Source organism: Nocardia sp. NPDC127526 (assembly GCF_042672265.1).
In the GTDB taxonomy this organism is placed as follows: Bacteria; Actinomycetota; Actinomycetes; order Mycobacteriales; family Mycobacteriaceae; genus Nocardia.
Genome location: NZ_JBHXVO010000002.1, coordinates 487550 through 599812, shown reverse-complemented (window position 1 = coordinate 599812; position 112263 = coordinate 487550). Strand labels below are relative to the sequence as shown.

The window sequence follows — 112263 nt, the reverse complement described above, 5'->3', positions numbered from 1 at the left end:
CTCGGTGAAGTGGTTCGGCGAGATGGAGTTCTGGGCGGCCATGATCAAGGTCGTCGCCCTGGTCACCTTCCTCATCGTGGGCACGGTCTTCCTGGCCGGGCGCTTCGAGATCGACGGTCAGGAGACCGGATTCCGGATGGTGAGCGAGGCCGGGGGCTGGTTCCCGACCGGCATCCTGCCGCTGGTGGTGGTCACCTCGGGCGTCGTGTTCGCTTACGCCGCAGTCGAAATGGTCGGTATCGCGGCCGGTGAGACCGAGAATCCGGCCAAGATCATGCCGCGCGCCATCAACTCGGTGATCATGCGTATCGCGCTGTTCTACTGCGGTTCGGTGATCCTGCTGGCGCTGCTGCTGCCCTACACCGCCTACAAGGCGGGGGAGAGCCCGTTCGTCACCTTCTTCGGCAAACTCGGTGTCGCGCACATGGGTTCGATCATGAACTTCGTGGTGCTCACCGCCGCGCTCTCCAGCCTGAACGCGGGCCTGTATTCGACCGGCCGCATTCTGCGCTCGATGGCCATGAACGGCAGCGCACCCAAATTCACCGCGCGCATGTCGAAATCCGGTGTGCCCTATGGCGGCATTCTGCTCACCAGCGCCATCGCGCTGTTCGGCATCTGGCTGAATTACATCGTTCCGTCGCAGGCCTTCGAAATCGTGCTGAATGTGGCCTCGCTGGGCATTCTGGCGTCCTGGGCCACCATTGTGCTGTGCCAGCTGAAGCTGTGGTGGCTGTGGAAGCAGGGGCAGGCGCAGCGGCCCGCGTTCCGGATGGCCGGGGCTCCGTACACCGGAATCGCCACGCTGATCTTCCTTTTCGCGGTGCTGGTGCTCATGGCCTTCGACAAGCCGGTCGGCACCTGGACGGTCGCCAGCCTGGTCCTCATCATCCCGGCGCTCGCCATCGGCTGGAAGTTCGCGAGCCCGCGGGTGCTGGCGATCGCCAAGATGCGCGAGGGCTATACCGGTGAATTCCCGGTGATCCCGCCGATTCCGCGGGACGACAAGTAGTTTCACGCTGTCACGGCGGCCGTGCACGGAATTCGTGCACGGCCGTTTCGTGTTCGCGATCACTGCTTACGCGGGCCTGCTATCGCCTGTGGCCATGGTCATAACTTCGCTGCGCAGATTGTCCGGAATCGAAACATTTGGTTAGCGTCGGGTGCAGCGCGTTCGCAGGGGGCGCGTAACCAGATACTCGATGAGGAGTGCTGTGACTTCGCATGCGCCTACGGCCGAAGGGGTGGAAACCTCGTCGGCGGGTAATGGTTTCGAGATCACGGTCCCCGCACAGGTCCGCGAAACCCGGTACGCCGCCCTGGCGGCAACGGGATTCGCGATCCTGCACGGCCTCATCTCCATAACCGACGGCCTGACCAGTGCCTTCGGCAGCATCCTGCACTTCTTCGCCGCGTGGGCGATCGGCGGCGTCGCACTGCTTTTCGGCCTCCGCTCCCGGTGGATCTGGATCGCCGCGCTCGGATTGGCCAGCCTGCAAGCCTTTCACGGCATCTTCACCCTGGTCTCGGCCGAAATGCCCACCGGCGTGGGACCGTTCACCGTCCTGTTCGGCGTGATGGCCTCCGGCGTCGTGCTGGCGCTGCTGCTGCGCCGCGAGTGCTACCGCTGGTTCGTCACCGCCTGACGGCGACCCGATTCATCGGTCCAGCGTGCGCGCCAGCGCCTTTCCGGCCGCGCGGCCGGAGAAGATGCAGCCGCCGAGGAACGTGCCTTCCAGGGCGTTGTAGCCGTGCACGCCGCCGCCGCCGAATCCGGCGACCTCGCCCGCGGCATAGAGGCCCGGGAACGGGGTGCCGTCCGGGCGCATCACCTGGGAGTCCAGGTTGGTCTGCAAGCCGCCCAGCGTCTTTCGGGTGAGGATATTGAGCCGCACCGCGATGAGCGGGCCGTGCGCGGGATCCAGGATCTTGTGCGGGGTGGCGACCCGGCCCAGCTTGTCGCCCACATAGCGCCGGGCATTGCCGATCGCCATGAGCTGGGCGTCCTTGCTGAACTTGTGCTCGACGTCCCGGTCGCGCGCCACGATCTGGCGCTCGATCTCGGCGAGGTCCAGATGCGGGCCCCGGGCGATCTTGTTCATACCGGCCACCAGCTCCGGAAGGCCGTCCGCCACCACGAAATCCACGCCGTGCTTCTTGAACGCCTCCACCGGCCCGGGCGCGCCCTTGGCCACCCGGCTCTTGAGCGTGAGCTTGAGATCCTTGCCGGTGATATCCGGATTCTGCTCCGATCCGGAGAGCGCGAACTCCTTCTCGATGATCGACTGCGTCAGGATGAACCAGGAGTAGTCGTATCCGGTCGACAGGATCTCCTTCATGGTGGCATTGGTGTCGAAACCCGGGAAACACGGTGCGGCCAGCCGCTTTCCATTGGCGTCGAACCACAGCGAGGACGGTCCGGGAATGATGCGGATGGCGTGGTCGGGCCAGATCGGATCCCAGTTGTGAATGCCTTCGGTGTAGTGCCACATGCGATCCCGGTTCACGATGCGCCCGCCGGCGGCCTCGGAAATGGCCAGCATGCGCCCGTCCACGTGCGCGGGCACGCCGGAGATCATGTACTCCGGGCACGGTCCCAGCCGGTCCACCGGCCAATTGCGGCGAATGAGTTCGTGATTGTGGCCGATGCCGCCGGAGGACACGACGACCGCCCGGGCCCCGAACTCGAACTCGCCCACGATCTCTCGTGAGGACTTCACCCCGCGCTCGGCCTCGGAGGGTTCGAGCACGCTGCCGCGCACCCCGGTGACGGCATCGCCCTCGACCACCAGTTCGTCGACCCGGTGCCGGAAGGCGAATCCGACCTGCCCGCGCTTTTCCGCGGCGAGCACCGGCTCCAGGAACACCCGCACCACCTCCGGCCCGGTGCCCCAGGTGAGATGGAACCGCGGCACCGAATTGCCGTGCCCGTCGGCGGTGGCGCCGCCGCGCTCGGCCCAGCCGACCAGCGGGGTCACCCGCAGTCCGAGATCGTGCAGATACCGCCGCTTCTCGGTGGCCGCGAACTCGACATAGGCGCGCGCCCACTGCCGGGCCCAGCTGTCCTCGTCCGCGCGGTCGAAGCCGGCCGAGCCGAACCAGTCCTGCAGGGCCAGCTCCAGCGAATCCTTCACACCGAGCCGCCGCTGTTCCGGGCTGTCCACGAAGAACAGCCCGCCCAGCGACCAGAACGCCTGACCGCCCAGATTGGCCCGGTTCTCCTGGTCCAGGATGAGCACCCGCCGGCCGGCCTTGACCAGCTCATGGGTGGCGACGAGACCGGCCAGACCGGCGCCGACGACGATGACATCCGGGTTCTCGATCATGCTTTCCCTCGCGTTGTAGAAACTCGATACACGAGTGTATCGAACTTGATCGCTGGTCGGACGTGGTTGCGTGCCTCGATTCGGCAGGTTCGCGCCGGCAGCGAGCGGGTCCGCCTGTCGGTGCGGCATGGCATGGTTCGAGTGTGCCGATTTCTCCGACCCCGACCCGCACGTTGACCGTCGCCGCGGCGCGTCGCATTGCGCTCGCCGCCCAGGGCTTCGCCGCCACCCGGCCCAGCGGCCCGCCCACCCGCCGCACGGTCATGAAGGTGCTCGACAGCACGCGACTGCTGCAGCTGGATTCGGTCTCCGCCGTCGTGCGCGCGCACTACTCGCCGGTGTTCGCGCGGATCGGCGCGTACGACCGCGCGCTGCTGGACGAGGCGGCCTGGAGCCACAGTGCCCGCCGCCCGCGCAAACTGGTCGAGTACTGGGCGCACGAGGCGGCGCTGCTGCCGGTGGAGGACTGGTCGCTCATGCGCTGGCGCATGGCGCAGTACCGCACCGGGCGCTGGAACGGGATGCGGGAGGTCTACCAGCGCAATCCGCGCCTGGCCGAGGACGTGCTCGGCGTGATCGCCGAGTTCGGCGCTAGTACCGCCGGCGAGGTGGAGCGCCATCTGGAGCTGGATCGTCCACGCGCCAAGGACAATTGGGGCTGGAACTACAGCGATACCAAGGTCGTGTGCGAGGCGCTGTTCGCGGCGGGGGAGTTGACCGTGCCCAAACGCGTTGGCTTCCAGCGGCATTACGACCTCGCCGAACGGGTCATCCCCGAGGATGTGCGCACCCGCACACTGGATGAGACCGAGGCCGTGCGCGAACTGGTCCGGCGGGCCGCGAGTGCGCACGGCATCGGCACCGAGACCGATTTGCGGGACTACTACCGGCTGACCCGCAAGCAGACCGAGCCCGCCATCGCGGATCTGCTCGACGCGGGGGAGTTGGAGCAGGTGGCGGTCGCGGGCTGGGACAAGCCCGCCTATCTGCATGCCGAGGCCCGCACCCCGCGCCGGGTATCGGGCGCGGCGCTGCTGTGCCCGTTCGATCCGCTCATCTTCTTCCGGGCCCGCACCGAGCGGCTCTTCGATTTTCACTACCGCATCGAGATCTACACGCCGGAACACAAACGCGTGCACGGCTATTACGTCTTCCCGTTCCTGCTCGACGGCGAACTGGTCGCCCGCGTGGACCTGCGCGCCGAACGCGGCACCGGCCGCCTGCTCGTACCGGGCGCGTTCGCCGAACCCGGACGCGATATCGCCAGGGTCGCAGCCGAACTCGCGCAATCCCTGCGCGAGCTGGCGGACTGGCTCGAGCTCGACACCATCGAGGTCGGCGAGCGCGGTGATCTCGCGCCCGCGCTCGGCGCGGTCCTGCATTCCCGCCTGTCGGCGTGAGCAGCACTCGGCCGCGGTCGACGGCACGACCGCGGCCGAATGTGCGACGGGCCGGAGCATCGCCGCGGCATCCGATCCCGCCGCGGCGACGGCTCAGAACGGGCCGTCGAGCCAGTAGTCGAGCACGATGCCCTGCCGTCCCTGGCCGGTGCATTCGACGGTGAGCGGAATGAACGGCCGGATCGAATCGCCCACGATGTAGGTGGGCTGCTGCACCCCGCGGCCGACCTGGCGGTAGCCGGCGCAGCGCACCACCGCCGCGTACCAGTTCTCGGTGTCGGTACAGAAGAAGGTGGCCGTGTCGAGCGTGCGGTCGATCCGGCAGCCCTCGCCGTGGGTGAAGGCCTGGGACGGCGCCGCGACCGCGACCAGCCCGACCGCGCTCAGGCCCACCGCCGAGCCGACGGCGACGAACCGGTGACGCAGTCGAAAACGGGAAATCATCTGGTGGTGCTCCCCTCGTGTGCAATGCCGATCGTCCAATGACAGGTCGTCCCATACTGACCGCGCGCGGACCTCCGGCGCCGAATTACGCCCCGCAGACCGCCTCGGCGTGGCGCGCGTCCGCCCGATCGAGCCGACCGTGTTCACCAGGGCAGCCGGACAGCAGCGCCGGTCGCGGGGCGGCGGTCAGGCGAGCGTCGTCTTGACCGGCGTCTTGCCGCCGCAGAGGATGAGCGGCGATTCGTGCTTCAGGTAATCCCCGTACACGAAGATCGACCCGTCGGAGTCGGCGGCCGCCGGCATGGATACGGCCACCAGCGCGGCGGCCGCCAGGCTCAGGGCGGACCCGATCGCGAGGGACCGGCGGCGACGGCGAAGGCGGATCATGGTGCAACTCCTCATCTGTGCGCTGATCTTGCCGATACCTTCGTCGCCACGGCCGTTCCGGATGAGGCCCTGCGGCGTGGCGCGTTCCCGGCCGTGTCGGCGGCTTGTCGGAGCGGCTCGTTAACCTGGTGGCGTGGCAGATCCCGCGACGTACCGGCCCGCGCCGGGCACCATTCCCGTCGAACCCGGTGTGTACAAGTTCCGGGACGTGCACAAGCGGGTCATCTACGTCGGCAAGGCGAAAAGCCTGCGGAGCCGGTTGAACTCGTACTTCGCCGATGTGGCGTCGCTGCATCCGCGCACCCGCCAGATGGTGACCACCGCGGCCGGCGTGGAGTGGACCGTGGTGTCCACCGAAGTGGAAGCGCTGCAGCTGGAATACAACTGGATCAAGGAGTTCGATCCGCGCTTCAACGTGCGGTATCGCGACGACAAGTCCTATCCGGTGCTGGCGGTCAGCCTCAACGAGGAATACCCGCGGGTGTTCGTCTACCGGGGCGCGCGCAAGAAGGGCGTGCGCTACTTCGGCCCCTACGCCCACGCCTGGGCGATTCGCGAGACCCTCGATCTGCTGCTGCGGGTGTTCCCGGTGCGCACCTGTTCGGCCGGAGTCTTCAAGCGGCACAGCCAGATCGGGCGTCCCTGCCTGCTCGGCTACATCGACAAGTGCTCCGCGCCCTGCATCGGCCGGGTCGACGCCGCCGAGCATCGACAGATCGTGGAGGACTTCTGCGACTTCCTCTCCGGCAAGACCGACCGCCTGGTCAAGGAGCTGGAACGGCGCATGCACGCCGCGGCCGAGGAGCTCGACTTCGAGACCGCCGCCCGGCTGCGCGACGATGTGCAGGCGCTGCGCCGGGCCCTGGAGAAGCAGGCCGTGGTGCTGGGCACCGGCACCGACGCCGATGTGATCGCCTTCGCCATCGACGAGCTGGAAGTGGCCGTGCAGATCTTCCACGTCCGCAATGGCCGGGTGCGCGGTCAGCGCGGCTGGGTGGTCGACAAGTCCGGCGACGCCATCGACGATGTGGAAGCCGGCGGCGAGGTGCCCGCCCTGGTCGAGCAGTTCCTGACCCAGTTCTACGGCGAGCAGTCCGCCATCGCCGCCCAGACCGGCGAGGACGGCGCGGGCACGGTGGTGCCGCGCGAGGTGCTGGTGCCGGCGCTGCCCGATGACGCCGAGCAGGTGCAGCAGTGGCTGTCCGGGCTGCGCGGATCGGCGGTGCAGCTGCGGGTGCCGCAGCGGGGGGACAAGAAGGCCCTCGCCGAGACCGTGCAGCGCAATGCGCAGGAGGCCCTCGCCCAGCACAAGCTCAAGCGGGCGGGCGATCTGACCGCGCGCTCGGAGGCGCTGCAGGGGATTCAGGACGCCCTCGAACTCGACAGCGCCCCGCTGCGCATCGAGTGCGTGGACATCTCCCATGTGCAGGGCACCGATGTGGTGGCCTCGCTGGTGGTGTTCGAGGACGGGCTGCCGCGCAAGTCCGACTACCGGCACTACACCATCAAGGAGGCGGCGGGGGAGGGCCGCTCCGACGACGTCGGCAGCATTGCGGAAGTGACGCGCCGGCGCTTCGCGAAACTGCGCCGCGATATCGACGCCGCCGAGGCCGCGGATCTGGAATCCGGTTCGGGGGCAACGGAATCCGATGAGGCGCTGGATCCCGGTCTGCCCGGCATCGACCCCAGGACCGGCCGGCCGCGCCGCTTCGCCTACCCGCCCAACCTCTACGTCGTCGACGGTGGCGCGCCCCAGGTGAACGCCGCGGCCGAGGTGCTCGACGAGCTCGGCATCACCGATGTCGCGGTGATCGGCCTGGCCAAGCGCCTGGAAGAGGTGTGGGTGCCCAATGAGCCCGATCCGGTCATCATGCCGCGCACCAGTGAATCGCTGTATCTGCTGCAGCGGGTCCGCGACGAGGCGCACCGCTTCGCCATCACCTTTCACCGCAGCAAGCGCTCGCGCCGCATGACGGCCTCCGCCCTGGACGCGGTGCCCGGCCTCGGCGCGACCCGCAAGACCGCGCTGGTCACCCACTTCGGTTCGGTGGCCAAGCTGAAGAAGGCGACTGTGGAGGAGATCACCCAGGTCCCCGGCATCGGGGTCGCCACGGCAAAAGCCGTGCTCTCCGCCTTGAATCCGGACGAACTCGCCGCCCGCGACGCCGAATAACCGGCAGGTTTCGGGGTAGACCTCTGCATGCCGGGGCACAACGCCCTCCGGCAGGTAGGCTGTGCACGCCGAGCCGCGCGACACGCCGAGAGGATGAATCGCGACACGCCGTCTGTGCAGGTCGGGAGGGAGAATCGGAACTGTGTCTCGCCTCCCGCGTGTGTCTGCCGCGGAATGCGGCATCGGTGCAGGATGATCGACGGAAACCCAGAAACGAACCCGGTAGGACATGACGCGCGTCGAAGCCAGCAATAATGCGGTCGAAAACAGCAGCAGCACAACCGATATCGGTGATCCACAGCAAACGCCCGTGGAGGTCGTCATCGTCACCGGGCTCTCCGGCGCCGGTCGCGGCACGGCCGCCAAGGTGCTCGAGGATCTCGGGTACTACGTCACCGACAATCTGCCGCCCGAACTGATCGGCCGCATGGTCGAACTCGGGGAGAGCGCGCAACCGCCGATCCGGAAACTGGCCGTGGTCATGGATGTGCGCAGCCGCTTCTTCACCGGGAATCTCTCGGCCGTCACCGAGCAATTGCGGTCCGCCGGGGTGCGCACTCGCATTCTTTTTCTGGAAGCCAGTGATGATGTGCTGATTCGCCGCTATGGTTTCGCGCGGCGTCGCCATCCGCTGCAGGGCGAGAGCGCGGACGGCACGCTGACCGCGGGCATCGCGGCCGAACGCGAGCGCCTGGCCTCGGTGAAGACGGCCGCGGACCTGGTCATCGACACCACCGAACTATCGATCCATCAGCTGCATCGGAAGATGGAGGAGGCTTACGGCGGGGACGCGCCGACCGCTCTGCAGCTCACAATCCAATCGTTCGGTTTCAAGTACGGAGTACCACTGGACGCGGATATGGTGTTGGATTTGCGTTTCCTGCCCAATCCGCATTGGGTGCCGGAACTCCGCGAACAGACCGGACAGGATGCCGCGGTCAGTGAGTACGTGCTGTCGCGCCCGGGTGCCCAGGATTATCTGAGCACGGGCCGGCACCTCATCGACCTCACGACCGAGGGCTACCGCCAAGAGGGGAAGCGATACATGACCGTGGCAGTGGGCTGTACCGGTGGCAAGCACCGCAGTGTGGCGATAGCCGAGGCGCTGGGCGAGCTGCTCGGCGCGGCCGCGAACAACGGGGCGGCCGACGTGGTGCGCGTGGTCCATCGGGATTTGGGGCGGGAATGAGTGAGCGCGAAGCGAATCCGGCCATTGTCGCGCTGGGCGGCGGGCACGGGCTGTACGCCACGCTGTCGGCGGTGCGGCGGCTGACCCGCAAGATCACCGCGGTGGTCACGGTCTCCGATGACGGCGGCTCCTCGGGCCGGCTACGCGCCGAGCTCGGCATGCTGCCCCCCGGTGATCTTCGAATGGCTCTCGCGGCCTTGGCCGAAGAGACCGACGGCGTGTGGGCGCGCACCATCCAGCATCGCTTCGGCGGCTCCGGAGCACTGGCCGGGCATTCGGTGGGCAATCTGATTCTGGCCGGGTTGACAGAGGAATTGGGCGACCCGGTGGCCGCGCTCGACGAGGTCGGCCGGATGCTGCGCATCACCGGCCGGGTGCTGCCCATGTCGCCCATCGCGCTCACCATCGAGGCGGATGTGGCCGGGCTGGAAGGCGATCCGCGGGTGAGCCGCTGCATCCGAGGTCAGGTGGCCGTCGCGACCACACCGGGCAAGGTGCGCCGGGTGCGGTTGATTCCCTCGGATCCGCCCGCGTGCCCCGAGTCGACCTCGGCGATCGAGCACGCGGATGTCGTTGTGCTGGGGCCGGGAAGCTGGTTCACCAGCGTCATTCCCCATCTCCTCGTGCCCGAATTGCACGAAGCTCTGCTTCATACCCGGGCGCGGAAAGTGCTGGTGCTCAACCTCGCTGCGGAACCGGGCGAAACGGCCGGATTCTCCGCCGAACGGCATCTGCATGTATTGTCCCAGCACGCACCGGATTTCACAGTCGACCATGTTCTGGTCGACTCGGGTTCCGTACCCGAGGGTAGGGAACGCGAACATGTGGCAAGAGCTGCCGAACAGCTGCGAGCACGAGTAACCTTCGCTGATGTCGCCGAGGCGGGGACGGACCGGCACCACCCCGGAAAGCTTGCCGCCGCACTGGATCAGGTGATCCGGCAACCTCGGCCGGAATTGGCAGGGCTTCGAGTCGAAGGACGGCATATGAGCCAACGTGTGCGGTCCGGTTTGGGTGGAAAGGAGCGCGTCTCGTGGCGATGACAGCGGAAGTGAAGGACGAGCTGAGCCGGCTCACCGTATCTCAGGTGAGCTCGCGCAAAGCGGAGCTGTCCGCACTACTGCGGTTCGCCGGTGGATTGCACATCGTCGGCGGTCGGGTGATCGTCGAGGCCGAGGTGGACATGGGTTCCATCGCGCGTCGGCTGCGCCGGGAAATCTTCGAGCTGTACGGATACGGCTCGGATGTGCATGTTCTCGGTGCGGGTGGGCTCCGGAAAACCTCCCGGTACGTGGTGCGTGTTTCCAAGGAAGGCGAGGCGCTGGCCCGCCAGACCGGTTTGCTCGATGTGCGCGGCCGCCCCGTGCGGGGCCTGCCCGCGCAGGTCGTCGGCGGCAGCATCGGTGATGCCGAAGCCGCGTGGCGCGGAGCGTTTCTCGCGCACGGCTCGCTCACCGAACCGGGCCGCTCCTCCGCGCTGGAGGTGAGCTGCCCCGGTCCGGAGGCCGCCCTGGCGCTGGTCGGCGCGGCCCGCCGCATGGGCATCTCGGCCAAGGCCCGGGAGGTGCGCGGCACCGACCGCGTGGTGGTGCGCGACGGCGAGGCCATCGGCGCCCTGCTCACCCGCATGGGCGCGCAGGACACCCGGCTCACGTGGGAGGAACGGCGCATGCGCCGCGAGGTCCGCGCGACGGCCAACCGGCTGGCGAACTTCGACGACGCCAACCTGCGCCGGTCGGCGCGCGCCGCGGTTGCCGCGGCCGCCCGCGTCGAGCGCGCGCTGGAAATACTGGGCGACGATGTGCCCGACCACTTGGCCGCCGCCGGCAAGCTGCGCGTCCTGCACCGGCAGGCGTCGCTGGAGGAACTCGGCCAGCTGGCCGATCCGCCGATGACCAAAGACGCTGTGGCGGGGCGCATTCGCCGCCTGCTGTCGATGGCCGATCGGCGGGCCAAGGAACTGGGTATCCCAGACACAGAGTCCGCCGTGACGGCGGAACTGCTGGAAGAGGCCTGATCGGCGGCGAACCCCCGCGCATGCGATGCCGGGGGTTCGCTGCTGTTCCTGGAGCACATGACAATTGGTCATTCGCACAGGAAAAACCTCACCGCGACCGAGATTATTTTGTGACATGCCCAGCTCACCAGTGACAGGGGCGTGTCGGACGTGTTTCCGGACGGGGCTAGGGTGTCAGGTGCAACGGAAACGATCCGCTTGAAAGCTGAGGAGCGATAACGTGACTGTCCGGGTAGGCATCAACGGCTTCGGCCGTATCGGACGCAACTTCTTCAGGGCGGTCGAGGCGCAGAAGGCGCTCGGCCAGACTGACATCGAAATCGTCGCGGTCAACGACCTCACCGACAATGCGACGCTGGCGACCCTGCTCAAGTACGACTCCATCCTCGGCCGCCTGCCGCAGGACGTGTCGCTCGACGGCGATTACATCGTCGTGGGCGATCAGCGGATCAAGGCCCTGGAGATCAAGGAAGGCCCGGCGGCGCTGCCGTGGGGCGACCTGGGCGTCGATGTGGTCGTCGAGTCCACCGGCATCTTCACCAATGCCGCCAAGGCCAAGGGCCACCTCGCCGCCGGCGCCAAGAAGGTCATCATCTCCGCGCCCGCCACCGATGAGGACATCACCATCGTGATGGGCGTGAACGACGACAAGTACGACGGCTCGCAGAACATCATCTCGAACGCGTCCTGCACCACCAACTGCCTCGGCCCGATCGCCAAGGTGCTGCACGACTCGTTCGGCATCGAGCGCGGCCTCATGACCACGGTCCACGCCTACACCCAGGACCAGAACCTGCAGGACGCCCCGCACAAGGATCTGCGTCGCGCCCGCGCCGCCGCCCTGAACATCGTGCCCACCGGCACCGGCGCCGCCAAGGCCATCGGCCTGGTGCTGCCCGAACTGCAGGGCAAGCTGGACGGTTACGCGCTGCGCGTGCCGGTCCCGACCGGCTCCATCACCGACCTCACCGTGGACCTGGCCAAGGCCGCGTCGATCGACGAGATCAATGCCGCCATGCAGGCCGCCGCGGACGGCCCGATGAAGGGCATCCTGAAGGTCAACCACGATCCGATCGTCTCCACCGACATCGTGACCGACCCGTACTCCTCGATCTACGACGCGCCGCTGACCAAGGTCATCGACAAGCAGGTCAAGGTCGCCTCGTGGTACGACAACGAGTGGGGCTACTCCAACCGTCTGGCCGACCTCATCGGCCTCGTCGCGAAGTCGCTGTAATCCGGCGATGACGATCAAGACTCTCGAAGATCTGCTGAACGAGGGCGTCGAGGGCCGGGGCGTGCTGGTGCGCTCCGACCTCAATGTGCCTCTCGACAACGGCGTCATCACCGATCCGGGCCGCATCATCGCGTCCGTGCCGACCATCAAGGCGCTCGCCGAGGCCGGCGCCAAGGTGATCGTCACCGCGCACCTGGGCCGCCCGAAGGGTGAACCGGATCCGAAGTTCTCCCTGGCGCCCGTCGCGGCGCGGCTGGCCGAGGAGCTGGGCCGCAATGTCCAGCTCGCCGGCGATGTGGTGGGCCAGGACGCGCTGGCGCGCTCCGAGGGCCTCACCGACGGTGATGTGCTGCTGCTGGAGAACATTCGCTTCGATGCGCGCGAGACCAGCAAGGACGAGGCGCAGCGGGTCAAGCTCGCCAACGCCCTCGTGGAGCTGGTCGGCGACGACGGCGCGTTCGTCTCCGACGGTTTCGGTGTGGTGCACCGTGAGCAGGCGTCGGTCTACGACGTCGCCAAGCTGCTGCCGCACTACGCGGGCTACCTGGTGGCCGCCGAGACCGAGGTGCTGAAGAAGCTCACCGAGAACCCGGAGCGCCCGTACGCGGTCGTGCTCGGCGGTTCCAAGGTCTCCGACAAGCTGGCGGTCATCGAGGCGCTCGCGCCGAAGGTCGACACCCTGGTCATCGGCGGCGGCATGTGCTTCACCTTCCTTGCGGCGCAGGGACTTCCGGTCGGCGGCTCGCTGCTGCAGGCCGAGATGATCGACACCTGCAAGGATCTGCTCGACAAGTACGCCGATGTCATCCACCTGCCGGTGGACATCGTGGTGGCCGACAAGTTCGCCGCCGACGCGGAGTCGAAGGTGGTGGCCGCCAACGAGATTCCGGACGGCTGGATGGGCCTGGACATCGGCCCCGATTCGGTTGCCCGCTTCGCGGCGCTGCTCACCGAGGCCAAGACGATCTTCTGGAACGGCCCCATGGGCGTGTTCGAGTTCGAGAAGTTCGCCGCGGGCACCCGCGGTGTCGCCGAGGCCATCGTCGTCGCCACCGGCAAGGGCGCGTTCACGGTGGTCGGCGGCGGCGATTCGGCCGCGGCCGTGCGCACCCTCGGCCTCCCGGACGACGGTTTCTCGCACATCTCCACCGGTGGCGGCGCGTCGCTGGAATACCTGGAGGGCAAGGAACTTCCGGGCATCGCGGTATTGGAGGACTGAGCCATGGCGCGCAAGCCTTTGATCGCCGGCAACTGGAAGATGAATCTGAACCACCTGGAGGCCATCGCCCTGGTGCAGAAGATCGCTTTCGCCCTGCCGGAGAAGTACTTCGACAAGGTCGACGTCACGGTGATCCCGCCGTTCACCGACCTCCGCAGCGTGCAGACGCTGGTGGAGGGTGACCGCCTGCTGATCACCTATGGCGCACAGGACGTCTCCACCCACGACGAGGGCGCTTACACCGGCGAGATCAGCGGTTCCATGCTGGCCAAGCTGGGCTGCAAGTTCGTCGTGGTCGGCCACTCCGAACGCCGCCAGTACCATAACGAGGTCGACGCCACCGTGCTCGAAAAGGCCAAACAGGCCCTCAAGCACGGCATCACCCCCATCGTCTGCATCGGCGAGGGCCTGGGCGTCCGCGAAACCGGCACCCACGTGGCGTACAACCTCGAACAGCTCCGCGGCTCCCTCAAGGGCCTGACCCCCGAGGAAATCTCCAAGGTGGTCATCGCCTACGAGCCCGTCTGGGCGATCGGCACCGGCAAGGTGGCCAGCGCCGCCGACGCCCAGGAAGTCTGCGGCGCCATCCGCAAGGAACTGGCCGAGCTGGCCAACCCCGAAGTGGCCGCGGGCGTCCGCGTCCTTTACGGCGGCTCCGTCAATGCCAAGAACGTCGGCGAACTGGTCGGCCAGACCGACATCGACGGCGCGTTGGTCGGCGGCGCCTCCCTCAAGGGCGACGAATTCGCCACCCTCTCCGCGATCGCCGCGGGCGGCCCACTGCCGTAACGGTTTTCACCCCGAAGGGGCCGGGCATCCGAGTGATGCCCGGCCTTTCGGCATTCAGCGGTGGAACAGCCGTCGCCACCACGATCGGCGGGCGGTGGATTCGGCCGCGGGCGGCACCGGCGTGGCCGCGGCACGCTCGGCGCGCGCGGCATCCCGTTCGGCTCGCCAGGTGGCGACGACCTCCTCGACCTTGGCCGGGCCGATCGGCACCGCGGGGCCGGTGGGCATGCGCAGCCACTGGACGATGCGGTCGTTGAGGTCGGAAACGGTTTGGCGGACTTGCTGTTCGGTCTGCATGTCGCGGACGGTTTCCTGGAGGCGTTCGCGTTCGCGGCGCAGGACTATGGATTCGGGGAGGAGGGCGTCGGCGCGGACGCCTTCGCGTTTCAGGAGGCCGCGCAGCCACCAGTCTTCGTCGGCGGCGCCCGGTGGGATGGGCTTGCCGGCTCCAGGAAGGTCGTTGAAGTCGCCCCGTTCGGTCGCTTCGCGCACCTGTTTGTCGATCCAGGATTCGAAGCTGAGATCGGGCGGTTTCCGCTCGGTCACGCCATCCAGCCTACCGGGGGTCAGCGGGCTTGGCGGCGGCCCCGGAGGGCTTGTTCGCGGTCGGCGACGATACGGGTGCGGCGGTCGGCCATGGCGGTGGCGGGGGAGGCGGAGGTGAGGCGGGCCTGGTAGACGGCGTGGGCGTCCTCGAGGGCGTCGCGGGCGCCGACGCCGGCGGCGGGGGTGATGGCGTGGTCGGCGTCGCCGATGAGCAGGACGGGGGTGGTGGGGGTGGCGGCATTGGTGAGGGGGACATCGCGGGCATTGCTGACGTGGACGGATTCCGTTGCCGCGAGCAGGGTCTTCAGCAGTGCCTCATTGGAGGGTGTTGCGGCGGTGATGGTTTCGGTCCATTCGGCGACGGGGCGCAAGCCGATGTCATTGCTGGTGCCGGGCAGGGGCGGGCGGGGGACGCGCAGGAACCACAGGGCGGCGGGGTCGCCGGGGCGCCAGATGTGGCCGAGGGTGCTGCCGGGTGCGCCGGTGGCGGTCATCTCGGCGAAGAAGTGCAGGGTCGCCGGTGGGGTGGGGAGAGTGACCGGTTCGGTGGTCATGCCGTAGAGCACGACGTCGCCGGCGTATTCGGCGGGGCGATCGGGTTCCAGGCGGGCGCGGACCACCGAGTCGATGCCGTCGGCGGCGACGATGAGATCGTCGTCGACGGTCGTGCTGCTGCCATTGTGGTGCAGGATGCAGCCGCTCTCGGTGAGCGTGACATCGGTGATCGGTGTGCCGTAATGGATTTCCGCGCCCGAGTCGGCGACGAAGTCGGCGAGGATTCCGATCAGGTTGCGCCGCATCCAGAATCGGTGACCACGGCCGGTCACGGCGCTGAATCGTCCTGTGCTGGTGGTGTAGTCGAGGCCGCCGGTGACCGGATACGAGCCCGCCTCGACGGCGGATTCGGAGACGCCGAGTTCGGTGAGAGCCCGGTGGCCGCGATCGTCCATGAACAGGAAAGCGCCGCCGCCCGCGGAGCCCGATCGCTGCTGTTCGTACAGCTGCACGGCTTCACCGCGGCGGGCCAGCCCGCCCGCCAGCGCGCATCCGGCTATGCCTGCGCCGATCACGGCCACCATTCGAGCACCTCCAGTTCGCTGATACGCCAAGGTAGCCCATCAACGGCAGGCATTTCAGGAAGACAGCGCGGCGGGGCGCGGCTCGACCGTCAGTCGGTGGGCAGGGCGTCGGAGTAGTCGCCGGTGATCGGGATATTGGTGATGATGTCGACCAGGGTCCCGCTGGGGTCGACGGTCATGAAGTGGCGCTGGCCGAAGTCCTCGGTGCGGAGTTCGAGGGGGATTTCGAGGTTGCCTTCGACCGCGCGCGCGTGCACGGCGTCCACATCCTCGACCTCGACGGAGATGAGCACTCCGGCGGGCCGGTTGCGGAATGCCGCGGGCACACTGGCGTGTTCACGCTCGACAATGCCGATCTGCGCCTTGGGTTCGGCCGGGGCTTCGAGCTGGACATACCAGCCGCTGTCGAAGATGACCTTGAAGCCGAGCAGTCCGGTGTAGAAGTCGCGGGTGGCGGCGACGTCGTCGGCGCAGATGGTGGGGAAGATGCCGGTGATCATGATCGCTCCTCGTCTCGGTGGTGCGATCAGCCTAGGGTCTCCCGTGAGGGGAGAGTCGAGCGCCGTGTCCGACCCCACTTTTCAACGCGCCCCGATCCTTTCGGCGAGCCCCTCGGTGAGCGGATACGTCTTCTCCGGCGGTAGTAGGACTTTCGCGCGGTCGACACGGCCGTCGCGTAGGTGCGCGGACATCTTGTGCACCAGCGGAGTCAGATCGCGGATGTCCACGGTCCAGTCCTCGACATAGCGGTCGATAATGTGGCGGGAGAGCCCGACCTGAATGCTGCGATGGTCGAGTTTCGCTCCGCGCAGCGAATATTCGGGATCCCACTGCACATGCACGTGCGCATGCTTGAACTGTGCGCGCCACTGATTCGCATCCGCGTATACGCGCCGCTCCGGACTGGTCAGCACCGCCTGGCCGAGGGCCTCCTCCCAGCCGGCGCGCGTGATGCGCACGGCGAGAATGCGTTCCTGGCCGGGCTTGCGCGCCCAATTGCTGCGCTGCATGAGCCAGCGGAACGACGGCTTGATCCACGTCATGCGATTGAGCGAGAACGGCGCGACGAACCGCTGCGCGGCCACGGCGGGCACGGCGATGGCGTCGTTGTAGGCCTGATAGACGACGATGGTGTCGCGGTCGAAGTCGGCTCTGATTTCGTACTGATTCATTGCGAGAGCAACGCTAGGGCGGCGCGGCCCGTCACGGCCACCGAATTCTTCACGGACCCGACCCGCGACATTCTCGGCGGCACAACCCCGGGTATCCGTGTCGCTCACGATTTGCTGGACGCGCGCCGCGTTCAATGGTCGGCGTGGTGCACACGCCGGATACCAGGACCGACGAACCGCGGATCGCCGATCGACGGCTGCGGGCGGCGCAGCGCGGCGACGCGCACCGGCTGACTTCGCTCGGCGGACTCGCGGCATTGTCGCTGGACGCGCTGTCGAGCGTGGCCTACGGCCCCGAGGCGATCGTGCTGGTGCTGGTGGCGGCCGGTGCGGCGGCCGTGGTGTGGACCCTGCCGGTGGCCCTGGCGATCACCGCGCTGTTGCTGGTGCTGGTGGTGTCGTACCGGCAGGTGATCGCGGTGCATCCGGATGGCGGCGGCAGCTACGCCGTCGCCAAGAAGGATCTCGGCCGCGGCGTGAGCCTGCTGGCCGCCGCGAGCCTGGTGGTCGACTACGTGCTGACCGTCGCCGTCAGCCTGGCCGCCGGCGCGGCCAGCCTCGCCAGCGCCTTCCCGGCACTGGCCCCGCACCTGCTGGAGCTCACGCTGATCGGACTGGTCGTGCTGGCCGCGGTGAATCTCGCCGGGATCGCGGAATCGGCGAAGGCGCTGATGGGCCCGACCCTGCTGTTCGTGATCGCCATCTTCGCGGTCATCGTGGTCGGATTGCTGCGGCCCGCGCCGGTCGCGGTCATCGGCACCGATCCGGGCCCGATCGATCCGGTCGAGGCGGTCGGAATCGTTTTGCTGCTCAAGGCTTTCGCGGCCGGCTGCTCCTCGCTGACCGGTGTGGAGGCCATCGCCAATGCGGTGCCCGCCTTCCGCGCGCCCGCCGTGCGCCGCGCCCAGCACACCGAGGTCGGCCTGGGAATCCTGTTGGGCGCCATGCTGCTCGGCCTCGCCTGGCTGATTCGCGAGCACCGGGTGACCCCGCGCGGCGATGTGACCGTGCTGGCGCAGCTCTCGGCGGCGGCCTTCGGCACCGGCTGGGCCTTCTACCTGACCAACCTGCTGGTCACCCTGGTGCTGGCGCTGGCGGCCAACACCAGTTTCGGCGGGCTGCCGGTGCTGTTGTCGTTGCTGGCCAAGGACCGTCGCGTGCCGAGCCTGTTCGCCATGCGCTCGGAGCGCCCCGTATTCCGCTACGGCGTGGCCGCGGTGGCGGTGGTGGCGGGGCTGGTACTGGTGGCGGTCGACGCCGACACGCACCGCATCCTGCCGGTTTTCGCCATCGGAGTGTTCATCGGCTTCACCATCAGCCAGGTCGGCCTGGTGCGGCACTGGCAACGCCAACGCGGGCCCGGCTGGCGATCCCGGCTGGCCCTCAACGGTTTCGGGGCGATGCTGACTGCTGTCGCGGGCGTGGTTCTGCTGGTGGAGAAGTTCACCGAGGGCGCCTGGCTGCTGCTGATCATCATCCCGTTGCTGGTGGTGTCGTTCGCCCGCACCGAGAACTACTACCAGGAAGTCGCCACCGAGCTCGGCTTCGGCCGCATCCCCGCGCCGGGCGACAGCCTGCCGGATTCCGGCCGTCCCCTCGTGGTGGTCCCGGTCGTCGCAGTCAGCACGGTCACCGCGCGCGCCCTGCGCGCCGCCGCCGACATGGGCGGCGACATCGTCGCGGTCGCCGCCGAAATCGATCCCGCATCCACCAAACACCTGAGCGCACAATGGAAACGCTGGAACCCCGGCGTACCGCTCGTCGTGCTGCCCGCCCCGCATCGCAGCCTGATCGCCACCCTGGTCGGCTACGTACGCAAGCAATCTCGCGAAGGCAGGCGGGTGATCGTGGTCCTCTCCCGAGTGGAACCCCGTCGCCCCTGGCATCGCCTGCTGCACAATCCGCGCGGCCCGGTCCTCGCCGCGACGCTGCGCGCCCGCACCGACGCCGTCGTGGCGACCCTCACCGTCCGCATCGACTAGGACGGGCCGGCCGCGAGCGCGAAGCGGTCGGCGAACGCGATGCGGTTGGCCGACACCGGATTCCGGTCCCACACGGCGAACACCACCCGCTCGAACGCCGCGCCGTACCGCCGCAGCGCGAGATCGAAGGCTTCGGCCACCTCGGCCGGATCATTGCGGAACACGCCGCAACCCCAAGCGCCGAGCACCAATTCGCGCACACCGTGCCGGGACGCGACCGCCAGCACCCGCTCCGCACGCTCGGCCAGCACCGCCCGCACCGAGACCGGCTGCTCCGAACGCAGGGCGAGCTGACCGGCATTGGGCGCGGGAGAGGTGAGGAACGATACCGGGATCGGCTGGGCGGCAAGCTCACCGCGCTCATCGCGGATCACCGGCACCCCCGGGGAGAAGATCACCCGATGGCTGTAGCGCAGATCCGGCGACGCCCGGTGGGCCGCATAGTAATCCGGCGCCTCCAACAGGCATCGGTACAGCAGCGCGCTGCGGCACAGGTCCTCTTCCTGGGCCCGCGCACCGCGCAGATAGCCGCCGCCCGGATTCCGCGCCGAGGCGAAATTCAGCACGGCGACCGCCTTTCCACCGGACTCGTAGAGCCGCCGCGCCGCGGCCACACTGCCTTCCGCGGTCACCTCCACGATTCCGGTGAACGGTCCGCGCGCGGCATCGCCGAGATCATCGGCGGGGGAGTAGGACACGGTGCCCGCACGCGCGGCGGTCAGTGCGGCGCTGATATCGACGGACGCTCCGGTGCGCGTCCGGTAGCTGCCGCGGTCGGCGATCTGCTCGTTCTCCGTGGCGATCTGCCTTGGGCTGATAGTCATTCCGGTGACCCTACGGGCCGGGCCGTCACCGGTCACCTGATTTTAGTCGATCGAACTAAATCGAATCCATCAGTGTGAACCGCCCTGCGGGCGAGTCGGTCCCTGCGCCTACGATGACCGCATGACCAGCCAGCGCCTGCGCATCGTGCCCTCGCAGTTCGTGGTGGAGCACCTGCCCAACTCCACCTTCCCCGAGGACGACGAATGGATCGCGCTGGTGCGAGCCCCCGAGGGCCTCACCGTGATTCGCGAGGCCCCGCCGTGGGCCGACGGCGAACGCTGGAAGGGCTTCTACGGCGATGCCGCCCACGGCCTCGACCAGCCCGGCATGCTCGCGGCGCTGGTCGGCCCGCTGGCCGCGGCCGGGATCCCGGTCTTCGTCGCCTCCACCTACCACGCCGATCTGGTACTCGTCCCCGATCACCGCCTCGACGACGCCGCGACCACGCTGCGCGAGGCCGGGCACCGCATCGCCGACTGATCGCGTCCGCGCCGGTCAGCGGACGTAGGAGACGACCGCCATCATTCCGGATTCGGCGTGATAGATGTTGTGGCAGTGCATCATCCACTGCCCCGGATTGTCGGCCTGGAAATCCGCCTCGACGGTCTGCATGGGCAACACCATCGAAGTGTCCTTGCGCGGCCCGTTGCCGGCGGCGTTCACCACCTGGAAGGTGTGCCCGTGCAGGTGCATCGGATGCGCCATCATCGACTTGTTGACGAAGCGCAGCCGCACCCGCTGGCCTTCGGTGATATCGAGCGGCGCCTGCTCCGGAAAAGCCTTCCCATTGATGGTCCAGATGTACTTGGTCATATCGGATCCCAGCGCCACGTCCAGGGTCCGATCCGGTGACCGCTGCGGGAATCGCACGGCATCGGCGGCCACCAGCCGATCCCCGGTGACCGGCGCGACCGCGAGCTCGGCCGGGCGCACATCGGCCGCCGGCGCCGCGCCGCCGCCGGTCCGGAGGAGCGCCAGCCCTTGACCGTTCTTGCCTTCGGCGGACGCGACGAACGGAAAGACGCCATCACCCAGCTCGACGACGACGTCGTACCGCTCACCCATGCCGATGAGCAGGCTCGACGCCGTGAGCGGCCGCACCGGAAAGCCGTCGCCGTGCGTGATGCGCATGGTGTGACCGCCCACCGCGACCCGGAAGGTGGTGTCGGAGGCGGCATTCACGATCCGCAACCGGATGCGCTGCCCGGGCCGGGCGGCGACGGTGACCGGATCGGTCTCGATGCGGCCGTTGACGAGATAGTAGGGATAGGTGACATCCCCGGCGTCCGCTCCGAGCGGATTGTTCGGATCGGCGGGCATGGACATGCCGGACCCGTTCATACCGCCGTGGTCCATGCCGCCCATGCCGTCGCCGCCCATGTTCATTCCGGCCATGCCCTCATCCTGTAGCCGCCGCAACTGCTGGTCGGGATCGCGCCCGTCCACGCCGTCGAGCCAATCATCGAGCACGACAACGGCTTCCAGGTCGTAGTCGCGCCCGTCCGCGGGATCCTCGACGATGAGCGGCGCATACAGCCCGCGATCCAGCTGCACTCCCACGTGCGGATGGAAGAAGTACGTCCCGGCATCGGGCGCGGTGAACTCGTAGCGGAACACGCTGCCCGGCGCGATCTCCGGCTGCGTGACGCCCGGGACGCCGTCCATATCATTGCGCAGCGCGATCCCGTGCCAGTGCACGGTGGTCGGCGCGGGCAGCCCATTGGTCAGCTCGGCCCGCAGCACCTCGCCCTTGCGAATGCGGATCTCCCGCCCCGGCAGCTGCCCGCCGTACGCCCAGGTCCGCACCTGCACCCCGCCGAGGTCGACGGTCGCAGGCTCGGCGCGCAACGCCACCTCCCGCACCTGCGCGTTCGCCGCTCGCCGCGCGGCCTCGGCCTTGCGCACCGCCTCCGAGTCCGGCTGGACGGCGCCCCCGCCATCGTTCTTCGCGCAGGCGCCGAGGGCCAGGGCCGCGGCCGCGCCCGCTCCCAGGGCGAGGAATCCTCGCCGGTTGAGGGCCGATGGGAATTGCCGGGACGACATGGTTCTCCCTTCCGGTTGCGCCGAACGCGCTCCCGAGCGACGATACTACGATCTACGTACGTAGACAGTATGAGTGTGCGAGCCCGCCCGTGCGCCCCGGCTTGAGCCGCACCCGGCGCGACCCTACGATCGGGTACCACGCACCCGGGCAGTAGGCCGCACACGGTGCGAACCGAGTGCCGTGAGGTGAGGAGACGTCAACGTGGCTGCGCGAGGCTTCGGCGAGCTGGAAGCGGTCGTGATCGAACGGATCTGGGACCGCGCCGAGAAGACGACGGTCCGGGAGATCTTCACCGACCTGTCCGCCGAGCGCGACATCGCCTACACGACCGTCATGTCCACCATGGACAACCTGCACCGTAAAGGCTGGCTGCAACGCGAGCGCGTCGGCAAGGCCTACCACTACTGGCCTTCGCTGACCCGCGAGGAATACAGCGCGCAGCTGATGCGCGAGGCGCTGGGCAGCGGCGGTCGCTCGGATCTGGTGCTCGCGCACTTCGTGGAACAGATGAGCCCGGAGGAATCCGACGGACTGCGGGCCGCGCTGCGCAAATTGTCGCGTGCCAAGCCGAAATAGCGCGGCGCGCCGGCGACTCGCTCGCGTCGCCGCAGCGAAGTACGTAGTTGGATAGTAGATTGGCGTGCGGTGCCGATCGAGCTGCTGCGACGTGGGCTCGTCCGGCCGAAATGAAAGCTCGGCCGATTGGATTCGAGGCAGGAGGTGTCGGTGGTGGGAGCTGCTCCGCAGCGTCGCCGAGCCGCCGTCGCCGTGGCCGTCGTGACCGCCCTGTTGGTGATCCTGTTGGCGGACTGCACGTTGTTCCGGTCGGAGGGGCACGCGCACGCCGCGGGGATCACCGAGGCGTCCGAGACCTCCGTGCTCGCCGTGATCGGCCTCGCCGAGGACAGGTCGATCTCCGACCTCGCCAGTGAAATCGAGGACTGCACACCGCATTTGGAGCACTGCGTGAAGTCCGCGCTGCCCGGTGCGGGCGCGAGCGCGGTATCGCTGCTGCTGATCCTGGCCCTGCTCGGGGTCGTCCTGCCGGTTGCCGCCGCGGCCGTCTCCGGCGTGCCCGGCGTGCGCGGCCCGCCCGGTCCCGCACTACCCGTCGTCGGCGGCCGAATGCTGTTGACGCGCATCTGTATCGCCAGGCGCTGACAGGCCAGCGCCAGGCCGGCGTGGGCATACCGCCGGCCGGTGTCCGCTGCCCGCGCACGTCCGGCCGTCCCCGCGCGGACGGCCCGATACAGAAAGCGACACCCATGGACAAGGTCGTACTCGACAAATTCGCTTCGCTCGCAGAGGAATTGGTGGTGGCCGCGCCCGGCGCGGCCCGGCAACCGCGCGCCCTGGTCGGCAATACGCCGGTGCTGTGGGTCGGCGAGCCGCTCGCCCCGGCCGAACGGGGATTCTGGGCCAAGCTCGAGGGCTTCAATCCCGGCGGTATGAAGGATCGTCCCGCCCTGCACATGGTGCGCTGCGCCGAACTGCGCGGCGACCTCGCCCCCGGCGCCCGGATCGTCGAATCCAGCAGCGGCACACTCGGTTTGGGTCTGGCGCTGGCCGGTCTGGTCTATCGGCATCCGGTCACGGTGGTGACCGATCCCGGCCTGGAGCCGATCGTGGCGCGCATGCTCGCGGCCTACGGCGCACACGTCGATCTGGTCGCCCGGCCGCATCCGGACGGCGGCTGGCAGCAGGCCCGCCGCGATCGGGTCGCCGAACTGCTCGCCGCCGAACCCGGCGCGTGGTGCCCCGACCAGTACAGCAATCCGGACAATGTGGCCGGATACGAGTCGCTGGCCCTTGAACTCGTCGACCAGCTGGGCCGCGTCGACGTGCTGGTGTGCGCCGTCGGCACCGGCGGCCACTCCGCCGGAGTCGCGCGCGTACTGCGGCGTTTCAACCCGGATCTGAAACTCATCGGCGTCGACACCGTGGACTCCACCATCTTCGGCCAGTCCGCCGGACCACGGCTCATGCGCGGCCTCGGCTCCAGCATCCACCCGCGCAATGTCGATTACGACGCCTTCGCCGAAATCCATTGGGTCGCACCGGCCGAGGCCGTCTGGGCCTGCCGCACCCTGGCCGCCACCTATCACGCCAGCGGCGGCTGGAGCGTCGGCGCGGTCGCCCTGGTGGCGGGCTGGGCGGCGCGCACGCACACCCCCGCCACCCGGATCGCGGCGATCTTCCCGGACGGCCCGCACCGCTACTTCGACACCGTCTACAACGACGCCTACTGCGCCGAGCACGGCTTGCTCGCCGCCGCGCCCCCACCCGAACCCGACGTCCTCACGCACCCGGCGCAACGCCAGGTCCGCTCGTGGACGCGCTGCGCCACCGTCATCGATCCGGCCGCTCCCGAGGCCGGGACGGGCACCCGGGAGCGGGCGTCGTGACGATCCTCGCCCGCTTCCGCGCCTTCGACACCGCCGCACGCCTGCTCATGATCAACCAGTTCGGCATCAACCTGGGCTTCTACATGCTCATGCCGTACCTGGCCGGATATCTCGCGGGCCCACTGGGTTTGGCCGCCTGGGCCGTCGGCCTGGTGCTCGGTGTGCGCAACTTCTCCCAGCAGGGCATGTTCCTGCTGGGCGGCACCCTCGCCGACCGGCTCGGCTACAAACCACTCATCGTCGCCGGATGCCTGTTGCGCACCGGCGGTTTCGCCCTGCTGATCTTCGCCGAATCCCTCCCTGGGCTACTGATCGCCTCGGCGGCAACAGGATTCGCCGGAGCGCTGTTCAACCCCGCGGTGCGCGCCTACCTGGCCGCCGAGGCCGGTGACCGGCGCGTCGAGGCTTTCGCGATCTTCAATATCTTCTACCAAGCGGGCATCCTGGCAGGCCCACTGGTCGGACTCGCATTGATGGCCTTGGAATTCCGCGTCACCGCCGCCGCGGCGGCCATAGTCTTCGCGGCACTCACGGTGGCGCAACTGTTCGCCCTCCCCACCCGCCGCCCGGCGGAACCGCAAACAAGAACGTCGGTCCTGGAAGACTGGCGCACCATCGTCGCCAACCGCCGTTTCGTGGCCTTCTCCCTCGCCATGATCGGTTCGTACATCCTGTCGTTCCAGATCTATCTGGCGCTGCCGCTGCAGGCCGAGCACCTCGCCGGTGATCGCGCTCGAGCGCTGACTTCGGCGCTGTTCGTCATCTCGGGCGTCGTCGCGGTCGCCGGCCAGCTCCGCATCACCGCGTGGCTGCGCTCGCGCTGGGGCAGCGGCCGCAGCCTGGTAGCCGGTATGACCGTCCTCGCGGCCTCCTTCCTGCCGCTCGCAATAGTCTCCGGCCCAACGCCTTTCGGTACACCGGCCGCCATCGGCGCACTGCTGGTCGCGGCGGCGCTGCTGGCGGTCGGCACCGCGGCGGTCTTCCCGTTCGAGATGGACACCGTGGTCGCCCTGTCCGGAAACCGCCTGGTCGCCACGCACTACGGCTTCTACAACACGGTCGTCGGCATCGGCATCCTGATCGGAAACCTCGCCACGGGCGCGGTGGTGGGCGCGGCCCGCGCGGCCGACGCCGACTGGGCGGTATGGACGGGTCTGATGGCCGTCGGCGCACTCGCGGCGCTGGCCCTGTACCTGCTCGACCGTCGCGCACCCGCCGGGGAGCCGGACAGTCTGCCCCCGGTCGAGGACTTCGTCACCGAACCCCTGCCCGTCCTGGCGGGCGGGGGCCGCCACCGCCGCGATCCCGCGCCGACGGGCCGTCACCACCGGCGGTGAGCAGGGGAGTTCGTTTACCTCAGTACGCCGTGCCCATCGCATCGCGGACCTCACCGAGCGTGCGGTCCGCCATCTCGTCGGCGCGGCGGTTCCCGTCACGCAGCACGCCGCGCACGTAGCCGGGATCGCGCGCGAACTCGTCACGACGTCGGCGATGCGGTGCGAGGAACTCGTTGACCGCGTCGGTCGCGAGCTGCTTGAGGGCTCCCGCACCGGCATCGCCGATCTCGGCGGCGAGTTCGCGCTCGTCCGCGCCCGTGCACAGCGCGGCGGTGGTCAGCAGCGCGGAGACGCCGGGCCGGCCGGCCGGGTCGAAGGTGATCAGCCGCTGCGAGTCGGTCGGTGCCCGGCGGATCAGGGCCGCCGTCTCGTCCGCGGTCATCGACAGGGCGATCGCATTGCCGTAGCTCTTGGACATTTTCCGGCCGTCGAGACCGGGGACTTCCGGCGCGGCGGTGAGCAAGGCGTGCGGTTCGGGGAAGACCTCGCCGTAGCGTTCGTTGAAGCGGCGCGCGATCACCCGGGTCAGCTCGATATGCGGCAACTGGTCCTTGCCGACGGGCACCAGATTTCCCTTGCAGAACAAGATGTCCGCGGCCTGGTGGACCGGATAGGTGAGCATCAGTCCGCTCAGCGCCCGTCCCGATGCCGCGAGCTCGGTTTTGACGGTGGGATTGCGGTGCAGCTCGGCCTCGGTGACCAGGCTCAGGAACGGCAGCAGCAGCTGATTCAGCGCGGGCACCGCGGAATGGGTGAAGATGACCGCCCGGTTCGGGTCGATCCCGGCGGCCAGATAGTCCAGCACCGCGCCGTGGACGTTCTCCCGGACCCGGCCGATGGCGTCGCGGTCGGTGATGACCTGATAGTCGGCGAGGATGACGACCGTGTCCACGCCCAGCCGGTGCAGGCGCACCCGCTCGGACAGGGTCCCGAAATAGTGCCCCAGATGGAGCGGGCCGGTCGGGCGTTCACCGGTGAGAATGCGGTACCGGTGCGGATTGTCGGCAACGTCGGCGCGGACCGAATCGCTGCGTTCGAGGGTGGCGGTGAGGGAATTCAACGGACAGCTCCTTGGAAGAGGGAAGAGCTGCACGAACCGCGCGGAGATCGGACTGTGTCACGGGCTGCGTACAGCCCGGGGACATGACTAAGCGGGCTGTTGTAGCAGCCGCCACCAAGTCTGTCGGAGATCGATCACCGGATGATGATAGCAGCCCGGCATCGCTGCGCTCATCCGGAAAACGGTGTGCAGAGCGCGATCCCGAGAGCGGCGGTCAGCACGGAGGCCAGGGGAGCGAGGGTGGCCGTGGCCGCCGCGGCGGTGAGGCCGAGCCGGGCCCGGGTGCGTGCGGCGGGGGCGGTCGGCGTGGACAGTCGCTGCATGCGGGCGGCCAGGGCGACTTCGGCGGCCCCGAGCGCTCCCGCCGGACCGGCCTTCATGCCGGAGAGCGTGCGCAGGGCGTGCAGCACGGTGCCGCGGCCGTGGATGCGGGCGGCGGCGTCGTCGGCGAGCATTTCGAGCAGGCGGGCGACCTCGGTGGCGCCAATGGTGAAGAGGGTGAGGCGGGGGAGGACGGCGGCCAGCCCGCGGGTGCCGGCCAGCAGGAGGTGGTGGCGGCCGGCGAGGTGGGCGCGCTCGTGGCTGAGGACCGCGTCGAGGTGGTCGTCCGGGAGGGCCGCGAGGACCGCTCTGCTGAGCACGATCGTATGTGGTTTGCCCGCAACGCAATACGCGGCGGGCTCGTCGACCTCGAGTACGACGGCATCCAGCTCGGGATGCTGACGGCCCGCCATGCGGGTCAGCTGTGCGTGTTCGAGGGTGCTGCGCCGGGCGCGCAGCAGAGACTTCGCCAGCCGCAGCCCCAGCACCCCGGCGGCAAGGGCGACGAACCCGGCCAGGAGCAGGAGACCGGCCTGGACCGGCGTACCGTACCGGCCGACCGATGCGTCGTGCAGATGGGTCACGCAGGTATCCAGGAACCGTTTGGGCGCGGTGGAAATGCCATGGGAGACAAGGTCCATGAGCAGCAGGATCGTCGCGGCCGACCAGGCGGCGACCGTCGAGGCCATGGACGCCAGCCAGGCGATGAGAGCGACCCGAGGAGCCGCGCCCGCATGGGTCACGCGTTGCAGCAGGCGGGGTGCGAGCACGGCGACCGCGAACCCGTACAACAGCAGGCATGCGGCGACGCTCATCGAACCACCTGCCCTGCCGTCCGGCGCACCATTGCTCCTTCTGTCGACCGCGCACGAGTGTACGGACGAAACCTGAGGGGATCCTTACCCGCGAGCGGTCGCCGCCGCGCGCAGGCGGTCGGCGAGTTCGAGGCTGCGATCCCGGAACTCGGCGGGCTCCTCGAGGTGGAAGTCCACGCCGAGGAAGGCGATAGTGAGGATCATCCATTCGAAGGAGTCGACCCGGATGCTGACTCGGCACCGGTCGGCGGACAGCGGTTCGATATCGCAGTCCTGGAACTTCAGCGCATCGGCGACCGCGCTCGCGCCGGCTTCGACCACCGCCACCGCGCGGTGCCGTCCGGCGGTGAGCCCTGCCCTCAGGTAGTCCGCGGCCGAGCGTGCGGGCAGCGGGCGCGGCGTGAAAGGGGCTGCGGTGCGGGTGATCCCGGCAACCCGATCCAGGCGGAAAGTGCGCCAATCGGCGCGTTCGATATCCCAGGCCAGCAGGTACCAGCGCAGGTGCAGGTGGACCTGCCGATACGGTTCGACCCGCCGGGGCGTGATGCGGCCGCTGCGGCTGGTGTAGTCGAAGGTCACCACCTCGTGGCGGGCCGCGGCCAGGCCGAGGGCGGTCAGGGCCTCCGGGTCGACCGCGGGGGCGGCCAGGGGCGCGGCTTCCACCGTCGAGCGGAGGGCCCCGACCTGGGGGCGTAGGCGTTTGGGGAGGAACTGGTCGATCTTGCCGAAGGCGCGGTCGGCGGCGGTGCCCATATCGGCGTGGCCCTCCGGCTCGGGCGGCGCGGTCGCGCCGAGCAGGGCCAGGCCCACCAGTGTGGCGACCGCTTCCTCGTCGTCGAGCACCAGCGGCGGCAGGGTGCGGCCCGCGGCGAGCTGGTAGAAGCCGCTCGGTCCGGGCTGGGTCGTCACCGGATAGCCGTAGTCGCGCAACCGCTCCACATCGCGGCGCAGCGTGCGCGGGCTGATCTCCAATCGCCCGGCCAGCTCGTGGCCGCTGAAGCGGCGGCCGGTTTGCAGCTGGGCCAGCAGGTCGAGCATGCGGCGCGTGACATCGGGCATGGCTCCATCATGGCTCGAATTGCGGTCAGGATCCGGCCGCATCTATTCGTAGCGTCGAAGTATGACGACGACACAGCCCGCTGACCTGCTTCATCGCCGTGCCATCCGGATTCGGGCGGCGCGCACCAACAACCTGCGCGGCATCGATATCGATGTGCCGCGCAACAGCCTCGTGGTGTTCGTCGGCGTCTCCGGCTCGGGCAAGTCCTCGCTGGTTTTCGACACCATCGCCGCCGAGGCGGGCTATCAGGTCAACGAGACCTATCCGCCGTTCGTGCGCAATCGGCTGCCGCGCTGGAGCCGCCCCGAGGTGGACGCCATCGACGGGCTGTCGCCGGTCGTGGTGATCGACCAGAAACGCCTGGGCGGCAATGCCCGGTCGACCGTGGGCACCATTACCGATACGTACAGCTATCTGCGACTGCTGTTCTCGCGGGCGAGCGAGCCGTATGTCGGCGAGTCGAACCACTTCTCGTTCAACGACCGCGCCGGGATGTGCCCCACCTGTTCGGGGCTGGGGGAGACGATCGTGACCGATGTGGACAGCGTGCTCGACCTGGACAAGTCGCTGGCGCAGGGCGCGATCCTGTTGCCCGGCTTCGGAAACGGGCAGTTCTGGTATCGCCAGTACGCCGATATCGGCTCGTTCGACGCGTCGACCCCGCTGCGCGACTGGTCCGCCGACGAACGCCACGCGCTGCTCTACGGCGGCGAGGCCGCGGCCCGGCTGGGCACCCGCCCGCCCAAGGATTACGAAGGGGTGATCAACCGCTTCGAGCGCATCTACCTGCACACCGCCGACAACCCCTCCGAGCGCAAACAGGCTGTGGTGGAACGCTTCACGCACTCGCGGACCTGCCTGGAATGCCACGGTGAGCGGCTCGACGAGGCGGCTCGGACGGCGCGGGTGCTCGGCCGCACCATTATCGAGATGAGTCGCATGGAGATCGGGGAACTGGCCGACCTGATTCCGGGCGTGACGGCATCGAATGTGGCCCCGGTGGTGGCGGCCCTGCACGACCGGCTCACCGCGCTGGCCGATATCGGGCTGGGCTATCTGTCGCTCGCCCGGCCCACCACCACCTTGTCCGGCGGCGAATCCCAGCGCATCAAGACGGTCAAGCACCTGGGCAACAGCCTCACCGAAATGCTGTACGTCTTCGACGAACCCACCGTCGGCCTGCACCCGCACGATGTGCGCTCGATGACCGAGCTGCTGAAGCAGTTGCGGGACAAGGGAAACACCGTGCTGGTGGTCGAACACGATCCGGATGTCATGCGCATCGCCGACCACATCGTCGAAATCGGGCCCGGCGCGGGCGTCGCCGGGGGTGAGGTCGTGTTCCAAGGCTCATACGAGGACCTGAGCACCGCAGACACCCTCACCGGCCGGGCCCTGCGTCAGCGCCGCCGCTCGACCACACCGCGCCCGGCGACCGGCAAGTTCCGCATCGAGAACGCGACCCGCAACAACCTCGAGGGCATCGGCGTCGACATCCCCACCGGTGTGCTCACCGCCGTCACCGGCGTCGCGGGCGCGGGCAAATCGAGCCTGATCGCCGAACTGGTCGAACAGCACCCCGCCACCATCGTCGATCAGCGCGCGGTCACCACCAACCGCCGCTCCACACCCATCACCTACACCGGCATCGCCCCCGCGGTCCGCAAACTGTTCGCCGCCCGTAATGGGGTGAGCCCCACCCTGTTCAGCGCCAACTCCGAAGGGGCCTGCCCGGCTTGCAACGGACTCGGCGTGGTCTACACCGATCTGGCGTTCATGGACGGCCAGGAGGTCGTGTGCGAGACCTGCGGCGGCCGCCGCTTCACGCCGGAGGTGCTCGCGTACACGCTCGACGGGCTGAGCATCGCCGATGTGGACGACCTCACCATCGACGAAGCCGCCCAGCGTTTTCCGGACCCGGCCATCACCCGCGCGCTCCGGCACGTCGAGGAGGTCGGCCTCGGCTACCTGCGTCTCGGTCAGTCGCTCACCACCCTGTCCGGGGGCGAATGCCAGCGGCTGAAGATCGCCAAGGAACTCGCGAAACGCAACGGGCACACCATCTATGTGCTCGACGAGCCCACCACGGGCTTGCACCTGTCCGATATCGACACCCTCCTGGAGGTGCTGGGCCGGCTCGTCGACAAGGGCAACACCCTCGTCGTCATCGAGCACAACCTCGATGTCATTCGCCGGGCCGATTGGGTGATCGACCTCGGGCCCGGACCCGGTCGCTACGGCGGGCGAATCCTCTACGAGGGCGCCCCGGAGGGGCTGGCCACGCACACCGAGTCGAAGACGGCTCGGGCGCTGCGCGGATGACATGCGGGCACAGCACGGTTGACGTGTGAGATGCGCGCGGTCGACGCGTGCGACCTGCGTGGTTGCGCGGCGTCACCGCCATCCGGTATTACTAACTACGTACGTACTACGTAGATAAACCTGGCGCCGCCCCCTCATCGGCGCCGGGGCGCCGACCGGACCGGCGCCGGCGACGTACCGGGATGCCGTACCCCCTCATCACGGTTATCCCGGTACGTTGTCATCCGGATCAGGGTGCGGCAATGAGCTTTTCGGCGGCCGCCTCGATCCGGTCCTCGTCCAGCAGCACCGTATTGGCGGCCGGGCCGAGCGGGACGAAACTGTCCTCGCTCGTGACGCGGGCGATCGGCCCGTCGAATCCGGCATCCAGCAGCGCCGCGCACACGGCCTCGGAAATGCCTCCGCTGCGGCGGGTTTCGTCGGCGATGAGCACCCGCCCGGTGGCGCGGGCATTGTCCAGCAGCTCGTCCACCGGCAGCGGTGCGAGCCAGCGCAGATCGAGCACGCGGGCGTGAATGCCGCGCGCGGCCAGCCGCCGCGCCACCCGCAGGCTCATGGGCACCCCATTGGCGAAGCTCACAATGGTGAGATGGGTGCCGGTGCCGTGCACCCGCGCCGAGCCGATCTCGACGTGCCGCACACCGGAAATCGGTGCGGCCCAACCGCCGTCGCCCGGCCGATGCAGATCGCGCGTGTGATACAGCGCGATCGGCTCCAGGAAGACGCACACCCGCCCGTCCACCCGGGCCGCCGACACGCACGTCCGCAACATGGCCGCGGCGTCATCGGCCCGCGACGGCGAGGCGATCACGACCCCGGGGATATCCCGCAGCGCCGCAATGGAATTGTCATTGTGGAAATGCCCGCCGAACCCCTTCTGATAGGCGTACCCGGCGATCCGCACCACCAGCGGATTCCGGTACTGCCCACTGGAGAAGAACGACAGCGTCGCGGCCTCGCCGCGCAGCTGGTCCTCGGCGTTGTGCACATAGGCGAGGTACTGGATCTCCGGAATCGGCACGAATCCGGCCAGCCCCGTCCCGAGCGCGGTGCCCAGCACGCTCTGCTCGTCGAGCAGCGTGTCGAAAACCCGCCGCACGCCGAAGGTCTGCTGCAACCCCTTGGTGACGCCGTACACCCCGCCCTTGCGGCCGACGTCCTCGCCGAAGACCAGCACGTCGGGATCGCGCGTCAGCAATTGCCCGAGCGTGTGATTGATGGCCTGCGCCAATGTCATCGGATCGCCGGTGGCGGCCGCGGCCGGAGCCGGATTGAGCACGAGGGGAGTGGCGGCCTTGGCCGGATCCGCCGGACCGACCGAGCGGATGGCATCGGTGCGCACGACCGTCGGCCGGGCCGGCGCGAGGCTGGCCGTGACCGCGGCCGCGGACTCGAGTTTCGTTTCACCCGAGACCTTTTCGGCCATCTCGGCGACCCTGGCCCCGATGTCGTCGTAGCGTCGCAGCACTTCACCGGGCGTCGCCACGCCGGAGGTGATCAGCAGTTCCCCGGTGCGCGTCACCGGATCCCGGCGCAGATCCGCCGCCAGCTCGGCGGGCCGCCGGTAGGCCGCCTCCACATCCGAGCCCGCATGGCCGAGCAGCCGCACGGTCCGCAATCGCAGAAATGCCGGTTTACGGTGCGCGCGAACATAATCCGCCGCCTGCCGGACGACGGTGACCGCATCGACCAGATCCGCGCCATCGGCATCGAAGTAGCGCAGCCCGGGCCGGGCCCCGTAGGCGTGCTCGATCCAGGTCCGCGGCGTCGGCACGCTGATGCCGATCCCGTTGTCCTCGCACACGAACAGCACCGGCATGGGCACGCCCAGATGCGCGGTGTGCACGGCGGTATTGATGGCCCCGGCCGCCGTCGAATGATTGGCGGAGGCATCGCCGAAACTGCACACCACCACCGCATCCCCGGGCCACTCGCAGGCCACCCCCAGATTCGCGGCCCGGTCGATGGCGAAGGCCAGCCCCACCGCGCGCGGCAGATGCGAGGCGATGGTGGAGGTCTGCGGAATCACATGGGCGGGCTTACTGCCGAAAACCTTGTGCCGCCCACCGGAAATGGGGTCCGAGGCCGCCGCGGCCACGCCCAGCAGCACATCGCGGACGGGGTCGAGCCCGGGGACCTGCCGGGCCCGCTGCACGAAGAATCCGGCCGAGCGATAGTGCAGCAGCGCCGGATCGGTGCTGCGCAGGGCCGCGGCCACCGCCGCATTGCCCTCGTGCCCGGAGGAGCCGATGCTGTAGTACCCCCGCCCGTCGCGGGTGAGCCGCCGCGCCGCGAAGTCGAGGTGCCGGGCGGTGGCCTGGGCGTCGAACAGTTCGAGGCATTGCGCGCCGGTCAGGGGTGTGCCGGGAGTCAGTGGTTCCTGTTGTGGCCGAGTAGGTCCCGGTTTCGTGGCGGCGATTTCGGCACGAAACCATTGGTCCAGCTCCGCTTCGCGCTCGTTGATACGACCCACCTCTCCCATATGTCCCATATGTCGCGTACGTCGGCCTCAGCGTAGATGTGAAATGGGCATCTCCGTGGCAACTCCACGCCGAAGGTCGGCCGGGCCGCACGCTCCTTCTCATCGTGGCCAAGGACGGCCGGTCATGTGCTCGATATCGGTGTTGAATCGGCGCAAATATCCGGCGAACGCGGCGACGTCTTCGGGGGACCAGCCGGCCATGGTGACCTCTAAAGCCTTGATGTTCTCGCTGCGCTCGTTGTCCAGCTGCCGCTCGCCCTCGGGCGTGACCCGGAAGCGCCGGGCCATACCGCCGTCCGGATCCGGAATGCGCTCGATGAGCCCGTCGCGCATCATGGCCGCGGTCTGCCGCCGCAGCGTGGACGCCTCCAGTCCGAGCGCCTCGCTGAGCTGGCCGATGGACATGGATTCCTGATCGCGCAATCGGCTGAGCAGGGTGTAGGCGCTGCGGTCCAAGGTCCGGCTGGTGCGGGTCACGAGGGTGTACCGCCCCAGCAGCATCGTCTCGAACTCCACCAGATCCAAGGGCTTGTCCATCGGCATCCTCGCTGCTCGGCATTGGTTTTCTCGGCAGGTATACCACGCGCTCCGTGTATCGGGCACGGGCTGTGTAATAAACACGTTGCGTGTATCTCGCACGTTGTGTGTATTATACCCACTGCGTGTATCGTACACGCAGTCGTTCACGTCAGATAAGGAAAAGCTCATGAACCCGCCCGTCCCCGCGGTACGGCCCACCGGTGTGCTCACCGTGCTGGCCGCGGCCGGCATCCTCGCCGCGCTGATGCAGACACTGGTCGTGCCCTTGATCGGTGATCTGCCCCGGCTGCTGCACACCAGCGCCGCCGACGCCTCCTGGGCGATCACGGCGACGCTGCTATCAGCGGCGGTGGCCACGCCGATCGCCGGACGGCTCGGCGATATGTACGGCAAGCGGCGCATGCTGCTGGTGTCCACCGTGCCGCTGATCGCCGGGTCGGTGCTGTGCGCCATGGCCGATTCGCTCGCGCCGATGATCATCGGCCGCGGCTTGCAGGGTCTGGGCATGGGCATCGTGCCGCTGGGCATCAGCGCCATGCGGGATCTGCTGCCGCCCGAACGCCTCGGGTCGGCCATCGCGGTCATGAGCACGTCGATGGGTATCGGCGGGGCCCTGGGCCTGCCGATGGCCGCCGCCGTCGCGCAGCACACCAACTGGCATGTGCTCTTCTGGGGCGCGGCCGTGGTGTGCACCGTCATCGCAGGGCTGATCCGGGTGTTCATTCCCGCGACCGGGAATGCTTCCCCCGCAGGTCGTTTCGACGTGCCGGGCGCGCTCGGCCTGGGCGCCGGACTGGTTTGCCTGCTGCTGGCCATGTCCAAGGGCGCGGGCTGGGGCTGGTCCAGCGGTCCGACAGTGGGGCTGTTCGCCGCCGCGGTGGTGCTGCTGATCGCCTGGGCGCGGTGGGAGCTGTTCACCACCGATCCGCTGGTCGATCTGCGCGTCACCGCGCGCCCGCAGGTGCTGCTGACCAATGTGGTCGGGCTGGTGCTGGGCTTCGCGGTCTACGCGCAGTCACTGCTGGTGCCGCAGCTGCTGCAGCTGCCGGAGGCCACGGGATACGGTCTGGGGCAATCGATGCTGGGCATGGGCCTGTGGATGGCGCCGTCGGGTCTGGTCATGATGGCGGTGTCGCCGCTGGGCGCCCGGCTCTCGGCCGCCCGCGGTCCGCGGACCACGCTGATCATCGGCTCGCTCGTCATCGCCGCCGGATATGCCTCCGGTCTGCTGCTGATGGGTTCGGCCTGGGGTCTGCTGGTGCTCACCTGCGTGTGCGCCGCGGGCATCGGCCTGGCCTACGGCACGCTGCCGGCGCTGATCATGGGTGCGGTGCCGCTGTCGGAAACCGCCGCCGCCAATAGTTTCAACACGCTGATGCGGTCGATCGGTTCGTCGATCGCGGCAGCCGTTGTGGGCGTGGTGCTCTCGCAGCTGACGATCCAGTTCGGTTCCTACGCACTGCCGTCCGAGACCGGATTCCGCGCCGGCCTGCTGATCGGCTGCGCGGCGGCGGTGCTGGCCGCGGCCGTCACCGTCGCCATTCCCGCCCGGCGCGCCATTGTCACTACTACTTCCAAGGAGCTGCAACCATCATGAAACCGATTACCGAACGCGATATCCGGGCGTCGATCGTCAACGGTTCCAAGGGCGATGCCAAGCGCATGCCGGTCCCGCGTGACCTCGACACCCGTCCCTGGGAGGACCTGGACTTCCTGGGCTGGACCGATCCGTCCTACCCGGGCCGCGCCTATCTCGTTGTCCCGCAGGATGACCGCCTGGTCGGCGTGCTGCTGCGCTACGAGACCGGCGGCTCCGGCAAGACCCAGATGTGCACGGTCTGCACCACCACGCACACCGCGCACGGCGTATCCCTGATGACCGCTCCCAAGGCCGGCGACTCCGGCCGCAAGGGCAATACCGTCGGCACCTATCTGTGCACCGACCTGGCGTGCTCGCTGTACGCGCGCAACAAGCGCCAGCCGGCCCTGGGCCGCCGGTATCGCGAGGACCTCATCTCCACCGAGGAGAAGGTCGAGCGGGTCGTCGAGAACATGAACGCCTTCCTGTCCCGGCTCTACAGCTGAGACGCGGTAGCGCCGGGCCAGGCGTCCTGCTTCATCATCTCGATGACGAGGGCGGCGATGTTCCACGCGTCATCGCCGCCCCGGTGGTGGGTGCCCTCCAGGGGCAGCTCCGATATGGCCAGGGCGCCCTCCATACCGTAACGGCGGTGGGTGCCACGGGATTCGGAGAAGGCGAGTTTGGCGTTGGTGTGGCGTGAACCGAAGGGATACGGGACTCCGGTTGCGCCACACTGGCGTTCGAACTGCTTGCGGTCGTAGTCGCCCCAGCTCGCCCAGGGGCGGGAATCCGCGTGGAATTCGGTGCGCAGGAGCTCGCACGCCTCGGCGAAGGAGATGCCGCCCGCGACCTGCTCGGGGGTGAGAGTGGTGAGCTGCGTACAGAATTCACTCACCGTGGACCGATCCGGGCGCACCAGAATGCTGTGCTTGCTCACCCGTTCCAGGGTGTGGGAATCGAGCACGCACAGGCCGATCTCGATGATCTCGCTCGGCATGCCGGGCGGATTGGCCTTCTCCCAGCAGGTGGCCTCCACATCCACCACATTGATATAGCGATCGTTCATGTCGCCGGACGGTACCGGGCGGGTGCCGCCCGGCGACAACGCTTTTACTCCGCCGTCAGCTTCAGGCCGGTGCCGTTGGCCGCATTGCTGATGGTCAGCATGTCGGAATCGACGGTGGCCGTGGTCTTTCCGTCGAGGGCCCCGAGCACCTGGGTCTCGACCTCCATCACCTCCGGTGCGCACAGCATCTTGGTGGTGCCGATCTTGAAGGTGACGTCGTTGCCCGCGATCTCGGCGGTGCCGGTCATCCGATTGCAGCCGGCGCTGCCGGAGACCGCGCCGTCCGGTGCGATGGTCAGGGTCGGCCGCGCCTCGTCGAGGGCGACCGAGCTCACCACGGCATCAGGCCGCACCAGCGAGGTGACCACCCACGTGGTACCGGTGAGCGGCTTGTCTGGATGGGCGACCTTGCGATCCAGCAGGGTGACGGTGCTGCCATTGCCGGTAATGGTCAGATTCGGCCCGTCGAGCTTCCAGGTGGGCTTGGATTCCAGCAGGCCGGTCATCCAGCCGTCGGCCCCGGCGGTGGGCTCCGGGCAGCCGATCAAGGTCATGGCCAGTTGGCCGGTTTCGAGCACGTTCCCGTTCAGGGTGACCGGCCCGGATGCGGAGTTGCAGCCCGCGCTCGCCATCACCCGATTGTCCTTGAATCCCAGGTTCAATGGCCCGCCGCCGGGAATCGGCAGGCCCTCGACCTTGGTGGAGACGTACTCCTTGCCCATGGGCGTCGCCTCGGGCTGCGGATCGGTGTCGCTGCCGGAGGAGCAGCCCGCCGCGGCCAGGGTCACGGCGAGCAGGACGCCACACGCTCGAGTAGCTGACATAAGGCCGATCGTACGGACTACACCGGCATTCCCAGCGCCGACGCGAGGGTCTGGCCGATCGTGTTGACGAAAGCGCCTATGGCGCCCGGATCCAGCAGCGAGGTGATGACATCGCGGTTGTTGCAACCGGCCGGGACGCTCACGCCATTGAGCCGGTCATTGAGCCACAGCACCGCGCTCGCGGTGCCGGAGACCGCCGCGATGCCGTGCTCGCTGAGCAGGTCGCGGGTGTAGAAGACGCGGGCTTCGGGATCCTTGCAGTAGGTGTCGTAGAGGTTGTTGACCGCGTTGATCGGCATCACCTCGTCGAAGGGGGATTCGTAGATGTAGACCGGGCTCGGGGGAGTGCCGCGCTTGCCCAGGGTGAGTTCGTCGAGGACCGGCTGCATTTCCGGGGCCCGCATGGGATCGCCGGGATAGTCGAACAGGCCCTTGATGTTCACGAACGGGAAGGCCGCGAATTGCAGTGCCACGCACTGTCCTTCGTGCACCACCCGGGCCGCCTTGCCGAGCGGGTTCATGTACCGGTCGATGAACTGGTTGACCTCGGGGTACTCGCGCGCCACTCCGAACAGGCCGCCCAGCACCGCGCCGCCGAAAGTCGAGGTGCCGTTGTTGTAGTCGATGGCCATGCGGATATCGGCCATGAGACCGCCCGCCGCGGTGCCGACCAGGTTCAGCTCCGGCGCGTACTCGGGCTGGAGTTCGGCCGCGTGCGCGGTGGGAATCGCGCCGCCGGAGTAACCCCACAGTCCGACACGGGTATTCGCGCCCGGCAGCCCGGCGGGTTCGAAATTCTCCGCGGCGCGAATGCCGTCGAGGGTGATGCGGCCGCCGAGCGGGCCGACCGCGTACGCGGCGTTCGGGCCTTGATGATCGGGCACCACCACCGCGTGCCCGAGTTGCAGCATGGCCTGCACCTCGATGAACTCCGCGCCGATGACCGGGTTCAGCGGGTTGGGCAGCGAACCCATCTGCAAGGTGTAGGAGGGCGCGCAATTGATCGACAGCGAATCCTCGGCCATCTGGAACGACAGCAGCGAGCGTTCGCCGGTGGGCGCGGCGCGGTGCGGCACGATGACGGTGGCGACCGCCGCGATCGGCTCCCCGCGAGTATTGCTCGACCGGTATGACAGCTGCCACGCCTTCACATTGAGCGGAATCAACCAGAAATTGGCCAGGTTCACCTGCCGCGCCGTGAGAATCTCCCCGGGCTGCGCCGCCGCCACCCGCGCCGGATCCGGTTGGTAGAACGCGGTATCCAGATACGGCGGCGCCGGCGGCACCGGGAAAGGCAGCGCCGGCTGTACCGGAACAGGTTGTGCCGCAGCCGTATTCGCAACCACCGGGCACGCGGCGAGCGCCAGTCCGGCAGCCACCCCCAGGCACGTCCGGGCAATCGCGGTCCGGGTCCCCGCTGTCATATCGAACTCCTCCACGCCGCCACCGCGGCCGAGCGCCCACCCTCATAAGATAGAGAGTGTTTGTTTTCTATGTTGCGATGGCGAGACTACGGCCGCCGCGCGGAGTGTGTCAACGGTCACGTCGGCCCGACTGTTCGCACAACCGCGCCGACACGGCAGGATGTGCGAGGTGAGCGAAGTTTCCCGCCCGCGCCGGACGCAATCGGAACGCCGGGCAGCCACCGTGGCGAAGCTGGTCGACGCCACCATCGCCGCCATCGGCGAAGTCGGCTACCAGCGCGCCACCGTCCAGGAGATCTGCGGTCGCGCCGCCCTCTCGGCCGGCGCCATGTTCCGCCAGTTCGACACCCGCCTCGACCTCATTGTGCGCACCGCCGAAGAAGCCTTCGGCCGCCAACTCGAGGCCTACCGCGTCACCATGGATCACCTTGGCGCCCAAGACAATCCACTCGACGTAGCGCTCCGCTTCCTCCGCATGGCCCAGCAGTCCAACCTCACCCACGCCCTGCGTGAGATCTACCTCGCCGCCCGCTCCGATCCGGACCTCCGCGCCCGCATCGCCCCCATAGCCGAAACCTACTACCGCGAAATCGTCGCAACCCTCGAACGCAGCGGCCTCCTCGACGCCTACCCACCTCGAGTCCGCGAACCCCTCTTCTTCATGCTCCTCCACCTCTTCTCCGGCGAAGCCGTAGTCCGCGGCGTCTACCAACGCCCCGACCTCGACACCGCCGTCCTCGACCTGGTCGAAGACATGCTCGCCGCCTACGCCGACCGCATGGCCTCGGCCCACGAGTCCTGAGGGCACGCCACCCGGGCGTGAGACCGGCTCGCCATGCCGGTGTGCTCGAGGCCGGGATCCGTGCCGTCCCGGTGGATTCCGGCAAATCTCGCGCCGGAATTGCGCCGCGTGCATTCGGTAGGGCGCTCAGCTGGGCATATGCTTCCTCCGGTGACCGATGTTCGTGTGCAACCCACTCCTGTGTCGGCCTGGGCGCCGCTGGCCTCGAAGGTGTATCGGGCGTTGTGGGTCGCGCAGCTGGCGTCCAATCTCGGCACGTGGATGCAGACGGTGGGCGCGCAGTGGCTGCTGGTGGACGAGCCGAATGCGGCGATGTTGGTTTCGCTCGTGCAGACCGCGACCACGCTGCCGGTGGTGTTGCTGGTCATTCCTTCCGGGGTGCTGGCCGACCTGATCGACCGGCGGCGGCTGCTGATCGGTGCGCAGTCGGCGATGGCGGTCATCGCGCTGGTGCTCGCCGTCTCCACAGCGCGCGGGTACACCACTCCCGGTGTGCTGCTGGGCCTGCTGTTCCTGATGGGCTGCGGGTCGGCGCTGACCATGCCCACCTGGCAGTCGATTCAGCCGGAACTGGTCCCGCGCGAACAGATTCCGGCCGCCTCGGCGCTGAACGGCTTGAGCGTCAACAGTGCTCGCGCGGTGGGGCCGGCCATTGCCGGTGTGCTGGTCGCAGCCGCGGGCCCGTCGTTCGTCTTCGCGCTCAATGCCGTGTCGTTCATCGGCATTGTGCTGGTGCTCATTTCGTGGCGGCGTCCGGTGCGCGAGGAGAAGCTGCCGCAGGAGCGCCCCTTCGCCGCATTGCAGGCCGGTATGCGATTCGTGCGCTCCGGTCCCGCGATCCGCCGGGTACTGCTGCGCTCGGTGCTCTTCATCATCCCGGCGAGCGCGGTGTGGGCGCTGCTGCCGGTGGTCGCGCACGAACGGCTCGGCCTGTCGTCCGCCGGCTACGGCCTCATGCTCGGCGCCCTCGGTATCGGCGCGGTCCTGGGCGGCGTCTCCTTCGCCCGCCTGCGCGCCCGCCTGACCGCGACCCGAATGCTGACCCTGTCGGCCCTCCTGTTCGGCGGCGCGACCCTGGTCCTGGCCCTGGTGGAACACCTGGTCGTGGTCCTGCCCGTCCTCCTGATCGCCGGCATCGGCTGGCCCCTGGCCATGTCCACCCTGAACTCGACCATGCTGCTCATGCTCCCCTCCTGGGTCCGAGCCCGCGGCATGTCGGTCTACACCCTGGTCTTCATGGGCGGCCAAGCCGTCGGCTCCCTGCTCTGGGGTGCGGTCGGCAACGCCCTGGGCATCCAATCGGCGCTACTGATAGCCGCTGGCCTGCTGGCCTTCTGCGCGGCGAGCCTCCTCTGGTGGCCGATCCGCCAGGACGCCACCGGCTTCGACCTCACCCCCATGGCCTTCTGGCCCGAACCCGACATCGTCTGCGAACCCGACCCCGCCGACGGCCCCGTCCTCGTCCTCCGCCGTTACCACGTCCCCTCCGAAGTGACCGAAGAATTCGTCACCGCCATGGCCCGCGTAGGCCGCTCCCGTCAGCGCACCGGCGCCATGGAATGGCGCCTCTACCGCGACGTCGGCGTAGCCGACCAATATGTCGAAGCCTTCGTCGTCCGCTCCTGGGCAGAGCATATGCACCAGCACGAAGTCCGCCTCACCGCCCAAGACCTCCGCGGCGAACAGGAAGTAGCCAAATACACGCTCGGCGAAGACGAAATCACTCACCTCATCGCCGTCGAGGACGCCCGCTGACCCGTCTGCGACGCGGCAACTCCCGCAGCGGCCCACGGAAAATCCGTTGCACCACTCCCGTGCTCCTGCGAATGTGGTTGTACCGCTGGATCATCCCGGTGGAGAGGGAAGATAAACCGGTCAGGGTGCCGGGACTCGTTGCTAGCGAGATCGAGGCTTTGCCTTGGGATTCGAGTTCTCTGTCTTCCGCCGTGCGTCGGTACCTCAGCGGGCACGTGTTCCCGCTGAGGTACCGACTATCCGAGATGCCGTCCGGGTAGTTGCAGGACCAACCCGTTGGGCGATTGCGAGCCGATGCGAAGGGGGTGCTCGGCTCGCGCCGAGTCGACCCCAGGGACTCCGCAGCGATCCTGGGGTCGACTGGCGAACGACGACGATACCGGCGGTGACGTCGGGTTCCTATGCGGCGGCGGTCGATTAGGGGGTGATGTGTGTTACTTCGATTAACAGTCCTGATCGGGGCATCTTTCGGTCGGACCACCTCGGGCACCACTAGGGGATTCATCGGACCGCGTGCCCGGTCAAGGCCCCGGAAACGGACTGGGCAACCGTTCAGCATTCGAGTGCTGTTCACCGGCAACGCTGCGACACCTGATGTTGACGCTGCAACCAGGGTGTATGTGAAGGTCTCCGTGACCACCGCATACAATCTCCGGCATGCGCATGTTCCTGGATATCCTCCTGATCATCACCAGCGTGCTGCTGGTGCTGCTGGTGCTGTTGCACCGCGCGAAGGGTGGAGGTCTGTCCAGCCTTTTCGGTGGCGGCGTGCAGTCCAGCCTGTCGGGTTCCACCGTGGTGGAGAAGAACCTCGACCGCATCACGATCTTCATCGGGGTGATCTGGTTGATCTCGATTCTCGGCATCGGGCTCGAGATCAAGTTCTCCTGACGCGCTGAGCACAGGCTTTCAACCGGGCGCCGCATGATTGCGGCGCCCGGTTGACGTGTGCCGAGGCTGGTTCGCTGTCGAACAGGCGGAGGCGGGTTCGTAGCGCGGTGGTTGTGTGCCCGGTTTGTGTGGGTTCTGTGTGGATCCACGCTGCGGGCGGATAACCGGAGGCGGATCGGCCCGCGGTGTAGGCATGATGATCGGCATGGACTTGGTGGACGCGGTTGCGCCGAGCCTCTCGGGGGTCTTGAGCCGCAACTTCTTCTGGTTGGCGTGGAACACGATGCTGGCGTGGATTCCGGTGGCGTTGGCGCTGCTGGTATTCCGGCTGGGGACGGTGAGGGCCGGGCGGTTGCCGGTATCGCCGGTGTGGTGGGCCGGGGTCGTGTTGATCGTGCTGTTCCTGCCGAATGCGCCGTATGTGGTGACCGATCTCGTGCATCTGCGCTATGACGTGCGGGCGGTGGGGGACGGGCCCGTGGTGAGCACGGTGCTGCCGGTGTACGCGGCGTTCATCGCCTCGGGATTCCTGGCGTATTACCTGGTGCTCAGGGAGACGGGCCGGTTCCTGGACCGGTCGGGGCTGTCGTCGTGGCGGACGCCGGTGACGATCGCGGTCCATTTCCTGTGCGCGATAGGCGTTTTCCTGGGCCGCTGGGTGCGGCTCAACAGCTGGGAGCCGGTGGTGGAGCCGCGCGGCACCTTCGAGCGCATGATGCTGGCCCTCACGTGGGAGTACGCGCCGATTCTCATCGCCGTCATGTTTATCGTGACGGCAGTGGGGCACTTCGTGACTCGTGCGGTGGTGGAGACCGGAGCAGCCAGTGCCCGCCGGGGCGTCGAACTGATACGCACCGTGCGGACGGCTCCACCTCGCGCCGAGCAGGCGTGATCGAGCGTTGTTGGGGCGCTCGATCACGCCCTGCTGATCAGGCGAGGCCCAGGCGTTCCTGAGCTATCACGCGGACGGCCTTCTTATCGGGCTTGCCCAGGCCGGTGAGCGGCAGCTCGTCGATGACGAGGACGTGCTTGGGCACCTGCACGGAACCCTTGCGCTGCTTGACGGCCTGCTGGATCTCGGCGGTCACGGCCGCCACGGCGTCCGGATCGGCGGCGGTCTGCGGATCGAGCACCAGCACGGCGGTGACGGCCTCACCCCAGTGCGCGTCGGGGACGCCGACGACGGCCACATTGTGCACCTTGGGATGTTCGGAGACAACGTCTTCCACCTCGCGCGGGAAGACATTGAACCCGCCGGTCACGACCATGTCCTTACTGCGGCCGACGATGAAGAGGAAGCCGTCCTCATCCTGTCGCGCCAGGTCGCCGGTGCGCAGCCAGCCGTTCTTGAAGGTGTCCGCGGTGACCTCGGGCAGATTCAGGTAGCCCGCGGCGAGCAGCGGTCCGGACACGCAGATCTCACCGACCTCGCCGGGCACGACAGGATTGTCCTTGTCGTCCAGCAGCGCCACCCGGATCGCGGTGGAGGGCCGGCCGCAGGAGGTCAACCGCTCCTTGTCGTGCTCGTCCTTGGCCAGATAGCTGATGGCCATCGGCGCCTCGGACTGCCCGAAGTACTGCGCGAAAATCGGCCCGAAGCGATCGATGGCCTCCTGCAAGCGATTCGGATCGATGGCCGAAGCGCCGTAGTAGACCGTCTCCAGCGACGACAGGTCCCGGGTCTTCGAATCCGGGTGATCCAGCAGCGCATACAGCATGGACGGCACCAGCATGGTGGCCGAGATCCGGTGTTCCTCGATGGCGCGCAACACTTCTCCGGCATCGAAGCGCGGCAGCACCACGCACTGCCCGCCGAGCAGCACCACCGGCAGGAAGAACGCCGCGCCAGCATGCGAAAGCGGCGTGCAGATCAGGAATTTCGGATGCTTGGGCCATTCCCATTCCGACAGCTGGATCTGCGTCATGGTGGACATGCACTGCGATGTGCCGATGACGCCCTTCGGCTTGCCCGTGGTGCCGCCGGTGTAGCTGATGGAAATGACGTCATCGGGCCGCAATTCGGCGGCCTCGACCGGCTGCGGCTCGTAGCCGTCGGCCGCGGCCAGCAGATCGACGCCCACATCGGCCAGCGCCTCCGGCACCGGCCCCAGCACCAGCACCTTGTGCAATCCGGGCACCAGGTCGACCAGCTCCCGGGCGCGCTGCACGAAGGCGGGCACCGGATCCAGGATGAGCGTCGAAATCCCGGCGTCGGCAAGCACATACGCGTGATCGTCCAGACCGCCGATGGGATGCAGCGCGGTCCGCCGCGAACCCACGATCTGCCCCGCGCCAATGGTGAACAGGACTTCCGGGCGGTTCAGCGCGAGCACGCCCACCGGCGTCCCGGTCCCCACCCCGTGCTCGGCGAACGCGGCAATGTAGCGGCTGATGGCATCGAGCACCTGACCGCCGGTGAGCACGGCGTCACCGAGGGTGAGCACCGGCCGATTGCGATGCCGCCGCAGCCCGGCGACCAGCGCGTGGCCATTGTGCACGGGCATCCGCAGCCGGGTCTCGGGATCGATTGTGGTCATTGCGTTTCCAACTCCCTGCGAATAGTGCTGTCAGAGCGTGCCGGCGGCGTAGAGGGTGACCACCACCGCGCCGCCGAGTCCGAGATTGTGCGCGAGGGCGGTGCGCGCGCCCGCCACCTGCCGCTCGCCCGCGAGTCCGCGCAGCTGCCAGGACAATTCGGTGGCCTGCGCGAGCCCGGTGGCGCCGAGCGGATGGCCCTTGGAGATGAGCCCGCCGGACGGATTCACCACCCAGGCGCCGCCATAGGTGGTGGCGCCGGACTCCACGAGCGCACCGGACTCGCCTTCACCGCACAGGCCCAGCGCCTCATAAGTGATGAGCTCGTTGATGCTGAAGCAGTCGTGCAGCTCGATCACATCGACGTCGTTGATGCCGATTCCCGCGGTGGCGAACACCTTTCCGGCTGCCGCGCGGGTCATGGGCGCGCCGACGACATCGATCATGGATCCGGTGGAGAAGGACGTCGCATCATCGGTAGCGAGCTCCTGGGCCAGGATTTCGATCGCCTGCCCTTCGAGCCCGTGCTCGCGCACGAACTCCTCACTGACCACCACGGCCGCCGCCGCGCCATCGGACATGGGGGAGCACTGCGAGCGCGTCAGCGGCCCGTGCACTGGCTTGTCGGTCAGCACCTGCTCGAGGGTGTACGCATCCTGGAACTGCGCCAAGGGGTTTCGCGTGGAGTGCTCGTGGTTCTTGACCGCGACCGCCGCCAGCTGCTCGGGCGTGGTGCCGTAGCGCTTCATGTGCTCGATGGCCGCATTGCCGAAGAACTGCGTGGTGATCGGCGCCTGGCTGAAGTCGTACTGCTCGCGCATGACCTTCAGATGCGGGTCCACCGTGGTGGCCTTCGGCTTGGTCGCCGGCCCGGCCATGGACTCCTTGGTCATCTGCTCGAAGCCCACCGCCAGCGCCACATCCACGATCCCGCTGCCGACCCATTCCCGGGCGAGCATGAGCGCGGTCGACCCGGTGGCGCAGTTATTGTTCACATTGACCACCGGAATCCCGGTCAGCCCAATGTCGTACAAGGCCCGCTGCCCCGCGGCCGAGGGCTGGAAGACGTAGCCGACGGCGGCGCGCTGCACCTTGTCGTAGCCGACGCCCGCATCGCCGAGCGCCCCGCGCACGGCCTCGCCGACCATCTCCGGGTAGGTCCAGTCGCGGGAGGCGATCTTCACGAACGGCGTCATGTGCACGCCCACGACGAAAACGCGTCGCATCACTATCTTGTACTCCTGTTCTCCGGGAATGTCTTTGGTCGTCAGTCGGCGCGGGGGACGCGGCCGTCGATATCGGTGAAGCCGTAGCTCTCGGCGAGATCGGCCACCTTCCAGGCCGCGCCACTGCGTTTGCGCCGGTCCGGGTCGGCGGCCAGCGCCACCACCGCACGGCCCGGGAATCGAGGGGATTCCGCGGCGGCCAGGTCATAGGTGCCCTCGCCGGGCAGGGTGACCAGGCGGCGGCCCTGCTCGTCGGCCGGAACCATCTGCAGCAGTTCGGTATCCACGATGCCGGGCCACAGCGACACCGCCGTGACTCCGGTATCGGTGAGATCGTGCGCGAAATCCGCGGTCAAGCGATCGACCGCGGTCTTGCCCACGCCGTAGACCGCATTGTGCATATATCGTTGCGCCCCGGGCGAAGACACATTAACGATCAGCCCACCCGCCCCGATCAGCAGCGGCGCGGCGAAAACGCTTGCCACATAATGCGATCGCACCCCGATATCGAACGTCTCGTCCCATGCCTTGGGCGGCACCTCCCAGAACTTGCGCCCGAGCCAGCGCGCCGCGGCGGGGGAGTTGTACACATTGTTGACCAGCACATCGAGCTGCCCGCACTCGTACTTCACCCGATCGAACAACGTCTCCACCGCCGCGTCATCACGGTGATCGCACACCACCGCGACCCCGGTCCCGCCCAGCTCGTCGATCTCGGCGGCCGTGGCGTGCACGGTTCCGGGCAGGTGCCCGGGCGTGGTCGTGCGCCCGGTGACGAAGACGGTCGCGCCCGCCGCGCCCAGCTCCAGGGCAATGCCCTTGCCGATGCCGCGGCTGGCCCCGGTCACCACCGCGACCCGCCCGGCGAGAATCTTGGGTATTTCGCTCACGACCTCTGGACACTACCTTGAAATAGGAACGTGTTCTAGAAAATGGAGGCAGCAGTGGAGCTGACGCACAGGATCCTCGACACCGGGGCTGTTCACATGCACGTCGCGGAGCAGGGCGAGGGCTTCCCGGTCGTCTTCTGCCACGGGTTCCCGCACACCTGGTTCATGTGGCACCGCCAGCTGTCCGCCGTCGCCGCGGCCGGTTTCCGCGGCCTCGCCCCCGACCTGCGCGGCTACGGCCGCACCGATGCCCCCGTCGCCGTGGAGGCCTACACCAACGAGGCCGTCATCGGCGACCTGCTCGCCCTCCTCGACGACATCGGCGCGGAGCGAGCCGTCTTCGTCGGCCTGGACTTCGGCGCCCAGCTGGTCTGGGAACTGTCCCTGCGCAATCCGGAACGCGTAGCCGGCGTCGTGGTCCTGAACAATCCGTTCGCCCCCCGCCCGCCGCGTCCGCCCTCAGCGTTCTGGACCAAAGCCGCCGAACGACACTTCCTCCATCTTTCCTACTTCCAGACCCCCGGTATCGCCGACGCCGAGCTGGCCGCCGATCCCCGAAACTTCCTGGCCCGCGTCTACTACTCCCTCAGCGCCGACTACCACTACCTCGACACCTGGAAGAACCCCCCGGGCCTCGGCTACCTCGATGTTCTCCCGCAGGCCCCCGCCCTCCCTTGGCCCTGGCTCTCCGAGGCCGAATTCGACACCCTCGTAGACGATTTCACACGCACCGGGTTCACCGGCGGCCTCAACTGGTACCGCAACCTCGACCGCAACTGGGACCTGACCGCCGCCTACGCCGACGCCAAGATCGAAGTCCCCACCTACTTCCTGTACGGCGAAAACGACCCCGACATGGAGGGTTTCAGCGGCCGCGACCCCCTCGCCACCCTCCGCGCCAATGTCACCGACCTGCGCCAGGTCCGCGAGGTCCCCGGCGCCGGCCACCTCGTCCAGCTCGAACGCACCGACGCCGTCAACGATTTCCTGATCGCCGCGCTCAACGATGTCGTCAGCCGAGGAAGCGCAGTAGTTCCGCAGTGACGAACTCGGGGTTCTCCTCGACGAGCCAGTGTCCCGCCTGCGGTACGTCCACGGCCTGAACAATATTGGTGATGCGCGGCGATACCGTGGATCGGACCGCGTCGAGCTGGCCCTGGGCGGTCATGAGGAGGGTCGGGACGGCGGTCGGTGCTGTCGCAATGGTGTCGCGGACGTCCTCGTCGAGGGTGCGGTAGAGCTCGAAGCCGCCGGCCAGTGCCTCGGGTTTGCGGTAAGTGCGTGCGAATTCGGTGATTTCGGCGTCGGTGAACGGGGATCGGTCCGAGGTGCCGCCGAAAGCTGTTCCGCCGAAGGAGACCTGAGGGTAGAACAGGGCCAGGTAGTCGCGAACGTCGTCGCCGACCACCGTTTCGGGGACGCGCGGCTGGGTGTGGAAGGCGATGTGCCAGCTCAGGGAGCGGTAGGTGGGGGCGTCGATCGCGGGGCCGGGGAGTGGGAGGTCGAGGTAGCCGAGTCGGGCTGTGTCGGAGGGGAATTGGGCGGCGTATTGGAAGGCGACGGCGGCGCCGAAATCGTGGCCGATGACGCGGGCGTCGCGCACGCCGAGCCGGTCGGCCATCAGGGTGTGGATGTACCGCGCCAGTGTCGCCTTGTCGTAGCCGGTCGGTGTGCCGGTGCTGTCGCCCAGGCCGGGGAGGTCGATGGCGTAGACGGTATGGTGTGCGGCGAGGGCGGGCATGATCGGCCACCAGCCGTACCAGGTTTGCGGCCAGCCGTGAATCAGGACGACCGGAGTGCCGCTGCCGCCGGTCACGTGGTCGGCGCCCCCCACACCGGTGACCCCCGTGTACATCTGAAGCCCATCAAGCGTTTCGGCATGATCTTCCTGCCGCTGTCCCGCCGACCAGGAGGCGTGCACGCCTTCAAAATGATCATCCCCGCGAGCCCGAAACCCCCGGACCCGACACCTCGGACTCACGAAGGCGTCGAATGGCTCTACGTCCTGACCGGTCGCCTCCGCCTGGTCCTCGGCCACCGCGACCTCACCCTGCTGCCCGGTGAGGCAGCCGAATTCGACACCTCCGTCCCCCACTGGCTGGGCAGCGCCGACGGCAGCGCAGTCGAACTCCTCATCCTGTTCGGCCCGCAAGGCCTGCGCTCCCACATCCACGCCGACCCCCACCGCTGACTCATCCGGCACAGCGGCGCCGCCGGCTCACCCCGATCTCCCTATGCCGGCTCGACTCGCTCACGGAGCAAACAGAATTCATTCCCCTCCGGATCGGCCAGCACATGCCAGCTCTCCTCCCCGGTCTGCCCGATATCCACCTTCCGCGCCCCCAACGCGAGCAGCCGCTCCAACTCCGCACCCTGATCCCGGTCGGTAGCACTCACATCGATATGCAGCGGCAACTTCCCCCGCCGAGGCTCCTTGCTCCGACTGAACACCAACGCCGGCTGCAACCCCCCGAACCCACCCTCGGCCGGTCCGATCCCCAAATCATCCCCATCCCACCCGATCTCCACATACCCCAGCACCGCACACCAGAATTCCCCCAACCGCTGCGGTTCAACACAATCGATGACGAGTTCAGTGATCCTGCAAGCCATCCCGCGACCCTACGCCCCCAGCTCACTCCCCAATGGCTGCATCAGCGAATCATGACGCCGTCATCAGTCGGTGCGCAGTCGAATCGGGCCGTAAGCCGCCAGGAACAGATCGATCGCCGCATCGACCGTGTCTGCTGCCGTTGCTGTGGCATCGACGAACAATGCTCGTGGTGCTGCGTGGCCTGCTGGCGGCGGCGGTCCTCGCGACACTGCTCGTCGCCGGCGATCGACACGGCGTCGGTGCCGGGCAGCGCTGGCGCGATCGTGGCAGTACTTCCGGTGACCATCCTCGCCGGAGCCGTCGTCCACGAAAACGTTCCGATCCCAACCGCCTTGGTGCATATGACCGACTGGGTCCTCAAACTGGTCATCAGCGGTGTCGTGCTCGGCTTGTTCATCTGACCCTGCCCCGCCGTTACGGATGCGCAAGCGGGTCAACGCCGGTGAGTGCCGAACTGCGGGCCCACAGCTCCACGAAGGCCGAAACCCCGCGTCCAGCACGGCACGGATGCTGTTGGGCTACTCGCGGACTCGGGTGGTCGGGGTGGGGTGGGGGGTTTGGGGGGTGGGGGTGAGGCTGGCGAGGAGGCGGAGGCCGTCTTCGGTGGGGCTGGCGGGGGGTGCGGAGAGGATTATCAGTTCCATGCCGGATTCGTCGGGGAGGGCGAAGTTTTCCTGGTGGAGTTCGAGGAGGCCGACCAGGGGGTGGTGGTAGGTCTTGGGGCCGTGGGTGCGGGCTCGGACGTCGGCGCGGGCCCAGAGGCGACGGAAACGGTCGCTGCCCATGGCCAATTCGCCGATGAGGGAGGCCAGGCGGGGGTCGTCGGGGTATTTGCCGGCGGCCAGGCGGAGGTGGCCTACTACGTCGAGGGTGCATTTCTCCCATTCGCCGTAGAGGCCGCGTTCGGGTTCTTCGAGGAAGATGTGGCGGGCGGTGTTGAGGCCGGGGAGAGGGCGGCCGTAGAGGAGGGCGGCCAGGCGGTTTCCGGCGATCACGTCGAGGCGGTGGTCCATGATGAGGGCGGGAGCGTGGGGGACCAGGTCGAGGACGCGGAGGAGTTCGGGGCGTAGGCGGGCGGCGGGGGTTTTGGCGGGGCGGCGGCGTTGGCGGGCCAGGCGGTAGAGGTGGCCGCGTTCGGTGTCGTCCAGGCCGAGGACGCGGGCGAGGGCGTCGAGGACCTGTTCGGAGGGCTGGGTGGCGCGGCCTTGTTCGAGGCGGACGTAGTAGTCGACGCTGACTCCGGACAGGTGTGCGACCTCTTCGCGGCGCAGGCCTTGCACTCGGCGGTGCCTGTCGGTGGGGATGCCGACGGTCACCGGGTCGACTCGGGAGCGCCGGGTGCGGAGGAAGCCCGCGAGATCATCCATACCCTCAGTATCACCGCGGCGGCGGTCGCGAAGGTGGTCCTGTCGTTACCAGGAAGCCCTGTCCGATGGAAGAAGCGGCCCTGAACGGCGGACGTCGCGGAGCTCAGGATCGAAAGCACCCGATCCGAAGGAGTTCTCATGAAGACGCTGATCGTCTACGCCCACCCGGAGCCGAAGTCGCTCAACGGCTCGCTGAAGGACCTCGCGGTGTCCACGTTGGAGTCCGCGGGGCACGAGGTGCGGGTGAGCGATCTGTACGCGATGAAATGGAAGGCGGTCGTGGACGCCGCGGACTACGGCCCCGAGGCTTCGAGCCCGCTGAAGGTCGCGCTGGACTCGGGCCGGGCCTTCGAGACCGGGACGCTCACCCCGGATGTCCGCGCCGAGCAGGAGAAGCTGCTGTGGGCGGACACGATCATCTTCCAGTTCCCGCTGTGGTGGTACACGATGCCCGCCATCCTCAAAGGCTGGGTGGACCGGGTGTTCACCTACCGCTTCGCCTACGGCGTCGGCGAGCACACCGAAACCAAGTACGGCGAACGCTACGGCGAAGGCACGCTCGCGGGCAAGAAGGCCCTGCTGTCGGTGACCGTCGGCGGCCCGGAATCGCACTACGCCGCGCGCGGAATCAATGGCCCCATCGAGGATCTGCTGTTCCCGATCCACCACGGCATCCTCTACTACCCGGGCATCGAGGCACTGCCGCCGTTCCTGCTGTACCGGGTCGACCGGATCACCGACGCGGATTTCCCGGACATCGCCAAGGCCTGGGAGGAACGCCTGCTCACCCTGGAGTCGACCGAGCCGATTGCGTTCCGGCGACAGAACTTCGGTGATTACGAGATCCCCTCGCTGCAACTGAGGGAGGGACTGGAACCCGCGGGCCGCACCGGTTTCGGCCTGCACCTGCGCGGCTGAAGCAAGGTCCTCGAACCCGGCCGCACGGGGCCGATCGGCGTGCAATGCTGAGCGCGGGATCCAATGAGGGAGTCGCCGTGCAGAATCGACCGTCGGCAGCCGAATTGCTGGAGGCACTCGCCGAATTGCTGGAGGGCACCTTGATGCCGGCGCTGCCGCCCGCATTGCAGCATCGAGCGCGGGTGGGGGCGAATCTGGCCCGAATCGTCCAGCGCGAGATCGAATTCGGGCCGGCGGCCGGACAGCGGGAGAATGAGCTGCTGGCGGTTGTGCCCGAGGGGGACGAGCGGGCCTTGTGGCAGGCGCTGACCGAGGTCGTGCGCGCCGATCTGGAAATCGCCAAACCGGGGTACGACACATGGGAGGGCGAATGAACGCCGACCCGACCGCCGGTCTGGCCGGATTCCTGGCGGACGAGTTCGGCGCGCCGGTGCGGGTCGGCGGCGTCGAATTCCTTTCCGCCGGTGCACGCAGGCGCAATGTGGCCTTCACCGCGGAGATCGAGGGTGCGGGGGAGCGCAGGCTCGTCGCCACGATCGTCCCGCCCGCGGTGGAGATCCTGACTGTCGATGCCGAGGCGGCCGTGCGCGAACTGGTTCGCGCACACGGTGTTCCGGTGCCCGAGGTGGTGGCGGTGTGCGGTGACTCCGCCCGCGTCGGCGAGCCGTTCGTGATTTCCGAGTACGTGGACGGGGAGACCGTGCCGCGCAAGGTATTACGGCTCATCGCCGCTGCGGGCAATGCCGAGGCGGTGGCCCGGCAATGGGGCGAGGCCATGGGCAGGCTGCACACCGTGGATCCGGCCGAGGCGCCGAGCGCCGTGCCTGCCGCAGGCGCTGATCCGGCCGCGAGCACTCTGGTGGAAGCCGAAGAGGGCGTGCGTACTCTGCTCGGCGAGCGACCGGTGTTCGCGATGGCGCTGCGTTGGCTCGAACGCAGACGTCCGAACCCGCCGTCTCGTACCAGCTTGCTGCACACCGATTTCCGCAACGGCAATATCATCATCGGCGCGGATGGTCTGCGGGCCGTGCTGGATTGGGAGGGCGCCCAGCGCTGCGGCGACCCCATGCGTGATGTCGCCTGGCCCGCGCTGCGCATGTGGCGCTTCCACGAGGACGCGAGGGAGTTCGGCGGTTTCGCCGACCGCGCGACCTTCGTACGCGGCTACGAGTCCGCGGGCGGCAGCTTCGACCTGGATCGATTCCGCTGGTGGAAGGTCATGGGCACCCTCGCGTGGGGCGTCGGCCTGGCCTCCCAGGCCGCCGCGCACCTGGAGGGCACCGTGCGCGACATCGTCATGGCGGCCAGCGGCCGCCGCGTCTCGGAGATCGAGTGGGATCTGCTCATGCAGATCCGTCCCGACGCGAAAGCCTAGGAGGCAGCGTGGATTTCGAGCTATCCGCGGAACTGGCCGCGTATCTGGCGGAACTGGACGCCTTCATCGAAGCCGAGATCATCCCGCTCGAACAGCAGCACGACAATATCCGCTTCTTCGACCACCGCCGCGAGGATGCCCGCACCGACTGGGACCGCGGTGGCCTGCCCAGCGCCGAATGGGAGGAACTGCTGGCCGAATCGCGCCGCCGCGCCGATGCCGCCGGCCACTACCGCTACGCCTTCCCCAAGGAGTTCGGCGGCCGCGACGGCACCAACCTCGGCATGGCCGTGATCCGCGAGCACCTCGCCAAACGCGGCCTGGGCCTGCACTGCGACCTGCAGAACGAGCACGCCATCGTCGCCAACAATGTGGGCCTGCTGCTGATGCTCGAGTACGGCTCCGAGGCGCAAAAGGCGCACTGGGTGGACGGATTGGCGGAGGGCGGCAAGTTCTTCGCCTTCGGCATCACCGAACCCGAGCACGGCTCCGATGCCACCCATATGGAGACCACCGCCGTCCGCGACGGCGACGATTGGATCATCAACGGCGCCAAGACCTGGAACACCGGCGTGCACCTCGCCGAATCCGACCTCATCTTCGCCCGCACCTCGGGGCAAGCCGGCGACGGGCGCGGCATCACCGCATTCCTGGTTCCCACCGACGCTCCCGGCTTCCGGGTCGAGGAATACCTGTGGACGTTCAATATGCCCACCGACCACGCCCGCATCTCACTGATCGACGTCCGCGTCCCGAACTCCGCGATCTTCGGGCAGGAGGGCCGCGGCCTCGGCGTCGTACAACACTTCTTCAATGAGAATCGGATTCGCCAGGCGGCCTCCAGTCTCGGTGCGGCGCAATACTGCATCGACCAGTCCGTCGCATACGCCAAGGAGCGCAAGCCTTTCGGCAAGCCACTCGCTGCCAACCAGGCGATTCAATTCCCCTTGGTGGAACTGCACACCCAGTGCGAGATGCTCCGCGCCCTCATCCACAAGACCGCCTGGTCGATGGACACCTACGGCACTTTCGCAGTCTCCGAACAGGTCTCGATGTGCAACTACTGGGCCAACCGCCTGTGCTGCGAGGCGGCCGATCGCGCCATGCAGATCCACGGCGGCCTGGGCTACTCCCGGCACAAACCCTTCGAACACATCTACCGCCACCACCGCCGCTACCGAATCACCGAGGGCGCGGAGGAAATCCAGATGCGCCGGGTCGCCGGCTACCTGTTCGGTTTCATGGATCGAGCCGCGGTCAAGGGCGTGTGAGTCCGGGTTCACCGCGCCGCGCATACGAAAATGCCTTGCCACGCCCTGATACCGTCAGTGATGTGGCCGTCGTAGTGCGTTTGCATCGATTTACCGGCCCCCGAGCCCTCGAAGGGCGCTGCCGGGGTCGGATTTCGCCACGTTCACCGCGCTGAGCCGACACATCTTGGTCAGCGGTCGAGCCCGGGGCTTCGGGGGTTTCCGAATTCACCCGTCGTTCTCGGCCAGGAGGCTGTCATGCCCGCATATCTTTCCGGCGACCAACTCGCCCGGGACCTGTCCATCCGCGATCTCACCGATCCCGAAGCCGGTCCGCACGCCATGCAACTCATCCTCCGCGACGCCGTCGATGCCGTGGCGCGGCACTGGGAATGCGACGTCCGATGGTGGCGTGGCGAGCGCATCGTCAGCGTCACCGACAACTATGACAATCTCGGCTACCGCACCGACGATGTCACTCGCGACGCCCGCTATACCCGCTACGTCGACGACCATCGGATGCTGCGCAGTCATTCGACAGCCGGGATTCCCGGCGCACTGCGCGCCCTGGCCGATGACCCGGCCGGCGACGTACTGCTGGTCTGTCCCGGGATCGTCTACCGCCGCGACAGCATCGACCGCCTGCACACCGGCACGCCCCACCAACTCGACCTCTGGCGCGTCACCCGCCGTCCGGTTCCCATGGGCACAGCGGATCTCGACGAAATGATCGCCGTCCTCATCGACGTGGTGCTGCCCGGCGCGCAGCACCGCCACGAGGCACGCGTGCACCCCTATACGGAGCATGGCCGTCAGGTCGATGTGGCCCGCACCGGCGAATGGGTCGAGATAGCCGAGTGCGGCCTGGCCGCCCCTCACGTACTGCAACGGGCGGGCCTGGATCACACCTACAGCGGACTCGCCCTCGGTATGGGCCTGGACCGAATGCTGATGCTGCGCAAGGGCATCACCGATATCCGCCTGCTGCGCTCGACCAATCCCGCAGTGGCGGAACAGCTGACCGACCTCACCCCCTACCGCCCCGTCTCGGCCATGCCCGCCATTCGCCGTGACCTCTCCGTCGCGGTCGACCGCGATGATCGAGCCGAAGACCTCGGCGACCGAGTGCGCGATGCCCTCGGCCCCGATGCCGACCAGGTGGAATCGGTCGAAATCCGCACCCGGACACCCTGTTCACAACTCCCGCCGCAGGCCCTGCGGCGGCTCGGAGCCCGCCCCGACCAGCAGAACGTGCTCCTCGCCGTGGTGCTGCGGCACCTGACCAGAACCCTCACCGACCACGAGGCGAACCAGCTGCGCGACCGCATCTACGCCGCCGTCCATCAAGGGGCCGCCCACCAGTGGGCGACAACCAGTTGATCAGGCCCGGACCGGGTCGTGGGCGTCGGTGAAGCTCAGGAAGCGGGGAACGACCTGGTCCGGGTTCGCCCAGAGCAGGTCGTGCCCGATCCCCGGATAGATCTCGACCTCGGCCGACGGCATGTGCCCGCGAGCGCGAGCCGCCGCGAGTTCGGGATCGCCGACGACCGTTTCCGCGCCGAACAGCACCAGACTCGGCGCGGTAATCGCCGCCAACTGCTCGTCGCTGAACGGGCGATCCCAGGGCATGGCCATCCGGAACTTCAAGGCCCCCATGGCCACAGCCATTTCCGCATCGGTGAGTTCGAAGCCGGGCATCAGCCACTTGTTGAACTTCCGCATCCGTTCCGGCGTGGGCCGAATGCCCGCCTTCAGAAATTTGAACAGCAGACCCAGGCGCGGTTTGGCGAACGTGGATGCGCTGGGCTCGATCATGGTGAGGCTCGCCAGCCGCTCGCAGCGATAGACCGCGACGGCTCCGGCCAGCCAGGCGCCCAATGAGTTTCCGGCCAGGTGCACGCGATCGGCGCCGAGCCCATCGAACACCTGCTCCATCCACTTCGCGACGTCCTCCGCATCGCGCACGGGCGCGGTCTGCACGCACCGTCCGGCCCACCCGATGACATCGGGCGTGTACACGACGTGGTCCCGTGCCAGCTCCTCGATGACCCGATACCAGATCTGACCATTGCCCCCGATACCCGGCAGCAACACGAGCGGTGCGCCGTCCCCGCTGCCGGACCTGCGCACTCGTGTTGTCCCGAAGGATGTTTCAACATCGAGATTGGTCGACGGCACCGGCCATTTCGACGCCGCGGCATCATAGTCGCGCAAGAACGACGCCTTGGCTTCCTCGCTGGTGAATCGCCCGATCCTCGCCACGGTCTCCCCTTCCAATTTGATGATATGAGCATACCATGCGAAATGGTATGAGCGTACCAGCACTGCCGGAATCGAACTCCCGCACGCTGTTTGAACCGAACGAAGCGGGGAAGGATGGGAATGGCCGCCGGACCATGGGCGACCGACAGGAGATCCGAGAGAAGGAAGTCGCGATGTCTCTCCCCGTTCCACGCTCCCACTATCCGCAATCCGCCCCGGCGCGCTGGGATCCGTTCCGGGACTTCGACGATCTGTTCGGCCGCATGAGCCGATTCATGGACGAGATGTTCGGCCCCCGGGCCGAGATGTCCGGCCGCTGGGCGCCCTTGGCCGATCTCTCCGAGACCGACAATGCCTATGTGGTCGAAGTGGACCTTCCCGGCGTCGACAGAAAGGACATCACTATCGAGGTCTCCGGCCTCGAGCTCCGTGTGCACGGCGAGCTGAAGGAGACCGAACGCGAGGGTGTCTTCCGCCACCGCACCCGCCGCACCGGCGCCTTCGACTACCGCGTAACTCTCCCGCAGAACGTCGACCCCGACCGCATCGAAGCCAGGCTGCGTGAAGGCGTCCTCACCCTGCGCGCCCCGAAGTCGGACGCAACCAAACCGCGCCGCATAGAAATCAACGACGCGTAATCACCCCGGCTGCGGCGAGCGGCCGGATCGGCAGCCCCTTCGCAGAGATCGGCTCGCCGACAAGGAATTCCGACTCGGCGACAAGCTCCCCGAAGACCGGTCCCGCCGCAGCCATCACCCGGGACGACAACGCGACCTCGGCCATGGCATCCACCTCCGAACCCAGGCTACCGCCGCACCGGAATCGTGTCGGGGCGTCAGCTGTAGCGAACCGGTGGTAGGGACCGGCGAGTCTCCCGTATAGTGCGGCGCGGCGGGAGGAGTACAGCGCAGTGGTTTTCGTTTGGGTCGGTCTGCTCGTGGTGGCCGTGCTGGCGTTCGTCGGCATGGTGTTGCTGGGAGTTCGGCGGAAGCGGCAGGGGGCGGTCAAGGGGGTCGGGCGGTGCATCGCCGGGGCATTGGTGGCCTTGCTCGTGGGAGTGGGCGCCATTGCGGGGATGGTGAACTCGCTGGGGGACAAGGATGATCCGCGGCCCTATATCGAGAAGACGTACAAGCGGGCCGCCGAGCTGGACGACAAGCTCGGGGGCAAGGTGTACACGGCCACGCATGCGCCGGCGAAGGTGGAGAAGGACATCTCCAAGAAGGCGAATCCGGCTGCGGTGTACCGGGACAAGGACCTGACGTTCCTGCGGTATCCGGCCTGGCTGGTGGTGCTGAGCGCGCACGCGGGGGGAACGAAGATCGACGTGGACGGCTACGACAACGGGTACAAGAGGTATCGGGACCGGCTGGCCGGGTCGAACTGGCCGTCGACGTCGAGTGCGGCCAGCGGTAACGGCGGAAACAATTCGGGCAAGTAGCCCAACACTTTCTAGGAGATGGACATGCTTGCCGATCTGGCTCGCGACGGGGGAGCGGCGCTGGCCTACAGCGGCGTCGGGATCGTCTTGATGGCCTTGGGTTTCGTGCTGGTCGATGTGATCACGCCCGGAAACCTGCGGCATCAGATCTGGATCGACCGGAACCCGAATGCCGCGCTGCTGACCGCGTCCAACATGCTGGGCGTGGGAATCATTGTGGCGACCGCCATTTGGACCTCCGAGGGCAGCATCGGGCGGGCGCTGGCCGCCAGCGCCGTGTACGCCGTCATCGGATTGATCGCCATGGGCGTCGCCTTCGTGCTGCTGGATCTGCTCACTCCCGGGGAACTGGGGGAGATGCTGGTCGATCCCAATGGTCGCAACCCCGCGGTGTGGGTGTCGGCGGCGGTGCACATCGCGGTGGCGCTGGTCGTCTCCGCGGGCCTGTCGTAGTGCCGGAAGCGATTCCGCTACGGCGGCGGGCGGCCCGTCTCGGGCTGCTGCTGACCGTATTCGTCTGTGCTGCCTGCGGTCTGGTGTACGAGCTCGCGCTGGTCACCCTGGGCAGCTTCCTCATCGGCGATACCGCCGTGCAGGCGTCGATCGTGCTCAGCGTGATGATCTTCGCCATGGGCGTGGGGGCGCTGGCCGCGAAACCCTTGCAGCGCTGGGCGGCAGCGGCATTCGCGGCCGTGGAGCTGCTGCTGGCCTGCCTCGGCGGATTCTCGGTCATCGTGCTGTACGCGGCATTCGCCTGGCTGAAGATCTACACTGGCGCGCTGATCTTCGTCGCGCTGATTATCGGCGGCCTCGTGGGTGCGGAGATTCCACTGCTCATGGTGCTGCTGCAACGGATTCGGCAACAGGCCGCGAGCTCCGCGGTGGCCGATCTGTTCGCGGCCGACTACATCGGCGCCCTGCTCGGCGGTCTGGCCTTCCCGTTCCTGCTCCTCCCCGCGTTCGGCCAGATCCGCGGCGCGCTGGTGGTCGGAGCCGTGAACGCCATTGCGGGACTTGTCCTGGTATTCACCGTCTTCCGGCACGACCTGCGCCCCCTGGCGCGCGGTCTGCTCGGCGCGGCCGCCATCACCGTCGCGGCCGCCCTGGGCGCGAGCTACCTCTACGCCGACAAGTTCGAGGCCACCGCCGAACAGGCCCTGTTCGCGAATCCCATTGTGCACAGCGAGCAATCGCCGTATCAGCGCATTGTCATCACCGAGGCGGCCTCCCCGTTCCGCACCAAGGACACCCGCCTCTACCTCAATGGCGACCTGCAGTTCTCCTCCGTCGACGAGTACCGCTACCACGAGGCCCTCGTGCACCCCGCGCTGGCGCACAAACGCCGGAACGTGCTGGTACTCGGCGGCGGTGACGGCCTGGCCGTGCGCGAGATCCTCACCTACCCGGATGTCGAAACCGTCACCCTGGTCGAACTCGACCCGGCCATGACCCGCCTGGCCCGCACCTTCGACACCCTCACCGAACTCAACCGCAATGCCTTCGCCGATCCCCGCGTCACCGTCGTCCATGCCGACGCCTTCAGCTGGCTGCGCGACTGCGCCTGCCGCTTCGACGCCGCCATCGTCGACTTCCCGGACCCGGACCAGACCTCCATCGCCAAGCTGTACTCCAAGGAGTTCTACGGCCTGCTCGCCCGCGCCCTGGAACCCGGCGGCGCGGCCGTCATCCAATCCGGTTCACCGTTCTACGCGCCCAAATCCTTCTGGTGCATCGAGGCGACCGTGCGCGCCGCGGGCCTGGACACCACGCCCTACCACCTGAACGTCCCCAGCTTCGGCGACTGGGGCTTCATCCTCGCCACCCGCGACGCGCCCGCCCGCCTGGAGATCGCCCCGACCGCCCGGCCGCGCTCGCTCGACAATGCCGTGCTGACCGCCGCCACCGTCTTCCCGCCCGACCGCCGCGCCGGCCGCGCCGATGTCTCGACCCTGCTGCACCCGGTCATCCTCGACCACCTCCGCCAGGAGTGGTCCACCCGCTGACCGGCCGCCGCTTTTGATCTGAAAATCCCATGAGAAACGGACCGGCGTGGCACTTTCGAGTACGTCACGCACGTTGGTATGGGTAAGACCGACGGCGCAGCCACTGTGAAGGAGTCGCCATGAGTCTCATCGGAGACCTGCTCGGATTAATACTCGGTATCTTCCTTCTACTGCTGATCGCGCGGCTGATCCTGGACTGGATCGTGACCCTGTCCACCGGCACCCCCGCCCCCTGGGCGCTCAAGGCCCGCGATTTCACCCACCGCTGCACCGAACCCGTCATCGCACCGGTGCGCGGGGTGCTCAAGCCGATCCGGCTGGGCGATATCCAGATCGACCTGGCGTTCACGGTGGTGTTCATCGTGGTGCTGGTGCTGCGCGCCTTCGTCTCCAGCTGGTAGCGCGGGACCGGGATCCAGGGTCTCCCGCAAGGACTTTCGCCCCTGCTGTGCGTCCGTGAGCGGGCGCACAGTGAAGGGAAACGATACGGCGGCCGTCCGGCCGCACGTATCGATCGCGAAAGTAGAAGGCCATGGGTTCGCGTGAATCCCATATGACGCAATCGGACCTGTTCACCTGGAGCATGGAATAGGATCCGGCCTTGCGCTCGACCATTGTCTCCGTCCTAGTACTGGATCGGTCGCCGGACTGGAATCGCCTGGTGCGCATGATCGACCGGGGCACCCGCGCCGTGCCGCGATTCCGGCACCGGCTGACCGCCGTGCCGTTCGGGCTGGCGCCGCCGCGCTGGGTCCCCGATCGCGAATTCGATGTGCGATGGCATCTGCGCCGCATCGCACTGCCGCCGCCGGGCGAGTTCGCCGCCGTGCTGGAATTCGCGCGCGTCGAGGCGATGACCGCCTTCGACCCGGCCCGGCCGCTGTGGCAGTTCACTCTGCTCGAGGGCCTGGCCCAGGGGCGGACCGCACTGGTCTTCAAGGTGCACCACAGCCTGACCGACGGCATCGGCGGCATCCGGATCGCCGGGGAAATGCTCGATCTCGTTCGCGCCGGCACCGCACGCGAACCGGTCCCGGAACCGGAAGCCGATGGCGCGGGAGTGCTCGGCGATATCGTGTCCTGGAACTCGGCGCTGGCGGTCGATCTCATGCGCGGCGGGGTCGCCGCGGTGCTGCCCGTTCTCGGCCGGGTCGCCACCGATCCCGCGCGAGCGGTGCGCGACGGCCTCGCCCTGGGAGGTTCGCTGTTGCGCCTGGTGCGGCCCATTACCCGCACGCTGTCCCCGCTGATGACCGGGCGCGGTCTCGGGCGGGCCATGGCGGTGCTCGAGGTGCCGCTCGACGACTTGCGAACGGGTGCGCACCGAGCCGGATGCACCACGAACGACGCCTTTCTCGCCGCGGTGTTGCTCGGCATCCGCGCCTACCATGATCGGCACGGGGCGCACCTGCCCGGGCTGCGCGTGGCCATGCCCATCAGCCTGCGCAAGGACGGGGATCCGCTCGGCGGCAACCGCATCACGCTGGCCCGCTTCGAAGTGCCGCTCGGCGACACCGGCCCGGTCGCGCTCGAACGCGAACTCGACGCCATAGTCCGCACGTGGCGGCAGGAACCTGCCGTCCCGCTGTCGAATGCCGTTGCCGCCGCCTTCAACCGGCTGCCGACCGGCCTCCTCACCGACATGTTCAAACACGTCGACCTCGTAGCCTCCGATGTGCCCGGATCCCCGGTGCCGCTCTATGTGGCGGGCGCCGAGATCGAACGCATCTACGCCTTCGGACCCACCACGGGCACATCGCTGAACGTGACGCTGGTATCGCACGCGGGCATGTGCTGCGTGGGAATCAATGCGGACACGTCGGCGGTACCCGACCTCCCGAACCTCACCGACTGCATCGCCGCCGGATTCCGGACGATCGTGCGCCTCGGCGACACCGAACCCGACGCCGCACCCGACCGGCCGCGCGTACATCCGGCCCGGCGAGCCGATCGCCGCATCCCCTCGGGCGAACGGTGAAATGGCCCCAGTTCGCCGGAGATGGGTTAGCGTGGATGGGCATTCGTAAAAGGGGTGGGGCCCATGGCGTTCGGCCGAGCAATCGATGTGGGAATCGTCGGCGCGATCAACAGCGTTCTGTGGGTTTTGATCGTCCTGCGCCTGGGTCGCAGCGGGCACTCGCTGAGATCGGACGCGACATCCGAGGTTCTCGCGTAGTCGCGCAATGCCGAATTCGGGCGAGCGGATCCACCGTCGCCGCGTCCACTCCGTCCACGTACTGCATGGAGATCCACAGCCGATCCCCTTCGACGCCCCGGTCGTATATCGCCACCACATTCGGATGATCCAGCCGCGCAACGAGATCCGCTTCCCGCTCGAATCGTGCCCGCACCTCGGCATCGCCGAACATGTCCGGGTTCAGCAGCTTCAATGCCGTTTTGCGCGGCAGTCGCGGATGCTGAGCCAGATACACCGACCCCATCCCGCCCCGCCCCAGTCTCCGCTCGATGGTGTATCCGGCGAAGACCTCACCCGTCTCGAGCACGCCCGACCTCTCCTATGCCCCACCCGCACCCGGCCCGCCGAGGTGCGATCCGCTCGGTTGCCGAACAGTAGTCCATCCGAGTGGACTGCTGTCCCACGACTTTCGCGCGCGGGGAGATCGACCGTGATCGAGTGGAGGCCGGACCGCCATTGCGGCCCGGCCGCACCGGATCAGGAGATGTTCTTCAGGAACGACACCGCATTGGCGGCGCCCGCGACCACGATGTCGAGCTTGCCGTCACGGTCGAAATCGGCGATCACCGGCGTCTGCGGCTGCGAGGTGACCGCGTGATCGCCGGTCTTGGCGACGGTGCCGTCACCATTGCCGGTGAAGATGACCATCTTCGAGTCGAGCACCGCGGACATGGCGGCATCGAGCTTGCCGTCACGGTTGAAGTCCCCGACCGCGATGCTGGTGGGGCCCAGGCCGGAGAGCGTGATGCGGTGGGTGTCGCGGAAGTCGCCCGCGCCGTCGGAGATCAGCACCGTGGTGCTGAAGGAGAACGAGTCGGCGGTGATCACATCGTCGATGCCGTCACCGTCGAAGTCTCCGGCGCGGACATCCTCGGTGATCAGCCCGCTGGTGCTGCCGCCGGTGCGCGTGAAACTGCCGTCGCCATTGCCGGTGAACACCTCCACCTGCTGCAACAGATCATTGTTGATCGCGATGTCGATGCTGTTGTCGGCGTTGAACTTCCCGACCGTGAACGCCGCCGCCGGCCCGGCGATGATCGCCGTCGCCCCGCCGTTCAACGTGCCGTCGCCCTTGCCGAGCCAGGTCTTCACCCCGGTCGGGACCAGGCTCAGCACATCGGCCTTGCCGTCCCCATTGGCATCGGCCACGATCACCTCCTGCTGCGCCCCCTCCAGCGTCGTGTACTTCTGCCCGGCCTTGAACGTCCCGTCCCCGTTATTGAGGAACACCGCGATCGACGTCCACGCCTGCGCCACCACATCGGTGCGCCCGTCGCCATTGAGATCCCCGGCCCCCACCGCGCCGTACCCATTGCCGGCCGATCCCACCCGCGTCCCGGCCGCGAACGTCCCGTCCCCCTTGCCCGCCATCATGATCGGCCCGTCCCCGCCGAAATCGGCCGCGACCACATCGGTGATCCCGTCCCCGGTGAAGTCCGCCCCTACCGTCCCGATCGGCGAGGGCCCCGGCCCCCACGACGGAAACGAGCCTCCCGAAGGCGAATCCACCTTCGGCGCGAAATCGATGCTCCCCGCAGCCGAGGCCGTCCCCGGCAGTGCGAGCACGACCGCCGAGGCGGCAGCGGTGAGGGTGAAGAAGGTGCGGAAAATGCGACTTTGCATAGGTGTTCCTGAGTCCGAGTAACTCCACCATCCGGTGGTGGCCACGGACTCTATGGCACCGGTATTCGGGACAGGTTCGCGTTCAACGCAATTCGGCCGATTGCCGGACTACTCACCCTTCCGCTCGTGCACTGTGCACCGAGACCACGTCAGAAGTTGGCATTGAGATAGTCGGCCGCATGGGTCGTCCACAGCACCCCGGTGCCCGGCATGTGGTGCCCGGAGTACCGCACGTGCTGCCCATCGGGCCACGGGGTGAGGTACCCGAGCAGCCCACGCAATGCGGCGGCATAGCGATCGATATTGGCGATCGGGTCCTCGAGCAGGAATTCCAGCAGTTCGGCATGGAGCACCTGGGTGAGATCGCCGATCCGGGCGCCCTCCACCAGCGAGAACGGCGAGATACCGGCATCCAGGACGCGCAGCGGCGAATTGGCGGGGGAGGAGGTGACGATGTCATCCGGATTCGCGTACTCGCGAACCTCCACCTCCAACGGCCACGCGCCGCGAATGCCGTGCAGGCCGAACGTGTTCGTGGGACAGAGATCCCCCACGGATTCACCCGGGCGTCGCATGGGATTGGCGATATTCACCACGAAGGCGATCTCCAGCGGAGAGCCGTCGACATTGGTGAATTCCCCCGTGACCACCCCTTCGAGAATCTTGCTCGCGACGATCCCGCCCAGCGAATAACTCAGCAGCCCACAAATACTGGGCGAATCCTGAATCGCCTTCACTCCCGCCGCGATCCCCAACCGCACCGAGGTCTCGAGCGACGGCCCCCACACATCCGGCGTGGGCCCCACCGAGGCGGGCCAATCCGGTTCGAAACAGCTGAACTTTTCGGTATCCAGCAGCTTGGTGACATCGGCGAGCATTCCGGCCGGTGTGCCGTTGGCATTGCGCGTCTCTCCGGTCCCGCGCAAGGTGATGACATCGATCATGATTGCTTCCCCTCCCGTGCCGCCTTTACGGCACGCGAGGGTCAGCGTAAGACTGGACCGGGCGAAATGCGCGAGTAGCGAACTACTCTACCGACGCGGGAGGTCGGTAGCGGCGGCCTCGTCGAGCAACCAGGTGGTGGACTCGCTGCCGATGGCGCCCGCGGCCGGGATGTCCAGCGGGGACGCCCCGTTGAGCGCCGCCGCGACCGCCGCGGCCTTGGCCTCGCCGGAGACGATGAGCAGCACGTGGCGGGACCGGCGGACGGCCGGGAGGGTCAGCGTGATGCGCACAGCGGGCGGCTTGGGCGAATGCGTCTCGGCCACGACGAGTTCGTGCGCCTCGCGGGTCGCATCGGTGTGCGGGAACAGCGAATTGATGTGGCCCTCACCGCCCATGCCGAGCAGGTGCAGGTCGAAGGCGCCGTACTCGTTCAGGTGGGCGTGCACGGCCGCCGAGTACTCGCCGGCGGCCTCCAGGGGGTCCGGGTAGTCGCCGCTGGAGGTTTCGGTGGGGTGCACGCGGGCCGGGTCCACCGGGACGTGGTCGAGCAGGGCCGCGCGGGCCTGCACCTCATTGCGTTCCGGGTCGCCCACGGGCAGGAAACGCTCATCGCCCCAGAAGATGTCGAGCTTGGACCAGTCGATGTCGCCGGGGGCCTCGCGCACCCATTCCAGCAGCTTGATGCCGGTGCCGCCGCCGGTGAGCACGACCGAGGCCGTGCCGCGCAGGCGCTGCGCCTCCACCACCTCGGCGACGAAGCGGGCCGCGGCGGCGCGCACCAGTTCGTCGGTGGTGGCGAAGGTTTCGACGGCGGGCTTACTCATAGGTCACCCTTTCGATTCCGGTGAGGGCCTCGGCGTAGATGTCGTCGGCGTCGAGGTGACGCAGCTCCTCGGCCAGGCAATCCCGGGTTTCGCGGCGGGCCAGCGCGAAACGCTGGTCGGGTTCGCCGGTGCGGGTCAGGGTCGCGGTGCGGCCGTGCTGCGGGCGGGCGATGGAGATGCTGACCGACGGGCGGCGCAACTCCACCTTCAGCTCACCGGTGCGGCGGATCACGGGGCAGGACAGGCGGGCGGCCAGCCAGCCGGCCAGCATGTCCAGGGCGGGCTCGTCGCGCAGACCCGAAACCGTCACGGATTCAACGGCTTCGAAGGGCGCCTCGTCCAGTGCGGATGCCAGCAGCGCCCGCCAGTAGGTGACGCGGCTCCACGCGAGATCGGTATCGCCGGGTGCGTACGAGCCGCGGCGCTTCTTGATGGTGTCCTGCGGATCCGGTGCGAAGGTGGCGTCGGTAATGCGGCGGGTCGCCAAGCGCCCCACCGAATCCTTGGACGGGAACTCCGGTGCGCCCCGCGGCCACCACGCCACCACGGGGGTGTCGGGCAGCAGGAACGGGATGACCACGCTGCTCTCGTGGCTGACCAGATCGCCTTGCAGCCGAAGCACTATCACCTCGGCCGCGCCCGCATCCCCGCCCACGCGGATCTGGGCGTCCAGCCGGGTGTCGGCTTTGCGGTCACCACGGGCCAGCACTATCACCCGGCAGGGATGCTCCCGGCTGGCGTCATTGGCGGCGTCGATGGCGTCCTCGGCCTCGGAGCTGTCCAGGGTGCACACCACCAGGGTGAGCACCCGGCCCATGGTGATCACGCCATTGGCCTCACGCAGCTGGACGAGGCGCTTGGATACCTCGCGGGTATCGGTATCGGGCATATCGATGATCACGGCCGCCGCCATTCCCGCCCGCTGCGCGCGAGCATCTTGTCGGCGGATTCCGGGCCCCAGGTGCCCGCCTCGTACGCCTCCGGCCGGCCATTGGCCGCCCAGTGCTCGAGGACGGGATCGAGGATGCGCCAGGACAATTCGACCTCCTCGTTGACCGGGAACAGCGACGGCACGCCCAGCAGCACATCCAGGATGAGCCGCTCGTAGGCCTCGGGGGAGTCCTCGGTGAAGGCCTCGCCGTAGCTGAAATCCATATTGACGTCGCGCACTTCCATGCTGGATCCGGGCACCTTGGACCCGAATCGCATGGTGATGCCCTCATCCGGCTGCACCCGGATGACGAGGGCGTTCTGCCCGAGCTCCTCGGTCATGGTCTGGTCGAACGGCAGATGCGGGGCGCGCTTGAACACGACCGCGATCTCGGTGACCCTGCGCCCCAGCCGTTTTCCGGTGCGCAGATAGAACGGCACGCCCGCCCAGCGCCGCGTCTCCACCGCGAGGGTGATGGCGGCGTAGGTCTCGGTCTTGGAGTTCGGGTCGAACCCGTCCTCCTGCAACAGCCCCACCACGGGCTCGCTGCCCTGCCACCCGGAGGTGTACTGCCCGCGCGCGGTCGTCTCATCAAGGGGCGCGGCCAGTTTGGTGGCCGAGAGCACCTTGATCTTCTCGATCTGCAATTGCTTGGGCTGGAAGCTGACCGGCTCCTCCATGGCCGTGAGCGCCAGCAGCTGCAGCAGATGGTTCTGGATCACATCGCGGGCCGCGCCGATGCCGTCGTAATAGCCTGCGCGCCCGCCCAATCCGATGTCCTCGGCCATGGTGATCTGCACATGGTCGACATAGTTGGCATTCCAGATCGGATCGAACAACTGGTTCGCGAAGCGCAGCGCCAGAATGTTCTGCACCGTCTCCTTGCCCAGATAGTGGTCGATGCGGAACACCGACTGCTCCGGGAACACCCCGTTCACCAGGGCATTGAGCTGGATCGCGCTCTCCAGGTCGTGACCGAACGGCTTCTCGATCACCACCCGCCGCCACGGCAGCGGATGTCCGGGCGCGGACGCCGCCGCCGCGGCCAGCCCGTTCTTGGACAGCTGCTCCAGCACCACCGGGAACTCATCCGGCGGAATCGACAGGTAGAAGGCGTAATTCCCGCCCGTCCCGCGATCGCGATCCAGATCCTTGAGGGTGGTGGCCAGCCGGTGGAAGGCGCCGTCGTTCTCGAAAGTGCCTTGAACGAACCGCAATCCCTCCTTCAGCTGCTGCCACACCTCTTCCCGGAAGGGGGTGCGCGCCGAGGCGCTGATCGATTCGTGGACGAGTTGGGCGAACTCGTCCTCGCTCATATCGCGGCGCGCGAACCCGACCAGGGCGAAACCGGGGGGAAGCAGCCCCCGGTTCGCCAGGTCGTAGATGGCCGGCAGCAGTTTGCGCCGCGACAGGTCACCGGTCACCCCGAATATCACCATGCTGCACGGTCCAGCGATATGGGGAACCCGGCTGTCGCGCCCATCGCGGAGCGGATTCCCCATCGTGACCGTCGTCGCCGCGCCGGAAGCCACCGTCAGTTGCTCCCCGCCGCCTGCAGCTGCTCGGTAGTGGCGACGAGCAGTTCCTCCCAGGACTTCACGAACTTGTCGACGCCCTCGGTCTCCAGCACGCCGAACACATCGTCGAGATCGATGCCGGCCGCGGTCAGCGCGTCGAAGACCTGCTGCGCCTCGGCGGCGGTGCCGGAAATGGTGTCACCGGTGATCTCGGCGTGGTCGGCGACGGCCTCGAGGGTCTTCTCCGGCAATGTGTTCACCGTATTGGGCGCCACCAGCTCGGTGACGTACATGACGTCGGAGTACTCCGGGTTCTTCACACCGGTGGAAGCCCACAGCGGGCGCTGTTTGTTCCCGCCCGCCGAGGACAGCCGCGCGTACACATTGGTGTGCTTGCCGCCGTCGAACACATCCTGGTAGGCGGCATAGGCCAAGCGCGCGTTGGCGATTCCGGCCTTGCCGCGCAGCGCCAGCGCCTCCGGGGTGCCGATGGCCTCCAGCCGCTTGTCGATCTCGGTGTCCACGCGGGAGACGAAGAACGAAGCGACGGAATGGATCTTGGCCAGATCGTGCCCGGCGGTCTTGGCGTTGGTGAGCCCGTCCAGGTACGCGCCCATGACCGCGATGTAGCGCTGCACCGAGAAGATCAGCGTCACGTTCACGCTGATGCCCTCGGAGATGACCCGCGTGATGGCCGGCAGCCCGGCCTCGGTGGCGGGAATCTTGATGAACAGGTTGGGCCGGTCCACGATCTTCCACAGCTCGACCGCCTGGGCGACCGTGCCGTCCTCGTCGAAGGCCAGGCGCGGATCCACCTCGATGGACACACGGCCGTCGACGCCGCCGGTCTCGGTGAAGACCTCGGCCAGCACGTCACACGCGGCGCGCACGTCATCGGTGGTGATGGTGCGCACGGCCGAATCCACATCGGCGCCACGGGCGGCGAGCTCACGCACCTGCTCGTCGTAGTCGTGGCCATTGGCGAGCGCGCCCTGGAAAATGGTCGGGTTGGTGGTGACGCCGACGACATTGCGGGTGTCGATCAGGCCCTGCAGATTGCCGGACTTGATGCGACCGCGCGACAGATCGTCGAGCCACACCGAGACACCGGCGGCCGACAGTGCCGCGGTATTGGTGTTCTGAGTCATTGGTTTGCTTATCCCTTCACCTTGGCGAGAGAGCGGGTAGCAGCGTCGGCCACGGCCTCGGCGGTAATGCCGAACTCGCGGAACAGGGTCTTGTAGTCCGCCGAGGCGCCGAAGTGCTCGATGGACACGTTCTCGCCGTTGTCACCGGTGAACCGGTGCCACGGCATGGCGATCCCGGCCTCGACCGTGACGCGCGCCTTGACCGACGGCGGCAGCACCTGGTCGCGGTAGGCCTGATCCTGCGCGTCGAACCACTCCACGCACGGCATGGACACCACGCGGGCGCCGATGCCCTGTGCCTCGAGGGTAGCGCGGGCCTCGACCGCGAGGTGCAGCTCCGAACCGGTGCCGATGAGGATCACCTGCGGTGTGGCGGTGGAGGATTCGGCCAGGATGTAGCCGCCCTTGCGGACGCCCTCGTAGGAGGTGCCCGCGAGGACCGGAATGTCCTGACGGGTCAGCGCCAGCGCGGACGGGCCGTCCTGGTGCGGCGGCTCGGAGACCAGGAAGTGCGAATGCCGCTCGGCGGAATCGCGTTCCAGGATGGTGCGCCAGGCGTAGGTGACCTCGTTGGCGTCGCCCGGGCGGACCACGTTCAGGCCCGGGATGGCGCGCAGCGCGGCCAGGTGCTCGATCGGCTGGTGGGTCGGGCCGTCCTCGCCGAGGCCGATGGAGTCGTGGGTCCACACGTAGACGACCGGGGTGCGCATGAGCGCGCCCAGGCGCACGGCGGGCCGCATGTAGTCGGAGAACACCAGGAAGGTGCCGCCGTACGGACGGGTCGGTCCGTGCAGTGCGATGCCGTTCAGGATCGAGCCCATGGCGTGCTCACGCACACCGAAGTGCAGGGTGCGGCCGTACGGGTCGGCCTTCCACATGCCGGTCGAGATGGACTCCGGGCCGAAGGACGGCACGTTCGGCATGGTGGTGTTGTTGGACTCCGCGAGGTCGGCCGAACCGCCCCACAGCTCCGGCAGCACCGGGGCCAGGGCGGCCAGGACCTTGCCGGACGCCTTGCGGGTGGAGGTGCCCTTGGCGTCGACCTCGTGGGTCGGCAGCGCATCGGCCCAGCCCGCGGGCAGGGCGCGCTCCTGCAGGCGATCGAACAGCGCCTTGTTCTCCGGGTTGGCCGCGGCCCACGCGTCGAACCGATCCTGCCAGGCGGCGCGGGCGGCCTTGCCGCGATCGGCGGCCAGATTGCGCGAGTGCGCGATGACCGCGTCCTCGACCGCGAAGCTCTTCTCGGGATCGAAGCCGAGGATCTTCTTGGTGGCCGCGACCTCGTCCCCGCCCAGGGCCGCGCCGTGCGCCGCGCCGGTGTTCATCTTGTTCGGGGCCGGGTAGCCGATGATGGTTCGCAGCACGATGATCGACGGCTTGTCGGTCACGGCCTGGGCCTCCGCGATGGCCTGCTCGATGCCGACGACGTTCTCGCCGCCCTCGACGACCTGCACGTGCCAGCCGTAGGCGCGGTAGCGCGCGGCGGTGTCCTCGGTGAGGGCGATGGTGGTGTCGTCCTCGATGGAGATCTTGTTGTCGTCGTAGAAGACGATCAGATTGCCCAGCTGCTGGGTGCCCGCCAGCGAGGACGCCTCGGAGGTGACGCCCTCTTCGATATCGCCGTCGGAGGCGATGACGTAGATGAAGTGGTCGAACGCGCTCTGCCCCTGCGCCGCTTCCGGATCGAACAGGCCGCGTTCCCGCCGCGACGCCATCGACATGCCGACCGCCGAGGCCAGGCCCTGGCCCAGCGGGCCGGTGGTGATCTCGACGCCCGCGGTGTGCCGGTACTCCGGGTGGCCCGGGGTCAGCGAACCCCACTTGCGCAGATTGACCAGATCGTCGAGCTCGAGGCCCATGCCCGACAGGTACAGCTGCACATACAGGGTCAGGCTGGAGTGACCGCAGGACAGCACGAACCGGTCGCGGCCCACCCACTCCGGATCGGTCGGATCGAAGCGCATGACGCGGTGAAACAGCGTGTACGCCAACGGCGCCAGGCTCATCGCGGTGCCAGGATGGCCGTTGCCCGCGTTCTGCACCGCGTCGGCGGCGAGGACACGGGCCGTGTCGACGGCTCTGGTGTCCAATTCGGTCCAGTCGGTGGGATGGTTCGGCTGAGTGAGCGCGCGGATGTCGTCTGTGACTGACACGACCGAGGTTCTCCTGACCTTCTCGTCAACGATGCGGTTGTGGGCGGCGGGTGTTCGCTGCGGGGTGATGGTCGGTACGACGGCAATCGAACAGAAACGACGACGACGCACCGATGTACCCACCACCCTAGAGGTGGGCGATTCGCGGCCGTACAAGAACCCGCTTTCACCGGCCGCCGTGTCGTATGTTCGTGTCCGCGCGCGGACCTGTCCGTGACCCGGGACGAGCGGATCGCGAAGGTGTGTCCCGGCTCTCCCGAAGCCGATTCGCCGCTGCCGTGCAACGGACGCGCGGGCACGCAAGGGGTGGACCTGGACGAGAGCACGGTCGGCGGGGGTCTACCATTCTCTGTAGTAGTAGCCGCGCCGTCACCGGGCTGTGTCTAGCGGGCTGCTGGTTCAGACCGGATCAAAGATGCACGGCGTGCGAGGAGAAACAGTGCGGATTGGGCAACAGCCGGGTGGCGCTCACGGCTCCTCCGGGACGGTGCTGGCCGACCGCGTCACGGGCAGCGGACCGCTGTCGGTGGCGACCCGCCGAGTCCTCGCCTACATCGCGCTCACCAAGCCGCGCGTCATCGAGCTGCTGCTGGTGGCAACGATTCCCACCATGCTGCTGGCCGACCGCGGCACTGTGGACATCCGCCTCATCCTCGCCACCTTGTTCGGCGGCTGGATGGGCGCGGCCAGCGCCAACACCTTGAACTGTGTCGCCGACGCCGACATCGACAAGGTCATGAAGCGCACCTCCAAGCGCCCGCTGGCCCGCGAGGCCGTCCCCACCCGCAATGCCGCGGTCTTCGGCATCACCCTCGGCCTGGCCTCCTTCGCCTGGCTGTGGTGGCAGGCCAACCTGCTCAGCGGCGTGCTGGTGGTGGCGACGATTCTGTTCTACGTCTTCGTCTACACCCTCGGCCTCAAGCGCCGCACCTCCCAGAACGTGGTCTGGGGCGGCGCCGCGGGCTGTATGCCCGCCCTGGTCGGCTGGTCCGCCGCCACCGGCAGCATCGGCTGGCCCGCCCTCGTGCTGTTCCTGGTCATCTTCTTCTGGACGCCGCCGCACACCTGGGCGCTGGCCATGCGCTACAAGGAGGACTACAAGGCGGCGGGCGTGCCCATGCTGCCCGTGGTCGCCACCGAGCAGACGGTCACCAAGCAGATCGTCATCTACACCTGGCTGACCGTGCTGGCCACCTTCGCCCTGGTCCCCGCCTCCGGCGTCATCTACGCCGCAACGGCTCTGGCGGCCGGCGCCTGGTTCCTGCTGATGGCGCATCAGCTGTATTCCGGTGTGCGCCGCGGTGAATCGGTGAAGCCGCTGCGACTGTTCCTGCAGTCCAACAACTATCTCGCCGTGGTCTTCTGCGGTCTGGCCGTCGATTCGGTCCTGGGCTGGAACACCATCGGCAACACCCTCTTCGGCTGGGCCTGACCTCGGATCCGCTCAACCCGCTTCGCCGGGAGCGGGTTCCGGCTCGAGCAGCTGTTCGATCAATGTGGCGGCCAGCCATTGGTCGTACTGCTCACCGCTCCACCCCAGTTGCGTCACGAGCATGCTGTACACGGTCGTGTGATTCAGCGTGTACAGCAGATCGGTCGCGGTCTCCTCGGTAAGTCCTTGGCGCAGACGGCCTTTGCGCTGCAGCGCGCGAATCGTGTGGCGCTGGTTCTCGCGGAACTCCTCCTGCATCGTCGCCCACAGCGCATCGATTTCGGGGTCCGAGGCCGCGGCCGCCCGGATGACCTCGACCAGCGGCGCGATCCTGCCTTTGACCGCGCGTGAATAGACGGCTTGCAACCGCAGATGCTCCCGAGCGTCCGGTGCCGCCAGGATCTCCTGGAACCACTCCTGCTCCGTGACCGGCCGCGGGTCCGGCCCGCTCTTGACGGCCCGATCCCACGCCGCCATCAGCAGCGACCGCTTGGTGCCGTACGCCAGCTTGACCGTCGGCACCGCCACCGCCATCGGAACTGGGCGGCCTGGCAACCCCACTACCCCTGACCGTCTCCATCATCGAGCGCCTCTCCGCCGCCGACGGCTCCACCGGCTGGTGCACCGCCGTCGCCAACGCCGGCGCCTCCCTCCTCTCCGGCGTCGAGGAATCCGAAGCCCGGGTGATCGCCGCCGACCCCGAAAACCTCCTGATCGCAGGCGGTTTCCCACCCCTCGGCCGCGCCCGCCAACAAGGCGACACCTACGAACTGTCCGGCCAATGGCCCTTCGCCAGCGGCTGCGCCTCGGCCACCTGGTTCCTCGGCGGCATCCTGCTCACCCCCGACGACGGCACACCCCCCACCGCCCGCGTCGCCTTCTTCCCCGCCCACCAAGCCCGCATCATCCGAAACTGGAACGTCATCGGCCTGCGAGCCACCGGCAGCCACGACGTATCGGCCGAAAACATCACCGTCCCCACCGGTCGCTCCACGACGCTCTTCGGCGCCCCTCGCTGGTCCGACGACCCGCTCGCGGCGATCCCGTTCTTCTCCCTCGGCTCCATGCTCGCCGCCGTCCCCCTCGGCCTGGCCCAGCGAGCCCTCGACGAACTGGCCCTGCTGGCCGCCACCAAAATCCCCTTCGGTCAACAACACCCACTGGCCCACGACCCGGTCTTCCAGGACCGCATGGGAACAATGCTGGCCCGCCTCGGCGCGACCCGCGCCTACCTCCTCGACCGCACCGACAACCTGTGGCAGCACGCCCTCACCGGCTTCGTGCCACCCGACGTGCAGGCCACAACCTCCCTGGCAGTGACCGAAACAGTCGACGCGGCACTCGAAATCGTGAACTTCGCCCACCGCTGCGGCGGCACCGCCACCATCCGCACCCCCCACACCCTCACCCGCTGCCTCCACGACGTCTTCGCCGCCGGCCGCCACGCCGCCTTCCGCCCCTCCGCCCGCCGCGCCGCAGCCCGCGCGTTCCTGGGGCTCCCGCCCGAATAGCCATGTCCGGCACAGCGGTTCGTGTTCAGCAGCCGGGCTGGAGGGGGAAGCAGGGTGGGGCGATGGTGGTGCTGGGGATGGTGGGATCGGCGGAGGTGGTTGGGGTTTCGCGGATGGAGGTGGTGGGGCGGGGGTCGCGGTCTTCCTCGTTGCCGGAGCCGCGGCTGGCGCACATGGCGGTGATCAGGAGGATGAGGAAGAGGAGGATCAAGCCGCCGACTATGGGGAGGTCGCGGCGGCGGCGGGTGGTGGGGACCTGGGCGCTGTGGGGGCGGTCGGTCCAGACGGGGAAGCCGGGGGCGGCCGGCTGGTTGGTGGAATGGGTTGCGCGGGGGTCGGATTGGTGGAGGTTGGGTGGGATGGGCTGCTCGGTGCGGCGGCCTCGGAGGCGGTCTACGAGGGAGCGGCGGGGCGGGCGGGACGGGCGGGGGAAGGACGGTGGGGTGCCCGGGTAGGCGGGGGATTGCTGGGGGGCCGGGCCCTGTTGTGGTGCGGCCGGGGGGGATTGCTGGGGTGCGGGATCCGAACGATGGGGGTCGGAGGTGCCGGAGACGGCGCGGTAGGCGGCGGCCGCCGCGCCGGCGGCGGCGACGCCTGCGGCGGCTGCGGCGGCCGGGTGGGGGCGGGAGGACTCGGGGTCGGAGGCGGGCGGGACCTGTTGGGCGGCGGCGGGTTCGGGGCGGGGAGCCGGAGCGGGGCGGGGGGCCGACGGCTTGTCCGGTTCGGTGCTGCGACCACCGGTTTCGGGGGTGTGCGGGCGGGGTGCTTCGGCGGACCGGGCGGGTGGTTTCGGCTCGGTGGCCGCCGGGGGGCTCAGGGATTCGACCGGGACCGAGGGGACTCGGACGGTGGGGGCGGCCGACATGGGGAGGGGAGCGCCGGCGGCGGAGGCGGGCTGGGGGAAGCCCTCGGAGATGAGGTCGGAGTAGCTGGCGGCGGCGGCGAAGCCGAGGGCGCCGAGGGCCTGGCTCACTTGCGCGGCGTCCCAGGCGGGTTCGGCGCCTTCGGCGAGTTTGGTGAAGTAGGCGCGCAGGGAGGAGGGGCCGTCGCCGATGAGGACATCGATGCCGGGTGGGAGGGCGCCCTTGTCGAGTTTGACGCGGCTGCCGAGTTGGGGGACCAGCAGGACCAGGCCGCTGACGGGGACGTGTTCGCGGCCGGGGGCGGAGCGGAGCTGGCCGGCGAGGGAGACGGTCTGGCGGCGCACGCGTTCGAGGGGGTCGGCGTCGCCGTCGATGGGTGCGGGTTTGCCGTCGACCGTCCAGGGCTGGTCCTGGGCGCAGGACAGGGTGCCGGTGACGCGTTCGGTGAAACCGTGCACGCCGACCACCACACAGGTCTGCGGGGTCCACACCACCACATCGGCGTCCTGGCACTGGACGATCGCTATACCGGGCACGGCGTGCGGCCCGCTCCACGACTTCAGCCAGTTCACGACGGTGCGCTCGGTGCTCGACAGCCGCGACGGGTCATCGTTTCGGACCTTCACCAACATCCAGACCACCCTCTGACCGATGCCATCATCTGCGGCCGCCCGACCTCCTCGCCGCGACCACCTTACGGCGTCGCCCTGCATGGTTGCAGCGAATCGTCTTGCGCGGCAGCAAGATCATTCTGCACGTTTCGGCCCGAAGTCGCCCCCGGGCGGTATTACCCACGGGTTGCTGAACGAAACGGTCGCGATCATGCACCGGTGCAGGTGAATTCGGACAAGAGCCTGCACCGGTGCAATGACGACGTCAGGGGCGGGTGAGCAGAGCCAGATAGCCGTCGGGGCGCACGAGGGCCCGGGTGCCGGGGGTGGCGGAATACGCGCGGTGCGCGTGACCGCCCGCATCGACCAGGATGCCCTCGGCCGGTTCGGCATCGGGGCCGGCGATCGATACGACCCGGATCTGCGTCGCGGGCAACGCCGCAGAACGGCCGGGATCGGACGAATCAGTCTCGTCCGGCGTACCGCCGAAAACGAGCAGGGTCGCGTGCGGACCACGGAAAAGTTCGAACAGGCTGACCTTCTCACCCGTGCCGGTTGTCAGCGGCGCATCCGGAGCGCGGTCGCCGGCCTGGAGCGCACCGTCGTCGGCAATGCTGTGCGATACCGGATCGCTGTGCGACAGCAGATTCCGGTAGCTGATATCGAGCTGATCGGTGCCCTCGCGCGACATGGCATCCGCATCGCCATTGACCGTCTTGTCCAGAATCTCCGAACTCAACCCGAGCACCTTCGCGGCCACCGCCCGCCGCTCGGTCTCATAGGTATCGAGCAGCGCCTCGGACTCCTCGCCGGGATCCCGCAGTGCCGCCGCGAGTTTCCAGCCCAGGTTGTAGGCATCCTGCACCCCGGTGTTCAACCCTTGCCCGCCGGTCGGCGGATGCGCGTGCGCGGCGTCACCGGCCAGGAACACCCGGCCCACCCGGAAGCGCTCGGCCAGGCGGATATTCGGTCGCCACACCGTCGACCAGGTGAGATCACTGAGCACGATATCGGTACGCCGCGACAGCCGATGCACGTAATCCTGCAGCACCTCCAGGTCGGCCCCGGAATCCCCGGACAGCGGCGCGGCGAACTGGAATTTGCGGCCACCGGGCAACGGCGACATGGCGAACCCCTCCATGGGCGCATCCGGCTCGGCGAACCAGTACCCGTAGGAGTGATCGAGCGCATCGGCGCGAACATCGCCCAGCAGCATGCGAATCGACTCGTCGGTGGTTCCTTCGAACGCGATGCCGAGCGTCCTGCGCACTGTGCTGCGCCCGCCGTCCGCGCCGATCAGATAGTCGGCGCGCACCTCCTCGGTGCCGCCGTGGTGGGTGAGCGTCGCGGTCACACCGCCGTCATCGGCGGTGAAACCGGTCAGCGCCGTGGCCGATTCGACCTTCACCCCGAACTCGGCCAGCCGCTCCCGCAGCACCCCCTCGGTATCGGATTGCCCCAGCACCCACCCATTGGGATACGGAATATCCGGTGTCGGCTCCCGCCATTCGGTCATCCGCCGTTCGCCCGCGAACTCCCCACCCAGATGCACCCGCATCGGCGCCTGCGGCGCTCCCGCCGCGAGCACCGCATCGAGCACCCCCAGATCGTGGAACACCTCGAGCGTGCGCGGCTGCAGCCCGTCACCCCGCGACCCGTCGAAGAACGTCTCGGCCGCGTCCACGATCCGCACCGCGATCCCGCGACGCGCCAGATCGATGCCGAGCGTGAGGCCGGTGGGACCGGCGCCCGCAATGAGAACCTGCGCTGACATGCCAACTCCGAACACTGAATAAAGATTCACTGAAGATGAATTCAGTATTATGGGTGGTAGTTTCCGCTGTCAAGGAGGTGGTGCCGGGATGGCCGGACGACGGCGGGAGAAGTCGGCCGAGACGGAGCAGGCGCTCAAGGACGCCGCGCGGCGATTGTTCGCCGAGCGCGGCTATCTGAATACGAAGATCACCGACATCACCGCGGCCGCCGGACGTGCCGCGGGGTCGTTCTACAATCACTTCGCCGGCAAGGAGGAGCTCCTGCAGGCCTTGCTGAAAGACCTTGCCGACGAGGGGGATTCACGCGCGGCCGATCCGGATCACAACCCGGATTTCACCGATCCGGAAGCGGTCCGCTACCACATTCACGGCTACTGGACCGCGGCCCGCGAGCACTGGCCGGTCTTCCGCGCCATGGAGCAGGCGTCCCTGGTCAACGAGGATTTCGCCCGCATCCTCGCGGACTTCACCACCGAACAGCGCGCCGACGTGGCCGACCACCTGGACGGCTTCGCCGCCGCAGGGCTGAAACTTCCCAGCACCCCCGATGCCAGCCTCGCCATGATGTTCCTGCTCACCACCGGCCTATTGCAGGCCGTCGACGACGGCACGGTCGACCTCACCGACCAGCAGGCCGTCGACGGCCTCACCAGATTCGTCTACCGCGGCCTCACCGGCCGCGACTACTGATCACCTCGCCGAACCGGACACCTGTCAGGGCCTCGGAGGCTTCCCAGAGACCGCGCTGCCGCTCACGGTCATGGGCGTGAGCGCTGGCCTTCACCACCTCCGGATAGCCCTGGATCTCGAAAAGCCCGCAGGGCCCGAAGTATTGGCCACCCACCGCCTTCGGATCGGTGGCGGCGCGCAACGTCGGCAGCGCACCCATGGCGGGTGTTCGCCCGAATAGGCGGGCAATGGCCAAGTTCGGCAACCGGAATACCGCGGGGGAGTAGCGAAAGACCTCGGTGCTCGCCCCGCCGGGATGCGCGGCGAGCGCACTCGCCGGGGTATGGGCGAGCCTCCGGTCGAGCTCATGGGTGAACAGCAGATTCGCCAATTTCGACTTGGCATAGGCGTTTCCGCTGCTCTCGGCGGGAGCTTCGGGCCTGATCCGGCCGAAACGATGCCCGATGCTGCTCACGGTGACAACGCGCGCGGCAGGCGCGGAGAGCAGTCGCTCGAGCAGTAGGCCGGTCAGGGCGAAGTGGCCCAGATGGTTGATGCCGAACTGGATTTCGAAGCCATCGGCCGTCGTACCGGACAGGCCCGTGACGCCCGCATTGTTGATCAACAGGTCGATGTGCGCGTACCGGCCGCGGATCGCCTCGGCCGCAAGGCGAATCGAGCCGAGCGCGGCGAGGTCGAGCGCCTGAATATCGATCGCGGCATCGGGTGCGGTCCGTGCGATCCGATCCGCCGCGGCCGCTGCTCTATCGGTATCCCGGCATGCCAGCACAACCGTCGCGCCGTGTTCGGCCAGCGCCCGCGCCGTCTCGAAGCCGAGTCCGGTATTCGCCCCGGTAACGACCGCGATGCGCCCGCTGAGATCGGGAATGTGTGTCTCGTTCCATGGATTCACTGCCGTGCTCCTGACATGAACGGTGCGTTCACTATTAAAGTGAACCAGCGGTTCATGTTCTGTGCAAGGAAAGGTGGCGACCCAATGGCGGAGCAACGTCGGCCACGGGCGGATGCGGTGCGCAACCGGGAGGCGATCCTCGCCTCGGCGCGCGAGCTGGTGATCACGCGCGGACCCAAGGTCGGAATGGACGAGATCGCCGCGGCGGCGGGCGTGGCGGTCGGGACGCTCTACCGACACTTTCCGAACAAGAAGGACCTCATCGACGCCATCGTGGGCGAATTGGCCGCCGTCATCGCGGGATCACTGGACGCGGCCCTGGCGCGCGTCGAGGAAGGTGAGACCTCGGCGATCGACGAGATCATCGCGCTCCTGCGCGGCGTGATGATCGATATGCGGCAGGAACGCCTGCTCCGGGTGGCGGTCACCGGGCTGGCGGATGATTCGCTGGAAGCGATCCGGGAGCGCGGCCGGGTCGCGGTCGGACGGCTCGTCGACCGGGCGCACCGTGACGGCGCGCTGTATCCCGATGTCACGGTCGACGATGTGATTCTGCTGCTGGCCACCTCGCCCGGCGATACCGCGACGGATGGCCAGCGGCAGCGGTGGATTATGCTGGCGCGCCGGGCAATTGCCGCTCAGGCCAAGGTTGGGGGCTGAGCGGCGATCCGGGTGTTCAGGGGAGCAGGACGACCGAGCCGGTCGTCTTGCGTCCTTCCAGATCGCGGTGCGCCTGCTCGGCCTGGGACAGGGGGTAGGTCGCGCCGATGCGGATGGTCAGGGTGCCGTCGGCGAGGGCGTTGAGGATATCGCCTGCCCGCCACTGCAATTCGGCGCGATCGCGGGTGTAGTGGGCGAGGGTCGGGCGCGTGACGAAGAGTGAGCCGGCGGCGGCGAGGCGCTGGAGGTCGAATGGGGGGACCGGGCCGCTGGCCCCGCCGAACAGCGCGAGGGTGCCGCGTACCCGCAGGGCGGCGAGGCTGGCTTCGAAGGTGTCCTTGCCGACGCCGTCGTAGGCCGCCGCGACGCCCACGCCGTCGGTGAGTTCCCGGACGCGCGTGGCGATCTCGTCGTCGTAGCGCAGCACCTCGGCGGCGCCCGCCTCGCGCGAGAGCTTCTCCTTGTCATCGGTGGACACCGTCGTGATCACCCGGATGCCGCGTGCGGCGAGGAGCTGGGTGAGGATCAGGCCCACACCGCCCGCCCCGGCGTGCACCAGCACCGTCTCGCCCGGCTCCGGCTTGTAGATCGATTCGATCAGGTAGTGCGCCGTCATGCCCTGCAGCAGTATGGAAGCCGCGACCGGCGCCTCCACCCCGGCCGGCACCGGAATCGCCACCGCCGCGTTCACGGCCACCTTCTCGGCGTAGCTGCCCGGAGCCGCCGCCCAGCAGACACGGTCGCCGACCTTGAATTCGGTGACATCGGGCGCGATCGCCACCACGACGCCGGTGCCCTCCCCGCCCGGAATGTAGGGCACGGACTGCGGATACCGCCCGGTGCGAATGTAGGTGTCGATGAAGTTGATCCCGATGGCCTCGGTCTCCACGAGCAACTGCCCGGGACCGATCTCCGGATCCGGAACCTCGACCGACCGCAGGACTTCGGGACCACCGTGCTCGGAAACCTGAATGGCGCGCATCATCCGTTTCTACACCCCGCCACGGTGTGAGGTTCGCGGTGGCTCATGGACTCTGCTTTACCGATGGGTAAACTCCCTCACATGAGCGCTACCACCGCACCGGCACCAGTGAAGTTGTCGCCGTCCATCGTCGATTCCATCAAGGGGTTCATCGCCGAGCACGGCGGTTCCGCGACCGCGGTGCTGCAGCCCATCGGGCGCATCGGCGTGCGGGTCACCCTGGTCGGCAAGGACGGCATCCTCGGTGATCGCGTCGTCGCCGATCTCGCTACGGCCAAGGCGCTGATCGAGGCCATCGACGGGCTCACCGAGGCCGACGAGTGGGACCGCGAGCTGACCTCCATCGTCACCCCCGAGCAGAGCCACTGGGCCAAGATGGCCGGTTGGGTCGCCCGCCAGAAGCGATTCCCCAAGGCGCGCAACGAGAAGTAGGCATCGATGAGCCCGCGGCGAGCGGGGGAAACGGAAAACCTGAGGATGACGTGGCGGGACGCGTAACCAAGCAGGCGCAGCTGCGATCGGCGCTGACGACCCTGTGCGCGAAGCTGCGTCCGGGCGAGATGCTGCCCAGCGAACGGCAACTCTGCGACGACTACCGGGTCAGCCGCATGACGGTGCGCGAGGTGCTGGGGCAGCTGGAATCCGAGGGCGTCATCACCCGCGTTCCGGGCAAGGGCACCTTCGTGGCCGAGCGGGTGGCGCGCTCCCGGCTGCACATGGCGTCCTTCAGCGAGGATATGCGTCGGCTCGGGCGGACGCCGAGTACCGTTGTGCTGCATACCGATTACGCCGTGCCGCCGCCGGCGTCGACCACCGCGCTGAGCCTCAACGCCAATGAGAAGGCATTCCATCTGGTGCGGCTGCGGCTCGCCGACGGGCTGCCGATCTCCATCGACGACGGCTGGTACCGGGCCGATCTGCTGCCCGGACTGCTCGATCGCGATCTCACCCAGTCGCTGTACTCGCTGATGGCCAACGAATACGACTGCCCCGTCGATCGCGCCGATCAGACGGTGCGCGCGGTGGCCGCCGACGAGCGGCACGCGGGTTGGCTCGGCACCGATACCGGATCCCCGCTGCTGGCGTTCGACCGCATGTCCTACTCGCGGGACCGCTGCGTGGAACACGCGCATTCCTGGTACCGGGCCGACCGGTACCAGGTCTACATGACGGTGTCGGCCGGCGACAACGCCCAGCCGCAGCATGATCTCAGCTCCAAACCCATTGAACTGCACAATGGTTGAGGCCCGGCTCGCCTGAGAAGTCCCCGTCATTCCGGCGCGCTTTGGCCGGAATCCACCCGGACAGAGCGAGATCCCGGCCAAAAGCACGCCGGGATGACCGATGGGGCCGGCGCTCAGTCGCTTAGCGCGACCGGCGGGCTGCCCGGGCGCCTAGATCGAGAACAGCACCGCGCCGGTGGCGACCGGTCCGGTGACCGCGTCCTGCGCCGAACCGGGGGCGGTGTCCATCACCACCACCGGCACCGCGGCGCTGAGGCCGAGCCGGCGAATGGCATTGGGGGAGAAGGCGACCAGCGGGTCGCCGGCCTGCACGCGATCGCCCTCGGCGGCCTTCACCTCGAAGATGTCGGGCTTGCCGACGGTGTCGATGCCGACGTGCAGCAGCACACCCCTTCCGGCATCGTCCACGATGACCGCGGCGTGCGGGTGCAGCTTCACGATCGCACCCGCGATCGGGGCGACCACGGTGATGTACTCATCGGTGTCCGGCGGTTCGATGGCCACGCCGGATCCGACCATCTCCGCGGAGAACACCGGATCGGGAACTTCGGACAACGGCATGGCGCGCCCGTCCAGGGGCGCCAGGATCTGAGTGCTCACGACGGTTCAGAGGAGATCGTTGATGTCGTCGGCGAGGGCGTCCGCGGTCGGGCCGACCACGACCTGCACGGCATTACCGGCCTTGACGACACCGTGGGCGCCGGCGGCCTTGAGGTCAGCGTCCTTGACGAGACCGGAGTCCTTCACCTCGACGCGAAGGCGCGTGATGCAGCCTTCGACCTCGACAATGTTACCTACGCCACCAAGGCCGGCGACGATCTGATCGACTTTGGACATCATTCCTCCGAGCGTGTCGAGTGGACAAAACTGGTTATAACCAGTATATCTCTGGTTATAACCAGTCACCATACATGTGCGTGACCCTATTCACAGATCCTGAGGACCCGCCATGGCCGATACCGCTGCTGCACCTAGCACGCGCAAGAAAATCGACCTGTCCGGACTGCAGAAGCTCGGCCGCAGCCTCATGCTGCCCATCGCCACGCTACCTGCTGCCGGTTTGCTGCTACGACTAGGACAGGACGACATGCTCGGCCGCTGGTCGGCCACCAACACGGTGGCCGATGTCTTGGCGGGCGCGGGCGGCGCACTGCTCGACAATTTGCCGCTGCTGTTCGCGGTCGGCATCGCCATCGGCTGGGCCAAGAAGGCCGACGGCTCCACCGCGCTCGCGGCGGTCGTCGGCTACCTCGCCTTCAACGGCGTGCTCAAGGCCATGTCCCCGGTCGTGCTGGAGGGCAAGACCGATTCCAAGGGCGCGCAAGCCCTGGTCAACTTTGGCGTCCTCGGCGGCATCGTGATGGGCCTGACCGCCGCCATCCTCTGGCAGCGCTATCACCGCACGCAGCTGCCCGACTATCTGGGCTTCTTCTCCGGCCGCCGCCTGGTGCCGATCCTGACCGCCAGCGCGGCGGTGGTGATCGGCGTTCTCATGTCGTTCGTCTACCCGGCCTTCAACTCCGGCCTCACCTGGCTCGGCGAGTCGGTCGCCGACAACTCCGTCGTGGGCGGCGGCGTCTTCGGATTTGCCAACCGGATGCTGATTCCGCTCGGGCTGCACCACATCATCAACTCCGTGGTGTGGTTCACCCTCGGCGACTACAACGGCGTGCACGGCGACATCCCGCGTTTCCTCAGCGGCGACCCGACCGCGGGCACCTTCATGACCGGCTTCTTCCCGATCATGATGTTCGGCCTGCCCGCCGCGGCCCTGGCCATCTACCGCACCGCGAAGCCGGAGAACCGCAAGATGATCGGCGGCATCATGCTGTCGACCGGTCTGACCGCCTTCGTCACCGGCATTACCGAGCCGCTGGAATTCGCCTTCATCTTCGTGGCGTGGCCGCTGCTGTTCATCCACGCCATCTTCACCGGTTCGGCGCTGGCGCTGACCAATGCGCTGGGCATCCACGACGGCTTCACCTTCTCGGCGGGCGGCATCGACTACCTGCTGAACTTCGGCATCGCCACCAAACCGCTGTGGCTCATCCCGATCGGTCTCGGTTACGCCGCGCTGTACTACTTCACCTTCAGCTTCATTATTCGACGCTGGAACCTGCAGACCCCCGGCCGCGAAGCGGACGAGGTGGAAATCGAGAAGGAGAACGTCAAAGAATGATCACTCGCACCGCTGTTGTTGCGTCGAAGACCGGTCTGCACGCCCGTCCGGCAGCGCTTTTCGCCAAGGCCGCCGCCGCTTCCCCTGTCCCCGTGACGATTTCGATCGACGGCAAGGACCCGGTCGCCGCCGGAAGCCTGCTGCAGGTGATGACCCTCGGCGTGAAGCAGGGCGACAAGGTCACCCTGCACGCCGAGGACGGGGCCGACGCGGCCCTGGACGAGCTGGTGACGCTGCTGGAGACCGATCTTGACGCATGAGGTGCGCGGTGTCGCGGCCGCTCCCGGAGTGGCGCTCGGACCGGTGAAGTGGCTGGCGTCCGCGCCCGTCACCTCGCCGGACGACGCTCCCGGGAGCGACGTGAACGCCGAGATCTCCCGGGCCGAAACCGCTTTCGAGACCGTCGCCGCGCGCTACAGCGCGCAGGCGCTGGACGCGAAGGGTCCGGCCGCGGACATTCTGTTCATGACCTCGGCCCTGGCGGCCGATCCCGCGCTGCTCGACCAGGTGCGCGCGGGCATCCGGGCCGGTCGGCCCACCGCGCACTCGGTCACCGAGGCCGTGGCGCATTTCGCCGAACAGCTCGCCGCACTCGGCGGCATGATGGCCGAGCGGGCCTCCGACCTGCGGGACGTGGGCCAGCGGGTGGTGGCGGAGCTGCTGGGCGTGGACCCGCCCGGAATCCCGCACAGCACCGTGCCTTTCGTGCTCGCCGCCCAGGATCTCGCGCCCGCCGATACCGCGACGCTGAATCCCGAGATCGTGGTCGGGCTGCTCACCGTCGCCGGCGGGCCGACCTCGCACACCGCGATTCTGGCCAAGGCGCTGGGCATTCCGGCGGTCGTGGCCTGTCCGGGCGCCGTTGCTATCGCCGAGGACACCGAGGTGGTTCTCGACGGCACCGGTGGCACCGTGGAAATCGCGCCGGATGCCGAGCGGCGCGCCGAAGTCGAGGCTTTGCGCGCACGCCGGGCGGACGCGCCGACCGGCCCGGGCCGCACGGCCGACGGCCACCCGGTGCCGCTGCTCGCGAATGTGGGCAGCGCGGCCGACGCGCGGCTCGCCGTCGAGCTCGGCGCGGAGGGCGTGGGCCTGTTCCGCACGGAATTCCTTTTCCTGGACCGCAAGTCGTCGCCGACCGTGGACGAGCAGACGGCCCAGTACACCGAGATCTTCCGGATCATGGGGGAGCGGCCGGTCACGGTCCGCACCCTCGACGCCGGATCCGACAAGCCGCTGCCGTTCCTGAACCTGCCGGAGGAGGAGAATCCGGCGCTGGGTGTGCGCGGCCTGCGGTTGAGCAGCGTCGATGAGGGGGCGCTGCTCGACCAGCTCACCGCGATCGAGACCGCCGCCAAGGCCACCGGCACGCCGGTCAAGGTCATGGCGCCCATGGTCGCCACCGTCGAGGAGGCGAACTATTTCGCCACCCGCGCCCGCGAGGCCGGGATCGACACGCGCGGCGTCATGGTCGAGATTCCGGCGGCGGCCATCCGCGCCGGGCAGCTCGGCGCGGAGGTGGATTTCTTCTCCATCGGTACGAACGACTTGTCGCAGTACCTGTTCGGCGCGGATCGCATGTCGTCTTCGCTGGCGGCGCTGCACAATCCGTGGCAGCCGGCGCTGGCGGCGACCATCGCGCTGGTGGTCGACGGGGCGAGCGCGCACGGGGTCACGGTGGGTGTGTGCGGCGAATCCGCGTCCAATCCGGAATTCGCCTGTGTGCTGGTGGGACTCGGCGTCGAGACGCTGTCCATGGCCCCGCGTTCGCTGGCGGGCGTGCGGGCGGCGCTGGCTGAGGTCACCCTCGAACAGTGCAAGGCCGCCGCCGCGGCCGTGATGGCGGCGCGGACCGCTGAGGACGCCCTGGTGGCGGCGCGGAGCGCACTGGGGCGAGCCAGCTGATGCCGATCCTGCGCGGGCGGGTAGTCCCCCTCACCGAGGTGGGCGAACTCGCCGACGGAGTCGTGTCCTTCGACGGCCCGATGATCGACTATGTCGGCCCGGCAATGGAATTCGACGGAGAACTGCCGGAGCTTCCGGAGGAACCGCCGATCATTCTGCCCGGGCTCATCGACGTGCACTGCCACGGCGGCGGCGGATACGGCTTCCCCGAAACCGATGCCGACGGCATCGCCGCGGCCGCGAACTTCCATCGCGACCGCGGCACCACCACGCTGGTGGCCTCACTGGTCTCGGCGACCGAAGACGAACTGCGCGAACGCATCGGCCTGCTCGGTGCGGCGGTGGACACCGGGCTGCTGGCGGGCATCCACCTGGAAGGCCCGTTCATCAGCGAACATCGCCGGGGCGCACACGATCCCGAGCGGATCGTGCCCGGCGATCCCGACATGCTGGCCCGGCTGGTGGAATTCGCGGGCGGGCGCATCGTGGCGGTGACCATCGCGCCGGAGACCGAGAACTTCGACAAGCTCGCCGACGTGCTCGCCGACGCGAATATCGTGCTGTCGCTGGGACATACCGTCGCCGACTACGAGCATTCGGTGCACGCCATGAAACGCGGGTGGCGGGTGTCCATCACCCACCTGTTCAATGCCATGCCCGAACTGGCCCACCGCGACGCCAATTTCCTCACCGCCGCCATGGCCGCGGCCGGGCGCGGTGATGTGGTGGCCGAGGTCATCGCCGACGGCGTGCACCTGGCGGACGGCACCGTGCGCATGGTGTTCGACACCATCGGCGCGGACAATCTCGCCCTCATCACCGATGCCATGGCGGCCGCGGGCATGCCCGACGGGCGCTACCACCTCGGTGTGCTCGATGTGGTGGTGCAGGACGGGGTGTCGCGCCTGTACGACCCGCACGGGGAGGGCGCGATCGCGGGCGGCACAGCCACCGCGGCGGATGTGCTGCGGCGCACGGTCTTCCACGCCGGGGTCGAGCTGACCGCGGCCGCGACCGCGGCGGCGGCCACCCCGGCCCGCCTGCTCGGTGTCGCCGACCGAGTAGGTTCGCTGCGCGCGGGTATGAACGCCGATGTGCTCGTCACCGACCACCACCTGACCCCACTGACCGTGTACAAGGACGGACTCGCATGGAACTCGTGATCACCGACAACGCGGCCGAAGCCGGTGTGCTGGCCGGCCGCATCATGGCCGACCATGTGCGCCGCGGCGCCCGCGCCATCGGCCTGGCCACCGGCTCCTCGCCCCTGGGCGCCTACCGGGAGATGATCCGGCAGTACGACGCCGGGGAACTGAGTTTCCAAGGCGTGCAGGCCTTCCTGCTCGACGAATACATCGGCCTCCCGCCCGGGCACCCGCAGTCCTACGCCCAGTTCATTCGCGACGAATTCACCTCGCACGTGGACTTCGACGACGCCGACGTGCACAGTCCCGACGGGCAGGCCGACGACATCCCGGCCGCCGCCGCCGATTACGAGCGCGCCATCGCCGGCACCGGTCGCATCTCGGTGCAGATCCTGGGCATCGGCGCCAACGGCCACATCGGCTTCAACGAACCCGGCTCGTCGCTGCGCTCGCGCACCCGCGTGAAGACGCTGACCCCCAAGACGCGGGAGGACAATGCCCGCTTCTTCGACGACGACCTGAGCCAGGTGCCGACCCACGTACTCACCCAAGGTCTCGGAACCATCAGCGACGCCGACCATCTCGTCATGATCGCCACCGGACCGGGTAAGGCCGAAGCCGTGGCCGCCGCCGTCGAAGGGCCGGTCTCGGCCTTCTGCCCGGCATCGATCCTCCAGATGCACCCGCACGTCACCGTCATCGTGGATCCGGATGCGGCGGCCAACCTGAAGGCGATCGACTACTACCGCTTCGCGGTGGCGAACAAGCCGGAGTGGCAGAACTTCTGATCATCCCCCTTCGGTACTCTCGAATGAGAACCGAAGGGGGACGAGCCATTTACCACAGCAGCCGGTTGTTCATCGTTGGTGCGGCCGGTGTGCTGCTCGCCGCCTTCCTGGCCGGCTGCGGGAACAGTGCCGAAACGCGGGCCTTCCCCGCAGATGCGGCGGCGACCATCGACCGCATCGTCGAATCGGGTATGACGGCAGCGCTCATCCCGGGCGCGATGGTGGCGGTGGTCGATCCGGACCGGGGCACCTACGTGAAGGCCTACGGCACCTCCGATCTCGCGACCGGTCGCCCCGCTGACATTCACGATTCGGTACGAATCGCCAGCGTCACAAAGACTTTCACCTCCACGGCCGTCCTGCGTCTGGCCGACGAAGGCAAGCTGTCCCTCGACGACCGCTTGAACCGCTACGTCGACGGCATCCCCTACGGCGACACCATCACCCTGCGGGACCTGCTCGGCATGCGGGGCGGTGTCTACGATCTCGATCACGAGCCCGCGTATCAGGAACAGCTGGACGCGAAATCGCCGACCCTCGGCTGGCACGAGGGTGACCGCCTGCGCGCGATCACCGGCAACCCGCAGTACGCGACCCCGCCGAACACCCGCACCGCCTACTCCAACTCCGAGTACTACCTGCTGGGCCTGGTCCTCGAAAAGGTCACCGGCAAACCGGTTCACGAGGTCATCAACGACCTGGTCGCCGACTACGGCCTGACCGAAACCACCTATCCGGTCGACGCGACCATGCCGACACCGGAAAGCCGCGGCTACGCCTACTTCGACGAAACGCCGACCGACGTCACCGCACGCGACACCCCCACCCTGTACGGCGCGGGCGCCAGCATGGTGTCCACCATCTCCGACCTCGCCGAATACACCGGCATGCTGGGCCGCGGCAACCTCCTGAAGCCCGAAACCCTGCACGCCCGAACACAATCCACCCAAGCCAGGGGCGGTCTGTCCTACGGCCTCGGCGTCATGGTCTCCGGCCGGTGGTTCGGCCACAGCGGCACCACCTCCGGCTACACCACCTACATCGCCTACCTCCCCGACCGCGACGTCTCCGTCGCCGTCGCCGTCAACCAGTTCACCCGCCTGCTATGGCTCCGCGCCGACGACATCTGGAAGGAAATCGTCACCGAGCTCTACCCCGGCACCCTCGGCGACACCCCCGCACCCTCGACTGCGCCCCCGGTCCCTGCCGTCGACGAGCTCGACGCCCAATTGCGCCAGTCTCTCGACCCCGCCATCCCCGCCGCCGCGAAACCCCTGCGCGTCGAAAACGACGACAAGGACCCGGATCTGATCACCCGCTTGTCCACGGTCCTCGCCCAATACGACCCCAAGTTCCAGGTCTATCGAGCCACCGCGGTGAACAACTCCCTCATGGCCCTGGGTCTCGCCGCCGCACCCGAAGGCAAGTCGCAGATGGTCGTCCCCTTCGCCGCGGTCGACGGTGCCTGGCGAATCAGCTCGGGCTGGGCATGCAACATCCTCACCGCCAGCGCCGTCCCCTCACCCGCCTGCACCTGAGCTAGGAGACCTTGCGGCGATAGATGTTCATCGCGATCGCGTACGAAACGACGAGGATGCCGGCACACCAGCCCAGGGCGACCCAGATATCGGCGCCGACCGGCTGCTGTGCGAACAGGTCACGAATCGCATTGACGATGGACGTCGCGGGCTGGTGCTCGGCGAAAGCGCGGACCGGGCCGGGCATGGAGTCGGTCGGCACGAAGGCCGAGCTCACGAACGGCAGGAAGATGAGCGGGTAGGAAAACCCGCCCGCGCCGTCCACGGACTTGGCGGTGAGACCGGGGATGACGGCGAGCCAGGTCAGCGCCAGGGTGACCAGCAGCAGAATGCCCGCGACCGCTAGCCATGCCGTCACACCCGCGCCGGAGCGGAATCCCATGAGCAGGGCGACGAGCAGGACCACCACGAGCGAGATCAGATTGGCGACCAGCGAGGTCAGGACGTGCGCCCACAGGATGGCCGATCGCGCGATCGGCATGGACTGGAACCGCTCGACAATGCCGTTCGTCATATCCATGAAGAGCCGGAACGCGGTGTAGGCGATGCCCGAAGCGATCGTGATGAGCAGGATGCCGGGCAGCAGATAGGTCACATACGAGTCGGTCCCGGTCTCGATCGCGCCGCCGAACACATAGACGAACAGCAGCAGGAATGCGATCGGCATGATCGTCGTCGTGACGATGGTGTCGGGGCTGCGCGCGATATGGCGCAGGGATCGTCCCAGGAGATAGCCGGTGTCGCCGAGGAATCGAGTGGTCATGGCTGTTCCTTGTGCGTGGCTGTGTCACCGACGAGCGAGAGGAAGACCTCCTCCAGAGTCGGCTGCTTCTCGACGTATTCGATCTTGGCGGGTGGCAGCAGGGCCTTGAGCTCCGCGAGGGTGCCGTTCACGATGATCCGCCCCTGGTGCAGGATCGCGATCCGGTCGGCGAGCTGTTCGGCCTCCTCGAGATACTGCGTCGTGAGCAACACGGTGGTGCCGCCCGCGGCGAGTTTCTTGACGGCCTTCCACACCTCGATGCGCGCTTGCGGGTCGAGCCCGGTCGTGGGCTCGTCGAGGAAGATGACCGGCGGATTCCCGATGAGGCTCATGGCGATATCGAGGCGGCGGCGCATGCCACCGGAATACGTCGACACCCGGCGCGCCCCCGCCTCGGTGAGGGAGAAACGCTCCAGCAGCTCATCCGCGACCGCGCCCGGATTCCCGATTCGCCGCAGGTGCGCGATCAGCACGAGATTCTCACGCCCGCTGAGGATTTCGTCCACGGCAGCGAATTGCCCGGTGAGGCTGAACGATTCCCGCACGCGCGCCGCCTCGGTGGCGACGTCGAACCCGTTGACACTGGCCGTCCCCGCATCGGCGCCGAGCAGTGTGCAGAGAATGCGCACGACCGTGGTCTTGCCCGCGCCATTGGACCCGAGCAGCGCGAAGATACTGCCCCGGGCCACCTCGAAATCCACCCCGCGCAGCACATGCAGGTCTTTGTACGACTTCTCCAGGCTCCGCACCTGGATCGCCGAGGCTTGGTGTGCAGTCATCACACGCACCCTTCCGGGTTGCTACCTGGCACTTACTGAAGAGCAAGTAGATGTATACGTATACGGGTCACTATAAGTAGGTGTATGCGTATATGCAAGGGCGTGTCCTGACCGGTTACTGCGGCGGGCAGGTGCGCACCCGCACGCCGGTGGCGATCAGCCGGGTCGCGGAGAGGCCGAATGTGGTCCGGAACCGATCCGCGAGATGCGAAGGGCTGGCGAATCCGGCTTCGGCGGCGACCGTCGTGAGGTTGTGGCCTGCGGCCGACAGCGTTGCCGCATGCATGAGGCGAACCCACAGCCGGTAGCGGCGCAGGCTCGTGCCGAGTTCCTGCCGGAACAGATGCAGGAACCGCGATTCCGACAATCCCGCGCGGGTGGCCAGCTCGCGTGCGGGAATGGCGCTTGCCGGATCGTCCCGGAGTACCCGCGCGGCAGCGGCGATGCGTTCATCGACGATATGTGGAGTGATGGGCGCTGCCAGCTCGAGCAACTCGGCCGCGCGCTCATCGGCGGACTGCGCGGAGTCGTGACCGAGCGCCGCGCCGAGAACCGTCAAACGATGCTCGTGCGCGTGCCGCGAACCAATCGCCTCGTGCCACTGCGCCATTCGCTCGCGGCAGGAGCGCGCACGGTCCGAAGCGGGATCCAGATAGCAGAACACCATCTGCCCGCCCTCGGCTATGAGCTGATGCGTGGTACGCGGCGGAATCAGGGCGCTGCGCACCGACAGCGGGCGACCGTCGCCGACCCGCAGCGTGAACGGCCGATCGACACCGACCGCGAGGCACCACACCGAACCCGAATGCGGTGAAAGATCCAGCGCCGCACCGACATAGAGCGCTTGCCCGGCCCACAGCCAAACCATGGGCCCGGCACGCTGCCCACCCTCGCGCCTCGCCGCAGCGGCCACCATCAACCTCCTGATCCAACCGAGCAGCAGGCTACCCCCCGACGCCTGTGCTTACCCGCGATGTCCGTGCGCTCCGGCTGTGCCTCCGGCCTTCGCCTGTCGAGACCGCCTATCGAATCATCGGCCTGCGTCCATTGGTCGCTGTCCACGGCCCGTCCCTGCTCGCGATGCGGCGGCCGTTGCCGCGCCGGTGCGGCCGTGGCCGTCCGTCGCTCTGTTGCGAGCTCGTCCCCGGGATCGGCGACCCGAGGTGGGCGGGCGCGCCGATACCGGGCAGGTCGCGGTGTCGATCCGGTTGCCTGCGCGGCGGGAGCCGTCGATAGCAGGTTTGTGGAAGCGGCCGATGTGCCCGGGCCCGCATGCTGATCCGGAATCGTCTTCGGAGTGGAGGTTGTCGTGGCCGTCGTCATCGCTGTGGTTGTGGCCGTGCTGTTCTTGGCCATGGGTGGGTACGCGCTGGCGGCCCCGGGGGCGACCGTGCGGCCGTTCGGGATGCGGGCCGACGATGTCCGGGCGCGCTACGAGGTGCGGGCCGTGTACGGCGGATTCGGGGTGGCCATGGCGGCGATTCTGATTGCGGCGGCGGTGAATCCGGGATCGCTGCGGGACGGGATCATGGTGGCGGTCGCCGCGGCGCTGGGCGGGATGGTGCTGGGTCGGGTGGTGTCGGCGGTGCTCGATGCGCGGACGACGTTCTATCCGATCTGGCTCTTCGCCGTAGTCGAGGCGGTCGCGGCGGGGGCCTTGCTGGTGGGAGCCGCACAATGATGTGCCGGTCCGGCATCGTGACCTGCCAGGCCCGGGCGGCCGCGGATGGCCGGGTCGCGGTCGGCCGGTTCACCGATCCGGTCTCGATACGGATGTTGCGGGCTCCGGAACGGGCTGCCGTCGAACGGGTTCGGAGCGCTGCCGAACCACAGCGGACCATGGCGTGGCTGCGCTACCGGATGCTCGCCGACCTCGCGGACATCCTGGCCGCGCGCACGGTCGCGATCGATGACGCGGTGCGGGCGGCGGCCAATCCACAACTCGTGGTGCTCGGGGCCGGGCTGGATGCACGGGCCTGGCGCATGACCGAGCTCGCCTGGACCGTCGTCTTCGAGGTCGACCATCCCGCGGCACAGTCCGATAAGCGCGAGCGCATCGGGGACGCGGATCCGGCCGCGGCGTCGGTGCGCTTCGTACCGGTGGAATTCGGCAGCGCCGCACTGGAATCCGCGCTCGAGGCGGCCGGGCAGGTCGCGTCGGAGCCGACGACGTGGATCTGGGAGGGCGGAGTGCGGTATCTGCGGAAGCCGCATGTGGAACGCATGCTCCGGGGCATTGCCGCCCGGTCCGCGCCGGGCAGCCGCGTGATCGTCGGCTACACCACGCGCACGGTGCATTCGGTGCTGCTCGCGCCGTGGGGAGTTCGGCTCTGGCTGACGCTGGCCGGCGCCGCCGGGGCGAAACGGGAGGAACGCATTCGGTCGCTGTGGACGCCCGCGCAGATCGCCGCCTTGTGCACGGCCCATGGCCTGGATATCGACACCGACGAGGATCTGCTCGGCATTGCTCGCGCGCTGGAGATCCCGTATGAATCGCCGGAATGGCTCGCCAACACTCGGGTAGCCGTGGCCGACCTGCCCTGACACGTACGGAACGGCGCATCCGCTGCGATGCCGGGCGGGCTCGGCAGCATAATTGCTCGTTATGGCAGGTAACGAAGCGAGCCGGACCGCGGTGCTGGTCTGTCAGGCGCGGGCGATCGGGGACGGCCGGGTCGCGGTGGGGAGATTCGCCGATCCGGTGGCGGCGCGATTGTTGCGCGAGGCGGAGCTGGCGGAAGTGGAGCGGGCTCGCACCGAGGTCGAGCCGCGCCGGATGGGGGAGCGGATCAGGTACGAAACGCTCAGGGCGACAATGGAGATCCTCGTCCCCCGGACGGTGGCGATCGACGAGGCGGTCGTGGAGGCGGGAAACCCGCAGCTCGTGGTGCTGGGGGCCGGATTGGACGCCCGGGCGTGGCGGATGCCTGGTTTGGCTGCGACCGCGGTGTTCGAGGTCGATCACCCCGCCTCGCAGGCGGACAAGAAGGCGCGGCTCGGCGGTCTGGAGCCGATCGCGAAATCCGTTGCCTTCGTACCCGTGGACTTCGGGCGCGACGCGCTGGGGGATGCGCTCGAAGCCTCCGGGCATCAGCCGGATCTGCCGACCACCTGGATCTGGGAGGGCGTCATGCCCTATCTCACCCAATCGGAGGTCGAGCGCACGCTCGACATCATCGACCGGCGTTCCGCGCCCGGCAGCCGCCTCATCGCCACCTATCCGACCCCGGCGTCGGGGTCGGCGCTGCTGAAGCGCTGGGGGCTGCGGCTGTTCCTCGCCGCGGGCGGTCGATTGGGATCGAAAGCGCAGGAACGCCTGCGGTCCTCGTGGACGCCCGAACAGATCCACGCCCTGTTCGCCGTCCACGGCCTGGATATCGTCACCGATCAGGATCTGCTGGTCGTGGCCCGCGCCCTCGAGGTTCCGGTACGCCGGTCGCGGGTGCTCGCGACCGGCCGGATCGCCGTAGCCGACCGGCGGTAGCCGCTGACGCCCGACAGCCGAACGTAAACGAGCGGCGGGCCGTCAGGCGGTGACCGGTTCGCGCTTCTCGGCGGGCACTGATTCGCGGGTGCGCATGGACGCCCACAGGGCCGCGGTTGCCGCTGTGCAGGCCGCCGCTCCGCCGACGTGAATCGCGACCAGGGCGGCGGGGACGTCGGTGAAGTACTGCACCAGGCCGACCAGCGCCTGGCTGCACACCAGAGCGAGAAGCACGAACAGCCGGGCGCGGATCGCGCGGTTCATGCCGATGGCGGCGAGGCCGAAGGCCAGGCCGACCAGCAGGGCGAGGTAGGCGACGAGCAGTTCGGCGTGCAGGTGGACCAGGGTGACGATCTCGACCTGCAGGCGCTCGACCTGGCGTTCGATGCTCTTGTCGCCGGCGTGCGGGCCGGCGCCGGTCACCAGGGTGCCGGCGATCAAGGTCGCGGCGAGCAGGACGCCGCTCAGCACGGTCAGCAGCCGCAGGGGCTTCGGGACCCGCACCGTCTGCACCCCGTCGTCGGGCTCGCAGATCTTGGCGTAGAGCAGCACGGCCAGCCACACCATGACCATGGAGGCCAGCAGGTGCACCGCGACCGTCCACCACAGCAGTCCGGTGCGCACGGTGATGCCGCCGATGATCGCCTGCACCACGGTGCCGCCGGGCATGAGCCACGCGTAGAGCTGCACCTCGCGCCGCCGCTTGGCCCGCGTCACCGCGATCACCACCGCGGCCGCGAACAGCGTCACCACGAAAGTCAGCATGCGATTGCCGAATTCGACGGCCTGGTGCAGCACCGGCACCTCGGCCACCGCCATCGGCGTGAAGCTGCCGGGGAAGCACTGCGGCCAGGTCGGGCAGCCGAGACCCGAGGCGGTGACGCGGACAATGGCTCCGGTCACCGAGATTCCGGCCTGGGTGAGGATCACCGTGAAGGCGATCAAGCGCTGCGCCCGAAGCGAGGGCATCGGGAACAGGTCGGCGAATCGCTGGAATGCGCGAGCAAGCACGCACCGATGGTAGCGGGACGCGATTCGCCCTCCGCACCCGGCCTACTACAACGTGTAAGAGTCAGTACAACTCTCGAAACTCTCAGGGGCTTCGCCCCCGAACCCCCAGGAGACTCTCGGGGGCTCGGCCCCCGAACCCCCACTGGCGTCGAGGCCGCTGTCGCGTGACCCGACCAGCGTCGTGGCCGCTGCCGCGTGACCCGACCAGCGTCGTGGCCGCTGCCGCGTGCCCCCGATCAGCGTCGTGGCCGCCGCTGCGTGCCCCCGATCAGTGCGAATGGCGCTCAGTCGAAGCGGAAGAAGCGGGTCGCGAGCCAGCCGCTCACGCCGCCCCAAGCGGCCAAGACCGCGACGCCGTACCAATCGATGCTGTTCCGCAACGCCTGTTCGAGGCAGTGCGACAGGGCGCCCGAAGGAACCGCGCGGGCGAGTAGGCTCACCGCGCTCGGCAAGTCGTCGGACATGAGCACCAGGCTGGCGATGCCGAGCATGACGAACCAGAGGATATTCGCCAGGGCCAGCACGATTTCGGCCTTGAGGGTGCCGCCCAGGAGCAGGCCGAGGGCGGCGAAGGTGGCCGTGCCGAGAGCGATGACGATCGCACCGAGGAGCAGGCCGGAGATCGACGGGCGCCAGCCCAGTGCGAAACCGATGGCGCCCAGCAGAATTGATTGCAGGACCACCACGATCAGCACGGCCGCGCACTTGCCCGCCACGATGCCCCAGCGGGGAAGGGGAGTGGCGCCCAGGCGTTTCAGCGCCCCGTAGCGGCGGTCGAAGCCGACGGCGATGGCCTGGCCGGTGAAGGCGGTGGACATGACGGCCACCATCATCACCGCGGGCACCACGCGTTCGACCCGGTGGTCGCCGAGCCCGTTGAGCGGCAGCAGGGTCAGGCCGATCAGCAGCGTGATCGGGATGAACATGGTGAGCAGCAGCTGTTCGCCGTTGCGCAGCAACAGGATCAGCTCGAGGCGGGTCTGGGCGGCCAGCATCTTCGCCCGCGTGGTGGGTCGCGGGTCGGGGGCGAAGGTGCCGGGTGCGAACCGGTTGGCGGTGTCGATCACCCGCGTAGCTCCCGTCCGGTGAGTTCCAGGAACACATCTTCCAGGCGGTGCTGGTCGATGCGAATATCGGTGGGCAGCACGTTGATTCGCGCGCACCACCCCGTGAGCGTGGCCAGCACCTGCGGGGTGATGTCGCCCTGCAGCAGGTAGTAGCCGGCGCTGATCTCCTTGGGCGCGAACCCTTCCGGCAGTGCGGCTTCGAGCAGGCTCAGGTCGAGTTTCGGCGGCGCGTGGAAGGCGAGCCGTCCCTCGGCCCCTTGTGAGGTGACCTCACTGGGCGTGCCCTGCGCCACGATCTGCCCGTGGTCGATGATGACCAGCTGATCGGCGAGCTGCTCGGCCTCGTCCATCATGTGCGTGGTCATGAGCACGCTCACCCCGTCGCGCCGCAGCGCGTCGATGAGCTCCCACACCAGATGCCGTGCCTGCGCGTCCAATCCGGCCGTCGGCTCGTCGAGGAAGACGATCTCGGGCCGCCCGACGAGCGCGCACGCCAGGGCCAGGCGCTGCTGCTGCCCGCCCGACAGCCGCCGGTACGGCGTCCGCCGCGCATCCTTCAACCCGAGCGTGTCCAGCAGCCAGGTCGGATCCAGCGGATCGGCCGAATACGAGGCCACCAGGTCGAGCATCTCCCCGGCCCGCGATCCCGGATACGCCCCGCCGCCCTGCAGCATCACCCCGATGCGCGGCCGCAGCGTGTCCGAATCGGCGATCGGATCCAGCCCGAGCACGCGCACGGTTCCCGCATCCGGGCGGACGAACCCCTCGCACATTTCGGTGGTGGTCGTCTTGCCCGCCCCATTGGGTCCGAGCAGCGCGAGCACCTGCGCCCGTTCAAGTTCGAAGCTGATCCCGTCCACCGCGGTGGTCTCGCCGTAGCGTTTCACGACGCCGTCGATGCGCACGGCGGGTCCGGAGGCTGCGGTCACGAGGAGACACCGTAGGCCGTGGGCTCCTGTGACGGAGCCGACACCCCCGGCTGATTGCGCCACGGCAGCGCATTTCGCGTGATGAAGATGAACAGCAGCCCCACGATCACGGTCGCGATGGCCGACTGCACGATCTGGAAGACATAGAAGTCCGCGCCGCGCGGCATGACGAGCACACTCACGATGACCGAGAGCGCGACCGCGGGTACCCGGAAGGCGGGCCGGTTCGCCCACGCCGCCAGCGGCACGATCGCCCACAGCAAGTACCACGGCTGCACCACCGGGAACAGCAGCACGAGCACGCCGAGCGACACCCCGAGCGCGCCCACCGGATGCAACCGCCCGGTCCAGGTCGCCACCAGCATGCGCACGATGACGAACGCGGCCACCGCACTCGCGATCGGCCGGGTGATGCTCAGCAGCGCGGTGGTGTGATCACCCAACCCCAGCAGCACCCCGCCGAACCCGGTCGCTATCCCGATGGCGGTGGGCAAGGACAGATAGCTGCGCACGGCATTGGCGGTGTTCAGCGTGAAGATCCACCCGAATCCGAGACCGCTCGCGGTGACGACGAACAATGTCACCCCGACGGCGATCACGCCGAGCCCGGCCCCCACCGTGATCACCCGTTTGAAGCCGCCGCCGAGCCGCCGGGCCAGCGCCATCCCCACGAATCCCAGCGCGATCAATGACGTGATCTTGATGGTCGACGACAGCGTGATGACGACCGCCCCGAACAACACCAGCAGCCACGCCCGCCGATCCGACAATTGCAGATCGTCGATTCCCCGCAGGCAGAACTCCAGCCCCGCCAGCATGAGCCCGAGCATGAGCGCGTCATTGTGCACGCCGCCCACCAGGTGAAACAGCACCAGCGGATTCGCCGCCCCCAGCCACAGCGCGCTCACGGGCGCGACCCCGCACCGCCGCGACAGCCGCGGCAACGCCCACACCATCAGCGCCACCGCCGCCAGCACCAGCAGCCGGTGCAGCCAGACGCCCGCAATGATGTTGTCGCCGGTCACCAGCGCGATGCCCTTGCCCATCCACAGGAACAGCGGCCCGTACGGCGCCGGCGTCTCCCGCCAGATGTTCGGCACATTGTTGGTCAGCACGTTGTAGAGCCCCAGCCCATCGGCCGGCCCCACCTTGTAGGGATCCAGCCCCCGCGCCGCGATCTCGCTCTGTGCCAGGTAGGAGTACACGTCATTGCTGAACAGCGGCGGCGCCACGCTGAGCGGAATGATCCACAGCAGCAAGGTGCGATCCATCTGCGAGCGGCTCAGCCGATGCCGGGGATTCCCGCCCCACCCGCCCACGGCGAACCGCCCCAGCAGCAGCCACGCCATGATCACCGCGACCGTGCCGATCATGCACATGGCCAGCGTCGAGGTGTGCGCTCGCGCGAAGAACCCCAGCACCCGCAGCCCCGAGGTCGGATTCTGGTGCACCGGCTGCGCGCCCACCCCCAGGGCGGAGATCGCCATGATCACCGCGCCGGTCGCGCCCAGCAGGCGGATCCGCATCAACTGCAGCGTTTCTCGCCGGTCCAGGCCGGGAACGTCGGTTTCGACGCTGTGCAGTACGGCGACGGTGTGATCGTCAGCGGGAACGTCCAGGCCCAGGGCCCGGCGTCCTATGTCGATGACCTTGCGCCGCGCGCCCTCCACTACCGCCACGTTCGCAAAGCCTAGTGGGAGGTTTCCGATCCGCGGACGGTCGGTGCTCCTGTGTCGGTGCATGGCGGCAGGGGCCGTGAACGTAACCACGGCCATCCAGCCAGGCGGGGACGAGAGTCACGGCTCCCACCGGGGGAGCCGAGGTCGGGTACGGCAGGCGACGCAACCGTTCCATCGGGTTGCTCTGCGCACGTGGAAAGCGAGACCGGCTTCTCCCGCCGCAAGCTCGCCGGTGCACCGGCCGCCGGCGGATCGAAACCGGCGTGACATGCGAATGTGCAGTCGGTGCAAGCAGATTGAGTCTCGCAACTCATCCGACTGGCCGATTCGCCCGATCTATGTCGGTCTGCCCTCCTACCCTGGATAAATGGTTTCCGAGTCCAAACGCCGAATCGAGGTGGCCGCGGCCGGGCTGCTAGCCCGCCACGGCTACCACGGCTTCGGTCTGAAGAAGCTGAGCGAGGCGGCCTCGCTGCCGTACGGCTCGATCTACCACCACTTTCCGGGCGGCAAGGAGGAGATCGCCGTCTCCGCCATCACCGGCACCGGTGTGCTGGTCGGCCGGATGATCCAGCAGGCCCCCGCGGATGTGTTCGGCACGGCGGCAACATTGTTCGACTTCATGGCCGCGAGACTCGAAGCGTCGGACTGGACCACGGGCTGCCCGGTGGGCACCCCCGCCCTCGATGGCGGCAGTGATGTCGAATCCGTACGCACCGCATGCGTTTCCGCATTCGATGCAATGGCGCACGGGTTCGCGGAATTGCTCACCGATCTGGGGCTGCCGGCGGGGGAGGCGCACGAGCTGGCCACCACCGTGGTCGCCGCCTACGAGGGGGCGACGATTCTCGCGCGGGTGCGCCGCTCGGATGAACCGCTGCACACCGTTTCGGCGGCCATGGCCCGCCTGATTCGGCTGAGTCTCGCCGAAGCCGCGGCCAACGGTGCGGGATTCGCGCCTGCGGGTCCGGAAGTCGCTGCCGCCGAGTGATTCTCACCCCTAGGGTGGGTTGTCTGGAAAGAACGTTCTAGCGATGATCGGTCGATGAAGCGATTGATACTGGACGGCCCCGGCACACTGCACTGGGAGAACTGCCCCGAACCGGTCCTCGACGCCCCCGACCAGGCGTTGGTCCGCCCCATTGCCGTGGCGACCTGCGATATCGATCCCGCCGTCCTGCGCGGTAGTTTCCCCCTCGAGGGCCCTTATCCGTTCGGCCACGAGGGCGTCGCCGAAGTCGTCGCCGTCGGAGCGGACGTGCGGACTGTCGCTCCCGGCGACCGCGTGGTGGTTCCCTTCCAAATCTCCTGCGGCGCTTGCCCGTCCTGCCTGCGCGGCAACACCGGCAACTGCACCGCCCACCCGTTCATGTCCACCTTCGGTCTCGGACGACTCGGCGGCGTGAACTGGGGCGGACTCTGGGCCGATCTCACCCTCGTCCCGCACGCCGACAACATGCTGGTCCCGCTCCCCGCCGGTGTCGACCCGGCCGCGGTCGCCAGCGCCAGCGACAATATCCCCGACGCCTACCGCGCCGTGGCGCCGCAATTGGCGTCCGACCCGCACGCCGAAGTCCTGGTTCTCGGAGGCCGCGCGGCTCCCTCGATCGGCCTCTACGCCGCCGGTCTGGCCGTAGCCCTCGGCGCACCGCGCATCGTCTACCTCGATACGGACCCGGAAAGACTGTCCATCGCAGCCAAATTGGGCGCCGAGCCCCTCGAAGGCAGACCCGAGGAACGAGTAGGCCGCTTCCCCGTCACCGTCGAAGCCGCCGGTGGCGCCACCGCCCTCCGCGCCGCCATCAACGCCACCGCCGGCGACGGCTGGTGCACCAGCGTCAGCGTGCAACTCAAAGACGTCCCCATGCCGGTCTTCGAGATGTATTCGCGCTGCTGCACCTTCCACACCGGCCGCGCCCACGCCCGCCCCGCCATCCCGCACATCCTCGACCTCGTCGCCACCGGCCGCTTCGACCCCTCTCCGGTCACCACCCGCACCGTGGCCTGGGACGACTCCCGCGAAGCCCTCCTGGAAACCCCCCTGAAACTGATCGCCGTCCGCTGATGCGGAGCCCCGGCCGAGACCGGGCCGAATTCGCCGCGCGCACGCTATGACCTCCCGCAGCCGGGTATGCGAGGGAAGCGACGCGACTCGAAAGGCGGACCCGGTATGTTCAACGGCTTCTCGGAATTCGATATCCCGGTCTCGGGCACCACGATTCACGGGTGCCGAGGCGGTTCCGGGCCGCCTCTGCTGTTACTGCACGGGATTCCCGAGACGCACCTCATGTGGCATCGGGTCGTCCCGGCGCTCGCGGCGGCGCACACCGTGGTGGCCACCGATCTGCGCGGGTTCGGGGACAGCGGGAAACCGGTGAGCACGCTCGATCACAGCCCGTATTCGATGCGCGTGCTGGCGCGGGATCAGGTCGAAGTGATGGCGAAGCTGGGGTTTTCGCGGTTCGCGGTGACTGCTGGACTTCCTCGCCGTATAACGCTTATTATGACTGAACAGTCAGTCATAAAAGGGGTGTGGATGTCACCGAAGAAGGTCGACAAGACGGCGCGGCGGCAGGAGATCCTGGCGGCGGCGGTCCGGGTCTTCGCGCGAAAAGGCTTCGCCGCCTCGCGAATCGACGATGTGGCCGCCGAGGCCGGGATCGCCAAGGGCAGCGTGTACCTGTACTTCGACAGCCGGGATGCACTGCTGGACGCGGCGTTCGACCAGTACAGCGGCGATTCGCAGGACAGGGTCCGGCGCATCCTCGAGGGTGACGCGCCCCCGCTGACCCGGTTCGGGGAGCTGGTGCGCGGGATTCTCGAACTGATCTCGAGTCGGCCCGACCACGCCCGGATCCTGCTGGACCTGTGGGCCACCGACTACATGAAAACCGTCTACCGCGAGCACCGGCAGGCGATCGCCTTGCTGCTGAAGGAGATTCGTCCCGACCTGGGGGAGGCGCACGCGACGGTGATCGTCGGCGTCATCGAAGGCGTGCTGCTGCAATGGCTCGTCGACCCCGAGGTCCCCATCGACCGGCTGGCCCAGCCGATTCTGGATATCTGCCTCGACGGACTGCGGGAGCGCGCATGAACACCCGGACCCTCGGCGACCATCTCATCGCCCCCGACGCCACCCGCGGCGAACAACTGCTCTGCTACGGAACCGCCCTGCTCGGCTCGGCCGGGGCCGTCGCGCTCGCAATCCGCGCGGATCTGTCCCTGCTGGCCGTCGCCGTGATCGCCTTCGTCGCCTTCGACCTGTGCGGCGGCGCGGTCGTCAATGCCACCGCCTCGGCCAAACGGCATTTCCACCGCCCCGGCCGCACCGCGCGGCATCATCTGGCCTTCGTTGCCATCCATGTGCAGCCGTTCCTGCTCGCCCTCGTCGTCCCCGATTTCGGCTGGCTCAGCGCGGCCGCGCTCTACGCTCTCGCCCTGCTCGGCGCGGTATTCGTTCTTGTGGTCCCGGCCGCGCTGCGGCTCCCGGCGGGGTTCGCCTTCGTGACGCTGGCGTTCTTGATTCCCCTCGGCCTGCCCGCCGTGCTCGCCTGGGTCGCTCCGGTTCTGCTCATCAAGCTCCTGCTGGCCCATCTGCAACCGGCCGGATCGCCCGCCTGACCGGCGCGAACCCGGTGTGCAATGTTTCACACCGGGAATACGCGTCAAGTAAGGTGACCCTTCCTGGAACCGGGGAAGGAATTCCGTCACACTGATGTTGTGAAAACCGTGGGTTTGCGGAACGCGGAGACAGGCACCGGGCGCCGAAAGGGCGCCCGGACTGTTGTCGTGCCCGCGCCGGCGGGCGAGGGACACACCCGCGAGGCCGTCATCAAGCTGCTGCTGGAGGAAGGCCCGATCACCGCGACCGCCATCGGCGAGCGGCTGGAACTGACTCCGGCGGGGGTGCGCAGGCATCTGGACGCGCTCATCGAATCGGGCGAGGCCCGCGCCACCCGGTCGGCGTCGTGGCAGCAGAAGGGCCGCGGTCGTCCCGCCAAGCAGTACCAGTTGACGGCCACCGGCAGGGGCCGGTTGGGCCACGCCTACGATGACCTCGCCGGTGCCGCCATGCGTCAGCTCCGCGAGATCGGCGGCGACAAGGCCATCGTCGAGTTCGCGCGCAAGCGCGTCGGCGTCATCGTCGCCGGTATCGACCGTCTCGGAAGGCATACGCCGGAGGAGACCGAAGCCAAGGCCGACGAGATCGCGGAGGCCTTCACCGACGCCGGTTTCGCCGCGTCCACCCGGAAAGTCGGTGCGGGAGTGCAAATCTGCCAGCACCACTGCCCGGTGTCGCACGTCGCCGAGGAATTCCCGGAGCTGTGCGCCGCCGAGCTGGAGGCCTTCCGGGAGCTGCTCGGCACGCACGTGCAGCGCCTGGCCACCATCGCCAATGGCGATTGCGCCTGCACCACGCATGTGCCGCTGACGCTCATGCCGACACACACTTCGAATACCGCAGAAACCCCCGTTGCACAGCCCGCAACGACTTCTACACACGACTCCGGAAGGAGTGCCGAATGACGACGACCACCGACCAGGTGCAGCCGCTGACCCAGGAAGAGACCATTGCGTCCCTGGGCAACTACGGGTACGGCTGGGCCGACAAGGATGTCGCCGGTGCCAGTGCCAAGCGCGGCCTGTCCGAGGAGGTCGTGCGCGACATCTCGGCGAAGAAGAGCGAGCCGGAATGGATGCTCGACTTCCGTCTGAAGGCCCTGCGCATCTTCGACAAGAAGCCCATGCCGAACTGGGGCTCCAACCTCGAGGGCATCGACTTCGACAACATCAAGTACTTCGTGCGCTCCTCGGAGAAGCAGGCCGCCACCTGGGAGGACCTGCCCGAGGACATCAAGAACACCTACGACAAGCTGGGCATCCCGGAGGCGGAGAAGCAGCGCCTCGTGGCCGGTGTGGCCGCGCAGTACGAGTCCGAGGTCGTCTACCACTCCATCCGCGAGGACCTGGAGAAGCAGGGCGTCATCTTCCTCGACACCGACACCGGTCTCAAGGAGCACCCGGAGCTGTTCCAGAAGTACTTCGGCTCGGTCATCCCGTCCGGTGACAACAAGTTCTCCGCGCTGAACTCGGCCGTGTGGTCGGGCGGCTCGTTCATCTACGTGCCGCCGGGCGTGCACGTGGACATCCCGCTGCAGGCCTACTTCCGGATCAACACCGAGAACATGGGCCAGTTCGAGCGCACGCTGATCATTGTCGACGAGGACGCCTACGTGCACTACGTCGAGGGCTGCACCGCGCCGATCTACTCCTCGGACTCGCTGCACTCGGCGGTCGTGGAGATCATCGTGAAGAAGGGCGGCCGCTGCCGCTACACCACCATCCAGAACTGGTCGAACAACGTCTACAACCTGGTCACCAAGCGGGCCAAGGCCGAGGCGGGCGCGACCATGGAATGGGTCGACGGCAATATCGGCTCCAAGGTCACCATGAAGTACCCGGCCGTGTGGATGACCGGTGAGCACGCCAAGGGCGAGGTGCTCTCCATCGCCTTCGCCGGCGCGGGCCAGCACCAGGACACCGGCGCGAAGATGCTGCACCTGGCGCCGCACACCTCCTCGAACATCATCTCCAAGTCGGTGGCGCGCGGCGGCGGCCGTGCTTCGTACCGCGGCCTGGTGCAGGTGAACAAGGGCGCGCACGGGTCCAAGTCGACCGTGAAGTGCGATGCGCTGCTGGTGGACACCATCTCGCGCTCCGACACCTACCCCTACGTCGACATCCGCGAGGACGACGTGACCATGGGCCACGAGGCGACCGTCTCGAAGGTGTCCGAGGATCAGCTGTTCTACCTGATGAGCCGCGGTCTGACCGAGGACGAGGCCATGGCCATGGTGGTGCGCGGCTTCGTGGAGCCCATTGCCAAGGAGCTCCCGATGGAATACGCGCTGGAGCTGAACCGCCTGATCGAACTGCAGATGGAAGGAGCCGTCGGCTGATGGCCGTCGAGAACGTTGCCGAAGCCGCAGAGGCTCGTACCCCGGCAGTCAACAAGGGCGAGGTTTTCGCCTCGTTCGATGTGAATGCCTTCGAGGTGCCGTCGGGTCGGGATGAAGCCTGGCGCTTCACCCCGATGCGCCGCCTCAACGGCCTGCACGACGGCACCGCCGTCCGTGACGGCCGCGCCACCGTCGAGGTGACCGAGGTCGCCGGTGTCACGGTGGAAACCGTGGAGCGCAGCGACTCTCGCCTCGGCGAGGGCGGCGTGCCCACCGATCGTGTTGCCGCGCAGGCATACTCGGGCTTCGAGCAGGCCACCATCGTGTCGGTCGGCGCGGAAATCGAAGTGGCCGAGCCGGTCACCGTGACCATCACCGGCCCGGGGGAGGGCAAGGTCGCCTACGGGCACCTGCAGATCCGTCTGGCCAACTTCGCCCGCGCCACCGTGGTCCTCGACCAGCGCGGCAGCGGAACCTACGCGGAGAACGTGGAATTCGTGCTCGGCGACTCCGCCGCGCTCAATGTCGTCATCGTGCAGGACTGGGCCGATGACGCCGTGCACGTCACCGCGCATCACGCCAAGCTGGGCCGCGACGCCACGCTGCGCCACACCAATGTCACCCTCGGTGGCGATGTGGTGCGCCTGACCGGCAATGTCCGCTACGCCGGTCCGGGCGGCGACGCCGAACTGCTCGGCCTGTACTTCGCCGATGACGGCCAGTTCTTCGAGCAGCGCCTGCTGGTGGATCACTCGCAGCCCAACTGCAAGTCGAATGTGCAGTACAAGGGTGCGCTGCAGGGCGATCCGGCCTCGTCGAAGCCGGACGCGCACACCGTGTGGGTGGGCGATGTGCTCATTCGCGCCGCCGCCGAGGGCACCGACACCTACGAGGTGAACCGCAACCTGGTGCTCACCGACGGCGCGCGCGCCGACTCGGTGCCGAACCTGGAGATCGAGACCGGCGAGATCGTCGGCGCCGGACATGCCGCGGCCACCGGTCGTTTCGACGACGAGCAGCTGTTCTACCTGCGCTCGCGCGGTATTCCGGAGGAGGCGGCGCGCCGGCTGGTCGTGCGCGGCTTCTTCCACGAGATCATCCTGAAGATCGCCGTCCCCGAGGTCCGGGAGCGGCTCGAGGCGGCCATCGAGGCCGAACTCGCCGCTGTCGGCGTCTGACACCAACTTTCCCTCCCCGCAAAGGAATTCGAATTCGATGACCACCCTGGAAATCAAGGACCTGCACGTCGAGGTCGCCAACCCGGACGAGAACGGCGAGCCCATCAAGATCCTCAAGGGCGTGAACCTGACCGTTAAGTCGGGCGAGACCCACGCGATCATGGGCCCCAACGGTTCCGGCAAGTCGACCCTGTCCTACGCCATCGCCGGGCACCCGAAGTACACCGTGACCTCGGGCTCCATCACCCTCGACGGTGAGGACGTCCTGGAGATGTCGGTCGACGAGCGTGCGCGGGCCGGCCTGTTCCTGGCCATGCAGTACCCGGTCGAGGTTCCGGGCGTCTCGGTTTCCAACTTCCTGCGCACCGCCGCCACCGCCGTCCGCGGCGAGGCGCCCAAGCTGCGCACCTGGGTGAAGGAAGTCAAGGAGAACATGGCCGAGCTGGAGATCGATCCGGCTTTCAGCGAGCGCTCGGTGAACGAGGGCTTCTCCGGCGGTGAGAAGAAGCGCCAGGAGATCCTGCAGCTGGGTCTGCTCAAGCCGAAGATCGCCATCCTCGACGAGACCGACTCCGGCCTGGACGTCGACGCGCTGCGCATCGTGTCGCAGGGCGTGAACAACTACAAGGAGCGGGAGAACGGCGGCGTCCTGCTGATCACCCACTACACCCGCATCCTGCGCTACATCCAGCCCGACTTCGTCCACGTCTTCGTCGGCGGCCGCATCGTGGCCGAGGGCGGGCCGGAGCTGGCCGACGAACTCGATGCGAATGGCTACGTGCGTTTCACCTCTGCTGCTGTAGGAGCGTAGATATGACCACTACGGTGCCCGCCTTGGATGTCGCCCGGATCCGGGCCGACTTCCCGATCCTGAGCCGCACTGTGCGCGACGGCAAACCCCTGGTCTATCTGGACTCGGGCGCCACCGCGCAGCGGCCCATGGAGGTGCTGGATGCTGAACGCAATTTCCTGATCCAGCGCAATGCGGCGGTGCACCGTGGTGCTCACCAGCTGGCCGAAGAGGCCACCGACGCCTATGAGGGCGCACGCGCCGATATCGCCCGCTTCGTGGGCGTGCACGCGAACGAGATCGTGTTCACCAAGAACGCGACCGAATCGCTGAACCTGGTGACCTACGCCTTCGCCGACGACCGGTTCCCCTACCATGTGGGCCCCGGCGACGAGATCGTCATCACCGAGCTCGAGCATCACGCGAATCTGGTTCCGTGGCAGGAGCTCGCGCGCCGCACGGGTGCGACGCTGAAGTGGTACGGGGTCACCGAGGACGGGCGCATCGATCTGGATTCGCTCGAACTATCGCCCGCTACCAAGGTCGTCGCGTTCACCCACCAGTCCAATGTGACCGGTGCGGTCGCGCCGGTGGCCGAATTGGTGCGCCGCGCACAGGAAGTCGGCGCGCTGACGGTGCTCGATGCCTGCCAGTCGGTGCCGCACATGCCGGTGGACTTCCGTGCGCTGGGCGTGGACTTCGCCGCCTTCTCCGGTCACAAGATGCTCGGCCCCTCCGGGGTCGGCGTGCTCTTCGGCCGCTACTCGCTGCTGGAGCAGACCCCGCCGTTCATCACCGGCGGTTCCATGATCGAGACCGTCTTCATGGACCACAGCACCTACGCCGCCCCGCCGCAGCGCTTCGAGGCCGGCGTGCCGATGACCTCGCAGGTGGTCGGATTGGGCGCGGCCGTGCGGTATCTGGAAGAGATCGGCATGGAAGCCGTTGCGGCGCACGAGCATTCGCTGGTCAGCGCGGCCCTGGAAGGTCTGAGCAAGGTCGACGGCGTGCGCATTATCGGACCGACGGACAATGTGAACCGCGGCGGTGCGGTCGCTTTCGTGGTCGACGGTATTCACGCCCACGATGTGGGCCAGATCCTCGACGACGAGGGCGTCGCCATTCGCGTCGGCCACCACTGCGCCTGGCCGCTGCACCGGCGCTTCGGCGTCGCCGCCACGGCCCGCGCCTCCTTCGCCGTCTACAACACCCTCGACGAGGTGGACGCGCTGATCGCCGCGGTGCGGAAGGCTCAGAGCTTCTTCGGAGTTGCATAAACCATGCGCATGGAGCAGATGTACCAGGAAGTGATCCTGGACCACTACAAGCACCCGCACCACCGCGGCTTGCGAGAGCCGTTCGGCGCCGAGGTGCACCACGTCAACCCGACGTGCGGCGACGAGGTGACCCTGCGCGTCCAGCTCGACGACAACGGTGACGTCGCCGACGTCTCCTACGACGGCCAGGGCTGTTCGATCAGCCAGGCCTCCACCTCGATCCTCACCGATCAGGTCATCGGCCTGCCGTTGCAGCAGGCGCTGAAGGTGGTCGAGGCCTTCGACGAGATGGTCACCAGCCGCGGCACCATCGAGGGCGACGAGGACGTGATCGGCGACGGCATCGCCCTCGCCGGCGTTGCCAAGTACCCGGCCCGCGTCAAATGCGCATTGCTGGGGTGGATGGCGTTCAAGGACGCCGTCGTGCGGATAACCTCCGCAGAGGAGACCACACTGCCGATGGCCAATGGGGAGAAGAAGTCCGATGAGTGACACCGAGCCGACCACCGAAACCACCGCCGAGGTCGAGCTGTCCGCCGAGGAGATCCAGTTCCTGGAGGACCTGGAGGAGGCGATGCGCGACGTCGTCGATCCGGAACTCGGCATCAATGTCGTCGACCTCGGCCTCGTCTACGGCCTCAAGGTCGAGGACGGCATCGCCAAACTGGACATGACCCTCACGTCCCCGGCCTGCCCCCTGACCGACGTCATCGAAGACCAGTCCCGCAACGCCCTGGTCCGCAGCGGCCTGGTCGAAGACCTCCAGATCAACTGGGTCTGGATGCCCCCGTGGGGCCCCGACAAGATCACCGACGACGGCCGCGAACAACTCCGCGCCCTCGGCTTCACCGTCTAGCCCGAATCCGAACTCGGGTATATCGCAATAGCGTGGGCCGGCACCGTAAGGTGTCGGCCCACGCTGTTTTCACGCTGTAGTGAGCGGCGCGGTGTCGAGCGGGTAGCGGTCGTCGAGGGCGGAGCGGTCGTTGTAGCAGAAGTTGAGGACGAGATCGTCCGCTACGCGGAACAACTCGTCGCGGCCCTCGAGCGTGGCGATCCACTCCATCGGCAGCGCGGACACGCCGTGGACGGCGCCGATGAGGTTGCCCGCCACGGCGCCGGTGGAGTCGGAGTCGCCAGAATGGTTGACAGCCAGCAGCAGTCCGCCGCGCACGTCTCCGGTGCGGTAGGCGTACAACGCGGAATAGACCGCGATGGCAAGGCATTCCTCGGCCACCCAGCCCGCGCCGACCTGTTCGACCCGCTCCGGCGTGGGCGGACCGAGCTGGGTGACCGTCAGTGCGGCGGTGAGAGCGGTAATGGTTTCCGCCGCGGCGGGCATGGTGGTGAGGCGAGCGATGGTGTCCTGCACGGCGATCGGCAGTTCGGCGCCGGACAGAACACTGTCGATCAGGATGGCGAACGCGCCCGCTGCGAGATAGGCGGTGGGGTGGCCGTGAGTGAGCTGGGCGCAGCGCATGGCGGCGTGGAAGGCGCGGTCCGGGCCGAAGCCGGCCAGGCCGAACGGGGCGGAGCGCATCACCGTGCCACAGCCCTTGGACGACGGGTTCACGGGGCCGGGTTCGCCGAAATCCAGAGCGGGAAGGTAGCCCTCGGCTTGTCGGCGCAGCCCGTTCATGCAGGCGCGGCCCGGAGCCCGCATCGCATAGAGGAATTGCTGTTGCGCGAGCCATCCGTCGGCATCCGGTGCGGGCTTGTCCTGCTGCTGGGTGTCCCGCCAGCGCAGGTAGGCGTTGCGCAGCGCAGGTGCGGGGTCCGCGCCCGCGGGACAGCGCAGCAGTCCTTCCGCGGTGAACAGCGTCATCTGCGTGTCATCGGTGATCGCCTGCGGTGCGTCCGGCACCGGACCGGGTAGATAACCCGTCACCCCGGAGGCCCCATACCGATCCCGGATCTGTGCCAGAGCCAGGAACTCGATGGGCCACCCCAGCGCGTCGCCGATCGCCCCGCCCAGCAATGTGCCGCGCACCCGGTCGAACAACTTCTCGTGATCCTGCACGACGGCCAGCCTATTCATGGTGGCGATACCGGTGTATTCGCGTGTGCGCTATTACGATGCCCCGGTGACCGGATACGACGACTTCGATGGGTTCGAGCATCTCGATACCTCCCTGCTGCCGGAGCGGCAGCAGCGGATTCTCTGCACGATTCGCGATTGGGTACAGCGGCACGGGTATTCGCCGAGTAGCCGGGAGATCGGGGATGCGGTGGGGTTGAAGTCGGCGTCGTCGGTGTCGAGGCATTTGAAGGAGTTGGAGGAGCGGGGGTTCCTCAAGCGCAGTGAATCGGTGACGCGGCCTATGGATGTGCGGTTGTTTCTGAAGGCGGGGCCGCAGCAGGCGGCGTCGGCCGGGGATTCGGTGGCGGTGCCGGTGGTCGGTGATATCGCGGCGGGGACGCCGATCCTGGCCGAGGAGCACACCGATGACGTGTTGTCGCTGCCGCGGGAATTGGTGGGGCGCGGGACGGTGTTCGGGCTGCGGGTGCGGGGGGATTCGATGGTGGACGCGGCCATTTGCGATGGCGACATCGTGGTGGTGCGGCAGGAGCGGGAAGCACACTCGGGGGAGATCGTGGCGGCCATGATCGACGGGGAGGCCACGGTGAAGGTGTACCGTCGCCGGAACGGGCACGTGTATCTGGAACCGCGCAATCCGGCTTATCCGATCATCGATGGTGATGAGGCGGTTGTGCTGGGGAAAGTCGTATCCGTTATGCGCCGGGTCTAAACCTCGATGTTGGATTGGACAATCAGGGTGGGCTCGGACATGATTCGTCCCGTTATTACAAACCAGCACGGGGAGTATCGAATGTCGTTGCTGCGCAAGGCCGGTATGGGCCTCGCTGTCACGTCGATGGCCGCCATGGGTGCGGTGGCCGCCGGACCCGCCCATGCGGCGGCCGAAGGCGAGCCGGGCTTCACCGCTACCGCCGGCGATCTGTACGGCGCTCTGGCGCTCTCGCGGAGCACCGGAAATGTCGCTTATGCGGTGAATTACACGAGCTGGGGGAGCGCGGACAGCGCTGCCATCAGCAAGTGCGGCGGCGGCGACTGTGAGGTCGTCGTGCACTTCGCCAATGCCTGCGGTGCGGTCGCCCAGGGCGCCGACACCCGCTTCGGCTGGGCGTGGGCGCCGAACAAGTCCGAGGCCGAGACCAAGGCGATCGAGGTGCTCGGCACCAGTGCTCCGGCGTTCCCGGACACGGGTTCCGCCTCGCCGCGTCAGGGCAAGGTCATCCTGTCGGCTTGCACCGAAAACGCGGGCTGATCGCACCACACCCGTGGGGGGGGGCGGGTCCTTAGGGGGGGGGGCCGTTTGTTTTTACGGGGGGGTTTTTGGGTGAAAACGCCCGGGGTGCCGGGGGGGTAGTTTGA

General features: G+C 68.1%; 112 protein-coding genes and 1 pseudogene (1 of these 113 running past the window's edge). 65 read left to right on the top strand and 48 right to left on the bottom strand.

The window, feature by feature from the left end; genetic code table 11:
* On the top strand, positions 1-1012 hold the 3' portion of the coding sequence (locus ACFVIV_RS05900; RefSeq protein WP_379193638.1) for an amino acid permease. 458 nt of this gene lie to the left of the window's left edge; 1012 of the gene's 1470 nt are visible here — the last part of the coding sequence; its start codon lies off the left edge, out of view; its stop codon occupies positions 1010-1012.
* Positions 1013-1214: 202 nt separating this feature from the next.
* On the top strand, positions 1215-1646 hold the full coding sequence (locus ACFVIV_RS05895; RefSeq protein ID WP_379193637.1) for a hypothetical protein: 432 nt from the start codon (positions 1215-1217) through the stop codon (positions 1644-1646).
* A 12-nt stretch (positions 1647-1658) separates the two neighbouring features.
* Here the strand turns inward: ACFVIV_RS05895 and ACFVIV_RS05890 are convergent, their stop codons facing one another.
* Positions 1659-3326: an FAD-binding dehydrogenase gene (locus ACFVIV_RS05890; protein ID WP_379193636.1), complete on the bottom strand. Its 1668-nt coding sequence runs from the start codon at positions 3324-3326 to the stop codon at positions 1659-1661.
* 143 nt (positions 3327-3469) lie between these two features.
* Here ACFVIV_RS05890 and ACFVIV_RS05885 point away from each other — a divergent pair, with 143 nt between their 5' ends.
* The gene (locus tag ACFVIV_RS05885; RefSeq protein ID WP_379193635.1) at positions 3470-4726 is read left to right on the top strand and encodes a winged helix-turn-helix domain-containing protein; all 1257 of its coding nucleotides are present in this window, start codon (positions 3470-3472) and stop codon (positions 4724-4726) included.
* A gap of 93 nt (positions 4727-4819) precedes the next feature.
* On the opposite strand, the gene ACFVIV_RS05880 is transcribed toward ACFVIV_RS05885, so the two are convergent.
* Positions 4820-5170, bottom strand: coding sequence for a hypothetical protein (locus ACFVIV_RS05880; RefSeq protein WP_379193634.1), 351 nt, complete (start codon positions 5168-5170; stop codon positions 4820-4822).
* A 186-nt stretch (positions 5171-5356) separates the two neighbouring features.
* Positions 5357-5557, bottom strand: a complete 201-nt coding sequence (locus ACFVIV_RS05875) for a hypothetical protein (protein ID WP_379193633.1) — start codon at positions 5555-5557, stop codon at positions 5357-5359.
* 133 nt (positions 5558-5690) lie between these two features.
* On the opposite strand from ACFVIV_RS05875, the gene uvrC reads away from it, so the two are divergent.
* The 7 genes from uvrC (at position 5691) to tpiA (ending at position 14181) form a co-directional block, all read left to right on the top strand.
* Positions 5691-7730, top strand: coding sequence for an excinuclease ABC subunit UvrC (uvrC, locus tag ACFVIV_RS05870; protein ID WP_379193632.1), 2040 nt, complete (start codon positions 5691-5693; stop codon positions 7728-7730).
* A 229-nt stretch (positions 7731-7959) separates the two neighbouring features.
* Positions 7960-8919 (top strand): RNase adapter RapZ, encoded by a 960-nt coding sequence (gene rapZ, locus ACFVIV_RS05865; protein ID WP_379193631.1) that lies wholly within the window; start codon positions 7960-7962, stop codon positions 8917-8919.
* A complete protein-coding gene (yvcK, locus tag ACFVIV_RS05860; protein WP_379193630.1) occupies positions 8916-9962 on the top strand; it encodes a uridine diphosphate-N-acetylglucosamine-binding protein YvcK in 1047 nt (348 codons plus the stop codon). Before rapZ ends, yvcK begins: the two co-directional genes overlap by 4 nt.
* On the top strand, positions 9953-10936 hold the full coding sequence (whiA, locus tag ACFVIV_RS05855) for a DNA-binding protein WhiA (protein ID WP_379193629.1): 984 nt from the start codon (positions 9953-9955) through the stop codon (positions 10934-10936). Before yvcK ends, whiA begins: the two co-directional genes overlap by 10 nt.
* A 220-nt stretch (positions 10937-11156) precedes the next feature.
* Positions 11157-12173 carry a type I glyceraldehyde-3-phosphate dehydrogenase gene (gap, locus tag ACFVIV_RS05850; protein WP_379193628.1) on the top strand — a complete coding sequence of 339 codons (1017 nt, stop codon included), beginning with the start codon at positions 11157-11159 and terminating at the stop codon, positions 12171-12173.
* 7 nt (positions 12174-12180) lie between these two features.
* Positions 12181-13392, top strand: coding sequence for a phosphoglycerate kinase (locus ACFVIV_RS05845; protein ID WP_379193627.1), 1212 nt, complete (start codon positions 12181-12183; stop codon positions 13390-13392).
* Between the two features lie 3 nt (positions 13393-13395).
* The gene (tpiA, locus tag ACFVIV_RS05840; RefSeq protein ID WP_379193626.1) at positions 13396-14181 is read left to right on the top strand and encodes a triose-phosphate isomerase; all 786 of its coding nucleotides are present in this window, start codon (positions 13396-13398) and stop codon (positions 14179-14181) included.
* Between the two features lie 54 nt (positions 14182-14235).
* On the opposite strand, the gene ACFVIV_RS05835 is transcribed toward tpiA, so the two are convergent.
* From ACFVIV_RS05835 to ACFVIV_RS05820, 4 genes are all read right to left on the bottom strand, one after another.
* On the bottom strand, positions 14236-14727 hold the full coding sequence (locus tag ACFVIV_RS05835; RefSeq protein WP_379193625.1) for a DUF1992 domain-containing protein: 492 nt from the start codon (positions 14725-14727) through the stop codon (positions 14236-14238).
* Positions 14728-14747: 20 nt separating this feature from the next.
* The gene (locus ACFVIV_RS05830; protein WP_379193624.1) at positions 14748-15806 is read right to left on the bottom strand and encodes an FAD-dependent oxidoreductase; all 1059 of its coding nucleotides are present in this window, start codon (positions 15804-15806) and stop codon (positions 14748-14750) included.
* Between the two features lie 89 nt (positions 15807-15895).
* Positions 15896-16306, bottom strand: coding sequence for a VOC family protein (locus ACFVIV_RS05825; protein WP_379193623.1), 411 nt, complete (start codon positions 16304-16306; stop codon positions 15896-15898).
* Positions 16307-16387: 81 nt separating this feature from the next.
* Entirely contained in the window at positions 16388-16978 is a 591-nt protein-coding gene (locus tag ACFVIV_RS05820; RefSeq protein ID WP_379193622.1) for a DUF4291 domain-containing protein, read from the bottom strand.
* Positions 16979-17121: 143 nt separating this feature from the next.
* Here ACFVIV_RS05820 and ACFVIV_RS05815 point away from each other — a divergent pair, with 143 nt between their 5' ends.
* Positions 17122-18960, top strand: a complete 1839-nt coding sequence (locus ACFVIV_RS05815) for an APC family permease (RefSeq protein WP_379193621.1) — start codon at positions 17122-17124, stop codon at positions 18958-18960.
* Here the strand turns inward: ACFVIV_RS05815 and ACFVIV_RS05810 are convergent.
* Positions 18957-19784, bottom strand: a complete 828-nt coding sequence (locus ACFVIV_RS05810) for a TIGR02452 family protein (RefSeq protein WP_379193620.1) — start codon at positions 19782-19784, stop codon at positions 18957-18959. The two genes, ACFVIV_RS05815 and ACFVIV_RS05810, sit on opposite strands and share 4 nt — an antisense overlap.
* Positions 19785-19905: 121 nt before the next feature.
* Here ACFVIV_RS05810 and ACFVIV_RS05805 point away from each other — a divergent pair, with 121 nt between their 5' ends.
* On the top strand, positions 19906-20265 hold the full coding sequence (locus ACFVIV_RS05805) for an ACT domain-containing protein (RefSeq protein WP_379193619.1): 360 nt from the start codon (positions 19906-19908) through the stop codon (positions 20263-20265).
* A gap of 15 nt (positions 20266-20280) precedes the next feature.
* Here the strand turns inward: ACFVIV_RS05805 and ACFVIV_RS05800 are convergent, their stop codons facing one another.
* The gene (locus ACFVIV_RS05800; protein ID WP_379193618.1) at positions 20281-21828 is read right to left on the bottom strand and encodes a multicopper oxidase family protein; all 1548 of its coding nucleotides are present in this window, start codon (positions 21826-21828) and stop codon (positions 20281-20283) included.
* 202 nt (positions 21829-22030) lie between these two features.
* Between ACFVIV_RS05800 and ACFVIV_RS05795 the strand changes: the two genes are divergently transcribed.
* From ACFVIV_RS05795 to ACFVIV_RS05780, 4 genes are all read left to right on the top strand, one after another.
* Positions 22031-22405 carry a BlaI/MecI/CopY family transcriptional regulator gene (locus ACFVIV_RS05795; RefSeq protein ID WP_379193617.1) on the top strand — a complete coding sequence of 125 codons (375 nt, stop codon included), beginning with the start codon at positions 22031-22033 and terminating at the stop codon, positions 22403-22405.
* A gap of 150 nt (positions 22406-22555) precedes the next feature.
* Positions 22556-22990, top strand: a complete 435-nt coding sequence (locus ACFVIV_RS05790) for a hypothetical protein (RefSeq protein ID WP_379193616.1) — start codon at positions 22556-22558, stop codon at positions 22988-22990.
* A gap of 104 nt (positions 22991-23094) precedes the next feature.
* A complete protein-coding gene (locus ACFVIV_RS05785) occupies positions 23095-24234 on the top strand; it encodes a PLP-dependent cysteine synthase family protein (RefSeq protein ID WP_379193615.1) in 1140 nt (379 codons plus the stop codon).
* Between the two features lie 47 nt (positions 24235-24281).
* The gene (locus ACFVIV_RS05780) at positions 24282-25571 is read left to right on the top strand and encodes an MFS transporter (RefSeq protein WP_379193699.1); all 1290 of its coding nucleotides are present in this window, start codon (positions 24282-24284) and stop codon (positions 25569-25571) included.
* Positions 25572-25590: 19 nt separating this feature from the next.
* Here the strand turns inward: ACFVIV_RS05780 and trpS are convergent, their stop codons facing one another.
* The 3 genes from trpS to ACFVIV_RS05765 form a co-directional block, all read right to left on the bottom strand.
* Entirely contained in the window at positions 25591-26631 is a 1041-nt protein-coding gene (gene trpS / locus ACFVIV_RS05775; protein WP_379193614.1) for a tryptophan--tRNA ligase, read from the bottom strand.
* Between the two features lie 170 nt (positions 26632-26801).
* A complete protein-coding gene (locus ACFVIV_RS05770; RefSeq protein WP_379193613.1) occupies positions 26802-27767 on the bottom strand; it encodes a M56 family metallopeptidase in 966 nt (321 codons plus the stop codon).
* An 84-nt stretch (positions 27768-27851) separates the two neighbouring features.
* Positions 27852-28826, bottom strand: a complete 975-nt coding sequence (locus ACFVIV_RS05765; RefSeq protein WP_379193612.1) for a helix-turn-helix transcriptional regulator — start codon at positions 28824-28826, stop codon at positions 27852-27854.
* Positions 28827-28887: 61 nt separating this feature from the next.
* Here ACFVIV_RS05765 and ACFVIV_RS05760 point away from each other — a divergent pair, with 61 nt between their 5' ends.
* A complete protein-coding gene (locus tag ACFVIV_RS05760; protein ID WP_379193611.1) occupies positions 28888-31149 on the top strand; it encodes an ATP-binding cassette domain-containing protein in 2262 nt (753 codons plus the stop codon).
* Positions 31150-31378: 229 nt separating this feature from the next.
* Here ACFVIV_RS05760 and ACFVIV_RS05755 read toward each other — a convergent pair whose 3' ends face one another.
* Both ACFVIV_RS05755 and ACFVIV_RS05750 read right to left on the bottom strand, forming a co-directional pair.
* The gene (locus ACFVIV_RS05755; RefSeq protein WP_379193610.1) at positions 31379-33622 is read right to left on the bottom strand and encodes a thiamine pyrophosphate-dependent enzyme; all 2244 of its coding nucleotides are present in this window, start codon (positions 33620-33622) and stop codon (positions 31379-31381) included.
* A 108-nt stretch (positions 33623-33730) separates the two neighbouring features.
* Entirely contained in the window at positions 33731-34168 is a 438-nt protein-coding gene (locus tag ACFVIV_RS05750; protein WP_379193609.1) for a MarR family winged helix-turn-helix transcriptional regulator, read from the bottom strand.
* Between the two features lie 169 nt (positions 34169-34337).
* Between ACFVIV_RS05750 and ACFVIV_RS05745 the strand changes: the two genes are divergently transcribed.
* Entirely contained in the window at positions 34338-35768 is a 1431-nt protein-coding gene (locus ACFVIV_RS05745) for an MFS transporter (RefSeq protein WP_379193608.1), read from the top strand.
* Positions 35765-36256, top strand: a complete 492-nt coding sequence (locus ACFVIV_RS05740) for an FBP domain-containing protein (RefSeq protein ID WP_379193607.1) — start codon at positions 35765-35767, stop codon at positions 36254-36256. Before ACFVIV_RS05745 ends, ACFVIV_RS05740 begins: the two co-directional genes overlap by 4 nt.
* Here the strand turns inward: ACFVIV_RS05740 and ACFVIV_RS05735 are convergent.
* The 3 genes from ACFVIV_RS05735 to ACFVIV_RS05725 are packed head-to-tail and all read right to left on the bottom strand — an operon-like array spanning position 36247 to position 39067.
* Positions 36247-36819: an exonuclease domain-containing protein gene (locus tag ACFVIV_RS05735; protein ID WP_379193606.1), complete on the bottom strand. Its 573-nt coding sequence runs from the start codon at positions 36817-36819 to the stop codon at positions 36247-36249. The two genes, ACFVIV_RS05740 and ACFVIV_RS05735, sit on opposite strands and share 10 nt — an antisense overlap.
* A gap of 44 nt (positions 36820-36863) precedes the next feature.
* On the bottom strand, positions 36864-37643 hold the full coding sequence (locus ACFVIV_RS05730) for an META domain-containing protein (RefSeq protein WP_379193605.1): 780 nt from the start codon (positions 37641-37643) through the stop codon (positions 36864-36866).
* Between the two features lie 17 nt (positions 37644-37660).
* Positions 37661-39067 carry a lipase family protein gene (locus ACFVIV_RS05725; RefSeq protein WP_379193604.1) on the bottom strand — a complete coding sequence of 469 codons (1407 nt, stop codon included), beginning with the start codon at positions 39065-39067 and terminating at the stop codon, positions 37661-37663.
* Between the two features lie 169 nt (positions 39068-39236).
* Between ACFVIV_RS05725 and ACFVIV_RS05720 the strand changes: the two genes are divergently transcribed.
* The 4 genes from ACFVIV_RS05720 to ACFVIV_RS05705 all read left to right on the top strand — a co-directional run bounded on the left by ACFVIV_RS05720 (position 39237) and on the right by ACFVIV_RS05705 (position 43407).
* The gene (locus tag ACFVIV_RS05720) at positions 39237-39869 is read left to right on the top strand and encodes a TetR/AcrR family transcriptional regulator (RefSeq protein WP_379193603.1); all 633 of its coding nucleotides are present in this window, start codon (positions 39237-39239) and stop codon (positions 39867-39869) included.
* A gap of 138 nt (positions 39870-40007) precedes the next feature.
* Positions 40008-41624 carry an MFS transporter gene (locus tag ACFVIV_RS05715; RefSeq protein WP_379193602.1) on the top strand — a complete coding sequence of 539 codons (1617 nt, stop codon included), beginning with the start codon at positions 40008-40010 and terminating at the stop codon, positions 41622-41624.
* A 657-nt stretch (positions 41625-42281) separates the two neighbouring features.
* A complete protein-coding gene (secG, locus tag ACFVIV_RS05710; RefSeq protein ID WP_067545013.1) occupies positions 42282-42515 on the top strand; it encodes a preprotein translocase subunit SecG in 234 nt (77 codons plus the stop codon).
* A 205-nt stretch (positions 42516-42720) separates the two neighbouring features.
* A complete protein-coding gene (locus ACFVIV_RS05705; RefSeq protein ID WP_379193601.1) occupies positions 42721-43407 on the top strand; it encodes a DUF1361 domain-containing protein in 687 nt (228 codons plus the stop codon).
* Positions 43408-43444: 37 nt separating this feature from the next.
* Here ACFVIV_RS05705 and fadD8 read toward each other — a convergent pair whose 3' ends face one another.
* The 3 genes from fadD8 to ACFVIV_RS05690 are packed head-to-tail and all read right to left on the bottom strand — an operon-like array spanning position 43445 to position 47166.
* On the bottom strand, positions 43445-45052 hold the full coding sequence (gene fadD8 / locus ACFVIV_RS05700) for a fatty-acid--CoA ligase FadD8 (RefSeq protein ID WP_379193600.1): 1608 nt from the start codon (positions 45050-45052) through the stop codon (positions 43445-43447).
* Positions 45053-45082: 30 nt separating this feature from the next.
* Positions 45083-46276 (bottom strand): beta-ketoacyl synthase N-terminal-like domain-containing protein, encoded by a 1194-nt coding sequence (locus tag ACFVIV_RS05695; RefSeq protein WP_379193599.1) that lies wholly within the window; start codon positions 46274-46276, stop codon positions 45083-45085.
* A 41-nt stretch (positions 46277-46317) separates the two neighbouring features.
* Positions 46318-47166 (bottom strand): SDR family NAD(P)-dependent oxidoreductase, encoded by an 849-nt coding sequence (locus ACFVIV_RS05690; RefSeq protein ID WP_379193598.1) that lies wholly within the window; start codon positions 47164-47166, stop codon positions 46318-46320.
* Positions 47167-47220: 54 nt separating this feature from the next.
* Here ACFVIV_RS05690 and ACFVIV_RS05685 point away from each other — a divergent pair, with 54 nt between their 5' ends.
* Complete coding sequence (locus tag ACFVIV_RS05685; protein WP_379193597.1) at positions 47221-48210, top strand: alpha/beta fold hydrolase; 990 nt, start codon at positions 47221-47223, stop codon at positions 48208-48210.
* On the opposite strand, the gene ACFVIV_RS05680 is transcribed toward ACFVIV_RS05685, so the two are convergent.
* Positions 48179-49021 (bottom strand): alpha/beta fold hydrolase, encoded by an 843-nt coding sequence (locus tag ACFVIV_RS05680; RefSeq protein ID WP_379193596.1) that lies wholly within the window; start codon positions 49019-49021, stop codon positions 48179-48181. The genes ACFVIV_RS05685 and ACFVIV_RS05680 overlap by 32 nt on opposite strands.
* Positions 49022-49045: 24 nt before the next feature.
* On the opposite strand from ACFVIV_RS05680, the gene ACFVIV_RS05675 reads away from it, so the two are divergent.
* On the top strand, positions 49046-49357 hold the full coding sequence (locus tag ACFVIV_RS05675) for a cupin domain-containing protein (protein WP_379193595.1): 312 nt from the start codon (positions 49046-49048) through the stop codon (positions 49355-49357).
* Between the two features lie 41 nt (positions 49358-49398).
* Here the strand turns inward: ACFVIV_RS05675 and ACFVIV_RS05670 are convergent, their stop codons facing one another.
* Positions 49399-49779, bottom strand: a complete 381-nt coding sequence (locus ACFVIV_RS05670; RefSeq protein WP_379193594.1) for a VOC family protein — start codon at positions 49777-49779, stop codon at positions 49399-49401.
* A gap of 264 nt (positions 49780-50043) precedes the next feature.
* Between ACFVIV_RS05670 and ACFVIV_RS05665 the strand changes: the two genes are divergently transcribed.
* Positions 50044-50181 (top strand): hypothetical protein, encoded by a 138-nt coding sequence (locus tag ACFVIV_RS05665; RefSeq protein ID WP_379193593.1) that lies wholly within the window; start codon positions 50044-50046, stop codon positions 50179-50181.
* 117 nt (positions 50182-50298) lie between these two features.
* On the opposite strand, the gene ACFVIV_RS05660 is transcribed toward ACFVIV_RS05665, so the two are convergent.
* A complete protein-coding gene (locus tag ACFVIV_RS05660; protein WP_379193592.1) occupies positions 50299-51147 on the bottom strand; it encodes a helix-turn-helix transcriptional regulator in 849 nt (282 codons plus the stop codon).
* 138 nt (positions 51148-51285) lie between these two features.
* Between ACFVIV_RS05660 and ACFVIV_RS05655 the strand changes: the two genes are divergently transcribed.
* The 5 genes from ACFVIV_RS05655 (at position 51286) to ACFVIV_RS05635 (ending at position 56070) form a co-directional block, all read left to right on the top strand.
* Positions 51286-52065 (top strand): NAD(P)H-dependent oxidoreductase, encoded by a 780-nt coding sequence (locus ACFVIV_RS05655; protein ID WP_379193591.1) that lies wholly within the window; start codon positions 51286-51288, stop codon positions 52063-52065.
* 77 nt (positions 52066-52142) lie between these two features.
* Positions 52143-52439 carry a DUF6285 domain-containing protein gene (locus ACFVIV_RS05650; protein ID WP_379193590.1) on the top strand — a complete coding sequence of 99 codons (297 nt, stop codon included), beginning with the start codon at positions 52143-52145 and terminating at the stop codon, positions 52437-52439.
* A complete protein-coding gene (locus ACFVIV_RS05645) occupies positions 52436-53440 on the top strand; it encodes a phosphotransferase family protein (protein ID WP_379193589.1) in 1005 nt (334 codons plus the stop codon). The genes ACFVIV_RS05650 and ACFVIV_RS05645 overlap by 4 nt, the downstream gene beginning before the upstream one ends.
* Positions 53441-53448: 8 nt before the next feature.
* Positions 53449-54711, top strand: coding sequence for an acyl-CoA dehydrogenase family protein (locus ACFVIV_RS05640; protein WP_379193588.1), 1263 nt, complete (start codon positions 53449-53451; stop codon positions 54709-54711).
* 237 nt (positions 54712-54948) lie between these two features.
* Entirely contained in the window at positions 54949-56070 is a 1122-nt protein-coding gene (locus ACFVIV_RS05635) for a hypothetical protein (RefSeq protein ID WP_379193587.1), read from the top strand.
* Here the strand turns inward: ACFVIV_RS05635 and ACFVIV_RS05630 are convergent, their stop codons facing one another.
* A complete protein-coding gene (locus ACFVIV_RS05630; RefSeq protein ID WP_379193586.1) occupies positions 56071-56952 on the bottom strand; it encodes an alpha/beta fold hydrolase in 882 nt (293 codons plus the stop codon).
* 173 nt (positions 56953-57125) lie between these two features.
* Between ACFVIV_RS05630 and ACFVIV_RS05625 the strand changes: the two genes are divergently transcribed.
* The gene (locus tag ACFVIV_RS05625) at positions 57126-57590 is read left to right on the top strand and encodes an Hsp20/alpha crystallin family protein (RefSeq protein WP_379193585.1); all 465 of its coding nucleotides are present in this window, start codon (positions 57126-57128) and stop codon (positions 57588-57590) included.
* Here ACFVIV_RS05625 and ACFVIV_RS05620 read toward each other — a convergent pair.
* A complete protein-coding gene (locus tag ACFVIV_RS05620) occupies positions 57577-57735 on the bottom strand; it encodes a hypothetical protein (RefSeq protein WP_379193584.1) in 159 nt (52 codons plus the stop codon). The genes ACFVIV_RS05625 and ACFVIV_RS05620 overlap by 14 nt on opposite strands.
* 127 nt (positions 57736-57862) lie before the next feature.
* Between ACFVIV_RS05620 and ACFVIV_RS05615 the strand changes: the two genes are divergently transcribed.
* From ACFVIV_RS05615 to ACFVIV_RS05595, 5 genes are all read left to right on the top strand, one after another.
* Complete coding sequence (locus ACFVIV_RS05615; protein ID WP_379193583.1) at positions 57863-58393, top strand: DUF4247 domain-containing protein; 531 nt, start codon at positions 57863-57865, stop codon at positions 58391-58393.
* A gap of 24 nt (positions 58394-58417) precedes the next feature.
* Positions 58418-58846 (top strand): DUF350 domain-containing protein, encoded by a 429-nt coding sequence (locus tag ACFVIV_RS05610; protein ID WP_379193582.1) that lies wholly within the window; start codon positions 58418-58420, stop codon positions 58844-58846.
* Positions 58846-60396, top strand: coding sequence for a polyamine aminopropyltransferase (locus tag ACFVIV_RS05605; protein WP_379193581.1), 1551 nt, complete (start codon positions 58846-58848; stop codon positions 60394-60396). Before ACFVIV_RS05610 ends, ACFVIV_RS05605 begins: the two co-directional genes overlap by 1 nt.
* Before the next feature lie 119 nt (positions 60397-60515).
* Positions 60516-60797 (top strand): YggT family protein, encoded by a 282-nt coding sequence (locus ACFVIV_RS05600; RefSeq protein ID WP_379193580.1) that lies wholly within the window; start codon positions 60516-60518, stop codon positions 60795-60797.
* 200 nt (positions 60798-60997) lie between these two features.
* Complete coding sequence (locus tag ACFVIV_RS05595; RefSeq protein ID WP_379193579.1) at positions 60998-62374, top strand: wax ester/triacylglycerol synthase domain-containing protein; 1377 nt, start codon at positions 60998-61000, stop codon at positions 62372-62374.
* A gap of 223 nt (positions 62375-62597) precedes the next feature.
* On the opposite strand, the pseudogene ACFVIV_RS05590 reads toward ACFVIV_RS05595, so the two are convergent.
* From ACFVIV_RS05590 to tkt, 8 genes and pseudogenes are all read right to left on the bottom strand, one after another.
* Positions 62598-62900 (bottom strand): annotated as a pseudogene (locus tag ACFVIV_RS05590) (protein kinase); the annotation flags it as partial.
* Positions 62901-63070: 170 nt separating this feature from the next.
* On the bottom strand, positions 63071-64216 hold the full coding sequence (locus ACFVIV_RS05585; RefSeq protein WP_379193578.1) for an FG-GAP repeat domain-containing protein: 1146 nt from the start codon (positions 64214-64216) through the stop codon (positions 63071-63073).
* 149 nt (positions 64217-64365) lie between these two features.
* A complete protein-coding gene (locus tag ACFVIV_RS05580) occupies positions 64366-65160 on the bottom strand; it encodes a hypothetical protein (protein WP_379193577.1) in 795 nt (264 codons plus the stop codon).
* 87 nt (positions 65161-65247) lie between these two features.
* Positions 65248-65985, bottom strand: coding sequence for a 6-phosphogluconolactonase (pgl, locus tag ACFVIV_RS05575; RefSeq protein ID WP_379193576.1), 738 nt, complete (start codon positions 65983-65985; stop codon positions 65248-65250).
* On the bottom strand, positions 65978-66886 hold the full coding sequence (gene opcA / locus ACFVIV_RS05570) for a glucose-6-phosphate dehydrogenase assembly protein OpcA (protein WP_379193575.1): 909 nt from the start codon (positions 66884-66886) through the stop codon (positions 65978-65980). Before opcA ends, pgl begins: the two co-directional genes overlap by 8 nt.
* A complete protein-coding gene (gene zwf / locus ACFVIV_RS05565) occupies positions 66883-68418 on the bottom strand; it encodes a glucose-6-phosphate dehydrogenase (RefSeq protein ID WP_379193574.1) in 1536 nt (511 codons plus the stop codon). Before zwf ends, opcA begins: the two co-directional genes overlap by 4 nt.
* A 32-nt stretch (positions 68419-68450) precedes the next feature.
* Entirely contained in the window at positions 68451-69581 is a 1131-nt protein-coding gene (gene tal / locus ACFVIV_RS05560) for a transaldolase (protein ID WP_379193573.1), read from the bottom strand.
* Positions 69582-69589: 8 nt separating this feature from the next.
* Entirely contained in the window at positions 69590-71734 is a 2145-nt protein-coding gene (gene tkt / locus ACFVIV_RS05555) for a transketolase (RefSeq protein WP_379193572.1), read from the bottom strand.
* 439 nt (positions 71735-72173) lie between these two features.
* On the opposite strand from tkt, the gene ACFVIV_RS05550 reads away from it, so the two are divergent.
* Positions 72174-73166 carry a heme o synthase gene (locus tag ACFVIV_RS05550; protein ID WP_379193571.1) on the top strand — a complete coding sequence of 331 codons (993 nt, stop codon included), beginning with the start codon at positions 72174-72176 and terminating at the stop codon, positions 73164-73166.
* A gap of 12 nt (positions 73167-73178) precedes the next feature.
* On the opposite strand, the gene ACFVIV_RS05545 is transcribed toward ACFVIV_RS05550, so the two are convergent.
* Positions 73179-73688, bottom strand: coding sequence for a hypothetical protein (locus ACFVIV_RS05545; protein WP_379193570.1), 510 nt, complete (start codon positions 73686-73688; stop codon positions 73179-73181).
* Between the two features lie 161 nt (positions 73689-73849).
* On the opposite strand from ACFVIV_RS05545, the gene ACFVIV_RS05540 reads away from it, so the two are divergent.
* Positions 73850-74677, top strand: a complete 828-nt coding sequence (locus ACFVIV_RS05540) for an acyl-CoA dehydrogenase family protein (RefSeq protein WP_379193569.1) — start codon at positions 73850-73852, stop codon at positions 74675-74677.
* 25 nt (positions 74678-74702) lie between these two features.
* Here ACFVIV_RS05540 and ACFVIV_RS05535 read toward each other — a convergent pair whose 3' ends face one another.
* Positions 74703-76172, bottom strand: coding sequence for a hypothetical protein (locus tag ACFVIV_RS05535; protein WP_379193568.1), 1470 nt, complete (start codon positions 76170-76172; stop codon positions 74703-74705).
* A 244-nt stretch (positions 76173-76416) separates the two neighbouring features.
* A complete protein-coding gene (locus ACFVIV_RS05530) occupies positions 76417-77925 on the bottom strand; it encodes an FAD-dependent monooxygenase (RefSeq protein WP_379193567.1) in 1509 nt (502 codons plus the stop codon).
* Between the two features lie 88 nt (positions 77926-78013).
* Between ACFVIV_RS05530 and ACFVIV_RS05525 the strand changes: the two genes are divergently transcribed.
* A complete protein-coding gene (locus tag ACFVIV_RS05525; protein WP_379193566.1) occupies positions 78014-78616 on the top strand; it encodes a TetR/AcrR family transcriptional regulator in 603 nt (200 codons plus the stop codon).
* Here the strand turns inward: ACFVIV_RS05525 and ACFVIV_RS05520 are convergent.
* The gene (locus ACFVIV_RS05520) at positions 78597-79508 is read right to left on the bottom strand and encodes an oxidoreductase (RefSeq protein WP_379193698.1); all 912 of its coding nucleotides are present in this window, start codon (positions 79506-79508) and stop codon (positions 78597-78599) included. The two genes, ACFVIV_RS05525 and ACFVIV_RS05520, sit on opposite strands and share 20 nt — an antisense overlap.
* Before the next feature lie 84 nt (positions 79509-79592).
* Between ACFVIV_RS05520 and ACFVIV_RS05515 the strand changes: the two genes are divergently transcribed.
* Positions 79593-80168, top strand: a complete 576-nt coding sequence (locus tag ACFVIV_RS05515; RefSeq protein ID WP_379193565.1) for a TetR family transcriptional regulator — start codon at positions 79593-79595, stop codon at positions 80166-80168.
* A 16-nt stretch (positions 80169-80184) separates the two neighbouring features.
* Here the strand turns inward: ACFVIV_RS05515 and ACFVIV_RS05510 are convergent, their stop codons facing one another.
* Positions 80185-81150, bottom strand: coding sequence for a quinone oxidoreductase family protein (locus tag ACFVIV_RS05510; protein ID WP_379193697.1), 966 nt, complete (start codon positions 81148-81150; stop codon positions 80185-80187).
* A gap of 81 nt (positions 81151-81231) precedes the next feature.
* Between ACFVIV_RS05510 and ACFVIV_RS05505 the strand changes: the two genes are divergently transcribed.
* On the top strand, positions 81232-81582 hold the full coding sequence (locus ACFVIV_RS05505; RefSeq protein ID WP_379193564.1) for a hypothetical protein: 351 nt from the start codon (positions 81232-81234) through the stop codon (positions 81580-81582).
* 50 nt (positions 81583-81632) lie between these two features.
* Positions 81633-82394: a GntR family transcriptional regulator gene (locus ACFVIV_RS05500; protein ID WP_379193563.1), complete on the top strand. Its 762-nt coding sequence runs from the start codon at positions 81633-81635 to the stop codon at positions 82392-82394.
* Between the two features lie 150 nt (positions 82395-82544).
* On the opposite strand, the gene ACFVIV_RS05495 is transcribed toward ACFVIV_RS05500, so the two are convergent.
* Positions 82545-82994 carry a PTS glucose transporter subunit IIA gene (locus ACFVIV_RS05495; RefSeq protein WP_379193562.1) on the bottom strand — a complete coding sequence of 150 codons (450 nt, stop codon included), beginning with the start codon at positions 82992-82994 and terminating at the stop codon, positions 82545-82547.
* 6 nt (positions 82995-83000) lie between these two features.
* Positions 83001-83231, bottom strand: coding sequence for a glucose PTS transporter subunit EIIB (locus tag ACFVIV_RS05490; protein WP_379193696.1), 231 nt, complete (start codon positions 83229-83231; stop codon positions 83001-83003).
* A gap of 112 nt (positions 83232-83343) precedes the next feature.
* Between ACFVIV_RS05490 and ACFVIV_RS05485 the strand changes: the two genes are divergently transcribed.
* From ACFVIV_RS05485 to ACFVIV_RS05460, 6 genes are read left to right on the top strand one after another with little or no spacing between them, the layout of a single operon-like run.
* Positions 83344-84573, top strand: coding sequence for a PTS transporter subunit EIIC (locus ACFVIV_RS05485; RefSeq protein WP_379193561.1), 1230 nt, complete (start codon positions 83344-83346; stop codon positions 84571-84573).
* Entirely contained in the window at positions 84570-84833 is a 264-nt protein-coding gene (locus ACFVIV_RS05480; RefSeq protein WP_379193560.1) for an HPr family phosphocarrier protein, read from the top strand. Before ACFVIV_RS05485 ends, ACFVIV_RS05480 begins: the two co-directional genes overlap by 4 nt.
* Positions 84823-86478, top strand: a complete 1656-nt coding sequence (ptsP, locus tag ACFVIV_RS05475) for a phosphoenolpyruvate--protein phosphotransferase (protein ID WP_379193559.1) — start codon at positions 84823-84825, stop codon at positions 86476-86478. The genes ACFVIV_RS05480 and ptsP overlap by 11 nt, the downstream gene beginning before the upstream one ends.
* Positions 86478-87641, top strand: coding sequence for an N-acetylglucosamine-6-phosphate deacetylase (gene nagA / locus ACFVIV_RS05470; RefSeq protein ID WP_379193558.1), 1164 nt, complete (start codon positions 86478-86480; stop codon positions 87639-87641). Before ptsP ends, nagA begins: the two co-directional genes overlap by 1 nt.
* A complete protein-coding gene (nagB, locus tag ACFVIV_RS05465) occupies positions 87629-88411 on the top strand; it encodes a glucosamine-6-phosphate deaminase (RefSeq protein ID WP_379193557.1) in 783 nt (260 codons plus the stop codon). The genes nagA and nagB overlap by 13 nt, the downstream gene beginning before the upstream one ends.
* 23 nt (positions 88412-88434) lie before the next feature.
* The gene (locus ACFVIV_RS05460) at positions 88435-89949 is read left to right on the top strand and encodes a serine hydrolase domain-containing protein (protein WP_379193556.1); all 1515 of its coding nucleotides are present in this window, start codon (positions 88435-88437) and stop codon (positions 89947-89949) included.
* A gap of 1 nt (position 89950) precedes the next feature.
* Here the strand turns inward: ACFVIV_RS05460 and ACFVIV_RS05455 are convergent, their stop codons facing one another.
* The 3 genes from ACFVIV_RS05455 to ACFVIV_RS05445 form a co-directional block, all read right to left on the bottom strand.
* Complete coding sequence (locus ACFVIV_RS05455; RefSeq protein WP_379193555.1) at positions 89951-90712, bottom strand: ABC transporter permease; 762 nt, start codon at positions 90710-90712, stop codon at positions 89951-89953.
* Positions 90709-91491 (bottom strand): ABC transporter ATP-binding protein, encoded by a 783-nt coding sequence (locus ACFVIV_RS05450; RefSeq protein WP_379193554.1) that lies wholly within the window; start codon positions 91489-91491, stop codon positions 90709-90711. Before ACFVIV_RS05450 ends, ACFVIV_RS05455 begins: the two co-directional genes overlap by 4 nt.
* Positions 91492-91606: 115 nt before the next feature.
* Positions 91607-92359 (bottom strand): helix-turn-helix domain-containing protein, encoded by a 753-nt coding sequence (locus ACFVIV_RS05445; protein WP_379193553.1) that lies wholly within the window; start codon positions 92357-92359, stop codon positions 91607-91609.
* 441 nt (positions 92360-92800) lie between these two features.
* On the opposite strand from ACFVIV_RS05445, the gene ACFVIV_RS05440 reads away from it, so the two are divergent.
* The 3 genes from ACFVIV_RS05440 (at position 92801) to ACFVIV_RS05430 (ending at position 94975) form a co-directional block, all read left to right on the top strand.
* On the top strand, positions 92801-93172 hold the full coding sequence (locus ACFVIV_RS05440; RefSeq protein WP_379193695.1) for a DUF4345 family protein: 372 nt from the start codon (positions 92801-92803) through the stop codon (positions 93170-93172).
* On the top strand, positions 93169-94035 hold the full coding sequence (locus ACFVIV_RS05435) for a class I SAM-dependent methyltransferase (RefSeq protein WP_379193552.1): 867 nt from the start codon (positions 93169-93171) through the stop codon (positions 94033-94035). The genes ACFVIV_RS05440 and ACFVIV_RS05435 overlap by 4 nt, the downstream gene beginning before the upstream one ends.
* A gap of 61 nt (positions 94036-94096) precedes the next feature.
* Positions 94097-94975 carry a class I SAM-dependent methyltransferase gene (locus ACFVIV_RS05430; protein ID WP_379193551.1) on the top strand — a complete coding sequence of 293 codons (879 nt, stop codon included), beginning with the start codon at positions 94097-94099 and terminating at the stop codon, positions 94973-94975.
* Between the two features lie 42 nt (positions 94976-95017).
* Here the strand turns inward: ACFVIV_RS05430 and ACFVIV_RS05425 are convergent, their stop codons facing one another.
* The 4 genes from ACFVIV_RS05425 to mptB all read right to left on the bottom strand — a co-directional run bounded on the left by ACFVIV_RS05425 (position 95018) and on the right by mptB (position 99661).
* On the bottom strand, positions 95018-95986 hold the full coding sequence (locus ACFVIV_RS05425) for a heme A synthase (protein WP_379193550.1): 969 nt from the start codon (positions 95984-95986) through the stop codon (positions 95018-95020).
* A gap of 284 nt (positions 95987-96270) precedes the next feature.
* Positions 96271-97053 carry an ABC transporter permease gene (locus tag ACFVIV_RS05420; protein WP_379193549.1) on the bottom strand — a complete coding sequence of 261 codons (783 nt, stop codon included), beginning with the start codon at positions 97051-97053 and terminating at the stop codon, positions 96271-96273.
* On the bottom strand, positions 97050-97982 hold the full coding sequence (locus tag ACFVIV_RS05415; RefSeq protein ID WP_379193548.1) for an ABC transporter ATP-binding protein: 933 nt from the start codon (positions 97980-97982) through the stop codon (positions 97050-97052). The genes ACFVIV_RS05420 and ACFVIV_RS05415 overlap by 4 nt, the downstream gene beginning before the upstream one ends.
* Positions 97979-99661, bottom strand: coding sequence for a polyprenol phosphomannose-dependent alpha 1,6 mannosyltransferase MptB (mptB, locus tag ACFVIV_RS05410; protein WP_379193547.1), 1683 nt, complete (start codon positions 99659-99661; stop codon positions 97979-97981). Before mptB ends, ACFVIV_RS05415 begins: the two co-directional genes overlap by 4 nt.
* A gap of 367 nt (positions 99662-100028) precedes the next feature.
* Here mptB and ACFVIV_RS05405 point away from each other — a divergent pair, with 367 nt between their 5' ends.
* From ACFVIV_RS05405 to ACFVIV_RS05355, 11 genes are all read left to right on the top strand, one after another.
* Positions 100029-100652 (top strand): TetR/AcrR family transcriptional regulator, encoded by a 624-nt coding sequence (locus tag ACFVIV_RS05405; protein WP_379193546.1) that lies wholly within the window; start codon positions 100029-100031, stop codon positions 100650-100652.
* Positions 100653-100706: 54 nt separating this feature from the next.
* The gene (locus ACFVIV_RS05400) at positions 100707-101726 is read left to right on the top strand and encodes a zinc-binding dehydrogenase (protein ID WP_379193545.1); all 1020 of its coding nucleotides are present in this window, start codon (positions 100707-100709) and stop codon (positions 101724-101726) included.
* A 66-nt stretch (positions 101727-101792) separates the two neighbouring features.
* Positions 101793-102755: an alpha/beta fold hydrolase gene (locus tag ACFVIV_RS05395; RefSeq protein ID WP_379193544.1), complete on the top strand. Its 963-nt coding sequence runs from the start codon at positions 101793-101795 to the stop codon at positions 102753-102755.
* Positions 102752-103282: a hypothetical protein gene (locus tag ACFVIV_RS05390; RefSeq protein WP_379193543.1), complete on the top strand. Its 531-nt coding sequence runs from the start codon at positions 102752-102754 to the stop codon at positions 103280-103282. Before ACFVIV_RS05395 ends, ACFVIV_RS05390 begins: the two co-directional genes overlap by 4 nt.
* A gap of 168 nt (positions 103283-103450) precedes the next feature.
* Entirely contained in the window at positions 103451-104188 is a 738-nt protein-coding gene (locus tag ACFVIV_RS05385) for a helix-turn-helix transcriptional regulator (RefSeq protein WP_379193542.1), read from the top strand.
* Positions 104185-105621: a Fe-S cluster assembly protein SufB gene (sufB, locus tag ACFVIV_RS05380; protein WP_379193541.1), complete on the top strand. Its 1437-nt coding sequence runs from the start codon at positions 104185-104187 to the stop codon at positions 105619-105621. The genes ACFVIV_RS05385 and sufB overlap by 4 nt, the downstream gene beginning before the upstream one ends.
* Positions 105621-106799: a Fe-S cluster assembly protein SufD gene (gene sufD / locus ACFVIV_RS05375; protein WP_379193540.1), complete on the top strand. Its 1179-nt coding sequence runs from the start codon at positions 105621-105623 to the stop codon at positions 106797-106799. The genes sufB and sufD overlap by 1 nt, the downstream gene beginning before the upstream one ends.
* A 37-nt stretch (positions 106800-106836) precedes the next feature.
* Positions 106837-107610, top strand: coding sequence for a Fe-S cluster assembly ATPase SufC (gene sufC, locus ACFVIV_RS05370; protein WP_379193539.1), 774 nt, complete (start codon positions 106837-106839; stop codon positions 107608-107610).
* A 2-nt stretch (positions 107611-107612) separates the two neighbouring features.
* Entirely contained in the window at positions 107613-108866 is a 1254-nt protein-coding gene (locus tag ACFVIV_RS05365; RefSeq protein WP_379193538.1) for a cysteine desulfurase, read from the top strand.
* Between the two features lie 3 nt (positions 108867-108869).
* Entirely contained in the window at positions 108870-109358 is a 489-nt protein-coding gene (sufU, locus tag ACFVIV_RS05360) for a Fe-S cluster assembly sulfur transfer protein SufU (protein ID WP_379193537.1), read from the top strand.
* The gene (locus ACFVIV_RS05355; RefSeq protein ID WP_379193536.1) at positions 109351-109722 is read left to right on the top strand and encodes a metal-sulfur cluster assembly factor; all 372 of its coding nucleotides are present in this window, start codon (positions 109351-109353) and stop codon (positions 109720-109722) included. The genes sufU and ACFVIV_RS05355 overlap by 8 nt, the downstream gene beginning before the upstream one ends.
* Positions 109723-109791: 69 nt before the next feature.
* Here the strand turns inward: ACFVIV_RS05355 and ACFVIV_RS05350 are convergent, their stop codons facing one another.
* Positions 109792-110904, bottom strand: a complete 1113-nt coding sequence (locus ACFVIV_RS05350) for an ADP-ribosylglycohydrolase family protein (protein WP_379193535.1) — start codon at positions 110902-110904, stop codon at positions 109792-109794.
* Positions 110905-110950: 46 nt separating this feature from the next.
* On the opposite strand from ACFVIV_RS05350, the gene lexA reads away from it, so the two are divergent.
* Together lexA and ACFVIV_RS05340 are read left to right on the top strand one after the other, a co-directional pair.
* Positions 110951-111616 carry a transcriptional repressor LexA gene (gene lexA / locus ACFVIV_RS05345; protein WP_379193534.1) on the top strand — a complete coding sequence of 222 codons (666 nt, stop codon included), beginning with the start codon at positions 110951-110953 and terminating at the stop codon, positions 111614-111616.
* A gap of 81 nt (positions 111617-111697) precedes the next feature.
* On the top strand, positions 111698-112156 hold the full coding sequence (locus tag ACFVIV_RS05340) for a DUF4189 domain-containing protein (RefSeq protein WP_379193533.1): 459 nt from the start codon (positions 111698-111700) through the stop codon (positions 112154-112156).
* The last annotated feature ends 107 nt before the right edge of the window (positions 112157-112263 follow it).

Bases quoted from the DNA above. Each gene is read 5' to 3' on its own strand.
- ACFVIV_RS05765 (WP_379193612.1), bottom strand. From the start codon at position 28,826: ATGCCCGATGTCACGCGCCGCATGCTCGACCTGCTGGCCCAGCTGCAA.
- yvcK (WP_379193630.1), top strand. From the start codon at position 8,916: ATGAGTGAGCGCGAAGCGAATCCGGCCATTGTCGCGCTGGGCGGCGGG.
- sufC (WP_379193539.1), top strand. From the start codon at position 106,837: ATGACCACCCTGGAAATCAAGGACCTGCACGTCGAGGTCGCCAACCCG.
- fadD8 (WP_379193600.1), bottom strand. From the start codon at position 45,052: ATGACCACAATCGATCCCGAGACCCGGCTGCGGATGCCCGTGCACAAT.
- nagA (WP_379193558.1), top strand. From the start codon at position 86,478: ATGCCGATCCTGCGCGGGCGGGTAGTCCCCCTCACCGAGGTGGGCGAA.
- ACFVIV_RS05535 (WP_379193568.1), bottom strand. From the start codon at position 76,172: ATGTTGGTGAAGGTCCGAAACGATGACCCGTCGCGGCTGTCGAGCACC.
- ACFVIV_RS05530 (WP_379193567.1), bottom strand. From the start codon at position 77,925: ATGTCAGCGCAGGTTCTCATTGCGGGCGCCGGTCCCACCGGCCTCACG.
- ACFVIV_RS05510 (WP_379193697.1), bottom strand. From the start codon at position 81,150: ATGCGCGCCATTCAGGTTTCCGAGCACGGTGGTCCCGAAGTCCTGCGG.
- ACFVIV_RS05760 (WP_379193611.1), top strand. From the start codon at position 28,888: ATGACGACGACACAGCCCGCTGACCTGCTTCATCGCCGTGCCATCCGG.
- ACFVIV_RS05845 (WP_379193627.1), top strand. From the start codon at position 12,181: ATGACGATCAAGACTCTCGAAGATCTGCTGAACGAGGGCGTCGAGGGC.
- ACFVIV_RS05750 (WP_379193609.1), bottom strand. From the start codon at position 34,168: ATGGACAAGCCCTTGGATCTGGTGGAGTTCGAGACGATGCTGCTGGGG.
- ACFVIV_RS05355 (WP_379193536.1), top strand. From the start codon at position 109,351: ATGAGTGACACCGAGCCGACCACCGAAACCACCGCCGAGGTCGAGCTG.
- ACFVIV_RS05670 (WP_379193594.1), bottom strand. From the start codon at position 49,779: ATGGCTTGCAGGATCACTGAACTCGTCATCGATTGTGTTGAACCGCAG.
- ACFVIV_RS05525 (WP_379193566.1), top strand. From the start codon at position 78,014: ATGGCCGGACGACGGCGGGAGAAGTCGGCCGAGACGGAGCAGGCGCTC.
- ACFVIV_RS05880 (WP_379193634.1), bottom strand. From the start codon at position 5,170: ATGATTTCCCGTTTTCGACTGCGTCACCGGTTCGTCGCCGTCGGCTCG.
- ACFVIV_RS05620 (WP_379193584.1), bottom strand. From the start codon at position 57,735: ATGGCCGAGGTCGCGTTGTCGTCCCGGGTGATGGCTGCGGCGGGACCG.
- ACFVIV_RS05580 (WP_379193577.1), bottom strand. From the start codon at position 65,160: ATGATCGATGTCATCACCTTGCGCGGGACCGGAGAGACGCGCAATGCC.
- ACFVIV_RS05725 (WP_379193604.1), bottom strand. From the start codon at position 39,067: ATGACAGCGGGGACCCGGACCGCGATTGCCCGGACGTGCCTGGGGGTG.
- ACFVIV_RS05460 (WP_379193556.1), top strand. From the start codon at position 88,435: ATGAGAACCGAAGGGGGACGAGCCATTTACCACAGCAGCCGGTTGTTC.
- nagB (WP_379193557.1), top strand. From the start codon at position 87,629: ATGGAACTCGTGATCACCGACAACGCGGCCGAAGCCGGTGTGCTGGCC.
- ACFVIV_RS05660 (WP_379193592.1), bottom strand. From the start codon at position 51,147: ATGGATGATCTCGCGGGCTTCCTCCGCACCCGGCGCTCCCGAGTCGAC.
- ACFVIV_RS05705 (WP_379193601.1), top strand. From the start codon at position 42,721: ATGGACTTGGTGGACGCGGTTGCGCCGAGCCTCTCGGGGGTCTTGAGC.
- secG (WP_067545013.1), top strand. From the start codon at position 42,282: ATGCGCATGTTCCTGGATATCCTCCTGATCATCACCAGCGTGCTGCTG.
- ACFVIV_RS05680 (WP_379193596.1), bottom strand. From the start codon at position 49,021: ATGTACACGGGGGTCACCGGTGTGGGGGGCGCCGACCACGTGACCGGC.
- ACFVIV_RS05695 (WP_379193599.1), bottom strand. From the start codon at position 46,276: ATGCGACGCGTTTTCGTCGTGGGCGTGCACATGACGCCGTTCGTGAAG.
- ACFVIV_RS05715 (WP_379193602.1), top strand. From the start codon at position 40,008: ATGCTTCCTCCGGTGACCGATGTTCGTGTGCAACCCACTCCTGTGTCG.
- sufB (WP_379193541.1), top strand. From the start codon at position 104,185: ATGACGACGACCACCGACCAGGTGCAGCCGCTGACCCAGGAAGAGACC.
- ACFVIV_RS05585 (WP_379193578.1), bottom strand. From the start codon at position 64,216: ATGCAAAGTCGCATTTTCCGCACCTTCTTCACCCTCACCGCTGCCGCC.
- tal (WP_379193573.1), bottom strand. From the start codon at position 69,581: ATGACTCAGAACACCAATACCGCGGCACTGTCGGCCGCCGGTGTCTCG.
- ACFVIV_RS05395 (WP_379193544.1), top strand. From the start codon at position 101,793: ATGCGAGGGAAGCGACGCGACTCGAAAGGCGGACCCGGTATGTTCAAC.
- ACFVIV_RS05405 (WP_379193546.1), top strand. From the start codon at position 100,029: ATGGTTTCCGAGTCCAAACGCCGAATCGAGGTGGCCGCGGCCGGGCTG.
- ACFVIV_RS05490 (WP_379193696.1), bottom strand. From the start codon at position 83,231: ATGTCCAAAGTCGATCAGATCGTCGCCGGCCTTGGTGGCGTAGGTAAC.
- ACFVIV_RS05800 (WP_379193618.1), bottom strand. From the start codon at position 21,828: ATGTCGTCCCGGCAATTCCCATCGGCCCTCAACCGGCGAGGATTCCTC.
- ACFVIV_RS05340 (WP_379193533.1), top strand. From the start codon at position 111,698: ATGTCGTTGCTGCGCAAGGCCGGTATGGGCCTCGCTGTCACGTCGATG.
- ACFVIV_RS05825 (WP_379193623.1), bottom strand. From the start codon at position 16,306: ATGATCACCGGCATCTTCCCCACCATCTGCGCCGACGACGTCGCCGCC.
- ACFVIV_RS05485 (WP_379193561.1), top strand. From the start codon at position 83,344: ATGGCCGATACCGCTGCTGCACCTAGCACGCGCAAGAAAATCGACCTG.
- ACFVIV_RS05625 (WP_379193585.1), top strand. From the start codon at position 57,126: ATGTCTCTCCCCGTTCCACGCTCCCACTATCCGCAATCCGCCCCGGCG.
- pgl (WP_379193576.1), bottom strand. From the start codon at position 65,985: ATGAGTAAGCCCGCCGTCGAAACCTTCGCCACCACCGACGAACTGGTG.
- ACFVIV_RS05365 (WP_379193538.1), top strand. From the start codon at position 107,613: ATGACCACTACGGTGCCCGCCTTGGATGTCGCCCGGATCCGGGCCGAC.
- sufU (WP_379193537.1), top strand. From the start codon at position 108,870: ATGCGCATGGAGCAGATGTACCAGGAAGTGATCCTGGACCACTACAAG.
- ACFVIV_RS05730 (WP_379193605.1), bottom strand. From the start codon at position 37,643: ATGTCAGCTACTCGAGCGTGTGGCGTCCTGCTCGCCGTGACCCTGGCC.
- ACFVIV_RS05810 (WP_379193620.1), bottom strand. From the start codon at position 19,784: ATGACTATCAGCCCAAGGCAGATCGCCACGGAGAACGAGCAGATCGCC.
- tpiA (WP_379193626.1), top strand. From the start codon at position 13,396: ATGGCGCGCAAGCCTTTGATCGCCGGCAACTGGAAGATGAATCTGAAC.
- ACFVIV_RS05655 (WP_379193591.1), top strand. From the start codon at position 51,286: ATGAAGACGCTGATCGTCTACGCCCACCCGGAGCCGAAGTCGCTCAAC.
- ACFVIV_RS05830 (WP_379193624.1), bottom strand. From the start codon at position 15,806: ATGGTGGCCGTGATCGGCGCAGGCATAGCCGGATGCGCGCTGGCGGGC.
- ACFVIV_RS05645 (WP_379193589.1), top strand. From the start codon at position 52,436: ATGAACGCCGACCCGACCGCCGGTCTGGCCGGATTCCTGGCGGACGAG.
- ACFVIV_RS05610 (WP_379193582.1), top strand. From the start codon at position 58,418: ATGCTTGCCGATCTGGCTCGCGACGGGGGAGCGGCGCTGGCCTACAGC.
- ACFVIV_RS05515 (WP_379193565.1), top strand. From the start codon at position 79,593: ATGGCGGAGCAACGTCGGCCACGGGCGGATGCGGTGCGCAACCGGGAG.
- ACFVIV_RS05770 (WP_379193613.1), bottom strand. From the start codon at position 27,767: ATGAGCGTCGCCGCATGCCTGCTGTTGTACGGGTTCGCGGTCGCCGTG.
- ACFVIV_RS05455 (WP_379193555.1), bottom strand. From the start codon at position 90,712: ATGACCACTCGATTCCTCGGCGACACCGGCTATCTCCTGGGACGATCC.
- ACFVIV_RS05390 (WP_379193543.1), top strand. From the start codon at position 102,752: ATGAACACCCGGACCCTCGGCGACCATCTCATCGCCCCCGACGCCACC.
- ACFVIV_RS05350 (WP_379193535.1), bottom strand. From the start codon at position 110,904: ATGAATAGGCTGGCCGTCGTGCAGGATCACGAGAAGTTGTTCGACCGG.
- ACFVIV_RS05820 (WP_379193622.1), bottom strand. From the start codon at position 16,978: ATGAATCAGTACGAAATCAGAGCCGACTTCGACCGCGACACCATCGTC.
- ACFVIV_RS05785 (WP_379193615.1), top strand. From the start codon at position 23,095: ATGGACAAGGTCGTACTCGACAAATTCGCTTCGCTCGCAGAGGAATTG.
- ACFVIV_RS05430 (WP_379193551.1), top strand. From the start codon at position 94,097: ATGGCAGGTAACGAAGCGAGCCGGACCGCGGTGCTGGTCTGTCAGGCG.
- ACFVIV_RS05735 (WP_379193606.1), bottom strand. From the start codon at position 36,819: ATGAACGATCGCTATATCAATGTGGTGGATGTGGAGGCCACCTGCTGG.
- ACFVIV_RS05600 (WP_379193580.1), top strand. From the start codon at position 60,516: ATGAGTCTCATCGGAGACCTGCTCGGATTAATACTCGGTATCTTCCTT.
- ACFVIV_RS05675 (WP_379193595.1), top strand. From the start codon at position 49,046: ATGATCTTCCTGCCGCTGTCCCGCCGACCAGGAGGCGTGCACGCCTTC.
- ACFVIV_RS05450 (WP_379193554.1), bottom strand. From the start codon at position 91,491: ATGACTGCACACCAAGCCTCGGCGATCCAGGTGCGGAGCCTGGAGAAG.
- ACFVIV_RS05890 (WP_379193636.1), bottom strand. From the start codon at position 3,326: ATGATCGAGAACCCGGATGTCATCGTCGTCGGCGCCGGTCTGGCCGGT.
- ACFVIV_RS05780 (WP_379193699.1), top strand. From the start codon at position 24,282: ATGATCAACCAGTTCGGCATCAACCTGGGCTTCTACATGCTCATGCCG.
- ACFVIV_RS05875 (WP_379193633.1), bottom strand. From the start codon at position 5,557: ATGATCCGCCTTCGCCGTCGCCGCCGGTCCCTCGCGATCGGGTCCGCC.
- ACFVIV_RS05480 (WP_379193560.1), top strand. From the start codon at position 84,570: ATGATCACTCGCACCGCTGTTGTTGCGTCGAAGACCGGTCTGCACGCC.
- sufD (WP_379193540.1), top strand. From the start codon at position 105,621: ATGGCCGTCGAGAACGTTGCCGAAGCCGCAGAGGCTCGTACCCCGGCA.
- ACFVIV_RS05445 (WP_379193553.1), bottom strand. From the start codon at position 92,359: ATGGTTTGGCTGTGGGCCGGGCAAGCGCTCTATGTCGGTGCGGCGCTG.
- zwf (WP_379193574.1), bottom strand. From the start codon at position 68,418: ATGGGGAATCCGCTCCGCGATGGGCGCGACAGCCGGGTTCCCCATATC.
- ACFVIV_RS05740 (WP_379193607.1), top strand. From the start codon at position 35,765: ATGAAACCGATTACCGAACGCGATATCCGGGCGTCGATCGTCAACGGT.
- ACFVIV_RS05745 (WP_379193608.1), top strand. From the start codon at position 34,338: ATGAACCCGCCCGTCCCCGCGGTACGGCCCACCGGTGTGCTCACCGTG.
- ACFVIV_RS05400 (WP_379193545.1), top strand. From the start codon at position 100,707: ATGAAGCGATTGATACTGGACGGCCCCGGCACACTGCACTGGGAGAAC.
- ACFVIV_RS05805 (WP_379193619.1), top strand. From the start codon at position 19,906: ATGACCAGCCAGCGCCTGCGCATCGTGCCCTCGCAGTTCGTGGTGGAG.
- rapZ (WP_379193631.1), top strand. From the start codon at position 7,960: ATGACGCGCGTCGAAGCCAGCAATAATGCGGTCGAAAACAGCAGCAGC.
- ACFVIV_RS05435 (WP_379193552.1), top strand. From the start codon at position 93,169: ATGATGTGCCGGTCCGGCATCGTGACCTGCCAGGCCCGGGCGGCCGCG.
- ACFVIV_RS05635 (WP_379193587.1), top strand. From the start codon at position 54,949: ATGCCCGCATATCTTTCCGGCGACCAACTCGCCCGGGACCTGTCCATC.
- ACFVIV_RS05505 (WP_379193564.1), top strand. From the start codon at position 81,232: ATGAGCGCTACCACCGCACCGGCACCAGTGAAGTTGTCGCCGTCCATC.